Genomic DNA, 83,978 nt, shown 5'->3' on the forward strand with positions numbered 1-83,978 from the left:
CGTTCGGTCGTCCAGCCGCGGCCGCCCGAAAGCAGGTCGGGGCAGCAGCGGTTGCACGAGTTCCCACTCGGCATCGGACAGTTCATGGCGGCGTATCACGACACCATGATCCACAATTCAAGATCACTTTGACGACAGAGCCTAGGCGGGCTGTTCGGGTCACGACACGGGCGCCGGGACGCGCTGCTGCACATCGACGCCGTGAACCGGCCGCGGACGCCTCGCAGACGAGTACGGCCGACGCCCACTTCTGCCGTGGCGGGTGGGAAGTGGCCGGCGGAACCGAAAACCCACCACGGGAGACGCCCGGGAGCGCCTTCGAGTCGAGGGAGATCGTGTTCGTGGCCGCGACGGGCTGTACCCGGCCCGAACACCCGCGCCAGCCAGGGTCTCGAACCGCTCGGCCGCGGCACCCCGCCCATTCGCTCCGGTGGCGGACCGTGTCGACGACGGCCCGCCGGACTCCATGGCGACAACGGGCACGACTGGGACCACCTGCGGAGGCGGCTGCGCTCGCGTGGCATCACTCGCGCATCGCCCGGAAGGGCTTCGAGCCCTCTCAGCGCCTGGCGCCACGGTTGGACCGAAGGAGGGAACGGTGGCCTTGCTCGCCGGGTGCCGTCCTCTGCGCCATCGCCACGAGCGCGAGGCCGAACACTTCCTTGCGTTCTCCGGTATTGCGGCCACCCACATCTGCTATCGGCGTCTGGACGGGTGAGCAGGTTCAAACGACTCCGAGGAAGCCCGGGTCGGTGCCATCGGACTGACAGCACGCGTCGCGATGCAGGCCTAGGAGTTCCGCCATGGGCACCGCGCGACGGCTGGTCGCTGACAGATCCTTGCGGGCCTCGGCCGACCACAATGGTGGGAAGAACGAGAGCCCCTGCCGGCCGTTCAGCACGGAGATCTCACTGCGCCAGCCGTCCCACCGCAGGCCTTCATAGAACTCCTGGAGTCCTCCGGAGAAGATCCAGGACAGCCACGCCGAGTGGCCGGCGCCCAAGGCCTCCCAGCCGAGCGCATCGGGGGCGAAGTAGATGATCTCGCCTGGCTCACCGGGACGACCGGCCTCATGGGGGTTGCCCGCGTTGAGGGCGAAGACCCCGCCTACCGCGTCGTGCGCAACCACGAGACCTGCACCGGGCCGCCAAGCAGGATCGAAAGTCGAGGGCATCGCGTTGACCTCGGCCAGGCCAGGCAGTCCGACGTCACTCGGGCTTCCGAAGATCCGCAGCCATCCACCGTCCACGAGCAGACCGCCACAGTTCAGTACGATGCCGCCCAAATTCGACCGGGCGGAGACCTGTAGTTGCAGCAGGGAGGCACGGCCCTCCCTGGCATCGACGGGTAGCACCTCAACTGGTACGTCGGTGCCGGACAGCTCCTCAAGGAGTAGAGGCCAGGCTGGATCGTCGACGTTGATCAGTTCATTGTCCTCGCGCATCCCCGCATCGTCGCACCGGCGCCCAGAGCCTCAGTCCACCGGGTCACGCAGTCTCAACGGGCTGCCGGAGAGGATCGATCGGTGGCCCGTACGCTCCCTGACCCGCAGCGGTCCGTCATCGCCGACAGCCTGCAGCCCGAGGCCGGCAACGGAACCGGCTACGTGAGCGCGCACATCCCCGCCGCCAACCCCGTTGCACCGCACATGGTCGACAACAAGTACTTCGGCCGCGGCGACCAGGTCTTCCACCTCCACTCTCTGCTGGACACCGCCACCGGCTCCTGAGGCCGGCCGGCAGCCACCCGAACTGGGTTCCGGTCACCGGGATGCGAGGTCGTCCGGCAGGCCGGACGTCGAACTGTCGAGAGTCCGGACCGTCGTGGGCGATCAGCGTCCAGCATCCGTCTCGGTCTTGCTTAGCATGTACACGACGCGCAAGACGCGCGTTCCAGGAGGAACCCGGCAGCATCAGCGCTTGGTTCCCCGGCTCCGGATCTGCTGCCGAAGGAAACACGCATGCACCGCCGATCTGAGGCCCTGTACGGGGTCTTGGCCACCGTCCTCGCAATATCGCTCACGGCCTGCGGAGGGCACGGCGGCGGCGCGAAGCCCGGTCCTTCCGAGGAGCGCGTGCCGGACGGCCAGACCAGTCGGCAGACCCCGTCCGCGACTCCGACGTGGGGCCCGGCGTTGGCGTTGGGGCAGCCGGCTCCGAACCTGTACGAGCCGGAAATGACCATGGGCGGAAAGTTCGAGGTAACCGCCACGAAGATCGTCAAGGGCACCGCCGCGCAGGCGAAGTCGCTGCACTGGGACAAGCGTATGGCGGGCGAACCGACGGGCAACACCCCGTACTTCGTGTACTTCACGTACACGCTCAAGGACGGCAAGCCGCACGCCGCCAACGTCGATCTGGGAGCCTACGCCGCGGCCCTGGACATGAACGGTGTCAAGGTCGCGGAGCGGCCGACCGTCCACACCGGATATGTCGACGGCGGGTGCCCCGTCCCGCCGATCTACCTGCGTTGGGACATGGGCGAGAGCCGCACTCTGTGTACGGTCTTTGCCGGCGATGCGTCGAACCCGCCCACCCGGCTGGCCTGGGGCACCGACGAGGACCACATGAAGGGCGCCTCATGGGAGTGGACCGCCAAGTGACCGCTGCGCGACCCAGTGGGCGGCGGGTCCGGCCGGGCTTCCTCGGCGAACTCCCCGCCCAGCCGCGCCCGGCCTGTCGCGTTGCCGGTGCCCACCGGGCGGCGGTCGGTGTGCACGGGTGAGGCTCCCTGCCTTCGTCAGGCGGCGCCCAAGGCTGCTTCGGTGACGCGTTCTGTGCCCGGCGCACCGGGCGCCCGGCAGCGTGACCGAGCAGGGATCGCACGTCCGTCCCGTACTCAGCGCGTGACGGCCATGCTGTCGGTGACCTTGTCGTGCCGGCCCTGTTGGAACGGAGCTTGTCTCAGCAGCACCACAGCGGGTTCAGCAGGCCGAGGACGGGCACGCGGATACCCGTATCCGTGTCCGGGTGCCTGGCCCCGTCGGTGACCTGGACCTCGGTCTTGGGGCCGACGCCTTCACTCGGCCTATCCGTTTACACCCGACGCCGGCGGGCAACGGCCTGTGCCAAATGCGTCTGCTGTGTCCGTGCGAATGCCCAAGGTGGCTGGTAGGGAGCGCGCTGACACCGGCAGATGTTGTCCCGGTGACAATGCGAGCCCTACGGTGGCCGTCATGAGCGACCCGGAGAAGAACAAGGCCGCGGCCAAGGCGTTTTACGACCTCATGTTCAACCAGTGCCGGCCCGCCGAAGCCATTGATCAGTACGCCGGCGACACCTACATCCAGCACAACCCCCACGTTGCCGACGGCAACCAGGCATTCGTCGACTACTTCGAACGCATGGCCGCGGACTATCCCGGCAAGCGCGTCGAATTCAAGCGCGCCTTTGCCGAAGGGGACCACGTCGTCCTGCACTGCCACCAGATCTGGCCCGACGAGGAGTACGCGGGCATCGACATCTTCCGCTTCGATGCAGCGGGCAAGATCGTGGAACACTGGGACGTCCTCCAGGTCATCCCGCACACCTCCAAGAACGACAACAGCATGTTCTGAGAAGTCCGGGCCCGGTCGAGGACGGGCTCCTGCCCGGGCCCGGGAGAACATCGCGGCGGGGGCCATCCTCCCCGCCTGCCGGTGCCTAGGGCCAAGACCGGAGCACCCGACATCCAGGACGCAGCCTTCGTCACCCAGCCGGCGTGCGCCGCACCTGGCTCTGCGTGTTCAGCCAGGCTGCCCGCCGGCCGCCCCGGTGATGCTTTGCAGCGACAGGCACACCAGTCGACCTGCGCTTCCGGACACCCGGCGAACAGGAACGATCTCACCGAATGGTCATCCACCGTGCGGCTGGTTCGGCCGGTGCGGTGTCGATCACGGTCCCGCCCATGCGCCCGGCGTGCGCGACGACTGCACACACCGCCGTCATGATGATCGCTCTGGCCGGCCGGGAAGGGCGCTGCCGGGGTGCTGGGCCGGTGTTCAGAAGGTGATGGTCCGTCCCTCGCGTTCCGCTTGTCGCGCGGTGTAGGCGACGCCGTGGACTTTGATGCCGTCCGGGTTGAGGAGGGTGATCGTGCCGCCTCGGTCGCCGAGACGGAATCCGTTACCGCTCGGAACGGTGAGGGTGGTGCCGGGCTCCAGAGTGCCCGCGGGCAGCGGGAGGGTCTGCTGGTCGCGGTCGGTGAGCTGCCATCCGCGCAGGTCGACCGGGGCTGGGGAGGCGTTGAGTACGGTGACGGCTTCGGATGCCGAGCCGGAGGGGTTGACCAGGGCGGCCATGATCCGCAGGGGTTCGTCGCGGTCCCCGGAGCGCGGTGGTGCGGTGTCGATGGGGTGGCCGGTGCGGTCGTCGGTGTGCCAGGCCTGGGACTGGAAGGCCAGGAAGATCGCAACCCAACGGTTTTCGGCGGGCAGGTGCACGAACAAGGCGCCGTCCTGCCGGACACCGTTGTCGGAGCGGAAGCGGCCGCTGTTGCCCTGGTTCATGTGGATGTCATGCACGCCGTTGCCGGGCCGGAAGCCGAACACCTTGTCGGCGATGTTGGCCTCGGGGCCGAACCGTTGCCCGAAGACGTAGAGGGCGGCGGTGCGGTCGGCGATGGCCCGCTGCACGTAGTGGTCGAGCAGGTCGGCCAGGTCATTGTCCGCGCCCTCGATATCGGGCGGGAGCAATCGCATCGAGGCGGGGTCGAACAGGTTGCCGCGGATGAAGTCCAGGCCGGCCTTGCCCGGCTGTGCCGCCAGGGCCGTCCACCCGCTGCCGGCGGGCGGGAGCAGCTCGGTCACGGGGTGGCGCAGGTCGTCGTCGACCAGGTAGAGCAGCTCCGAGGGCGCCTGTTGCGACTCGACGTTGACGGCGGCCCGGTAGTGGGTGCCGGCGTTGTCGGTGAGGTGGATCTGGTAGTGAGGGGTATCGCTGGATCCCTCCCGGCGCCGGTCTACGGCGCGGGCGGCCAGGACACCGTAGCCTTTTAGCGGCATGGGTCATCCTCTTGGTTCCGATGGGAGCGGCACGGCCGGGGTGCGGGCGTGCCGATGGACCGGGCGGGGGTGCGGGCCGTCGAGGACGTCGGCTCGGCCGACCGGTGCCGGTGGATGGCGGACCTCGTGCATTCCGAGGAAGCCGTGGGCGAAGCCGGTGGTGGTGCCGGCCAGGCCCTTCGCGTGTACGTTGCCCGGTCCGCGGGCCCGAAGCGGCCGCCGGGCCGGTGATGGTTCGTCAGCTTCCAGTTGCCGGTGACCGACATCTCCCACCCTCGCCGCGCGCCTGGGCAGCCCTGCCGGCTGCCGAGCCTCCTCGCCGTTATCCCCCGACCACGCCCCGACGGGACCCCGTATCACCCGATGTTCACCCGCCTTGCCCTGCGCCTCACCTACCTGCTGCCCCGACCCTGCTCCTGCGAACGGGGAGCCGCTACCCCTGCGCAGCACCTCGCGCCGCGCACCGCCACCCGCCGGCAGCACACGGCGCTGACCGCGGCTGCCCCGGCTTGGGCTCGGGGCCCCGGCCGGCACCGCTCGGGACGTGCGACCTGGCCGCCGGCGGCCCTCGTCCCAGCGCTGGCGCGCCCTGCTGACAAGCGTAGATTTGGTGGTGCGCCCGGCTGGAGGGAGACGATCCCATGGACACAGCCATCCGCATCGAGGTGCTGCCCGCGCGACTGGGCGACTGCTTGTTCGTGGAGTGCGTGCGCGGGAGCGGGCCGCCTTGGCGCATGCTCGTCGACGGTGGTCCTCCGGGTACCTGGCCCCGGCTCGAAAAGAGGTTGGGCCGGCTGGAACCGGACGAGCGGCACATCGACGTCGCCGTGGTGACGCACATCGACAGCGACCACATAGGCGGCATGCTCCCGTTCCTGCGGAGCGAGTACGCGGAAGACGTCGGCGACTACTGGTTCAACGGCCCCCCGCACCTGCCCTCGGGGGGCGGCGTGCAGCGAAGCGTCGCCGAGGGGCAGAGCCTGGTAGCGGCGCTGCTCGGGGAGTCCGTCGGCCCCGTTCTGCCGTGGAACCGGGCGTTCGGCGGCGGCCCCATCGACACCGGGGACGAGTCCGGGTTCATCGAGGTACCGGTCCCGGACGGGCCGCGGGTTACGGTGCTCTCACCGACTTACGAACGCCTGGCGGTACTGGAGCGCGAGTGGTCCGAAGCCATCGACCGGGCCAGGCGCGGCTGGCAGGTCGGCGTGAGGCCCGACATCCTGGAACCCCTGGGCGATCTGGCCGCCGTTGCCGCTCGCAAGACGGCCGACGACACGACGGCTCCGAACGGGAGCAGCATCGCGCTGCTGGTCGAGCACCGCGGCGCCCGCGCCGTGCTCGGGGCGGACGCGTTCGGTCCCGTGCTCGGGGCCGGCCTGCGCGGGGTGGCCGCCCACCGCGGCCTGCCGGCCCTGGAGGTGGACGCTTTCAAACTTCCGCACCATGCCAGCCGGCGGAACGTGACCGAGGCCCTGCTCGAAGCCGCGCCCGCCCGGCACTACCTCGTGTCCACCAACGGCGACACCTACCACCATCCCGATGACGAGGCCCTGGCACGCGTCATCCTGACCGCACCGGAAGGTCCGACGCTGTGGTTCAACTACCGCACGCAGCGCACCGCCCGGTGGGCAGATCCGGAGTTGTACGAGCGATACGGCTACTCGGCGAGCTTCCCCGAGGCACCAGAGACGGGTACGGTCCTCGAACTACCGGCGACGGCCTGATCCCTGAAGGACCCGGGACCTCGCTTCCGGGGGCTCGGGGCATTCCTTCGGTTGCCGAACAGCAGTAGTCGAACCCTGCCCGATCCATGTCCGGCTACGACCCTCGGCGCCGCTCATCCTCCAGAGGTGACATGCGTACCCACCGGGCAAAGCCGATTGGTGATCCAGTTGCCTGACTGTGAGGTCCTATGCTGCGGAAATGATCAATGCCATTGAACTCGTCATATTCGACTGCGACGGTGTGCTGGTGGACAGTGAGCGAATCGCCGCGCGCGTACAGGTCGCCCTGGGTGCTGAGTTGGGCTGGCCGCTGACCGAGGACGAGGTCGTGGCCCGGTTCATCGGGCGCTCGCACGCGGCCATCCGTGAACAGGTCGCGGCGCAACTCGGCGAGGACACAGCGGCAACCTGGTCGGAGAGGTTCGAGCGACTTCACAGTGAGGCCGTGGACGACGGGCTCGCCCCGGTCGAAGGCCTGACCGAAGCCCTCGACGCGCTCACTCTCCCGACCTGCGTCGCCTCCAGCGGCTCCCACGAAAAGATGCGGCACACCCTCGGCCGCACCGGACTCTACGAACGCTTCGCGGGCCGCATCTTCAGCGCCACTGAGGTCTCCCAGGGCAAGCCCGCCCCGGACCTGTTCCTGCACGCCGCCCGACAGATGGGTGTCGATCCCACCGCCTGCGTGGTGGTCGAGGACAGCCAGCCCGGCGTCCGCGCAGCGCGCGCCGCCGGCATGCGGTGTTTCGGCTATGCCGGCGGGCTCACCCCGGCTGAACGACTCGAAGGCCCCGGCACCACCGTCTTCCACGACATGCGCAACCTGCCGACCCTCATCGCGGAGCGGCAGCCGAATAGCCACCTGCACCGGCCCGCCCATGCGAATTGACAGTCGCTCTGCTGCGAGAACCGTTTGCGAAGTGCATCGTGGTCGGAGGCTGCCAGGTGACGGGTTCCTCGTCTGTTCGACGGAGAGCAGCGTCCAGCATGTACGGCATGGGGACTCGTCCGGCTATTCCGCGACGCTCACAATGAACGTGCCCACGTCTCGACAAAGCCCCAGGGCCCGCAGGCCCTGACGAGGAAGCCGAGGGTTGGTTCGTCTTCGTACCGCCGAGTCGGCTCCGAGAGCAGTAGGCGTGCGGGCCCGGGGCCTCCCACCTGAACCATAGGGCGGCCGGAATCGTCGTAGCCGATCACGCGAGCAGGCTGGAAGACCGGGCTGGGCAGCCACCCGCTCGGACGGGTCGGCAGTGTCCGGCGGACTCCGTGAGCTGCGGCTGGAACCCGCGCGGGGCTACGCCGTCACGGGCTCCAGCCGCAGCTGCCGGATCGGCCAGGGTGGTGGCTCGGCCGGGCCGAACCAGACCCGAACGTCCTCCCCGGTGCGCACCGGCAGGAAGGGGTAGTCGTTTTCGGCGTGTGCGGTGCGGTGCAGCGCATGGCCCGGACCCAGGTGCCGGGCTGCGTACGCGTCGAAGTCGACAGCGTCTGACGGCTGGCAGACGGTCGCGACCACCTCGCGGATGCCCGACTGCGATGTGAAGCCCGGGCCGTGCAGGAGCAGGACGTCGTCGCTGTCGATCATGGTGGCATTGGCCGCGTCGCGGTTCTCCTGCCAGACCGAGCCGGTGTAGAAGGCCTCGAGCGAGCGCCGACGGTGCCTCATGTCGGGGAACGCCCGCAGCCAGACGAAGCGGTCTGGGTCGTCAAGGTCGCGGAACCGGCCGCCGACCGCAATGCCGACCGCTTCCTGGCCGATCACGAACTCGCGCTCGAACAGCTCGATCAGCGTTTCCCGGGTGCCGGGATGCAGGGTGTACTGCCGGAGTTCGACGATGCTCATGTGCTGGCCGCCCCGGTACGGGTGAGGTCCATGATCCAGTTGAGCTCCCAGGTGAGGCCGCCGTCGGCGGAGAACTCCTGCTCCCAGCGGGCGGCGTCCGGGCCGAGGCGGTACCAGGTGAAGTGCACCCGGATCGGGCGGCCGTCGTGCGTGTCCTCGCCGTGGAAGTCACCGCGGTCACCCGTGAAGCCACCGACCACCGGGGGATCCAGTCGGCCGGTCCGGCTGTCAGACCAGTGGATCGACCAGCGCGCCAGCTCGCGGTCGAACAGTCGTAGGGTCACGCCCTGGCGGGCGAGGGTGGGGAGGCTGAGCTCGTCGATGTTGCCGGCACCGCCGAACAGTGGCCGTACGACCGCATGGCCGGGAAACTCCGCCCAGGTGGCCGGGCCTGAACCGAGAGGTGCGGCGAGACGGCGATTGGCCACGTCCCAGCAGCCGTGAAGGAAGTCGAAGTCGTCCATGCGCCGCAGGCTAGGGACATTCCCCTGACATCCACTGTCAGTGAATACTGAGCGGCATGCGCGCGAGCCGACTGGTCACCCTGCTTCTGCTGCTCCAGAACCGGGGCCGGATGACGGCCCAGCAGCTGGCCGAGGAACTGGAGGTCTCCGTCCGTACGGTCTACCGGGACGTCGCGGCGCTCGGCGCCGCCGGTATCCCGCTGTACGGCGACGCCGGACACTTGGGCGGTTACCGGCTGTTGGAGGGCTACCGGACCCGTCTCACCGGACTGACCGCCGACGAGGCGCAGGCCGCGTTCCTCGCCGCGCTCCCCGGCACCGCCGCCGAGCTCGGCCTCGGTGAAGCGCTCACCACCGCCCAACTCAAGCTGCGCGCCGCCCTTCCGGCCGAGCTGCGCGAGCACGCCGGGCGGATCCAGGAACGCTTCCTGCTCGACGCCCCCGGCTGGTACGGCGGCGCAGACCGTACGCCTCACCTGGCTGCGGTCGCGGCCGCCGTGTGGGCGCGGCGGGCGGTGGTCCTGCGGTACCGGCGCTGGCGGGCACCGGAGGAGATCGAGCGGCGGGTGGAGCCGTACGGGCTGGTACTCAAGGCCGGCCGCTGGTACGTGGTCGCCGGCGGGCCGTCCGGGATCCGCACCTACCGTGTCGATCAGATCAGCGAACTGCGGCCCCTGAAAGAAGAGTTCACCGTCCCGGACGGGTTCGACCTGGCCGCGCACTGGAAGAGCCATCTGATCGAATTCCAAGGCCGGCTCCACACCGGGGAGGCTCTGGTACGTCTCACCCCGGAGGGCGCCCGCCGTCTCGGCGTGGCACCTGCCGAAGGCCGCGGATGGACGGAGACCCGGGTGCCCATCGAATCGATCGACCACGCCCACGGAGAGTTCCTGCGGCTGGGCAGCGACATCGAGGTCATGGCTCCGGCCGAACTCCGCGACCGTATCGCCGAGACCGTATGGACCTTGGCCTCCCGCTACCGGGGGCGCCCCCCTGAGGCCGGAGCTCCCGGGGGCTGAGCAGCGCTGGGCGCGGGCGGGTCATCGGTGAGCGGCCACGAGTACGCGGCCGGGCAGACGGCCGGGCAGACGGTGTACGACCGCGACCGCCAGGCGCCTGCGCTACTTCACCCTGGACCATCGAGGCCGCGGGCCACGTCGCCCGCACCCGCCGGCGTGGCGACAACCGCACCAGGGCGGCCGCAGTCCGTGCCCAGGGCGCGGCTGCCGGTAGGGGCTGTCGTGGGACGGGCCTGCGCCGACTGCCCGCCGGCCGACCACGCCGACCACATCCCGCTCGCGCCCCGACCGGTTCGTTCGCGCAATAGACTCGATGCGCACGGTCGGCCGCTGAGCCCCCGGCCGGAAGGAACCCTTATGGCCCGCACGGACCGGAATCCCGACGGCCTGCGCCGGCAGCCTTCCGCCTCGCCCCCGCCCTCCTCCTGGGCGGTGTCGCCCGACGGCGGGCGCCCGGAAGGGCGTACCTGTTCCCATTTGACGGCGCTGCCCGCCTGCCCGGAGACACCGCACGACGTCTGCACGCACTGCCGCACCCTCGGCTGGACCTGGACCGGCCTGAGATGGTGTGCGGCCTGCGGGCACGTCGGATGCTGCGACAGCTCCCGTGGGCAGCACGCCTACGCCCACCATGCGCAGACGGGACACCCCGTGGTCTTCTCCTTGGCCCCTGACGAGCCCTGGGCCTGGTGTTTCGTCGACGAGGTCTTCCTCGTTCGGGACTTCTGACGGGTTGAGGCACGTACGCCCCGCTGAGCCGACGGTGACCGCCACGCGGCCCGCCACGACGAGTTCGGGTGCTGCATCCGCTCGTGCCGGAAACGGGGAAGGGCAGGTGGAGGTGAAAGCGATGAGTAGAGCTCGGCGCACGGGCGGCCCGCTGCCCACGGAATCGGTCTGGGATTACCCGCGGCCCCCGAGCGTGGTGCCGGATGCTCGGCGCGTGGTGATCGAGCACCGCGGAGTGATGCTCGCCGACTCCCGGGCGTGCCACCGCGTGCTGGAGACCAGCCACCCTCCGGTCTTCTACGTGCCGCGCGACGACGTGCGCACCGGCCTGTTGTCCCGGTCGAATACGACGACGGCATGCGAGTGGAAGGGGCGGGCCGCGTATTGGACCTTGACCATGGAGGGGTGCACCGTTCCGGACATGGCATGGAGCTATGAGACCCCCTTGCCGGAGTACGGGAGCATCGCCGGCCACCTGGCTTTCCATGCGGGGAAAGTCGATCTTTGTACGGTTGACGGAGAGCCCGTACTGGCCCAGCCCGGCGACTTCTACGGCGGCTGGATCACCGCCGAGATCCTGGGCCCGTTCAAGGGCGGTCCGGGAACCGCCGGCTGGTGAAGAGGGGCAGCGGCGGCACGACGAACAAGCGCGGGGGTTGCATCCACGGCCGGGTGACTCGCGGAACACAGTGGACGAGCGGCAGGGGCCGCACCGGTAGGTGGGAGAGGTGGTCGAGTGTCCGCAGCCCTGGACGCGACGGACGTGCTGGTCGTCGGGGCCGGCCTGGCCGGGCTCGCGTGCGCCCGGGATCTGCTGGCGGCAGGGGTCCGCGTCCGGGTGGTGGAGGCCGGCGACGCGGTCGGCGGCAGAATGCGTTCCGACCGGGTCGGCGGCTTCGTGGTGGACCGCTGGTTCCAGGTGTTCAACACCTCCTAGTCCCAGGTCCGCCGCCGGCTCGTCCTGAAGAATCTCCGGCTGCGGCCCTTCACCCCGGGCGTGATCGTCCACAGTCCCTCCGGTCGGCTCCGCTTCGGCGACCCCGCCCGCCACTCGCGCACGCTGCCCGGCCTGGTCGGGGGCCGCCTCGCCGGCCCCCGCGACCTGGTCGCCCTCGGCCTGCTGTCCGCCCGTGACGCGCTCTCGCCACCCAGCCGGATCAAACGGCTCGCGGACACCACCACCCGCACCGCACTCGCGGACGCCGCCGTCTCCGAAGCGTTCGTCGAAAGGTTCTTTTGCCCCCTCCTGTCGGGGGTCTTCCTGGAGGAGGAGCTGGAGACCTCCGCCCGGATGTTCCACCTGGTCTGGCGGAGCATGATCCGAGGCACGCTGTGCCTGCCCACCGACGGCATCGGGTCGGTCCCGCAGGCCCTCGCGGTCGCCCTTCCCGGGAATACCGTACGACTGGAGAACGCCGTGGCGGAACTCACGGACGACGGCGCACTGACCGCTGCGGGCCGGGAGATTCCCGCCCGCGCAGTCGTGGTGGCCACCGGCCCCGGCAGCCGTCCAGGCATTGCTGCCCGAGGTCCCCCTGCCCGCCTACCGGACCGTGACGACGTACGACCACGTCGCTCCGCGGTCCCCCTGGGCGAGCCGACGCTGCTGGTGGAGACCCGCCGCCGCTTCCTCAACGCATGTGTCCTCAGCGACGTCGTCCCCGCCTACGCCCCGCCCGGCCACGCCTTGGTCGCCACTTCGATCCTGGGCCGGGACGCGCCTGGGCGTGAGGGCGAGCTCCGCGCAGCGCTGGGCGAGGCGTACGGAACGGACACGGACGGCTGGGACCTGCTGACCGTCCGCACCATCGGACGCGCTGCCCGCCATCGCCGCCGCAGCCGCTCACCCGCACTTCGCGCACTGCGCCGGGCCGGTACGTGTGCGGCGACCACCGCGCCACCGGGTCGGTCCAGGGCGCGCTTGCCTCCGGCGCGCGCGCCGCCCGCGAGGTATTGCGCGACCTGGGGCGCCAGGGCACGTGCTGAACCGCCGTGTCCGCAGGCGAACTCCCGCACGCGTTCCCCCTGCCGACGCGGGGAAAGGCCAGCAGGACCGTGCCATCGGGGCCGCTCCCGGCCGCCTCGACGACGTGCGCACACGTGACCACGACGCCTCGGCCTCGAGGAAACCGACCCAGGCCACCGCTCCGTCCGCGGCGAGGATCTGGGCCACCGAGGCGGGCAGGTCTGAGCGGGCGCTGCTGCCGGCGTCCTGCCTCGAACCGGCCATCGGGATCAGCTCCCTGTCGCCCCTGTGCCCGGGTTGATGCGATCGTGGCTGTTCCACGACACGGTCACCCTCAGGTGGCAGCCGGCCTGGCTCTTGGTGATCACGGCCCCGGCTTCGAACGCCAGGTCGACGCCGAACTCGACGGCGATCAGGTCGGGACCGGCTTTGCGCAGCTGGTCCAGAGCGGCGCGCGCGACCGCCGTGACTGGCGCCAGCGCGGCTTCCAGCGTCACCGGCAGCTCGCGCACGGCATCGCCGATGCGCCCGGCCTTCACCGGCCCCACCTCGTGGACGGCGCCCGGCTCCTCGACCAGGACGAAGCCGCCGCCGTCCAGCGGAATCCGTGTCACGGCTGTCACCACGCCTGGTCCGCCTCTCGAGCCGACTCGCCTCAGGGACGTCACCAGGCTTCACCGCGAGTTCCCGCCCCGCATCCCGGGGCGGCCGTACGCGTGAGCGCCCCACTTGGCGTGTCCCGCGGCGCACCCGCCGGGGGAGTGGCGAAGGATGACGAGCACGAGTTCGCCGTAGCGCGGACTTTTCCGCACTTGAGGAGGCCGAAGGCCAACCCGATGGTCGCGCGATCCTCCGTGTTCCCCTGCGCTTGCGCCGGCGGGGCCAGGCCGAGGGCGCCGTTCCACAGCAGAGCCTGCAGGCATTCCCGGACGGCGCGCACCTCTGGTTCCTCGCGCGGGCGGCCGCCGTTCCCGTACGACTGCCAGACGGGGTCGGTTCCTGCGGGAACTGGAACCGGCGACGGTCGCTCAGCTCGGCCAGCCGCAGCCGGTCGCGGGGGCCGGCGGATCGTCGGCGCGCAGGACCGCACCGTCCGGGCGGTCTCTTCGGACGGCGCCTGGGTGAGGGCGAGGTCGACCGGTCCGGCGCGGCGCGCAGGCCGTATGTCGGGTCGGTCAGATCGGTGTCGCGGATGCGGACGTCGATCCCGGGATGGCTCCGGCGGTAGGCGTCGGCCAGCCGGGACAAGCCCGGGTCTGTGCCGTCGCCCAGAATGCCGACGGTGACGGTCGCGACGCCGGCTGCCGCGCTCACGCGTACCCGGACGCGGTCGGTGTGGTCGAGTGGGGCGCGCCTCGTCGAGCAGCACAGTGCCCACCGGAGTGAGCCGGTGTGGGAGGAGCTACTGCGCCCACCGGACCCCGAGTCGGCGGGCGCGGCAAGCAGGTCCGCGTCGAGCCCGGTCGCGGCGTTGCTTATGGTTGACGATCCACCCGGGTCCGGATCTTCAACTCCTTCCAGGGACACGGGTTCGTCCGGCTGCTGCTCCCGCTAGCTGTGGTGTCTCAGGACGTTGGTTCCACGGCGTCCTCGAAGGTGAGCTGCTGCGGGATCGTGTCGATTGGTTTCGGTGGCTGGTTGAACACGATGCGGTAGTCGCTGCCGGAGGTCCGGCTGATGGGTGGCCGGCCTCCGAGCGCGGAGTGCGGGCGCTCGTGGTTGTAGTAGTTGAGAAAGTCCGCGAGTGCGGCCCTGCGTTCCTGCTCGGAGGTGTAGACGCGCACGTAGGCCCACTCGCGGGCCAGCGTCCCGTTGAACCTCTCCACCTTCCCGTTCGTCCGCGGCGTGTACGGCTTGATGCGCTTGTGCTCCGTCCCGTCACGACCGGGGCAGCGGCCCAGGCGCGCGAGCGGTAGCAGGAGCCGTTGTCGATGAGGACGCGGCGGAGCGGCGTGATGTCGTGGGCGGCGAAGAACGCGACGGAACGATGCCAGAACGCGGCTGCGGTCACGGCCTTCTCGTCGTCCAGAGCCTCGGTCTAGGCGAGCCGGGAGTGGCCGTCAATCGCCGTGTGCAGGTACGTGTAGCCGACCTTCCCGGTGCCGGGGCCGGTGCGCTTGGAGGCCCGTGCGGCTTCGGTGCCGCGGTCGTGCATTCGCCAGCCACCACCGGCGGGGATGCCACCGAGCTTCTTGACATGGACGTGACCCTCGCCGGGCGAGGACTCGGTGCACGGTGGCCGGTGCCACGGTGATGCCGTGCAGCTTCTCCAGTTCGGCGGCGAGCCGGGCGGGCCCGTACTTGGTCTGGCGCCGCAGCGCCTCTACCAGATCGCCGATGTGCCCGCTCGTGCGGTTGGGGCTGGCGATGGGTTGGGAGGAGCGATCCGTCAGGCCGTCCTCGCCGTGGGTGAGCCAGCGGGCGTACCACTTGGCTAGGCAGCGGCGGGAGATTCCTGCTTCCGCAGCGACGTGTGCGATCGGACGTCCGGCATCGACCCGCAGGCACAAGCGCAGACGTCCTTCGGGGGTCAGCGGTGCGTTCCGATGTCCCCTGCTGGTGGCGCTCCCGGCCTCGGCGGCCGCGTTCACCGGGAGCCCTGGGATCTCGGGGCTCCCGCGTGAGCGGCTGTACGTGGCGTCAGCGTGCGAACTTTTCGATGGCCTCCGGGGTGACGGGGGTGAAGAAGTTGACGAGGTTGCCGTCGGGGTCGCGGAACAACAGCGACCGGTTGCCCCAGGGCATCGTGGTGGGCTCGTTGACGAAGTCGGTGACGAAGCCGGTCAGGTTCTGGTGAACGCGGTCCACGTCGTCGACGAGGAACTCGGTGATCACGCTGTGGTTGTCCGCCGGGCGGGCAGAGCCCGGGGCGAACAGCGGGACGGTGCGGGTGCTGGCGATCGCGAGAGTTGCGCCCGCGGTCTTGAGTTCGGCGAAGTCCTCGGTGGACCATATCGCCTGCATCCCTGTAGCACGCTCGTAGAACTCAACGAGGCGTGCGACGTCGCTGGTGATGATGCGGATCGAGACGAAGTCCATGGGAATCTCCTTGGCTGTGCTGTAGGCGTGCACGTCGCAGGCTAGAAGAAATAGTGGACAGAATCGGTCCTGTATTCGCGTTAGGCTGCGAACATGCCACGACCCACCGGCCGCGTGCTGACACTCCTGGAGCTGCTGCAGTCGGGCGGCACCCGGAGTGCGGCCGAGCTAGCCGACCGTCTCGGCGTCGAAGGGCGCACTGTGCGGCGGTATGTGGACCAGCTGATCGACCTGGACGTGCCCGTGGAGTCGGTGCGCGGCCGCTACGGCGGGTACCGGCTGGCTCCCGGGTACCGCTTGCCTCCGCTCATGCTCAGCGACGACGAGGCGCTGGCAGTGCTGCTCGGCCTGGTCGTCGGCCGCCGGGCAGAGCTGACGCCGACGGAGCGCACGGCAAACGAGACGGCGTCAGCGAAGATCCGGCGGGTGCTGCCCAAGCACATCGCCCGCCGGCTCGACACACTCCTGGAAGCTCTCGCCTTCACGGATCACCCCGGCGAGTTGGACCACCCGGACGCCGGGCTCCTGCTCACCATCGCCGATGCGGTGCGCCACCGCCGACCGGTCTCGATCCGCTACACCGACCGTGACGGACGGCGCAGCGAACGCACACTGCACGCATACGGGATCGTCGCCCATGCGGGCCGGTGGTATGTGACGGGCAAGGACGCCGAGGCGGGCGAGGACCGAACCCTCCGGCTCGATCGCATCGCAGCCGCGAGGGCCCTGCCCGGCTCATTCGAAGCGCCCGTGGGTCCCGGTCCGGCACAGCGCGTGTTGTCAGGATTCGCCACGGCCGAGTACAGGCATCAGGTCACCTTGCGGATCCACGGGACAGTTGAGCAGATCCGCGCCCACCTCCCCGCCAGCGTCGCGAGCCTGGAGGAGCAAGAACCCGCGGCCGGCCAGGACCCGGCAGCCGAGCACTGGCTGCGCGTCGAGCTACGGGCGCAGCAGCTCGACTGGTTGCCTCGGATACTCGCCTCACTCGACCGGCCGTTCGTCATCGAGCGCCCCGATGAACTACGCGACCTCGTCATCGCGCTCGCCGATCGCCTCACGTCCTATGCCCGACAAGCCTGACAGCGGGGAACCAGTGTCATGAGACGGCACAGCTAGACCTTAGCGCTGTAGGTTCTCACTTCTCGTGTCGGAATCTCACGGCCGATGTCGGATCTGGGTCGGATCCGACATCCGTCGTGAGATTCGCAGGTCGATGTGGGGCCCTTGCGTGGTGCGCAGTGCAAACCATCGACCGGGACGGTCCCGGCAGGGCAGACTCTGAGCAGAGGGAAAGGGGCGGGCGATGACCGCACAGGCGATACACCAGCACGAATCCGAGCGGGTACCGCGCAACGCCAGGGGCATTGCCGCCGCGTTGACGGCGGAGGCCGCGAAGGAGTTCCACTCCGAACTCCTGGCCGCGACCCCGGAGCAGGCCAAGGGGGTGTTACTGCGTTGGTGGGGCCAGGCGATGCTCGACACCGACCCGGACGCTGACGCGCGGGCCGATGCCGTGCTGGCCGGCACGGTGCCCACCGTGTCGCTGGACGACCTCCTTGCGCGGCGCCGGGCGGCGGGACTGCCCGTTGACTGATCCGTACGACGAGGGCCTGCCGTGCGTGCTGTCCGAGAACGTCTCCCAGTTGATGACGGACCCCTCGCTGCCGCCGGACGTCTTCGGCGCGATCGTGGCCGCGATGGTGACCATCGGCGAGATGGGCGGCATGGTTCCGGGGAGCACGGCGTCGCCACGGCGCCCGCAGCAACGCCGTCTCCCGCTCGGGGCTGACGGCGAACTCGGGATCGCCGAGTACGTCATCAGCCGCGACGAGGACCCCCCGCAGCTCGTCATCACGCACGTCCTGTTGTTCTGAACAGCAAGCGTGCGCCGCGGGCAACTGCGCCTACTTCCTTGGGCGGGTCGGGTCCACGACGAACTCCACCGGATGGACCGCGCCATGAAGGCGGACCCGAAGGGCCCCGGCCACTTCCCCGAGCCGATCGCGCTGATCCAGAATCTCGACGCGACGCTCGCCGGCGACCGGTCCTGCGACAACCTCAAAAAGCGGCCGGGTCAGATGTCGATCACCCGGTAGGCGATCGTGTACACGCCGCCGGATCCTTCCAGCGACCGGTACTGCACCTCGCCGTTCGCCTCGCTGCCGGTGACCAGGGTCGCGCCCAGCTTGTCGTCCGAGCTGGTCGAGTCGTAGTCCCACAGCGTGAGGGTACGTGCCTGCTGCTTGCCCAGGACCAGTGCCGCGTTGCCGTTCGCGTCGCTCAGCGACCGCAGGTAATCGGTGCCCATAGTCTGGTACTTGGCGCTCCCGGGCCAGACCTTGACCTGGTTGCCGTTCGCATCGGTGATCTTGATGTACGCCTCGTCGTGGTCGCCCTCGCTCTGCTGGTGGCAGGTCAGCTCCAGCAACTCGATCCGGACGTAGTCGACCGGCTCGGCCTGAGCGGTCCCGGCGAAGCCGGCGAGGCTGCCGAGCGCGAGCAGGCCGGCGGCTGCGAACCGTACGGTGTGGCGGCTCATGGTGTACCCCCGTGTGTCGGGTCACCTGCTGCGGTGACCCCGGTGCGCCGGTCCCCCCGGCACATCCCCACTGTGCGCGGTCCACCGGCCCCGGATCTACGCGCGTTCCGCTCAGTGGAACGCGCGCGAACCCCGGTGCGAAGGGGACGCGCCGGCATGGCACTTGGCGTCAGCGCAGCAGGCCGAGCGGGAGCGCGGACGGGCGGTGCGGAGCGCGGGCGAGTCGCCGGGTGATGGCCGCGCCGGCTTGGGCCACGCCCTGCGCGAGGCGGTCCAGGGGCTGTCCCGCCGGGGCGGATCCGGCCGGCCCGCGTGCCGGGACCAGCGCGGCGAGCGCCGCCACCACCGAGCCGTCGGGGGCCCGTACGGGAAGCGCGGCGCAGCACACCCCGGCCAGGACGTCCTCCCGGTCGAGAACCGGGCCCGGCCGGGACGGACCGCGCAGGGCGCGCCCCGCCGCCGTGTCCAGTGGGAAACCGCTGCCGTTGCGCACCGGGAGCACCGGCTCCAGCGCCCCCGGCACCGAACTCACCGTCAGCGCGAGGTCCTCGTGCAGCACGGTGAGCACGACGCTCGCCCCCGTCGCCGCCCGCAGCCGGTGCAACGGTAGCCGGGCGGCCTCCCGCAGCCCCGGGTGGGGCTGCCAGGCCTGCCCGATCCGGTACAGCCGGGCCCCCAACCGGTAGCGGGCTCCGTGCCGTTCGACGGCGCCCAGGGCGATCAGCTGGTCGAGGAGGCGGTGCACGGAGGCTTTGGGTACCCCGCAGGCGAGGGCCAGTTCGGTCACTCCCGCTCCGTCCTCCCGCCGGCGTAAGGCCTCCAGCAGCGCGAAGGCCCCTTCGAGCACCCCGCGCCCCCGGACCGGCCCCGAAGGGCCCACGGCGGAGCCGGTGCCGGACCCGGTTCCCGCTCCGGCACCGGACCCGGAACCGCTTCCGGCAGCGGCCGCCGCCACGGCCGTGGTTGCGGATGCCCTTGCGGTGCCGGTCACTGCCGGCTGGTGTGGTGCGTGCGAGCGCGCGGACGCGGACACGGTTCCCCCCGGACTGCTCCCGCCCGGCCGTGGTCCCCCGATGGCACGACCCGGGCACCGCCCATGATGACGCGGACCGTGCCCGGGATGAAGCGTTTCGCGGCGTGCCGCCGCTCGCGGTGCCGGGACCAGAAGCGCGACGGGCCGGACGGGAACGGTACCGGCAACTCCTTCGACGGGGGAGGGGAGGGGCCCCGTCGCACGTCGGCCGACGGGTTCCGTCAGGTCACGTCGCGGGCGGTCAGGCAGTCGGCCGGTGGACAGGTACGCGTGGGCGCAGGAGGCGGGATCGACGAGGTACCCGCCGTGGCCCTCCCCGCCGACCGCCGGCTCCCTCCGCGCGCCCTTCGGCGCGTGGTGCAGGCGCTCTCCCCAGACAGCAAGGTCGCACCTCCGGCCCCGGAGACTCCCACACTGGCGTCCGGCGGGACCGGACGGTGGGTATGCCGCGGATGAGCGGTTCGAGGGCGAGGCTGTCGCGCATGTTCGCGCCGGACCCGGAGACGGCGAGCGGGATGCCCTGGGCATCGGACAGCACGTGCAGCTCGCTGCCCTTCTTGCCGCGATGGACCGGGTTCGGCCCGGTCGGCGATTCCCCTTCTTTTGGCGCGAACGGAGGCCGCGTCGACGATCGCCGAGGTCCAGTCCACCCCGCCCCGGGCCCCGAGTCCGTCCAGCACCTCCCGGTGCAGCCGACGCCATAGGCCGGCCTCGGTCCATACCGTGAAGCGGCGAGGCGCGGTGGCGGGCGACGTGCCGAACGTCGGCGGCAGATGCCGCCAGGCGCAGCCGCTGGTCAGCGCGTACACCGCTGCCGTGAACACGGCCCGCACGTCATGCGGAGCGGTCACGACCACCTTGCGGACGAGCAGCGAACGACGGCAGCAACGGGGCCGCTGGCCCCCAGAGTTCACCAGGAACCAGACGCTTCGATAGATAAGCACCACGCATTCGCAGCCAAGCTCCGGCTTCGGTCACGAAGAGTCGCCAGAGGCGCTCGTAACTCGTGGTGGGCTCCCGGCGTTGAGGCAGTCGTGCGGGTCGGCTCTGCTCAACACGGGAGCCCGTAGTTGTGTTCACCCGCTTTTCTGCTGGTCCGCGAGCTCGGCCGAGCCCGAGCGTAGGGAGCGCCGACGGATGAAGGCATTGGACAGGGCTGCCGGGGGAGGAGGGGGCGACTGCCTGGTGCTGATCGACGGCGAGCACTACCCGCCGGTTACTGCCCGTGCGATCGAAACGTTGCGTGTTCGAGGGGCGAATCCGGTTCTGGCACTGCTGATCGGCGGCCGGGAAAAGCTCGGGCAGCGACCACTGGACGTCGGCATCCGCGTGGAGCATGCGGCGGACGCAGAAGCGGGGCTCGCTGCCGCACTGCGCCGCAGCGGGGTCCGGCTGGTGTACGACCTGTCCGACGAACCGGTTCTCGACGGTGCCCGGCGGTGCCGACTCGCCTCGATCGCGTTGTGGCTCAACTCGGCTTATGTCGGTGCCGACTTCCGCTTCGACCCACCGGTACGTACGGAAATCGTCGGTGCGCCGTCGGTTGCGGTGTACGGGACCGGCAAGCGCGTCGGTAAGACCGCGGTGACCGGCCGTGCGGCAGCCGTCTTCGGCGAAGCCGGTCTACGGCCGGTGCTCGTGTCCATGGGCCGTGGAGGGCCCGCACACCCGGAGATCATCGACGGCACACGCCGACCGACGGCGCAGGACCTGCTCGCTCTGGCCGGCGACGGCCGGCACGCGGCCAGCGACTACATCGAGGGCGCCGTGGCCGCTGGCGTTCCCGCCGTGGGCGCATGGCGCGCAGGCGGCGGCATGGCCGGTGCGCCCTGCTTCGACAACTACGCACTCGCGCTGGACCAGGCGGTGCGGATGAACCCGGGCGTGCTGGTGCTGGACTCCAGCGGTGCGGCCGTGCCTCCGGCAGCTGCCGATGCGGGAATCTTCGTCGTCCCCGCCACCGTCTCTCCTGCGGACCTGTACGGCTACTTCGGTCTGTACCGGACCCTGCTGGCGGATCTGGTCGTGATCACCATGTGCGAGGGAGCGGCCGGAGAGCATGCGGCGGACACGGTCGAGGAGCACCTGCGCAGCCAGCATCTGACGCGCCCGAACGTCGTGCGGACAGTTTTGCGGCCGCGTCCCTTGGGCGAGCTGTCGGGCCGCCGTACCTGGTACGCCACCACTGCCCCGCAGTCGATGAGCGAGGCCCTGGCATGCCATCTGCAACAGGCGCACGGAGCCAAGCTGGTCGGTGTCAGCCATGCCCTCGCCGATCGCCAGCAGTTGCGCCTTGATCTGGCGGACATCGGGAGAAGCACCGAGGTGGTGGCTGTCGAGCTGAAAGCAGCCGCTGTCGACGTCGTGACTCAATTCGCTGTCGACCACGGCTTGGACGTCGTCTACATCGACAACGAGATCCGCACAACCGACGGCCGTCCCCTCGATGCCTCTCTTTTGACCGTGGCGGACACGGCACGGCAGCGGTGGACCGGCCGTCGAGGCCGTCCGGGCCCAGCAGGCTGAACCCCCTGACCGGCCGGCCTGGCGTAACGGACCGGTGCCACCACCCGGAGCCTGCTGTTGGTCTAACGACGGGTTGATCAACAAGACGGCTGGCGTCCGGCGCCAGCTCCGGCACCCCCGGCCGGACGGAGAACTCTCAGATAGGGGTGTTCCTCGCCCATGCCCGCTGCCGTGGCCGCACGTTGCTCGACCGTCGCCTCTATCTGCCCACGTCATGGACGGATGGCCGTGAGCGGTGCCGGGCCGTCGGCATCGGTCGCTTTCGAGGCGAAGGTGGTGATGGTCAAGGCCATGGTTGGCCGTGACGGCGCCCACGGCCCGCGCATTTACGACTGGGCCAGGGTGGAGTTCCGGCCCTGGCACGCAAGGACCGCCGACACTGGGTGATCGGCCGCCGAAGTGTCCGGCGGCCCGAGGAGATCTCCTACTACATCGCCTGCGGCCCGGGCGAAACCACACTGGATGAGCTGATCCGCATCGCGGGGGAGCCGGTGGGCGGTCGGGGAATGCTCCCAGACGGCCAAGCAGGAGTGCGGCCTGGTTCGCCGGGCGGGAACGGCGCGGACGATCCGGGCAGGCGGTGCTACAGGCCATCGGCACCCGCGTGGCTGGGACGCCCGCAGGCAGGATCGGCGCCGGCCACCGCCGCCACGGCGTCGTGCCGGAGGTCATCGCCCGGGGCCTTGCGGGCCCAGAAGTCCATCAGGGCTTGGGTGAAAGCCTTCGGCTGGTGCAGTTGGACGCAGTGGCCGGCGTCCGCCACCGTGGTGACCTCGGCTCCCAGAACCCGGGCGGCGGACAGGTACTCCTCAGCGCTGAACAGTCGGTCCTTCGCACCGTGCACGATGAGAGCCGGCATCTCCGGTGCCGCGTCGTGCGCGTGCTCGCGTTCCACTTTCGGCCAGGACCGTGCCAAGCCCCGCAGATGGTCCGCGGTGGTCCCCCGCAGGCGATCACGGTCTCCGTGCCACGGCGCGGGGTCCGCATCTCTCACGGGACGTGCACGCTCCCAGTGCGCCAGGACCGCCCGCGCCACTGTTCTCGCACCCACGATCCGTCCGGCGATCCTTGCGGAACGCAGGGTGTTCGCCAAGCGGCCCGGGCCGAGGGTCGCGGCGACCATCGTGTAGGTACTGACGCCGGTGCAACGCGCGGCCGCGAGCCGCGCGACCGCACCGCCCATGCAGAGCCCGACCAGGTGGACGGCATCCGAGCCGGACAGCTGCGGCACGATCTGCACAAGATCGGCTGCCAAGGCCTCGATCGTATAGGCGGCTGAGCCGTTCGGCCCGTCGGACTCGTGTTGCCCACGGTGGTCGTAGGCATAGACGTGGTGCCCGGCCTGCGCGAGCAGCGAAAGAACCGGCAGGAAGTCTTCCTTCCAGCCCAGGTAACCGTTCACGAAGACGACAGCAGCCTGACGCGATGTCACGCCCTCTGCCGGCCTCGCGTACAGCGCAGCCAGGCGGCCAGCATCCGTGGTGAACCAGTGGGAGGTGATCCCGCAGGGCAAATCGCGAACCATCGATCTGTCTTTCTTCATCATCGGCCTGCCGCGCTGACCGGCGAAGGCCTAACCGTGCACAGCCCCGTTACCACCGCGCCCGGGGGATGGCCGAGGGGGACGGCCAACGTGCGAAGCCGATCCAATCCCGTTCATTCCCCTAGCACCAGGCGCACCGCCCTCAAGTCACCCACACGAGGGGGAAGCCGGCCCAGTGACAGCGGACGTGCTCACCTGGCTCCTGCACAACCGCCGCGGTACGGCAAGGCCCAGAGCAGCAAATGGGATTGACCTGTCCGTAGTTGGTCAACAGGCACCACGAAATCCCCCGACCGTGCCACGTCCCGCCCCATGCCGCATCGGCCGCCCGCCCGCGCGCGTTATCGAAGGCCGTCTACACCTTCGCCCGCAACCCGCCGCACGAGACGAGACCATGCCCGCGCACCCCCCCAGCCCCGACCGTAACCCCTCGCAACGACCGGGCCTCGGCCTTCCTCCGACGCCACAGCCTCGTGCCCCTGCCCGAAGGGCACGACGCCGCCCACGCGTTCTGGCTGTGATCGCCGCGATGCTGCTGCGCTACCCGGCTGGCGTACTCACCCTGACCCTGCTCACCTTGGCGCTCGCCCTCGCCACCGCCACCCCGGGGGCCGGGCGCCTTACCCACGCGGGCACTACGACCGCCCACTCACAGGCGGCCCAAGCCGGATACCTACTGGCCTCCGCCTTCCGCAGTGGCAGCCCGACGGTCACCCTGGTCGCGTCCACCAGGCTCTCTGTGGACGACCCGGCCGCCGACCGCGCGGGAGCAGACCTCACACGGCAAGCACAGCGCTTCCCCAAGGTCGTCTCCGTCCAGTCCTACTGGCCCCAGCGCCCCCGGGCCCTGCGCGGCAATGACGGCCACACCGCCCTCATCCACCTGCGCCTGGCAACCACGGAAGCCACCCTGCGCGCCGACCTCCAACCCGTCCTGACCGCCCTGACCGGACGCCACGGCCCGCTCCGGGTCCAAGCCGCCGGCCCGAACGCCGTCGGCCTGACCATGGAAGACCAGAGCCGCAGCGACCTCCTGCACACCGAACTCATCGCCGCCCCCGTCACGGCCGCAGTCCTCGTCCTGGTCTTCGCTGGCGTCCTTCCTGCCGCACTGGCCCTGCTCATCGGCTGCTCCACCGTCCTCGCTGCCATGGCCCTGCTCAACATCCTGGCCCGCTTCACATCCGTCCACGTGGTCGCCCTCAATCTGACCGCCGCGATGGGCTTCGCCTTGGCCGTGGACTTCAGCCTCTTCATCATCACCCGCTACCGCGAAGAACTCTCGGCAAAGGACGCGGTACCGGACCCGCACCGCACAGCCATGCGCCGGACCCTGCGCACCGCCGGCCGCACCGTCATCTGCTCGGCCCTCACCGTCATCGCCAGCCTCGCCGCGCTGATCACCTTTCCTCTCGGCATGCTGCGCTCCGTGGCCTACGGCAGCATCAGCGCCGTGGCCATCGCCATGCTGCTCTCCCTCACCGCCCTGCCGGCCGCGCTCCTCCTCCTCAAAGACCGCCTCACCAGCCGCCGTGGACAAGCCCGCCGCCCCTCCCCGCACAACGCCTGGTACCGCCTCGCCCACACCGTGATGAGGCGGCCACTGCCCGTCGCCCTCACCCTCGGCCTGCTCTTGGGCTCCCTGCTCCTGCCCCTGAGCGGCGCGCAGTTCGGCTCCTTCGACTACCGTGCGCTTCCGCCGAGCACCGACACGTACCAGGCGACCGCAACCCTCAACCGTGCCTTCGACCAGTCAGCGCTCCAACCCGTACAAGTCGTGCTGCCCGGAGCCCGCCTCCCACGCGACACCGCCAAGGTCGACGTCTACGCACGCTCCTTGAGTCGCCTCAGCCACGTATCCCGCGTGGAAACCGCAACCGGCACCTACAGTGCAGGCGACCGCATCCAGCCATCAGCAGCCGGCCATCCCTATGCGTCACCCGCCGGCCTCTGGGCTGCGGTGATCACCGACGTCGGGCCTGAGACGGCGCAAGGAGCAGACGTGGTACGGGCCGTCCGTGCCCTCCCGGCGCCGGTCCTCGTCCTCGTCAGCGGCCCTCAAGCCTGGCTCGCGGACCTCCAGGACGCCATCACGGAGCATCTGCTCACCGCCCTCCTGATCATCGCCACCGTCACCCTGGCCCTGATCGGCTGGTACACCCGCAGCATCGTCTTGGCCGTCAAGGCACTCCTCACCAACGCCCTCAGTCTCGGCGCGACTCTCGGCGTGATGGTCTTGATCTTCCAGGACGGCCACTTGCACACCTGGCTCGGCATCGAAGAAGTAACCGGGGTAACCGACACGATGGCTCCGGTCCTCATCCTGTGCGTGGCCTTCGGCCTGTCCATGGACTACGAGATCCTGCTCCTCGCCAGAACGGTCGAGGAGCACGAACGAGGGATTCCGACACGCGAAGCGGTCGCCCGCGGCATCCAGCACACCGCCCGCCTCTTCACGGCATCCGCCCTCATTGTGATCGTCGTCATGTCCGCCCTCGCCGCCTCGGGACTTGTCGTCCTCAAAGCAGTCGGAGTCAGCATCGCGGTGGCAGTCCTCATCGACGCCACCGTCGTCCGCCTGCTGCTCGTGCCCGCCCTGATGGTCCTCCTCGGCCGCTTCAACTGGTGGCTGCCCTTCAGCGGACACCGGCAACGAACCCCGACGTACGTGCCGGCGGCGCAGGGCGAGAACCTGCAGAGCACCGGGACCCTCACCAGGTCACCGTGACAGGCAGCGCGCCCAGACGAACGCCAGCGCCGGGGCGATGTGGATCGTTCGTCACCTGTGGGTGGTGTACCGACCGCTGACCTGCCTGACCTTGAGCGGACCACACCTGCGTCCTCCACTTCGGCGGGCACCTCTCAGCTCGGGCCTGGACTACGGCGAGCGCCTGGGGCGAGGTCCTCGCGCCGTGCACCTGTGGAGGAACGGTTCGAGGACGGCGCGTCGACTAGCAAGCGCAGCGGAAGCCACCGCACCCCGACGATCAGCCACCGGGCGTCCCCCGGGGCTCTGGGGACGCGGTGCGGTTCCTGGACTGGCACGGTGACGGACACGGCTGCCAGCGCCACGCATTCCCGGGGACACCGACCGTCTGCCCCCCGGCCCCGGTGCCGCGTCTACTCCTCGCCGGACCCCGGGCTCCACACCGTGGGGCCGCCGCCGCGCGCCACTCGATCAGGCGCGCGTCGTCCAGGCGGACGTCATCGGGGTCCAGTCCGGGCCGCTGCAGGAACTCCAGGAGATCGTGGGGGCCGAGGGCGCGGCCGAGGATTTCGGTCCCCCGGCCGTCCGGCAGCGGGTCAACTCGCCGGGCTGGTCAGGACGCAGTGCGGGTAATCGTTGTCCGGATCCCCGACGGCGACCCAGAGCTTCAGAACCCTGCCTTGCCTCAAGGCGGCGTAGGAGGCGCCGGCGCAGGGTACTTGCCAATTTCTGCCCGAAATCGGGCAGGAAGGCCCTTGTAGTCTCAGCTGAATGACGTACACCATAGGAACGGTCGAGCGCATATGGCGATATCCGATCAAGTCGACGGGAGGCGAACAACTCCAGCAAGCGGACGTTGACCCCCGAGGCCTCGTCGGCGACCGCCTGTTCGCGGTGCGCGACAGCACGGGCAAGTTCGGCTCAGGGAAGAACACCCGCCGATTCCGCCGGATGCCCGGCCTGCTGCAGTTGCGCTCCCGCTATGCGGACGGGACGGACCAGCCCGAACTGCTGGATCCGCGGCGCACGACCGTTGCGGATCCAACTACGTACCTGCGCCGATACCTTGGCCGACACGACGTCGAACTGGCCCGCGAACAAACGATCTCCCACTTCGACCAGCTTCCTCTCAGCATCCTGACCACAGCCACCCTCGACTGGGTGCGCGCAGCCGTTCCCGGCGTTCCGGTCGACGAGCGGCGCTTCCGGCCGAACCTTCTAGTGCGGACGCCACCCGGTACCCGTCCCTTCGTCGAAGACGAGTGGATCGGCTGCAAGGCGTGGATCGGGGCCGCCCTGTGCGTGGAGTTCGTGCGCTCAAGCGAGCGGTGTGTCATGACCAACCAGGCCCAGCAGGATCTTCCTCATTCCCCGCTGGTGCTGCGAGTCATCGCGAAGGCTCATCACGCCCGGCTGGACGCCCTGGCCACGGTGGTGGCGCCCGGCCCGGTGAGTTCCGGCGACGCTGTCGCCCTCATATGACGAGGGTCGGGAAACGGGCTCAAAGAAGGTGCAGTCAACACGCCACCGGGCGCGGGGACCGGTCTGGCTCGGCGCCCAGGTGACGGGCGCGGCCGGCGGATGGGGCTTGGGGTCTGCTCGTTCATGCCGTCTCCCGTTCCGCCGGCGCCTGGGCGCGGCCGCGAGCGGCGCGGCGCAGCTCGACACCGCCCGTCCCGCCACCCGGCGGGGGTCGACCAGCAGGGATGGGTGCACAAGGCCCCGGCAGGGCGATCAGCCGGCGTGCAGCGCGGTCGAACCGGAGCCGCCGGGGGCGTGGGCGAGACATTTCAACGCGTATCCGATTAGGAGCGGCCGGGACGGGAGGGTCCTCGATACCGGCCCGGCCGCCGCCCAGCGCGTCCCACAGGGCACCATCCGTCGCTGAGCTGCCGCTCCAGTCTGGTCGAAGCCCTTGAGCGTGCGGTCCGGTTGGGCGGCGTCGCACCGCGAGCACCCGGACACTCGGCTGTCGGGCTGTGTCCGGCGTCTGTCAGAGCGGCAGCACCAGAGCTCCGGCCGGCGCTTTCTCGCAGTCGGCGGCGAGCGCGAGACCGCCCCGGCCGGGCCCGCGACCGGCGTCCAGCCGGGGGGCCGCCGCGGCCCCATCGCCTTCCGGAGGGCCGTAGTGGCTCCAGATACTCGGTGGACACGGCATCATGCGACTCGTGATCGTATTACGAGGTGTCAGGACGCGGTCCCGTTGACACACACCACGAACGCGGTCAATGGCAGCGACGTAGTGGACATGTTGAAGGCGATAACCCGCCAGCCCTGATCAGGCGCGGAGAGCGGCACACTGGCTTCGATCTCCATCTGAGGACCGCTGGTATTGAAGCCTCCGCCAGTCGCGACTTTCCCCGCGGGGCAGACCGCATCGACTTGCATGTTCTCGCCGGGGTTGACGGAAACGGTGTTGTCGACGACTTCTCGACCGGTGGCGCCGTTGTTGCCCGGAGTGGCGGGATTGGTCTGCGTCGCACTCTGCGAACACTGCTCGTTCTGGGTTCCGCTGAAGGTGTTGCCGACTCCCACCTGGCCGGCCGGGAAACAGCCGACCGCGACCGAGGGGCCGTCGAGGAGCGACAGCAACTCCCCATCGGCAGCGGCCGTACCGGCGGTGAGGAGGACCGCGGCGACAGCCGCGACGGGAACCGCCACAATTCTTCTGGCGAGTTTCACTCAGTCCTTCCTTTCGGGTATGTCGAGGCGACGATTGTGGTGAACGGGGCCAGCTTGAGGGAACGGGCCGCTCGACAGGTGTCCGACGCGAGGAAACCTCCGAGCTTCGCCCATTCAGGCGGCTGCCTACCGCAGCAAGCGGGACAGTCCGCTGCCTGCGGGCCCCGGGGCCAACCGGTCCACGACCGTGGTGATTTCCTGTCGAGCGTCTTGGACCGTCGGCTTGAGGAAACGCAGCGACAGGAGATTGGGGAGGCTGAGGGGGCCCATCGTGGACTCGGCGCCCGGGCGGGCAGTCGGTGCTGGGGTGACCGCATGGGCAGCGGGGACGAACAGCAGACTGATGACGCCGGCCAAAGCGGCTCCTGAGACGGCTCGCGACCGCGTGAAGTGAGACATGACCGCCTCAACCACGCAGAGGGCCGTTTCGTCACTCCCACCAGGCGTTCGGGTGCCTGCTTCACCCGGACGGCCGGGCCGTCGTGAGGAAGGCGGGTTCGTCAGCTGCCCACGTTGGCGCAGAAGGCCTGCACCGTGACGTCCACGGGGTCGGTGCTGCCGTTGAAGACCGCTGCGGCCCACCGAGTGTTGTCCTCACCGGGTTCTGCTCCGGACTTCACGACGTGGACTCCCGAGGTGGTGGGGTCCACGTAGATGCCTCCACCCGTCAGCTTCTTGCCCGTAGGACACAGAACGGTGATGTTGCACGTGCTACCCGGCGCGCATTCGACGGTGTCGGAGACGACCTCATAACTTGTGAAGCCACGCGCCCCTGTGGAGGAATCCTGCTGCGCGCTCTGGCTGCAACTGAGGTTCTGTGTTCCCGTGAACTGGTTGCCCGCTCCCGCCTGTCCGACCGGGAAGCAGCCGAGCGTGACCGAGGGAAGTTTGAGGAGCGACAGGAGCGAACCGTCGTCGGCCGCTTGGGCGCTGCCCGCTCCGATCACCATCGCCGCCAACGCAGTGCTGACGGTCACCGTAAGCATCTTTGTCAGGTTCATTTTCGTACCTTCCATCGGTATCCCTGAGAGCTGATCCGTTGTGCACAAAGTGCCGGGAGCGGACAGCGCACCCGTCTCGGCGCGCCGTGCTCTGCCGAGCTTCGCCCGACTGGCGTGGTCGTGCGGAAAGACGCCGGTGCGACTATCAGGTGGTCGACCCTTGGCGCGCAGGAGAGTCCTTGTTACTGGGCCCGTGTGCGGGCAAGCGTGGCCCCCGTAGCTTGTACGCCTGCGGGTGTCGGCGTACACGTGATCCTCCCACTCGTACGTCGACATCAGGCCGCGGATCGGGCTACGTGCGCACTACAGCGGGCACCGGACCGCTCGCCGAACCATGCGGAGGTCTCAGTAGCCCCGCCCGCCGTGAGGGTGCAGCGGCGCCCCTGGACAAGGGCGCCGGTCCAGGCGGGACCGAAGCGCGGCCGCCGCGACCGCCGTTGGTCCGAGCGCCGTATCGTGCACTTTGGCGGTGATGAAGGCTGTCGTCTTTCGAACGGGAGCCGCTCCCGGTCTCCGGGCGAGGGCGGTTGCCCGGTCGATGTGATGGACCAGGGCCGCGGTCACCAGGTCGGTGATCACGTCACCGACACGGGCCGTGCCCCGGGACGGGAGGCGGTACGTGTCTCGATGACCCGGGGTGACTTCCGACCCCCGTCGAGGACGAGGCCGGATTCTCCATGACGCCGCCCCGCCCGCACCTGGGGCCGGCCGGCCCGCAGCAACACTCGGGGCACTGCCCTCCCGGCGGTGGTTCCGCGTCAGCCCAGCGCGCGGTCGAGGTTGAAGGCGGCGCTGACCAGCGAGAGATGGGTGAAGGCCTGGGGGAAGTTGCCCAGTTGTTCTCCGGTCGGGCCGATCTCCTCTGCGAACAGCCCGAGGTGGTTGGCGTACGTGAGCATCTTCTCGAAGGCGAGCCTGGCCTCTTCCAGCCGGCCGGCGCGGGCCAGTGCCTCCACGTACCAGAAGGAGCAGATCGAGAAGGTGCCCTCGGGGCCGTGCAGGCCGTCCGGGCTGGCGGTCGGGTCGTAGCGGTATACCAGCGAGTCGGAGACCAGGTCCGTGGTGAGCGCGTCCAGGGTGGCGAGCCACTTGGGGTCGGTGGGCGAGATGAACTTGGCCATCGGCATCATCAGCAGCGAGGCGTCCAGCACGTTGTCGTCCAGTCCCTGGACGAACGCCCCGCGTTCGGCCGACCAGCCGCGCCGCATGATTTGCCGGTAGATCGCGTCCCGGGACTCCCGCCAGCGCGTCAGGTCCGCTGGCAGACCGCGGCGGTTCGCCATGCGGATCGCGCGCTCCAGCGCCACCCAGCACATCAGTCGCGAGTACACGAAGTTCCGCTTGCCCGCCCTCGTCTCCCACACCCCCTCGTCGGGCTGGTCCCAGTGCTCGCACAGCCAGTCCACCACGGCACCGACCTCGTCCCAGCGGTCACTGCTGATCGGCTGCCCCCACTTGTCGTAGAGGTAGATCGAGTCGATGAGCGCACCGTAGATGTCCAGCTGCAGCTGGCCGGTGGCGGCGTTGCCCACCCGGACCGGTGCGGAGCCGAGGTATCCCTCCAGATGTGGAAGCTCGTATTCGGGCAGCTCGAGGCGTCCGTCGATGCCGTACATGATCTGCAACGGACCGCTTTCCCCCATGCCCCGCAGGATGCCCCGCTCGGAGATGAACCTCATGAACGCCTCGGCCTCCGAGGTGAACCCCAGGCGTAGCATCGCGTAGACGCAGAAGGCGGCGTCGCGGACCCAGACATAGCGGTAGTCCCAGTTGCGCTCGCCGCCGATCTGCTCGGGCAGGCTGGTGGTCGGTGCGGCGACGATCGCACCGGTCGGTGCGTAGGTGAGCAGCTTCAGCACCAGCGCGGAGCGGTTCACCATTTCCCGCCACCGCCCGTGGTAGCGGGATGCGGCCAGCCAGTGGCGCCAGAACCGGACGGTCGCATCGGCCTGCTCCTGAGCTTCGGCGCGCGGGCACGCCCTGGGGGGGACGTCGTCGCCGATCTGGTCGAGGGCGAACACGTGGGACTCGCCCTCAAGGAGCTTGAAGTGCGACCACACGTCCAGGCCATCGGTTTCCAGGGGCGAGGTGGTGGTCAGCGCGAGCGTCAGTGACGGGGAGCGGAACACCGCTGTGCGGCCTTCGAGGTGCGCGGTGTGCGCTTCGGTGCCGTAGCCGAAGCGGGGGGCGATCCGCGCCCTGAACGGGAGGGTTCCGCGGACGCAGAGCACCCGCCGGATCAGCCGGTGGCGGGACGCCTCGCGCGAGTCGTCGACCACGGGCATGAAGTCCTGGATCTCCGCCACCCCGTCAGCGGCGAAGAACCGTGTGATCAGCACGTTCGTGTCGGGGAAGTAGAACTGGCGGGTGCGGGTCGGGACCTCGGCGGCCAGCTCGAACGACCCGCCGCGGTCGGCGTCGAGGATGGACCCGAAGACGCTGGGTGCGTCGAAACGCGGGCAGCAGTACCAGTCGATGGTGCCGTTCGTGCCGACCAGGGCGGTCGTTCGAAGATCGCCGATCAGGCCGTGATCGGAAATCGGCAGGTAGCGGCCGCCGTCCGCCTGCTCGATACCAGTCGCGTCGAACGCCATACCGGCCTCCCTGCCGCTGCGGCGCGGGCGTGGAGATGAAGCCTTGCTGTTCATGCTAGACCGCTGCGCGCAGTGGGGTCTGACGGAGCCGGGCGGACAGGCCCCGTCAGCAGTCTCGCTGCAGTGAGGCGGGGGAGCTCAGGCCTGCCTCGCTACGTTACGTGGCGGCTCGCTTCTCCGGGTGTTCATGTGCGTGGTGGAGCGCGCTCTCCCTGGAGCTGTTTGGCGCGCGGTCCTGGGCCTACGGCACGGGGAGGAGTTCGGCGGCGCCCCCGTTGGGCCGGCCTTCGGCGCGGCCGGGGTCGGCCGGACGGCATCGGGAACCGTCCAGGACGCGTGGGAGTTGCCCCGAGTCGCGGTGGCCTGGTGTGGTGAGACGGGGCATCGCGCTTCGTCTCACTTCGAGCGGCCGTTCCTGGCAGCTGTCGAAGTTCATGCACGCGCAGACGAGGCAGTCGGCGACGGCATTTCGCAGGGCTTGCGTCTCCAGTCCGAACCGGTCCAGCTCGGGGATCTTGAGCTCCGCGAGAGTGCGCCGCTGCTTGGTGGTGCCTCGGTCGGCCTCGGTGCCCAGCAGTCGCCGGATCTCGGTCAGGGTGAATCCGGCCCGCTGCGCATTGCGATCAGGGCGAACCGTCGCAGGATGCCGGCCCAATAGAGGCGTCGGCCGGTGACTCGCCGGGCGGTCGGCCGCAGGCCGATGCTCTCGTAGTAGCGCAGTGCCGAGAGCCGCATCTTGACCTGCCGCGCCAGATCACTGGTGCCCGGCACTCGCACTGATCCGAGGGCCAGGCCTTCCGGTTCCGGGTGCGGGGGCCCGTCGATGCGCATGGCGCGAGAGCCGATCAGCTGCCCTTTGCCGGGAGCCGCGCGCAGGGTTGTCAGGTCGGTCGGTCTCGCCGTCCACACCCTGGCGAGCGCGCCGCCGCGGCCGTCGTGCCGTGCCGGTGTGCCGCCTGGTCCCGGTGGTGGACCGGGTTATCCGAACGAGGGCCAATCCCCGCTCCGTACGTGGCCGGAGCGGGGCTGGTGTCAGGCTCGTGAAACGTCAGCCGATCTTCGCCAGCTGGACATCGACGACATCGCCCGGGAACTTGGCGTCGATGCCGAAGGTGTAGAAGGTGGCCAGGGTATTGCCCTTGCGTACGGCCACAAGGTGGCCGGCTGACTTCTCGCCGTCGCCGAGGTCCATGACGACGCCGTAGTGCACCGCCTCGTCACGGGCGGTGATCGGTCCCGGGGTGACGCTGTCGAGCTTGGTCTTGTCGCCCTCGGCGGTCACCGTGTACCCGCCGGCGCACGCGGCCGCGGCGGCTTTGACGGAAGCGAAGGCTTCTTCCGCGCCCTTGCCGTCGTACGAACCGATGGTGATCAGGGTCTGGTCCGCACCGAGCGCCAGGAGGCCGGCCTTGAGCTTGTCCTCCGGTGAGGCGCCCGCGGCCAGCTCCTGGGGCTTGGCCTTGAGGGCGGTTCGGGCGACACCGGTGGGCGAGCCGACTTTCTGGGCCGTCTGGATCCGGGCGAGCGGCTCGCAGGCAGGGTTGTCGGTGGCGACCGGAGCGGCGGCGGCCTTGGTGGCGGCCTCGGGCGACACCAAGTGGCCCTTCAGGTCGGTCTGTGTGACGACGACGGCCGTCAGTTCTGCGTCAGTCTTGCCCTTGGCGGTCGCAACCGCAGAGGCGGCGGGTGCGGACGGCTTGTCCTCCGCCTTGCTGTCGGCCTTGTCGGAGCCGCAGGCGGTGCCCAGCAGGGCCAAGGACACCGCAGAAGCGGTCAAGACGGTACGACGGAACAGGGTGTTGCGCACGCGGGATTCCCCCAACAAGGAAAGCAGTGGATACGGCGACAGGGGCGCCCGGATTCGCCGGGCGCGCCAACAAGCGCCGCGCGTCCCAAATGTACGGCGAAACGATCAGTCATCCGGACCTTCCCGGGTGACCCCGACCGATCGTGACCTGCATGAGATCCCCCGGTGACCAGCCGCGGTCGTGTCCAGGACACGGGAGGGCGGGCCACCTCCCTCACCGTGATCGCGGCCCCACCCGCGAAGAGGCGGCCATCGAGACCGACGCGCACCACGCGGCGCTCGCGGCCGAAGCGCGCACGCGTCCGGATTCGGGCGAAGCCGGCCAGGCCGGGGTAGAGGTCGGCAGCGACGGCGGCGAAAGCGGCGAGAGCGGCCGAGAAGCCCGTACGGGGATGATCACCGGTGTATCCAGCAATGCCGTGTACGTGCGTCATCGGGTGCCCTGTATCCGATGCCGGCCCCGTCCCCGGAGTGCCGCATCGCATCGACAGCCGCGGCGACCGACTCCGGTGGCGACGGCCGCACACACGACCCCATGGCTGCCAGCGCGTCCTCCCGGCGCGGATCGCACGTTCGTCGGCCTTCCCCGTTCGTACTCCTCACCGTGTCCCCCTTCGACGCCCGGCCTTCCCACGCAGCGCTACGACGGCACGGCCAACGGCACCGCTTGGGAGCGGAAGGTGCGGCGGTAGGTGTCGGGCGGGACCCCGACGCTGCGGTGGAAGTGGCGGCGCAGGGTGGTGGCTGTGCCCATACCGGTGGCCACGGCGATGGTGTCCACGGTGGCGTTGGTGGTCTCCAGCAGTTCCTGGGCACGGCGGATGCGCTGGGTGTGGAGCCATTGCAGCGGTGTGGTGCCGGTGAGGTGCTTGAAGTGGCGGCCGAGGTGACGTGAGCTCATGCGGGCCTGGCGGGCCAGGTCCTCCACGGTGAGCGGTTGGTCCAGCCGCTCCGACGCCCAAGGGAAGAGTTCACTGAGGGGGTGGTTGCCCGGGGTGGGGAGGGGAGTGGCTATGAACTGCGCTTGGCCGCCGTCGCGGTGGGGTGGGATGACCAGACGCCGGGCGATCTTGTTGGCGTTGGCCGAGCCGTGGTCGAGGCGGACCAGGTGCAGGCACAGGTCCATGGCGGCGGCCTTGCCCGCGGAGGTGAGGACGTCGCCGTTGTCGACGTAGAGGACGTCCGGATCGACGGTGGCCGCCGGGTGGCGCCGCGCCAATTCCCGCGTGTGAGCCCAGTGTGTGGTGGCGCGCCTGCCGTCGAGCAGTCCTGCCGCGCCCAAGACGAAGGCGCCCGTGCACAGTGAGGCCACGCGGGCGCCGGCCGCGTGAGCGGCGCGCACCGCCTCGACCAGTTCGGAGGGTGGTTCGCGATCCGTGTCGGCCCAGCCGGGGACGATCACCGTGTCCGCCTGCGCGAGGTGGTCGAGTCCGTGGTCGGGTTCAAGGGTGAAGCGGCCGACGCGCACCGGGCCGTTCCCGCACAGGGAGAAGTCGTACCAGGGGTCCACGATGTGGGTGAGGTCGGCCCCGAAGATCTCGAGCGCCACGGACAGTTCGTAGTGGAGCATGCCATTGGTGACGGCCAGCGCGACGGTGAGCATGTCCGGAACTGTACGTGGCATGTCGTTTCCGACGCTCGTGCGGCTGCTGCCTCGAAGACAGGATGTGGGTGTCAGGCCGCGGCGGAGCGACAGCGCAACGGGGCGTTCCGGGGCCGTACCCCGAGGCGGCACAGGCCGGGCTGGTCGAGCTGTCCTGGGGCCTCCTGGGCCCGCGAACCTTCCGCTTGCCCTCGGGGCGCCAACCCTCGCCCAGTGCCCGGGCGAAGAGCGCCCGCGAGATTTTCGAACGCCTGGCCTCATATCTCGATCGAATCCCCGCCAGGGGGCCACCCCGGGAGCCGCCTCGGCCATGACCCCGGAGGTAATGGCCCGACGTGTGGCGCCGGGCGAGGATGGTGCCACGACCCCGAGCCGCGTCACGAAGGGACCCGTCATGCCGTACTTCGAGTCCACGACCGATCACACCCGCCTGCACTTCGTCGACTACGGTCCGGCGAGCGGCCCCGTCATCGTCTTCGTCAACAGCTCCTACTTCAGCACCGAGATGTGGGAGTACCAGATGCTGCCGCTGGCGGCCGAGGGGTTCCGGTGCGTGGGGTTCGACCGCAGGGGACACGGCAGGTCCGAGGACGTCTGGGGCGGCTTCGACCTCGATACCCTGGCCGGGGATCTGGGTGCCCTGCTCGACCACCTGGACCTGCTCGACGTCACGCTGGTCGGGCACTCTTTCGGCACCGCCGAGGTCGTCCGCCACCTGACCCTCGGCGGTGGCGCGCGGGTGGCCCGGGTCGTTCTCGTCAGCGGAGTGGCGCCGGGGCCGGCCCGGTCTTCGGATCACGCCGAGGGACTGGATCCAGAGCTCATCCGCGCGTTCAACGAGACCTTCCGGCAGGATCGGGCGAAGTTCTTCGCCGACGGCGCGGACGCTTTCTTCGCCCGCCGGCTTCCCGGCCCCACGGTGTCGGACGCGTACGTGGCGCACATGGTGGAACTGTGCCACGGAGCGACGGCCCGGGCCGCGACGGCCCTCAACGACCTTCTGCCCGCACTGAACCTCGTTCCGGAGCTGGCCGAGATCGACCGCCCGGCCCTCGTCGTGCACGGGTCCGCCGATGCTTCCGCCCCGCTCGACCTCACGGGCCGCCGTACAGCCGCCCTGATCCCGGACGCGACACTCCACGTGTACGAGAACGCAGGCCACGGGTTGTTCGCGACCCACGCGGACCGCCTCAACGAAGACCTGCGCGCCTTCACCCGTAGCTGAGTAGCCCCGCCGCGGTGGCCCGCCTCTGCTCCGGCTCTCGGCGAAGTCGGCACTGCCAGACAGCGGGGCGGCCGGACGCCGCGAGCCCGACCAGGGTCGCCCGCCGAGCAGCCACGGCTAAGCGGCGGTCGTGAACCGGTCCTGACTTTCCGGAAGTCCGGAGCAGCGGGGCCGCTCACCTACCGCGCCCGCCGCCACGCGGGGGGCGAACCATGAGTCGGCAGAGACCCGTTTGCCGCATCCTTGCCGAGGAGATCGAACTGGGGGCACGGGATGTGGTCAACGGTGTCGTCGGGCGCACTGCCCGCGAGGGAGCGGTTCGACTGGTACGCCGACATCATCTCGCGTGAGGTGATGCCCGCTGCGCTCAGCAGCGAGCGGCCTGCCGATTTCCAGGGGGAGGCCGCCGTAATGGACTTGGGGCGACTTCGTGTGGCGAGGTTCGCCTTGTCACCCCTGCGTTCCCGGCGGACACCCGCGCTGATCCGGCGCGGGGACCCGGAGCAGTACCAGCTGGCGCTCTTGCGGAAGGGCGCCACGTCGTTGTCCCAGCACCGAAACGAGTGCACCGTCGGAGCCGGGGACCTCATGCTCTGGGACACCTCGCGACCCTCCGACAACGAGATGCTCGCCAAGGACGATCAGGTGCAGGCGACCATCCTGCTGCTTCCCCACGCCGTCCTGCCGCTGCGCAGTGGGCGCTTGGACAAATTGCTTGCCCGCCGCATACCGGGCGACCGCGGTTTGGCGGCAATCCTGGCGTCTTTCATGACCGCCCTGGAAGACCACGGTGCGCAGTGCGCGCCCGAAGAGCTGAACCGGCTCGGCACGGTCGCCGTGGACCTTGCGACGGCCTGCCTGGCTCAGCATCTGGACGTCGAGGAGCATCTCCCCGCGGAGGTCCGCGCACAAGCCCTCTTGCAGCGGATCTACGCCTTCATCGAGCACAACCTCAGCGACCCGGAGCTGAGTCCTTCCGTCATCGCCGCCGGCCACAACATGTCGGTGCGCAGTCTCCACCAGCTCTTCCGCGACGAGAAGGAGAGCGTCCACACCCGGATCCGCAGGCGCCGCCTGGAGCAGTGTCGGGCCGACCTCGTCCGACCCGATCTCCATGGCCGTCATGTGCACACCATCGCCGCCCGCTGGGGCTTCAGCGGCCCGGTGGTCTTCAGCCGCTCTTTCCGACAGGCATATGGAGTCAGCCCTACCGAGTTCCGTGCGCAGAACGTTCAGGAATCCCGCACCGACGGTACAGCGCGGTGATCGGATCCTTCCTAGATTCGATGACGCGTCCGATCAACGTCCCGTGGCTCCGTCGGAGTCGACGATCACGGCGAGCAGCGCCCGGACCGCACGTCTGCGCCAACGTGGGTCGGCACCAGTCGGCCCGTACGGTCGTTCAAGGGGAGGAATCGAGATGTTCGCTTCGATGAAGCAGGTCGGCAAGACACTTGCCATGGTCTGCGCGGCCACTGGCATCGCACTGGCCGTTGCCACACCGGCCAGCGCCAACAGCACGGTCCATTGGCAGCACGACGTCTCCAAGCTGTGCCTGGGCTGGAACCTGGACAACAACGATGCCAAGATGTGGGGCTGCTCGTCCTACGGAACGGCCTGGTACGAGTACAACAACGGCGACGGCACGTGGCTCATGAAGCGCAACGACGACCGTGGGTACTGCCTGGCGGCCTACTGGGACAACGACGTCTACATGGAGCCTTGCACGGGCAACGACTACCAGCGCTGGTACGAGGTCCAGACGTCGGCAGGCTGGAAGCTGAAGCACAAGGCGACCGGGAGGTTCCTGGACTCCAACGACAGTGGCAGCAGCGTCTACCTCCATGACGAGAACGACGGCCGCTACCAGCTCTGGCACTGACCTGGTCGCCCCGCGGGGGTGACGGCCCGTAGGCGCGGGCTGCCTGCGCCGACGGGCGCTGCACCAGCCGCGGGGCGTGGGGCCCGACGGGAGCCGTGGAGAGCGCAGTGTCCACACTGACCCAGCTGGCGCAGCCGTGGCCGGGCTCCGGCGTGCTGTGCGATCGGTTGGGGGCTGTAATGGTCGGCGGGGCCCCTTCCGCGGTGGAGCGGGGTCGGTCGTCGGGTGCTGCCCGGACCGGCCGGCCGCCCCCCGGCCTTCTCGTCGGGACCAGGAAGGCGTGTCCGTGTCCGTACCCGCTCACTCCGACCCGCTGCCCAAGGTGCTCGTCGTGCTGACCGCGGTCACGGGGATCGTCGACGCGGTGGCCTTCCTGGGCCTCGGGCAGATCTTCACGGCCTTCATGACCGGCAACATCCTTTTCCTCGGCTTCGCGCTCGCCGGGGGCGAGGGCCTGACACCCCTCGGGTCGTTCACGGCGCTCGCCGCGTTCGTGGCCGGCGCCGCCGCGGGCAATCGCCTGGGGGTTGCGTTGGAGGCCAGGCGCCGGCGGTGGATCCTCACCTCCGCCGTCATCGCGGCGGCCCTGCTCGTGGTCGGGGCGCTGGCCGCGATCGGGCTGCCGTCCGTCGAGTCAGAGCCGTCGCCGCGGCACTACGCGGTGATCGTCTCGACCGCGCTGGCCATGGGGGTGCGCAGCGCGACGATGTGGCGACTGGGGGCCGTCCTCAACACCACCCTGGTCACCGGCACCCTCGTCATATGGATCCGTAACTCGGCTCTGGGCGGAGGGGCTGGTGACCCGTCCCAGCGTTATCGGGCCGCGGGCGTCGTGGCGGTGCTGATCGGCGCTGCCATCGGCACGCTGCTGCTGCGGGTGAGCATCACCGCGGCTCTGCTGGTCGCGGCGGCCGGTGTCCTGGGCGGCATGGGAGGCTACGCGGTCCGCCCGGCACCACGGCGGCCACCGCACGCGTGAGGCATACGTTCGGCGGGAGGGCCGTTCCCGTCCCGGCCACCCTGGCGCACCCGTGGTTCACCGGCAGTCCAGACAGTGGATCAGTTCTTCCGCGCCGCCCGGCGCGCGGTGGCGGCCCTCGTCCCCACTGGGGAGGCGCCAGGCAGCAGCCAGGCTGGTTCGTGGTCAGCACCATTCGGGACCCCGCCCCGGCCTCCTCGCGGCGGACGGTGGCCGGGACGACCCCTGTTCGGCCCCCACACCAGCAGCGCGGGCGCCATGGCGAGGGCCGTGCGAGGTCTGGAGGACGCCGGCGGTCCGGCATCAGGGTCGCGTTGAGCACGGCGTAACCGACCATCAGGGTCCCGTGCCGACAAGAAGGACCCGGCTGCCGTACCGGGCGGCATGCTCCAGGGCCAGCCTCGCCCTGCGACTACGAACCCCTCCCGGAACCCTCCGGAGCCATGTCCACCTTGCCATGACCGACCTCTTGGCCAAAGGCCGGCGCGGGACCATGAGGGCCTTTTCCCTCCATAGAGTGATCCGACTTGTGCCTCCCGGGCTTCGCGGTGGTGGTCGCCGATCGTTGCGTGAACCGGCCGGCGTCTGCTGCGGGCGCGATGTGATGAGGAGGATCAGCCATGGAGTGCCTTGTCGACATGGTGACTAGCGTTCCGGAGGGCACGTCCGAGGAAGCGATCGCTGAGATCCGGGTCCGGGAGGCGGCTCGGGCGGGCGAGTTGGTCGCGCAGGGGCACCTGCTGCGGTTGTGGCGGCCACCCTTGGCACCTGGCGAGTGGCGTATGTGGGGGCTGTTTCGGGCGGAGGACGGGCAGCAGCTGGAGCAGCTGCTCGCCTCGATGCCGCTGCGGGTGTGGCGGCACGACACGGTGACTCCACTGTCCGCGCACCCGAGCGACCCGGGTCTTCAGGTCCTGTCCGGTCGAGTGACACCGCCGACCAGCCAGCGTCCTCAGGGATCAGAAGGAGCCTCGCTGCACAGCGCGACACGCAGCGAAGCGGTCCTGCGAGACGTGCTCGACCGCTGGAAAGCGGCTGTAGACGCACACGAACCCCAGCGGGCCGCCTCTCTCTTCACCGAGGACGCGATCTTCCAGGGGCTGCACCCCTACTCCGTCGGACGGCAGGGCGTCGCCGAGTACTACGATTCCCAGCCCCTCGGGATGACGGCCGCTTATCGGATTCTCGAAACGAGGCGGATCGCCGACGACGCCGTGCTCGGCTACCTGTCCGTCGACTTCTCGTTCACTGACCGGCCCGCTCTCAGCGTCCTTCTCAGCACACTGCTGAAGCGCGCGACCGACGGCTGGTACATCAGCCACTACCAGGTCTCCCGCCTCAACTGAGCTGCCGCAGTCACGGCCGAGGCCGAGCCCGCCGCAGGAACGGCAGCGGAAACCAGTGACATCTGGTCTCCGGTGCCGCACGCGGTCGGGCAGGTTCACCTCTTCTAGGGCGGAAGCTCCGCGGTGACGTCCGTGGCCCAATTCAGCCATCCGTCCACCTCATCGTCGAGGGTGTCCTCCGCGAGGACCACCCAGCCGTTTTGCTCCTTGCCCCGGGACGCCGGTTGCTGGATGCCGGGCCGGGACAGAGCCTCGCCACCCCGTCGCGCCCGACGCGCACCATCAAGCCCTCCTCATACAGCTTGGCCAGCGCGTTGCCATGCAGGAGGAAGGCGATCCCGTCAGGTGCTACCGCAGGCGAAGGGCGGGCCGTCCGTGAGCGGGCCCCAGGTGCCGGGCTGCTTCTGCTGCTTCAGCCATTTGCCGAGCTCGTCGCCTCCGAAGAGGACGCCGGGTTCGATGGCGGGCAGGAGGTCACCGGTCTCGGTGTCGGCGAGGCCAGCGAGACGCGGTAGTGCCGTTGCCAGTCCAGCGGCCGCCGGGCAGGTCCACCTCCGGTCGACGGCTGTCAGCTGCTTGGCGCGCTCCTGTGCCCGCTCGCGGTCTCTGCCGATATTGAGCTCCTTCAGAGTGGCCACTGATCGAGTGACCTAGGATGAGTCAGGATGAGGACCGCAACGCACAAGGCTCCCGCGCCGTTGAGGGAGGTGTTCGAAGTCTCAACCCATCGGCATAGGAGCCCTGTTGGTTCCCCATCCTGCCGCACTCGACCTGCCTCATGCTCTGGTCGAGTGGGTATCCATGCTCATCGTCACCCGTGAGGGTGACCGACGCTGCAAGCTGCCGCCTCACCAGCGTGCTCTCGTCGGCCTCGTCTACCTGCGCCGGCACGACCCGCTCGCACAGATCGCTGTCGGCTTCGGGATATCCGTCGGCACCGCCTATGCCTATGTCACGGCCGTCGTCGAGCACTTGTCCCGCCAGGCGCCCGGACTGCTGCGGGTCCTGCGGGAAGCCGACCCTGATCACGCCCTGCTCGACGGGACACTCGCCGAGTGCGACCGTGTCGGCGACAGCCGGGCCGACTTCTCTCAGAAGCACCGCCGGCACGGCGTGAACGTGCAAGTGGTGACCGATCCCACCGGCAACCTGCTGTGGATCTCGCCCGCGCTGCCCGGCCGCACTCACGACCTGACCGCGGCCCGCACCCACTGCATCATCCGGATCTGCGAACGCCAGGGTGTTCCGATCCTCGCCGACCGCGCCTACATCGGCGCCGGCCCCTGGGTGACCACACCCATCAGACGGCCACCTCGCCAGGACCTCACCACGACTCAGCGAACAGTCAGCCGCGCCCTGTCAGCGGCACGAGCACCGGTCGAACGAAGCATCGCGCAACTCAAGTCCAGGCGGATCTTCCGCCGAGCCCGCTGCAGCCCCAACCGCATGACCGCCATCGCCGCAGCCATCCTCACCCTGGAACGTCAACGCTGACGAAGCTCATTGGCGCTCCAGGGCGACGACGGATTGGCGACGGCAGCCACATACGGTTGGGAACCGTCTCACGACCAAACGAGTCGACCTTCGGTGACCCCACAGACCGGGTAGCTGCCATCGGCGATCTTCGTCAGCATCTCCGCTACGGAGTCGAAATACTGGGCCAGCGATTCGTACTCGCCCGTGACCGTGATCTCACCCACGAACCACCTGCCGACACGCCCGTCCCGCACATCGATGAACTTTCCCATCCAGCCGTCCTGGTCCGACAGGAACGGGATCCACTCATTACGCCAGAACGGATTGTCCGGCTGGTCCGGAGGGTCGAATCCACCGGGCATGGAGCGGTTCGCGTAGAGCTTCTCCATCGCCCGGATGCCCAGAAAGAAGCTTCCCTCGTCCGGGAACCCGTCGAAGCCGCAACATGCCACTTCGTCGTCGACATCTTCCTCAGGCAGATCCAGATTGTTCTGCAACAGCCACGTCCGCAGATCCCCAGGGAGGGAGATCCCCATCCGTTCCTCGGCGGCCGCGAGCATCTGCTCCGTAGCGGGCCCTGGCAGATCCGCGTGATCGGCCGGCGCGTGCTGCCGAAGAAGAGTCATCACGCGGGACCAACTCTCAGCCACACTCATTGCCCTCTGCCCTCTCTACACAAATGCCTCCGTCCGACCGCGCCACGGCGGAGGCTGCGAAGTGCCGACCGGAGAACTTTGCAGGGATGGTACTTCGAGCATGCTTCCTGTCCCCTCCCCACGATCATCTTGCGACCCGAAGCGCAGGGCCGGCTCCTCAGCGAGGCGACCGCCCGCAACTTTGCACAGACAACCGCTGTGTGGGCCCAGCCGAGGAGCCTCCAGGACACCAGCGAGGGCCGTGGCGTCCGGCACGAGAAACTGCAACGGCCGCATGTCGAGGCCGCCGAGTGCGCAGACCGAGCCGCCCCGCTCCTGCACTTCCTTGCCGAACTCTTCTCGGGCCCTCCGGGCCAGTTTGCCGGAGGGCCCGCTCACCCCCCCCACATGACGTCAGTCGCCAGTGTCGCCCTCACCCTGGAGTGGCAAAGCTGAAAACGTTCATTGATCACCTATCTGGAGCAACCGGAGAGGGTGCAAGCCGTGCTTGCCGGGGGCCCTCGGAGCGGGCTGGTCCAGAAGCGGGCCCGAGATGTGAGAGGCCGGACCGTAGGAGGTGGTGGATGCCCCGTGTCAGCCGACGGGCTCAAGTACGCTGGAAACTAAGGGAGGTTGAAGGGAGGAAAACTCATGGGAGGTGCTCCGGCCACCCTTGTTCAGCTGGCACTGATTGTCTTGTTTGTCGCCCCGGGGGTGACGTACCAACTCCTTCGGGAACATCGGCGCGGGTCAACACCAGGCGAACAGGACATTGCCCAGCGAGTGCTGCGAGCATTGATCGCATCCGTTGTGTTGGATGTGTTCTACGTTTTGGCGATCGGCCCGCAATTAATCAACTTGTTCGATATCGGACAGGGGTGGGATGGCCTGCGTCAGCATCCCCGGTCAGCTGCGGCCCTCATCCTGGGACTGGTCTTCGCCATCCCCGCTGGAGCCGCGTGGGGGTTATCCGAACTGCAACGCCGCAGACTTCGTGGCAGCTATCGCAGTACGCCGACTGCTTGGGACCATGCGTTCCGTGACTGCCCACCGTCGTTCGTCCGCGTCCGCCTGAAAGACGGTTCCTGGGTCGGGGGGTGGTATGGAGCAAGATCCTATGCCACTTCCTTTCCTCACCCTCCAGAGCTGTTCCTGGAGCGGTCTTACCAAATGAGGAGCGATGGCGGATTCAGCTCCGAGGTCGCCCGGTCCATGGGTATATACATCAAGTGCGCTGACATCGACTTCTTTGAAATTCTCGCAAACTCGACAACGGAGGTACATGATGAGTCAGGGTGAGAATGGCACAGGGAGGGAAACCGCCTCCACCGATGCGAACTCCGAGGTGCCGAACCGGATTTCCCCCGGTCGGGTCGGTGATCAAGAGCAGATTCGAGAGGGCTACAGTCCTGTCGATGACACGGCCCAGCCGGGTGTGCTTCCCGACGGACCCGCGGGCGTCTCGTCCAGCCGCTCGGAGATCATCTCAACCGTATCCGACAGCACACGCAGTACCCCTGGTACAAGCAGCACGAGCAGCTCTGGGATGGAGACGAGTTGAAGCCACCTGCCGGGTCATTTGCTATCGAATACGCGGCTTCCTGGCAGCGATCACCCGAGCCGTCAACCCCACCCTGATCGGCCCCCAACTCCCCACCTGGCGCTCTGTCGGCGCAGAAAGCGGCCGTGTCGCGCCCCTCGTCCGCGCAGGAGAGGTCCAGCTGGTACGCGGCAGGACGCGTCTGCCGGCTGGCGGTACTGCGGCCGCGGGTGACGGGCACAGCCGTCGAGGGATGTCGCTGGGGCAGGCTCGTGCCCGGGCGGCCGCCAGCGGCCGCCGGCGGCCGGGGCGAGGGTGGTCAGGAGGACGGGGACCGGGCGTGCCAAGACGGCGAGGACGGTCACTCCGGTGTGGCGGAGAGCATGATGGTGGCCTCGGCTGTGCCGACGTGCCCGTAGGCGGTCGGCCCCCTGCAGCGCCGCGGCGAGCGTGGGCGGGGCGCCCGGCTCGGGCACGTACGGCGGGATGGGCAGGGGAGTGGGCACAGCGGCCCGGCGGGGAAGTGGGCGCTCGGGCGGCCGGGCCGGACCCGGCGCGTGAGCTGATCGCGACAGTGCGCGGGGCGGGCGCGAGCCGCCGGCCCCGCGGCCGAGACCACCGCGATGATGACCCATCGGTGATCGTCGGGGGACGTCCTCGCCCGGCCGATCCACCGGCTCCGAGCGTTGCTCCCGGGGGGTACGGGTACCGCCGAGGTGGCCGTGCCGACATCAACGAGGCGACACGTTCCCACAGATCAACGGGCGAACAATCGGCCGATGCCCAGCAGTCCTGATCGGTTTCCGTGCCTCTCCACTCGAGGCACGGGCCTGATCATCGCGTTTCCGCAGGTGGAAAGCCCGTAAAAAGCCCTGCCTTAAGCCAAGTGGCGTGGCCCTGCTAGAGCGAGTGAACTGGAGGAAGAGACCCGCAGAAGGATGCGCCGGAGGAGAGCCATGCGCTACTTGCCGTTATTTGCCCTAATAGGACTTGCGCTCCCGACTTCGCTCGCCCTCGCGCCGGGCGCTGTCGCATCGGACACCCCGTCGGCCCAGGTCTCCATGGTGTCGAAAGCGACGCTGTGCAGACTGGACGGCACAGTCTGGGATTACGCGACAGGGCATCCGTCCACGGATCAGATCAAGCGGTCCTACTGCGAGGGGCTCAGGGCGGGCGAAGCTCGTGGGACACAGGACGGCCAACAGTGCCGCCAGAAGTCATACGGTTTGTGGTGGCCCGATCCCAACGATGCGCAACGTGCCTGGGACCGCGGATACAAATACGGGTACGACAAGGACTATCAACGCGAGTGGAACAACAACTCCTGTCAAAGCCGCCCGCAACCTGAGCCCTACTATCCCCCAGTGCATTAACCGCTGGCAGGGTGGTCGGGTGGAGTCTGGCGCCAGCCTGCCCGCACCATCGTCTGCCGCCTTCGAAATGACCAGGCAGAACTTTTGACCAAGGGAGCGCTGTCTCCCGAACGGAGCACCGAAAGGTACCCGTCGCACTGACCCGCCTGATACATCCAGTTGTCGGCACGGAACTCGAATGCCGGCTGTTGTGGCTTGTCCTGGCTGAGGATAAAAGGAGCTGGGTCACTGCCCCATGATTATTGACTGTACCCCTCTCTCCAATAGAAAGATCGGCTACTTCGGAGAGGCGCCGACTGCGGGGGCGAGCCTCAGGTGCGCGTCGCGGATTACCGCAACCTTCTCGCTCTTGAGCGTCGTGGACAGTGTGGGCTGTACGTAGAATCGAACTCGTCGCCACGCTTTTCGAGGCGAAAAGGTGGGGCTGTGCCAGATCCAGCTCCGGTTAATGATGCAGCTCGGCGCAACTTGACCCGCCTCATCGCCACCACACCCTCGGCCCGAACCGCGGCCGCCGCTCTGCGCACGGCTTCCGCCGATATCCCGGACGGCCCGTCCGACGCACAGCTCGCCGCCTGGGTGCCGTCCAGCAGCGGCCGTGACGGGCAGACCGGAGTACGGCCGGGCGGGCCGGTCGCAGGGAGGCGGCCGGGGGCAGCTTCGGTGCTGCTGTCCGCAGCGGTGTCGGCCACCGCGCGTTCGGAGGCTGGAGCCCATCATGTGGCCCTGCTGGCCTGTTGACTCGGGCTGGTTAAGGGCAGATCAACATAACCTTAAGGCTGCCTGTTTTCCTCGGCCGCGCTGCGGCCAAAACCATCGGTGCGAGCCGCCGCCCTGACGTCGCTTCAAAGGGGCTGTGGGTTGTGACCTGCTTCTTTGAACGTTGCGTATGAGCCTCAAGCCAGGGTGGCGTGCCACGTAGAGCCCGAAGCTCTTCAAGGACGGATTTTGTAAGGCGGTGACAAGAATGCACTGGCTCATGGTGTCGGCCCGTATGAAGGAACGGAGACAGCATTCATCGCATCGAGGAGTGTCAATGTCCCGGAAGCGGACCATGAGTTCCAAGAAGAAGATCGTGCTTTCTGTCGTCGCAGGCGCACTGGTGACCGGAGGGTTCGTCGCCACAATGGCGACCGGCAATGCCGCCGTCCCCGACGTCGTGTGTCCGGGGTCGACGGTGACGTTGTCGGGTGAGGCGGGTGCGCCGGCGGCGAGCAGTGGGACGTTCCCGGTGGGGACGAAGTTGAAGGTGACGAATCTGGACAACGGTCAAGCGACGACGGTGACGGTGAACGGTCCGTCGGGTAGTTGTGTCCTGTTGAACAACGCGGCCTTCGACAAGGTGCGGGAGCCGGGCAAGAATCTGATCCGCCGAGCGCGCATCGAACGCGTGGCGGCTGGGAGCGGGAACGCCCCGTCCGGTTCGGCGGGTGCTGCCGGTCCGGCCGGCGTGCAGGTGCCGCCGGCCACCGGAGAGGTGGTGTGCCCGGGGTCGACGGTGACGTTGTCGGGTGAGGCGGGTGCGCCGGCGGCGAGCAGTGGGACGTTCCCGGTGGGGACGAAGTTGAAGGTGACGAATCTGGACAACGGTCAGGCGACGACGGTGACGGTGAACGGTCCGTCGGGTAGTTGCGTCCTGTTGAACAACGCGGCCTTCGACAAGGTGCGGGAGCCGGGCAAGAATCTGATCCGCCGAGCGCGCATCGAACGCATGCGCTGAGCGACCGAGCCGAACCGGTACTCACGGGCTTGCGGCCTGGCTGTGGCCCTGAGCCGGTCGGACCGCGCACGCGCAAGACACGTGCAGCCCACTGGGGCTGGCAACTGCCACAGCGCTATCGGCGCTGCTGGGGCTGGCAACGTCCCACGGGCTGCACGAGTACGTGGAGCGGCGTTCCGGGCCCCTCTGGCCGGCTGAGGCACGCTCCGTGCCGGAGCTGCCAAACCCGACCCCGGCCTTGCGCACTCCGCAGGGGGAGGCAGCAAGCATCCCGGCGTAACGCCGGCCTGGCCGGGGCCGTGAGCAGCGGCGGCAGGGCTGTGCGAGGAACGGACCAGGAACCGGTGTTGGGGTCAGAGTTGCTCAGCCGGGCAGCGTGACGAGCCCCATCTCATAGGCGGTGATCACGAGCTGAACCCGGTCCCGGGCGCCCAATTTGGTGAGCAGCCGCGACACGTGCGACTTGGCGGTGGCCACCGTGATGAAGAGGTCCTCCGCGATCTCCGTGTTCGACCGGCCGCGCCCGACCAGGGTCAGGACTTCCCGTTCCCGCTCGGTGATGCCCTCGACCAGCCGTGCGGAGCGTGCCGGGGCGGCTTCGGGGCGCCCGGCGAACTCCGCGATCAGACGGCGCGTGACACCCGGGGCGATCAGCGCGTCACCGGCGGCGACCACTCGGATCGCCGCGAGGATGTCGTCGAGCGCCATGTCCTTGACCATGAAACCGCTCGCACCGGCCCGGAGCGCGCCGTAGACGTGGTCGTCCTCGTCGAAAGTGGTCAGGACGAGGACGCGGGCGGCGGCCGGACCTGCGGTGATCAGTCGAGTGGCCTCGATCCCGTCCATGCCGGGCATCCGGATGTCCATCACCACGACGTCGGGGCGTATGTCCCCGACCAGTTGGACCGCCTCGGCACCGGTGGACGCCTCACCGACGACCTCCAGGTCGGGGTGGTCGGCCATGATGACGCGCAGACCGGACCGCACCAGCGGCTGGTCGTCGACGAGCAGGACGCGTACGGGACTGTCGGTCATCTGGTCTCCACCGGAACTCCGGCGGGGTCGGGCAGGGGCAGCCGCGCCGCCACCCGGAAGCCGCCCTCGGGACGCGGCCCGGCGCTGAGGCGGCCGTGCAGCAGAGCGACCCGCTCGCGCATGCCCACGATGCCGAAGCCGTGGGCCGGGCCGTCCTCGGTGGCGCCGCACCCGTCATCGACGATTTCCACGGATAGTTCCCCGTCCCCGTACTCGATGGTCACGCGGCAGTGTCCGGTGCCCGCGTGGCGGACCACATTGGTCAGCGCCTCCTGGACGATACGGTAGGCCGACAGGTCGATGTCGGCCGGCAGCGGACACTGTTCCCCGCCGCGGCGCACGTCGACGCGTACGCCGGCGTCCGCCGTCGACGCCGCCAGCCGTTCGAGGTTCGCCAGACCGGGCGAAGGCGTGAGCGGTGCCCGCCCCGAAGGCTCCGCGTCCGGGTCAGCCTGACGGAGCGCGACCAGCGTGCGCCGAAGGCCCGACAAGGTCTCTCTGCTGGTGACTTCGATGGCTCGCAAAGCCTCGAGGGCCTCCCCGGGCTGTGTCTGAATGACCCGGCTGCCCACCCCGGCCTGGATGGCGATGATGCCAATGCTGTGCGCGACCATGTCGTGCAATTCCCGTGCGATCCGGAGCCGTTCGGCGACAACGGCCTCGGCCACCTCCTGTGCGCGCAGCTCCACCGCGTGCTCGCGGCGCTCGCGGCTCAGCAGACCGATCGTGCACGCCGCGGCCATCGCCAGGAGGGCGATCACGAGGTTGACGATCAGGCTGTCGCCGTGCGCGAAGCCGCCGACGAGCAAGAGCTGGACGACGAGGGATGCGGCCGCGGCGACAGTCGAAGCCCGCCGCGCACGGGTGGCGACGATGAAGCCGAGGACGAGGTCCACCGCCAGATACGACAGGAACTCGCCCTGGTACGAAGCCGACAGGTCCACATGGGCGGAGCTCGGGAGACCCAGCACCACGGCCGTGGATCCGAAGAGCGCCATGGCGAGGGCCAGGATCGGCCTGCGTCGCAGGACGCCGACGAGCAGGCTCGTCGCCAGCAGTGCCCCGATGCCGTGGACCGTCCCCGAAGCCCGCGGCGCGGCTCCTGCGAGCAGACTGACCGCGAGGAGGTACAGAACACCCCCCACCCAGGCCATGACCTTCGTTCTCGTCATCGGCGGTGTGCCCTCTGGAGGTGGTGTGCCCACTCAAGGGAAAGGTCGTGCTGTGCGACGCGCGCGGGCAACGGGGTGGTCGGTATGTCGTTCATCCCGCGAGGTTATCCATCCGCCGACCCCGCGGCGTCGGCCCGGGGGCGTACGCCCACGGGCGAACCCGGACCCGCGATTGCCGCCCACGGCCCCATGACCGGACGGGGCCCTCCCGGCAGGGTTGTCCATGTGATCGAAGTCAATGAACTCACCAAGCGCTACGGCGGCAAGACCGCCGTCGACCAGCTGTCCTTCACCGTGCGGCCGGGTCAGGTCACCGGCTTCCTCGGTCCCAACGGAGCCGGCAAGTCCACCACCCTGAGGCTGATCCTCGGCCTGGAGGCGCCCACCGGCGGCGTCGCCACCGTCAGCGGGGTCCCCTTCCGCAGCCACCCCCGCGGACTGCGGCACGTCGGCGCCCTCCTCGACGCCGGCCAGGTCCACGGCGGACGCACCGCCACCGCCCACCTGTCCGCCCTGGCCCGCAGCAACGGGATCTCCCTGCGTCGGGTGGACGAGGTGCTGCACGAGGTGGGCCTGGCCGAGGCGGCGGGCCGCCGCATCGGCGGGTTCTCGCTCGGCATGAAGCAGCGGCTGGGGGTCGCCACCGCCCTGCTCGGCGACCCGCCGGTGCTGATGTTCGACGAGCCGGTCAACGGCATGGACCCGGAAGGGGTGCTGTGGATGCGCCGTCTCTTCCGACGCCTCGCGGCCGAGGGCCGCACGGTCTTCCTCTCCAGCCACCTCATGTCGGAGATGGAGAACACCGCCGACCAGCTCGTCGTCATCGGCCGGGGCCGGCTCATCGCAGCAGAGTCGGTACGGGACTTCGCGGCCCGCAGTACCAGCCTCTCAGTGGTGGTGGGCACGCGGCAGGCAGCCGAGCTGACGGTGGTGCTGACCGCCGCCGGCGCATCGGTCGAGCCGGAGGGATCGGCGGGCGCCGAGAAGCTCGCCGTGACCGGACTGCCGACGGACCGGATCGCCGCGCTCGCCTTTGAGAACGGGATCGTTCTCAACGAACTCACCACCCGGGCGGCCTCGTTGGAAGAGGCCTTCATGGAACTCACCGCCGGCAGCGTCGAATACCAGGCAGGACAGCCCCGATGACCACACTCGCCTCCGCCCCCGCGACCACTTCGTCCGTGTCCCTCGCCGAGCCGCCCGCCCGCTTCCGCGACCTGATCGCCTCCGAGTGGATCAAGACGCGGTCTCTGCGCTCCACCCCGTGGGTCCTCGCCTCCATCACCTTGTTCGTCATCGGATCCGCCGCCGTGGCCACGCTCTCCGACAAGGCGGCGGGTTCCGAACCCACCAGTTTCCTGGCCTACGACTCCTTCTCCTCGCCGGGCTACATGACGCTGATACTCGTCGCCGGGAGCATGGGCGCCCTCAACGTCGTCAGCGAGTACGGCAGCGGCCTGATCCGCACCACCCTCGCGGCCGTCCCCGCCCGCGGCGCGGTCGTGCTGGCCAAGGCGGTCGTCACCGCCTTGCTGTGGACCGCGGTCGGGATGGCCGCCGCCACCGGATCCTTCCTCGTCTCCCAGGCCGTCCTGAACGGGCACGATGCCGCCGTCCCGATCACCCATCCCGATGTGCTCCGCCCGCTGGTGGCATCGGCGCTGCTGGCTCCGGTGTGCGCCCTGACCGGCCTGGGCCTCGCCGTCCTGCTCCGCCATGCCGCCGCCACCATGCTCACCAGCGCCTTCACCCTGCTGATGCTCCCCACCATGTTCTCCGAGAGCAACCGCTGGTCCGCCGACATCAAACACGCGATGGTCTCGGCCGCCTGGACCCGCCTCGTCCAGACCTGGGAGCCGGATCCCGGATCCCTGGGCTACAGCGCCACGCTCCCCGGCTGCTGGATCGTGTTCGCCCTCTGGCCGCTGCTCGCCATGACCCTCGCCGTGGCCGTCGTACGGCACCGCGATGTGTGAACGTCCCAGGGGAATCGCGTATCGCGCCGGAAGCCACAGGGACAAGGCCCTCAGCAGCGCCCGTGGCCCAAGTGCTGACCAGACACCTTGTCCCGGCTGGCCCTGGCCATCTGCGAACCGTCTTCTCCCTTGCACAGTGCTGTCCGGGCCGAGCGGTAGGGGAGGGGTTGCTGTTCGGTGGAGGCATGAGCGGGTGAGGTGATGAATGGAGGGCAGGGGGTGGTGTGAGATGCATCACCGCCATACATCAGGAGGAGCCTTGAGTGACTTCCAGGATGCGCGCCGTCAGGATGAGAGCAGGACGACGGCTGCAGCACACACGGTGCAGGGAAAGGCCGGCGAGGGCGTTTCGCTGGTTGGTGACAAGGCCGCCGAAGTAGGCGGGACGGCCAAGGAGCAGGCTGGCAATGTCGTCGGAGAAGCGACCGCGCAGGCCCGCGACCTTGTCGGGGAGCTGCGGACCCAGCTGACCGGCCAGGCCGAGACCCAGACGCAGCGCCTAGCGGAGAAAGTGCGTCGCCTCTCGCAGGAGCTGCGGGAACTGGGCGACAACGGAAAGCCGGACTCCACCATGGCGGACGTAGCTCGCCAGCTGGCCTACGGCGGACACAAGGTCGCCTCCCACATGGATAGGCGAGGACCCGAGGGGCTGGTCAGCGACCTGCAGAACTTCGCCCGCCGCCGCCCCGGAGCCTTTCTTGCCGGAGCGGCACTGGCCGGCTTCGTCGTCGCGCGGGCCGGCAAGAGCATCAGTGCCTCAGCCACCCCGGAGACTGCAGGCAATGCCGCAGCCGACAGGGGCAGTGCTACACCCGCCGACCCACCAGGTACCGGAAGCCGTACGCCGCCAGCACCTCCGGTTCCCGTCCCCGACAGTAGCGGTATACCCGCCGGGTATGAGGACCCGCTGGACACCTACGGTCAGTCACAGCCGCCGCACGTCACGCCGGCGCCTCCGGCCTACCCGCCGGCCACCGGCTCCCCGCGGCCCGGGGGAGGGGTCTGAGCATGGCCCTCTCCTCCCACGAACGACCGGCGGCGCCCGCGGCGCCACCACCGACGTCAGCCGAACCCTCCCTCGGCACCCTGATCGGTGAGATAGGCCAAGACCTCTCTCGACTCGTACGCGACGAGATCGAGCTGGCGAAAGCCGAGATCAAGCAGGAGTCCACCAAGGCAGGCAAGGCCGTCGGGATGCTCGGCGGCGCGGGCTACGCCGGGCACGTGGTGCTGCTCTTCGGCAGCCTGACCGTCGTCTTCGCCCTCGCCAACGTGATGGACCCCGCTTGGGCCGCCTTGATCGTCACTGCCCTGTGGGCCGCGGTGGGAGGCGTCCTGTACGCCATGGGCCGCAAGCGCCTGCGGGCCGTCAACCTCAAGCCCGAACAGACCGTTGAGACGCTGAAGGAGGATGCCCAGTGGGCACGACACCCGACGAACTGAGGAGCGACGTGGAGTACCGGCGTGCGCACCTTGCGCGCAACGTCGACCTCCTGGCCGACAGGATGACCCCGAGCAAGATGGCCCAGCGCAGAGTCGACTCGATGCGCAGCCGGGTGGTCGGAGTGAAGGAGCGGATCATGGGCACCGTACAGGACACCGCGCAGGAAACCTCCGGCAGCCTCCACCAGGTCGCCGACAGCATTGGCGAAACAGCCCGGGAAGCGGGCAGCAGCACCCAGGAGGCCATTCAGCAGGCTCCCGCACAGGTTAAGCGCCAGACCCAGGGAAGCCCGCTCGCCGCGGGCCTGATGGCGTTCGGCGCCGGCATGCTCGCCGCCGCCCTGCTGCCGACCACCGAGGCCGAGGAGCACGCCGGACAGCGCCTGCGCGAGCACTCCGACGACCTGCTGGAACCGGTCAAGCAGACCGCTCTCGACGCCACCCACGAAATCCGCGACGAGCTGAAGGAACCAGTCGCCCAGGCCGTTGAATCGGTCAAGGGCACGGCTCAGGAAGCCGTCACGACGACCACCGAACACGCACAGCACGCCGGCCAGGAAACCGCCGACGAGCTGCGCCAGACCGGACAGGAAACGGTGGCGGAAGTACGCGACGACTCCAGTACGCAACCGCCGCGCACGTAGGCCTGGGGTCGCATCGACCGGAAGAAGCCGGGACGTAGGCTGCGTCGCCAGGGCTCCGGCCCTTGGCGTCGTGCCGCGCCCGGCCTTTCCGCGCAGCGCAGCGCGCGGTTCGGAGGGCGCGCCGGCGTATGCAGCCGGAGAGAAGCCCCCAGGTCTTTCCGGGCGGCGCCGGGCGGATCGCGGGCGCGGTGAGCGACCCGGACGCAGGGGAAGAGGCCGTCGCTGGTTCTACCGGCCCGGCGATGCACGCCACACTGAGGGCCGACCCCATCAGGGGGCTCCCCCCGGTCAACCAGCTCTACACCCTCCAGGAACCGATCAGGTTCTATTCCCCGGACGGCAGCGCGGCGGCGGGAAGCGGCCCGATGCGGTGCAGGAGATCGGGGGGAGGCCGTGACGGCGGTTCTGCGGCCCTTGCGAGTCGTGCCGAGACAGGGACATGCAAGTCAGGCCGGCGCCACACCCGGTGTCGCGCACCACGTGATCTCTTGATCGTCAAAGCCCGGTCGTGCCCGCTTAGTGCTTGTGCTCCGGCCTGGGCGCGCAGCCCGGAGGTGGCTGTCGGCGTCGCTGTTCGAGGTCGATTACCTGATCGTCGAACGCGCGGAAATCTATGTCGGCTGGAGTAGACATGGGGCTGTGTCGTGGTTATGGTTTCTCTCGTAGCCGAGATCAAGAAGGGCCCGGCAGGTACGAACTGCCGGGCAGCAGTACATGCAGTTGCAGTGCGCAGGGCGGTGCGGTGACGGAGTTTCGAAGCCAGAGCGGTTGCAGGACGGCGACGGGGCTGGTGACCGGACCGGGTGGCCCGCAGTGATCAGGGGCCGCCACAAGCAGTACCGCAGTGGCAGTACCCGTAGTAAGTGCAGTTCGCAGTACCCGGCAGTGAAGTAGGTGAGCAGCACCTCGGTGAAGGCGTCGGCTGCGGGCGCGCGCACCGGGAAGTTCGTCGACCAGGGCACCCCCATCGAGGCCGCCTGCCGCATCGTCATCCTCGACTGCTCCCCGGCTTCGGCTGGTCGCAGGACTGAGCGACCTCGTTTGCATGGTGGTAATCAACTTGCTGCCCGCCCCAGCGGGTGGGCAGGATCTGGATCATGCTTGAAATACGCACTTTGGAATCAGACGAGTGGCCCCTTTGGCGGGAGTTGCGACTGGCCGCGCTTGCTGAGGCGCCCTACGCGTTCGGATCGACGCTGGCCCAGTGGCAGGGGTCCGGCGACCGAGAGGAACGCTGGCGTGCACGTCTGTCGATTCCTGGCGCGCACGATCTCGTCGCGCTCCTCGACGGCCTTCCGGTGGGCATGGCCAGCGGAGTGCCGGGCGAGGGAGCAGAGAACGTGGAGTTGATCTCGATGTGGGTCAGCCCCACGGCTCGGGGCAAGGGCGTGGGTGACTGCCTGATCCAGGCGGTCGAGCGGTGGGGGGTGGAGCGTCGTGCCACGGCGCTGCGGTTGTCCGTCATGCCGGACAACCGCAAGGCGACCGCGCTCTATGAGCGGCACGGTTTCACGGACACGGGTGAGCCAGGCGATCTTCTGCCCGATGGCGTTGGCAGGGAGCGGGTCATGGCGAAGAGCCTGGCCGCTGTCTGATCTCCACATCCGGGCACGGCGGGATCCCTCACTTGGGTCAGGCTGCGGCGGCGAGGGGGCGTCCGCCCCCCAGCGAATGCCCTTCTCGCTGCGGATGTGGGCGCGTTCGCGGCGCTGTGCGGTCAGGACGTCGGGGTGGCGGGTTTTGGTTGCGCCAGCGCAGGTAGCGGTGCAACTGGCGGGTCTGGACGGTGTGGTTGCGGTGGTGGGAGTTGGCGAGGGTGAACTGTCGCGGCGGCCCGAAGTGTGCCTCGATCGGGTTGGCCCAGGACGCGTTCGTCGGGGTGAAGCACAGCTTGGCCTTGTTCCGCGCCGCCCACTGTCTGATGCGCCAGTTCTTGCGGGCGGACAGGTTGTCCAGGATGACGTAGACGGGGGCGCCGTCCGGGCGGGCCGCGCGGATGCTCTTGAGCGCGGCCCAGGTCGGGCCGATGCCCTTGCGGCATCTGTTGACGCCCCGCAGGGTGCCGTCGCCGACCGAGTAGCAGCCATGGAAGTAGCGGGTGCCGTGAGCGCGGTGATCTGCGGTGATAGGTCGCCGGCTACCGGTCCGGCCTGCCTCGCTCGGCCCAGCAGGCGCCGGCCGTCGGGCGGATGCCCAGCGGCCCGAACTCGTCGAAGGCGAAGGTCCGGTCCGGGCGCTCGTGGAGCACGTACTCGATGCGGTCCAGTTTGGCGTCGAAGTCCGGGCCGGTGGACTCCTTCCAGGTCTTGGTGCGCTGGAAGGTGATCCCGCGGCGGGCGAGTAGGCAGCGCAGGGCATCGCGGCCGATCCGTATCGGGCGGGCGAGGTCGCGGCGCAGGCGATCGGCGAGTTTCCGGATCGATCAGCGGGTGAAGGGCTTGCCGAGCTCGGCCGGGCGAGTGGTGGCCGTCTGGATGACGAAGTCCTCGTCGTCACGGTTGAGCAGGACGGCCTCCCGCCCACCGAGGGTCCAGGCAGGACAGCCCGAGCTCGTTGTCCCGGACGGTGTCCTCGTCCGCCTGCACGAGCCGCGCGATCACCGGCACGCTGTTCCCGTCCGCCGAGGCCAGCAGCATCATCGCCCTGCGGAACCGCACCGTGCTGGTGCTGCCCCGTCGTACGACCCGCTGCAGGTTCTGCACCTTCTGCTCGTCAACGTACGCACCTTGACCTGCTGCGCCATCCCGCCTCCCCGCACCGACCGGACGTGCCGTCACATCCACCCGGCACGAGGACCATGAACACCAACCTGGCGAACCTACGCGGTCACAGCACTAGCGATCATGATCAAGGGTTAGCGCCAAGGGCTGTACTGCTGGTCCCCAAGGCCGATCACGGCGTCCGTCGCAGCCTGCATCACCCTCATGACCACCCTTGGTGCACCCCGCAAGATGATCGCCCTCATCGCCGCGAGTGCTCGTGACCCTGATCCTGGCCAGCACCACGCTCTGGAAGTCTCCGTCCACACCGCGGTCTCCTCCGGCGCCCTCGCCATGCTCGCCCTCGCCTACGGCCGTTGGGCGCTCGCCTGCTACCCCCTCGTCGCCCTGGTCGGCTGGTCCGCGTCGACTTCCGCGACACACCCCCCAGGTCCTCGTCGGCACCCTCGTCGGCGCCGCCGCAGCCCCGGTCCTCGCCCTCATCATTGAAATCCCGCGTACCCCGTCACATCCCGGCACGCCGCTTCGTCAGTGAGACGAAGCCGGTGAACAGGCCGAGCCCGAGACGAGGGAGCACGACCATGACGGACACACCCACCAGCACACCCACTTCGATCTCCCGGATGCCGGACCCGGGGGAGTTCGTGCCCGAGCTGAGAGATGTCAGCGCGGCCCTGTTCCGCGCCACGGGCAACCGCTCGGTGCCACGTACCACGATGAGCCTGGTGCACCTGCGGGCCGGGCAGATCGTCGGCAACACCTACCTGACGATCCTGAACACCGCGTTCCTGCGCAAGGCCGGCGAGTCGCAGGAGCGCATCACGGCCGTCTCCTCGTGGCAGGACGCCCCGTACTTCGACGGAGCCGAGCGCGCCGCCCTCGCCCTGGTGGAGGCCACGCTCCAGCCCGCCCCGCACGGCCGCGAGCGCGTCACCGACGAGCTCTATGCCGAGGTGGCGAGGCACTACGACGACACGGCGCTGGCCACCCTCACCATCGCGATCGGCCAGATCAACTTCTTCATCGCCCTGGCCGTCATCGGCAAGCCCCAACCGGTCACCTCTCTCGCGGACCGGCAGTGGGACTGACCCGACCACGTGAGGAGCCCGGTACCGCCCGGCCGGGCCGCGTACCGCTGCCACCCGCCTTCACCGTCAAGGCCGCCACCGCCGACACCGAGGGACGGGTGTCGCTCCTCAAGGTGACCCTCGCCAAGGACATCCCGCGGCACGTCCACCACCGCGCCGACGAGTGCGTCTACGTCCTCGACGGCATCGTCGACATCGAGTTCGACGACCGGTCCCACTTCGCGCCGCGGGGAACCTTCACCCTGCTACCTCAAGGCGTCCCGCACGCCTGCGCCGCGCCTCCGACCCGCCCCCTGCGCGTCCTGCAGATCTCCTCCCCGGGCGGCTGGGCATGCTACGTCGAGGACCTGATCGAGGCAGGCCCGACCGTCCTGACCGCGAAGATCAACCCCATCGCCGCCCGCTACCACATCGAGTACGAGGAGCGGCGGCCCTGACGAACCCGCGCGGTGCCGCGTCGTCCCGCGGTGCCGTTGTCCTTGCCGGCGTCTATAGTGCCGGCCACCAGCTGGTACGACGGGAGGTTCTGGATCAACCATCGTGAATACTGTCGCTCGGGTCAATCGCGGCGCGATCCTCCACTGCTACAGCTTCGTCATGATGCCCCGTCTCTCAATGCCGTAGTGCCTTACGATCACCCGGGTTCCGTGCAGCAACCGCGTAACCCACGCGGCTTCACACGAAAGAGGGCCTGCGGGCGAGCGGTCGGCGACCGCCCGAGGGCAGTCGACCCCACAGTTGGGCCGCATGACCGTCGGAGTCCACCAGGCCGTTGACGCGAACATCGCGCGGACGAAGGCGGAGGGCACCGACCGGTGAGGCCGGTCTCCTCAAGTCCACGATGACCGAGGGCCCGGTGCGCGACGCGATCCTCGCCTTCCCGACCCCGCTCTGGGCACTGCGCCCACCGCCCCGCCACGGGCGCTGCCCCCGCCCCGGCTGTGGCGGCGCCGGTGCGCGAGGCGGTTCGGAAGGCGGGAAGGGGGAGGAGATGAGAGCGGCGCGCATGTTGGCGACGATGGACGAGGTGGAGCTCGGCGGCCACGTCTGCCGGCTCATGCATGCGGACGCCACTCCTCCCTGATGACGCGCCGGCCTTCGTGGCCGACGAAACGCGGATCGTGACTGCGTACCGGCCGTGCGGTGGGGAACACGTAGGTCAACTTCGGCGGAGAGCGGAGACCAGCGTGGTGAAAGTTCAGGTACGTGATCACGGTGTGACGGTGGCACGGCTACCCGACGTCGTCACCTTCGACACGGTCACCGCACTGCAGCCCGACATCACGGCGCTGCTGGACGAGAGGAACTGCCGCCATCTCGTGCTTGACCTCTCACGGATCGACTTCTTCGATTCCTCCGGACTGTCCATGCTGCTGAAGGTGTGGAGGAGGTGCCTGGCCACCGGCACCGCGTTCACCCTGGCCGCACCACCCCCGTTCATCAGCGACATGCTGGAGATCACCCAGATCGGCAGGGTCCTTGCCGTAGCCCCTTCCGTACAGCAGGCACTGCGCATCCACCACCAGGCTGCGGGAAACGGTGATCCACTCATGGCGGATCACGCCTGAGTGGGCGTGCACTCCTTCCGGTACCTCGCCGCGGGCGACTACTGGTTCAACGACGAGCACGCCGACGGCCACGACGGCATCAACAGCCGCGTCCACACCTGATCCGGCAACCGAAGGGGCGGGCACCCGCACGGTGTCCGCCTGCCTGTGCGGCGGGTTCGATGACACCGACACGAGGGGTCGTGTTGCGCGGTGTGCTTGCATGCTTCGGTGAACCAACGGGACGCTTTTACCGCCGAGGAGTCTTCGCCCCGGCGCATCCGGCCGCGCGATGCGTGCGATGTCGATGCCTGTGTCGACGTGTTGGCCGAAGTCCATGGGCGCGACGGCTACCCGGTGAACTGGCCTGAGTGCCCCAGCGGGTGGCTGAGGCAACCGTCCCTGCTGGCGGCCTGGGTGGCGGAACAGGACGGACACGTCATCGGTCACATCGGCCTTTCCCGCAGTGGAGAGGGCGATGCGGCGCCTGCCCTGTGGAGCCGCCGGGAGGGCGGCGATCTCGGGAGCACCGCTGTTATCAGCCGCTTGTTCGTCTCGCCGGCAGCCCGTGGCCATGGGATCGGCGCTCGGCTGATGGCGCGAGCGGGTGGAGGATGCGCACCAGCGTGGTCTACACCCGGTCCTCGACGTCCTGGTCTCCGATACGTCGGCGGCGGCCCTGTACGAACGCCTGGGATGGACCTTGCTGGCTACCGTCGACCAGCGGTGGAGCCCGTGCCAGACGGTGACCGTGCATTGCTATGCGGCACCGGTGTGATCAACTGACGCGACACGCCTCGTCAGGCCACTCATCTCGGCGGGCGGCGGGGACGGTCGCTCCTGGCGGGCCGACTTTGGGGCACGTCCGGTGTGTACCGGGCATGACTGGCGGCAAGCAGGGCAGGCGCCGGTTGCCGCCCCGCCCCGGTGGGGCGGACCAGACGATCTTCGGGCACCTGCACCGACGGTGCTGCCTCGGGGAGTGTCAGAACGGCCGGTCGAGGGACGACGACGCATGAGGCGAGCAACGAGACCCCAAGAGCCGTCGGCCGTGTCAGCGCACACCGTCGATACCCCGGCGACGACGCGGCCCGTCCGCTGGCCGGTGCTGCGGGCGTGTTGGACACACCAGGCGTTCGTGCACTGGCCCTATCCGCCGGGCGAAGTCCAATCGTTGCTGCCCTCCGGTCTTCGGGTCGACACCTTTCAGGGCCGGGCATGGGTGAGTCTCACACCGTTCGTGATGGAGTCGGTCCGTGTCCTGGGAGTTCCCCTTCCCCATCGGACGTTCCCGGAGACCAACCTGCGCACCTACGTCCGGCTGGCCGACCACCACGGTCCGCAGGGGGTGTGGTTCTTCACGCTGGAGGCGGACAACCCGCTGATGCTGGCGGGATGGGCTTTGGGCATTCCGTACCACTGGGCGGACCTGCGGGTGGGCAGCGACGGCTCGGAGCACCGCTATGCCGGGCGCCGCCGCGCGGGCGGCCCGTCGTACCGGCTGATCGTCCGCACGGGCCCCGAGGTGTCGGCCACGGGTCTCGACGCCTGGCTCACCGACCGCGCCCGTGCTTACTCCTACCGGGCCGGGATCTTGTGGAGCACGCCGGTGCAGCACGAAGCATGGCCCCTGCGACGGGCGACTCTCACGCATTTGCGGGAGAACCTCACCCGCTGTGCGGGTTTGACGCTCCCGAGCACCGAACCCCTCGCGCACGCCTCGCCGGGTGTCTGTCCGGTCCTGTTCGGCCCGCCCCGCCCCGCCACCGGAGTAGGTGGGTAACCGACTCCGGGTTCTGCACGGCGCCACCGCCGGCCCACCGGAACTCCTCAGCGTTGCCACGAACTCGCCGAAAAGACGGCGGCATAACTGTGCGGGAGGCGGCGACGGGGTCCCTGACCGGATCCGACACGGGTTTCTTCACCCAGCCTGGCCCGGTGGCCTAACGCCACAGATCTGCACCGTCGCGCCCACTCGGGTCCATCGTCAAGAGGTCTTCGTGAAGACCCGAGAGGGGACGGCCGGTGGAACATCCGTCCTCGTCGGACTCCATGACCGCCCAGCCGACATCGACCCCTGACACGTTCACGTCCTTGCCGCAATCGAACTCGTCCACCACGGCGAATACCGATTCGTAAGCGATAGCCCGAGCCAGCACCACCAGGTCGTCCCGGTCTGCCCCCGCATCCAACAAGCGCCGAGCTGCCGCCACCTGTTCCAAAGCTCCCGGGCCGGCCCACCCATCGATCGCACCCTGCCACAAGGAGCGGAGCAGCACGAACCGTGCCAGCTCCGGCTGGTTCTTATCAATCTCAGACCGGGCCCAACCCGATGCGTCAGCCGCGCCAAGGGCTTCGAACTGCGTCCGAAGCAATTCCGCCGCGGCTCGCTTTGACGGTGCGAGTCCGGACAACCACGACTGCCACATCGCCTCGACATCTTTCATCGCACCAGGATGCCCCACCGGACGCCGGTACCTGCAAGATCAACAATCCCCGCAGATCCGTATCCTCACCACCGTCAGGTGACGTCGTTGCTGTTGAACGTCCGCAGCACCCAGGATCGCTAACTGCTGCCCAAACCGATGACCAAGCGCTGCTACTTCACAGGTTCCGGCTCAACTTCTGTGTCCTGCTGCAACGGCTGCCGTGCTGGATAACGGCTCGCTGCGCACAGGACGATCCCCTACCTTGAACCGTAGCGGGATGGCGCGCATTCTCGCAGGCTGCGGTGCCGTGGCAGAGCGGCCCATTGCGATCGACGTGGGCGAGGTCCCGCTCACGGCGACTGACGGAGACGGGGCGGGCCTGCCCCTGTCTGTCCACGGGTTCAAATCCCGTCGGCACCGCAGCCGACCTGGAATTCTGTCCAGCGCACGCACTGCCACGTCGGTCCACGTCCACGCAAGTTGAGCCAGACCCACTTCACATGCACGAAGCCAGATGGGTAAGGCAAGCCGTGATCGCTGCCCCGTGGCCGTAACGACCGTTGTCGCGGAAGCTGCGCAGACTGCACTCAGGCCCCGTACGCGTCCGGGCGCGGCAGGGGCCCTACATCGGTATGGCGGCCCGGGCGCAGGGACGCGTGCCGTTGGCCCGGGCCAGGGCCGCTCCGGGCGGCGAGGGCGTCGGCGACGAGGCCGGTGGTGAAGGCGTACACCGCTTTGTGCAGCACGTCGACCACCCATTCGCCTCGGGGCCAGGTCTGCGGCGGGGCGCCGACTCCGGTCGCGTTCTCCAAGATCTGGTCGTTGGTGAGCCGTACGACGGCGAACTTCGCCGATGCCAACGGCCCGCGCAGACCGGCATGGGCCATCACCGAGCGCAGGACGCCCAGGAGGGCGGCCTGACCGAAGTGCATGGCCCAGTTCACGCGCAACGGCTGCCGGCCCGACTGTTCGGCCATCGCGGTGAGCCGCTCCAGGACCCTGGCGGGCACGTGCGAGTCGGGCCGGCCCGTAATCGCCTGCTCGAGCTTTTCACCGAGCGTCATGACGATGCCACCTGCCGTGCCCGCCACCATGCCTTGCCACAGCGCACGTTTCATCATGCCGGGCGGCTACCCCGTGGCGGGCCGCTACCCGTGAAAGCCGGTGTACGGGGCCGCGCCGCGCCCGGTCACCACCCCGCCGTGAGGGCCAGGTAGGCGCGGTAGCGCGGCAGTCCGCGGAGGCCGGGCAGCGGGTGCGGGCGCAGGTGTGCGCCCAGCGCGACGGCGCGTCCTCTGCCGAGAGGAGAAGTGCGGTGGGCCGGGTCCGGGCCAGGCTCGTCAGCTCCGGAGCGCTGATGTTCCCGTCGTGGCCGCCGTACACCTGCCGGGCGGCGCATCCGGTGTTGAACGCGGCCCGGAGGCTTCCACGCCGCTGAGGACGCACGGGGGCCGCACGCCCAGACGGCGCAGTTCGTCGGGACGGCGGTGAACGCCGCCCGGTCGGCGCGGCTGCGGGCGTCCTGTTGCCTCGCCGGCCTGCGCAGGTCACGGGCCAGCAGCCCCGGTGGGCGGGGGTGGCTGGTGGCCGTGCCATTCGCAGAGCAGGACGGTGGCGTCATCACCGAGCTGCCCGTCGTGGTGTTGGAGGACGGCGTGGACCAGACGACGCAGGGTTTCGGGGACGGGCAGGGCGTCGGCCTGGGCCCGGATGATGAAGTCGACGAAGTGGGCCAGACCGAATTCGCGGCCGGTGCGGTCGCGGGCTTCGGTGATGCCATCGGTGTACAGCACGAGGCGGTCGCCGGGCTCCAACTGCTCGCGGTGCACATGGGCGGGCAGGCCGAGGTCGGTTCCCAGCGGGTGGGTGGGAGTGCGTTCGAGCGTGGTGATCCAGCGGCCGTCGCGGATGAGGATGGGCGGCGGGTGGCCGCAGTTGATCCACGACAGCAGTCCGCTGTCCAGGTCGAGGTCGGCGAGGATCGCGGTGGCGTACCGGTCCAGGGTGAATTGCTCGATCAGCATCGCTTCGATGCCATCACGCGCCTGGTTCAGGCTCGCCCCTTGGCGGCGCTGGTTGCGGCAGGTGGCCATGGCGAGGTTCGCGGTCAGACCAGCGGCCGTGTCGTGGCCCATGGCGTCGAAGACGGCCAAATGGGCCACATCCGCTGCCAGGGCGTAGTCGAAGGCGTCCCCGGCCGTGGCGTAGGCCGGCTCCATCGCGGCTGCGATCGTCACCCGCGGCCCGGTAAAGGTACGCGGCGGCATCAGCGTCCACTGCATCTCCGCCGACACCGACATCGGCTCCAACCGGATCAGACGCGCGTAGGAGTCACTGTGCGCCCGCGCCGCCACCAACATCATCCCGACCACCGAGGCCAGATCCCCCATGGCCTCCCGCGCCTCGGCATCCGGCTCTCCCTCCGTGGCGATGACCAGGACGCCCAGACGCTCGGTACCATCCAAAAGCGGCAGCCAGTGGAACCGGTGGCCCTGCAACGCCGCGGACACCACCCGCATGCTCTGAAAGGCACGCCCGGCCAAGGTGGCGTCGACCCGTAGCTGCTCACCGCCGCGCCCGGCGTCGAGTCCCTCACCGGTCACCTGGCGCAGCATGTCTTCCCGCAGGTCGCATACGTAGATGCGGATCGGGCTGAAGCCGGCCCGCGAGGCGTGCTCCGCCACGACGGCGGGCAACTGCTCGAACGTGGTGACATGGCTCGCCCGGAGCAGGCCCGTGAGCATGATGCTGTAGGAATCGGGCACTGAAGATCCTCCGGCCTGTAGTGGGGCAAGCCTGTCTCCCTCATGGTCACCCTTGCCGACGGAGATCACCGGCAGATCGGGCCGCCGGTGATCGCCCGTTGCCGCCCAGCGGGTCGGACCGGGCTCGCCACGCCGCCCTGGCATGGCGAGGAACTACCAGCCGATCCGACCTGGGAGGCGGGCGCCGCGGAGCTTATGGCCCTAAGGGCGCCGTCTGCCAGCCACTCGCCGGCTCCGTATTGGGACGATCGCTCCTGACGGACCGACTGGTGATGTTTCTGGCGTGGGCCCGGTGCATGCCAGGGGGTGAGCAGGGCAGGTGTCGGTTGCCGCCCCGTCTCGGCGGGGCGGACCAGATCGAGGTGCCGGACGCGCCGCTTTTGAGGTTGGGTGGGGACGGTGGGGTTCCATCTCCTCTGGCCAGCGTGGCCGGGGGTGCCGATCTCGGCGTAGGGGAGCCCGCCAGTCGCGCCGCCCAGTGCCCTTACTTCCCCCGCTGCTTGCGCTTCCACACGGTTGCCACCGGGTCGTCGCGACCAGCTCGACGGCCGGCTCTGCGCCCTCGGCCAGGGTCCGTAGAGGCGGCCGTCGGACGAGGCCGCGGGGTGGCGGGGCACGCGGTTCATGACAGGGTGAAGAGGATCATCACGGTCGTCAGGAAACCGTAGGCGGTGGCGGTGAGGGCGACCAGGCGGCGGCGAAGGAGCGCGTAGCGGAGGCCGTATTCGGTTTTGAGTTCTTCGGCCCGCGCCACGACGGCGGTCAGTATCTGCCGTTTGAGGCGCAGGTGGTGCTCGGCGAAGCGCTCGGCGATCTCCTGCCGTTCGCCCGGGCCGAGCCAGGTCAGGCCACGGGCGAACTCTTCGCCCGCTTGGTCGGCCTCGCGGCGCGCGGCCTGGCTCATCAGGTACCCCTCGAGCCGGGCCAGGCCGGCCGCCGCGTCGGGTGGATGCTGCTCGCTCATCGCCGGCCGTGCCGGTCAGCGGGGCTGGTCCGGGGCCTGGCCGGAGCCGGGCAGGGACCCGCGGGGGGCGGCGGCGTTGTCCTGGTCGATGACGTCGCGTTTGCCGTGATCGCCCGCATGGTCGAACGCGGCGACTTCCGGGTAATGCAGGTCGAAGGCGGGGGATTCGGAGCGTACGCGGGGCAGGGTGACGAAGTTGTGGCGCGGCGGCGGGCAGGAGGTGGCCCATTCCAGGGAGCGGCCGTAGCCCCAGGGGTCGTCCACGGTGATGCGCGGCGCGTACTTCGCGGTCTTCCACACGTTGTAGAGGAAGGGCAGGGTCGAGCCGCCGAGCAGGAACGCGCCGATGGACGAGACGGTGTTGAGGGCGGTGAAGCCGTCGGCGGTGAGGTAGTCGGCGTAGCGGCGCGGCATGCCTTCGGCGCCCAGCCAGTGCTGGACGAGGAAGGTGAGGTGGAAGCCGATGAACAGGGTCCAGAAGTGGATCTTCCCGAGGCGTTCGTCGAGCATGGTGCCGGTCATCTTCGGCCACCAGAAGTAGAAGCCGGCGAACGTCGCGAACACCACCGTCCCGAAGACCACGTAGTGGAAGTGGGCGACGACGAAGTAGGTGTCGGTGACGTGGAAGTCCATCGGCGGGGAGGCGAGGATGATGCCGGTCAGACCGCCGAACAGGAACGTCACCAGGAAGCCGACCGACCACAGCATGGGTGTCTCGAAGGAGATCGAGCCCTTCCACATCGTGCCGATCCAGTTGAAGAACTTCACCCCGGTCGGCACCGCGATCAGGAACGTCATGAAGGAGAAGAACGGCAGCAGCACCGCCTGGGTGGCGAACATGTGGTGGGCCCACACGGTCACCGACAGGCCGGCGATCGCGATGGTCGCCCCGATCAGGCCGAGGTAGCCGAACACCGGCTTGCGCGAGAAGACCGGGAGGATCTCGGTGATGATCCCGAAGAACGGCAGCGCGATGATGTAGACCTCCGGGTGCCCGAAGAACCAGAACAGGTGCTGCCACAGGATGGGTCCGCCGTTGGACGGGTCGAAGACGTGCGCACCGAACTTGCGGTCCGCCTCCAGTACCAGCAGCGCCGCCGCCAGCACCGGGAACGCGAAAAGGACCAGGACCGAGGTCAGCAGGATGTTCCAGGTGAAGATCGGCATCCGGAACATCGTCATCCCGGGCGAGCGCATGCAGATGATCGTGGTGACGAAGTTGACGGCGCCCAGGATCGTCCCGAAACCGGACATCGCCAGCCCCATGATCCACATGTCGCCGCCGATGTACGGGGTCCGCTCCACACTGCTCAGCGGCGTGTAGGCGGTCCAGCCGAAGTCGGCCGTCCCCTGCGGCGTCAGCAGACTCGCCACGACGATGAGGCCGCCGAAGAAGAACAGCCAGAACGAGAGCATGTTCAGCCGGGGGAACGCCACGTCCGGCGCGCCGATCTGCAGCGGCATGACCGCGTTGGCGAACCCGGCGAAGGTCGGTGTCGCGAAGAACAGCAGCATGATCGTGCCGTGCAGGGTGAAGATCTGGTTGTACTGCTCGTTGGTGACGATCTGCATCCCCGGCCGGGCCAGCTCCGCCCGCAGCACCAGGGCCAGGATCCCGCCGAACACGAAGAAGACGAACGAGGCGATCAGGTACAGGTGCCCGATCTTCTTGTGGTCCGTCGTCGACAGCCACGAAACGAGCACTCTGCCCCACGAACGCCCCGGCACGGGAATCGGCGTGATGGGCTCGGTCGACGTCACCATGAGGAGTCCTTTACGGAAGACAGACGCACGGACGCCCCGGTACCCGCGGCACCGGTCTTGTACGCGTCGCTCACCTTTGTACTACGGAGAGTGACGCGGTAGGTCACCCGCGGCCCCCGCGTCAGAGTGATCCGTCGTCCAGAACACTGACGGCCTGTCCAGGAGAACCATGAGACCGGGATGTCATGGGGACCGGGGGCGTCACCCGCGACCGCACCCTGAGCCCGGGCAATCGCATAGGCGGCCGGATGAGCGTGCGACAGCCCCGGCGCACCTTGTACCGCCGTGGCCTTCCCCAGTGACGTTTCTAAGGCTGCGGCGGTGCTGCCCGGTCGGGGCTCGATGTGCCCCGGTGGGCCGGCAGCTGCTCACTCGCGCCGCCGCCCTCGGAGCGCTTGGCGGCCCGCAGCAGCGCCATGCCTATCAGCGCCAGCACGATCAGAGCGGCGCCGAGGACCACGTCGTAGACCCGGTTGCTCTCGGCGAACGCGGTCTTCTGCAGCCCCAGGACGAACGGCGAGGCAACCAGCCACGCCCCGCAGAGCAGGATGAGCACGTCGGAGCGCATGTCTGCCCCGCGGTAGAGGCGTGAGCCGGCCGCGAACAACACGATCGTGCCGACGATGACCTCATTGATCTGCGCATCTTTGGGGCCGTCCTGCAGGGCCATCGGAGCCACGCACAGCACCAGGGCCACGAGCAGCATCAGCAGGCCGAGAATGTCGTCGTGCTGACTCCTGCGCAGGCTCTTAATGCCACTGACCTGCGCAACACTGTGATGACTGTGCACCGTCATGACAGCCTCCTCGTATTCAACAGACGGGCTGTTAACCGCACCTCACGAACCGCCTACCCCGGTAGACGCCGCTAAGCCTTCGTGAAGGCCGCCCCGGTCTCGGGCGGCGCGGCATCGGCGAGGGAAACAGTTCGAGGTTGCGCCGCCGGGGTGGTGACCGGCGGGTCCATGTTGCCTCGCCGGTCCGCGAGGCCCTACGGGTGAGGGCTCCCGGTGGGCGGTGGTGGCTGGTGGCCGTGCCACTCGCAGAGCAGACGCCGGCGTCGTCGCCGAGTTGCCCCTCGTGGTGCTGGAGGACGGCGTGGACCAGGCGCAGGGTTTCCGTCCGCCACGTCGCCGACCAGGTGAAAACCCGCCTGCCTCAGGGCATGCCGCACACTCGATGCGAGATCAGAGGACGCAGGACCAGAGTTCCGCTGCCCCGACTTACGGCGATCACACCCGGACACCACAAACAGGTTTCTGAGGGGGCCGGAGCCCGTTCCGAAGGGCCGTCGGCCCACGGCCGGGCGACTGGGCGCGATCGCCTTGGCGTCGCCGGCGCGGGCCCTTCTGCGTTACCGGGTGAGGAGGGCGCTGACGGTTTTGCCGCCGGTGGGCCGGTGGGTGATCCGGGTGGTGTGGGCGAGGCGGTTGATCATGGGCCAGCCGAAGCCCCCGGCGCCACCGTTCAGGTCGGGGGTCCGCAGGAGTGGGGGGTGTGGGCTGGCGTCGTGGACGGCGATCTCGATGCTGCCGGTGTGGGCGGTGAGGTCCACGGTGCAGGTGCCGCCGGCGTGGCGCAGTGCGTTGGTGACGAGTTCGGAGACGACCAGGACCACGGCTTCGGCCGGCTCCTCCGCCATTGGGGGTACGAGACGTGCGAGGAGGGCCAGGGCGCTCTGGCGGGCGTCGGCGACGGACGTCGTCGCGTCCCCGATCGCGACTTCGACGCTCATCGTCTCCATGCAGGACCCCCGTGGTGTGTGGATCTTTCAGTGCCGGGTCTTCTTGGCCTATTGCTTGTGCCCACCCTGTTGCCGTCCACCCGGCTCCTGCCGTGCGTGCGTCTGCTTCCCGTGACTGTTCGAGTCCGATTACCTCTCCGTCGAACGCGCAAAAACCTGAGTTGGCCGGAGTAGACATTGGGCGGTGGAGTGGTTATGGTTTCTCTCGTAACCAGCAAGGACGAAGGGCCCGGCAGGAATGAACTGCCGGGCAGCAGTACGCAGTACCCGCAGTTGCAGTACCCGTAGGACGGTGCGGCGGCGGAGTTTCGAAGCCAGGTTTGTGCAGGACGGCGACGGGACTGGCGGCCGGACCGGGTGGCCCGCAGTGATCCAGGGGCCGCCATGAGCAGGACCCGCAGCAAACGCAGTGCAGTTCGCAGTACCGCAGTGGAATCAGTATCAGCAACACCCTCGGTGAAGGCGTCGGCTGCGGGCGCGCGCACCGGGAAGTCCGGCAGTGGGGTTCCAAGCCAGAGCAGACGCACGATGGGCGACGGGGCTGGCTGCCGGAAGCGTGGCGCTACCGCAGGCCGCTGAGCAGTACCGCATCACCAGCAGTACCCGCAGTAGAGCAGTACCGCATTACGGCAGTTGAGCAGTATCAGCAGTACGCAGTCCCTGTAAGTGGCAGTAGCAGTTGATCAAGAGGGAAGAGCGGAGGAACGAACGCCATCGGGATCGCCCGGGCGAAGTTGTACCCGGGTACCGCAGGACATCGATAGTGAGGTGGTCTCCGGTCAGGCAACCGCGATCCCCGCACCCCCGACGACACGGTCGGTCGTGTGGAAACAGGGAGCCGGCGCAGTATCAGGGCCGGCAGATGGTGTAGCAGTTCCTTCGGGGCCCTGGTGCCGTACGGCACCAGGGCCCCTCCACGCGTTCCATCCATTCCTGCAGAAGGTGACAGTGACAGCAGACGCCTCGTTCGACCGTCTCGAAGACGACGACTACCCCGCCTACACCATGGGACGGGCCGCCGAACTCCTCGGCACCACCCAGGGTTTCCTCCGCGCCATCGGCGAAGCCCGCCTCATCACCCCCCTCCGCTCCCCGGGCGGACACCGCCGCTACTCCCGCTACCAGCTGCGCATCGCAGCCCGCGCCCGCGAACTCGTCGACCGCGGCACCCCCATCGAGGCCGCCTGCCGCATCGTCATCCTCGAAGACCAACTCCAGGAAGCCCAACGCATCAACGCCCAGTACAGGCGCGCCGCCGAATCGGCGAATCCGTCGACCGCGGCCTGAGGCGAAGGAGGGCCGCCGAGAGTCGGCTGGCGGGGCGATCCCGCCGGGTGAGTGACCGGCCAAGTGCTGGACTTCGAAGGAGGCTGAGCCGACAGGGATGGTGTCGCCGTCCGTGACGGATTCGGCGGCAAGAGGCAGTCCTTCGACGTCGGCCGCGCCGGCCAGGCTGCGGGCTTCGGTCGCTCGCACGACTTCCACGAGGGCCTGCCCCGCGGGGGAAGAGCGACCCCGTCGGCGTGAAGTACCCGGAAGCCGTGGTGGGATCCGTGGCGCGATGACGCACGACCAACCCCCATTCGAGGCTCTTGGAGGCCTACGGTTTCTGCTGGGACGGCGTGGGCTCGGTGTGGTTGGCGGTCATGTCGAGGAGGAGCATGGCGCGTCGTGGTCGGCGGTGCCGGGCTGGGCGGTGTAGATGCCCATGCCGTGGCCCGGAGTGCTTTCGAGGGCCATGCCTTGGAAGTCGAGGGTGATCTTGCCGATCTGGGGGTGCTGGAAAGTTTCGGTGGTGATCTTGCGGCCGGTGACGTCGTAGTTCCCACAGTCCGGCGAAGTCCGGGCTCTTCAAAAGGAGCTCGCCGACGAGTGCATGGGGAGTCACTACCGCCCTTAAGTTCCCCGCGTCCCACCCTAATCTGCGCGTCTCCGCCTTCGCCTACGGTTTGACGGCGCTGCCCTTCACCTTGGCACTGCTCGCCTCGTACCCTCCGCACATGACTGATGATCCGTTCCAGTGCCGCTGCGTCCTCTGCCATGACTACGGCGACCGGGACGAAGCCGACCGCATGGATCTGACGGTCATCGAGCATGTACGGCAGCACGGATGGCACGTCGTGATGGTTCCCGAAGACGAGATCGGTCCTGGATTCGCCTACACGGTCGGCCTCGCGCACACTCACGGCGGACCTGAACTCGCCATGTTCGGGCTCGATGTCCACGCCATGCACCGCATGCTCAACACGCTCGGAGAGAATTCCGCAGCGGGTGAAGCGCTGGCGGACGACCAGAGCCATCCTGATGTTGTCGCCGGCCATCGAGTCGCGCTCAGGCAGGTTGATCGCGGTTGGTACCGGACCTTCTTCGGGCAGGCCATCGGGTTCTACCGGCGACCGCCCCTCCTCGTGCTGCAAGTCGCGTTGCCTGACGCCGAGGGTCGTTTCCACTGGGATGAGCAGGCTGGCGAGAGGCACCGCGAGTCACAGCCTCAGTTGTGGCTCTCTCCGAGTGACCATCCTGCCGGGATCTGGACGACCGACCTCTGATCTCCTGGCTCGGAAGCGGCGAGCCGGCACCCGGGCGACGCACTACTCAAGCAAGATCATCGGTCGGCTGCTGGGGCGGGCTGCCCGGACGTCGGGTGTGCGCCCGGCCGGCCCTCCTGGGGCGGTGGAGGGGCCGGTGATGGTGCGAGGCTGTATTGAGAGCCTTTGTGCAAGGAGAAATGCCAATGCGCCCTATTTGGTCCGGTGCGATCAGTCTTGGCCTGGTCACTTCTCTGAACCATCCCGGCCTGTGGTGGACGCGGGCCGGCCACCGTTCTGGGGCGGCGGACGGAGTTCCCAAAGAGGCTCGGGACGAGGTGCTGGCAAGGCGTCGTTCGAGCGGGGTGCGGAGGCGGATGCGGATGCGGGTGCGGCCGAGGAAGACAGCCAGCTGTTTGGCCTCGTGGTGATTCCGTGCGACCGGGGCCTGCCCCCAACCCCGACGGCGCCGAAGACGGCGAGAACGAGAAAGGCTGAGGGCCCAGGCCCCGGCCGACTTCGTGGCCGGGGCCTGGGAGTGGCTCAGTCGGCCTGGCTGTTCGTCTGCTTGGGCAGGCAGAACATCAGGGCCCACATCAGGGCGAGGAAGCCGGCGACCCACCACAGCACGGTGATGAACGCCCCGCGGTTGAGTCCGGCGTCGGGTGAGCCGCCGGTGGTGGCGAAGAACACCAGCGCGGTCAGCGCGGTACCGAGGGCGATGCCCAGGTGAATCGCGGTGTTGAACAGGCCCGAGGCGGCTCCGGCATCCTCGTGCGGGACCCGGGCCAGCGACAAGTCGGCGAGCGGGCCGCCGACCATGCCGAGACCGAAGCCGATCAGTACCACCGGAGCGGTCATCGCCAGCAGGGTCAGGTCCCCCTCGCCTGCGGCGGCCTGGACACCGTAGGCGGCCATCGCAGCGATCGTGATGAGTGCTCCGGCCTGAGGCAGACGGCGGGCGAAGCGCCCGGCGCTCTTTGCCGCGAGCGTTGCGCCGGCCAGCTCTCCCAGGGAGAGCAGAACGAAGGCCAGGGCCGCGTGGACTGGGCTCATGCCCAGTCCACGCTGGAGGTAGAGGGTCCAGGTCATGAAGAAGAGCCCGCACAGCAGGCCGTGCATCAGCTGCGCGGCCGTGCCGCCGGAGAACTGCCGGCCCCGGAAGAGGGACAGGGGCACGAGCGGGGCGTCGTCCTGCTTGCGCCGCTGGTGGCGCAGGAGGACGACCAGCACGAGGAGGGCTGCACCAAGCAGGGCGAAGCACCACAGCGGCCAGTGATGCAGATGACCCTCGGAGAGGGGGAAGACGATCAGGACGATCGCCAGCGCGGACAACGCCATGCCGGGCAGGTCGAGCCGGTCAGCCTTCTTCACGGTCGACTCGGGGATGAACTTGCGTCCCAGGAGGAGTACGGCGACGCCGACGGGCACGTTGACCAGGAAGATCGGCCGCCAGGACAGCCCGAACAGGTCGGCCTCGGTGAGCAGGCCGCCCAGCACCGGACCCAGGACGTTGGCGATGGAGAGGACGGCACCGTACAGACCGAAGGCTTTGCTGCGGTTCTTACCGTCGAAGGTGACATGGAGAGTGGCCAGGACCTGCGGGATCATCAGCGCCACTCCCACGCCCTGGAGCATGCGGGCGCCGATCAGCACGCCCGGCCCGGCAGCCAGGCCGGACATGAGCGAGGCCGCAGTGAACACGACGGTGCCCAGGAGGAGGATCTTTCGCCGGCCGTAGAGGTCACCGAGGCGACCGCCGGTGATCAGCCCGACGGCGACGGGCAGTGAATAGCCGGTGGTCAGCCACTGCAATGCGGACGGTCCGACGCCGGTCGACTCCTGGATCGCGGGCAGGGCGGTCAGGACGACCGACTGGTCGAGGAGGTCCATGAGCTCGGCGGTCAGCAGGACCAAGAGGGCGATCCGGGCGGCCAAGGCCATTTTCGGGTGGTGAGGTGCTGGGTCGTCCGGGAACGGGGTGGTGTGCTGCGGCTCGTTGTCGAGCGCGGAGGAAGACACGACGGGAAACTCCTGATCCAAAGGAATCGGGGAGCCATGCCGACAGCCGCACCGGGGCCGGAAAACACGAAACCCGGGGCAGACGGCAGAGCTGCACCCGGGAAAGACAAAAAACAGGGGGAGGATGACGCAACTCAGGCCAGCGTGACGTCCGCCCCCGGACACGTGCGACGCAACAGCACGCGGGGAACACGGACGACTACATGGCCTGGTTAATAGGACGTCACCTCAAGATCGACAGCGCAGAAGGAACAAGTACTCCGGTCACTGTCACCGACACCTCGGCACAGGAACCGAATCACCATACGACACCCCCGGGCGCCGACGCACACCAGATAGCGCGGCCCGCCCCCCGCAACCAGCGCCCGGGCCCCCGCGGGACCCCCGCCTGCCACGCCTCCTCCTGACACAGGCGCAGCCACACGAACGCGTCAGCGGACGACGGCACCTGCTGATACGCCCGCGTTCCCTTCCGCACCACCCCCAACAGCTGCTCACCCGGCCGAGCATCCCGTTGCCGACACGTCAGCAGTTCCTCCGCCCGCGCCCCGTGGGATACCCAAAACTCCAGCAGGGCACGATCGCGGTTGTGGCGCAGTGCCGCGAACAGCTCGTCGAACCGCGCATCCGGGATCCGACGCGGCACCCGCACCGGTACCGACGGTCGGTACCGGCCGCCGGTCGAGGACCGGGCCGGCCGACCGGCCGCGGCGGGCAGCCGACGGCGTTCTCGTCCAAGGGGGAACGGGTTGATGACCGGGCCGGTGCCCGCGTCCAGGTGAAAGTCGTAGAAGGACCGCAGCACGGTCTCGTAGTGCGCCGCAGCGCCTGAAAGCCCCTGCTGCTCGGCGCCTATGTTAGCCAGGGAGTGTTCCAGTCGTCGGCGCCATGTTTCCCCGTGTTTGTGGGGCTTTCGGCGTCGTCGGCGCGGGGGAGGGGGCGGCCGGTGAGGAGGAGGGCGAGAATCTTCTGCCAGGTGCCGTCGGTGTTCCACAGGCGCAGGCGCTCCGCGCAGCGGTGCCAGGGTCCGTAGCGGGTGGGCAGGTCGTGCCAGCGGCGGCCGCCTCTTTGTTGCCACAGGATGCCGTTGACGATGGCCCGGTAGTCTGTCCCGCCGGGCCCGCAGCGGGGCAGAAGGGCGCGGACCGCGTCCCATTCCTGGTCGGTGAGGTCGTCGGATTGGTTCATACCGCTTTAACGGTTTTCCTTCCTGCCGGGCACGTCCCGGCTGGCCGCCGGCCCGACTCACAGCCAGACGGGTGCGGAACCGGTTCTACTGCGGCTCGTTTAAAAGGCTGGGATGCACACCCCTCCCCAGGCGCCCCGAGCTCCCGGGGCGGGGGCCCTCGTGCTGACACCTGACACGTGCCGCCCTGCCGGGCCTGGCACGGAGGGCGGCTGTTGGGCTGGTCAAGCCGGGTTTGCCCCGCTTCCCTCCCCTGCTCGCCGCCCGAGGGTCCGCATCATCGCCGCGCCTGCCAGCACAGCGCACAGATGCACCGCCACCACGACGGTGGGGCTCTCCGGCAGTGTGACATCGGCCGGCTCCGTCATGGCTACATACAGCATGAGGGGCAGCTTCCAGGCGCTCCACGCGAACAGTGAGCCCGACCCGACCCACCCGAACGCCAGTGGGAGCCAGCGCGGCCACCGGGCAGGACGTGCCCCGGCGACCACCCGGATGGCGGCCGCTCCGGCGAGTGCCCAGAACCCCCAAACAGCTGCCAACACGTACCAGTCGGTGTTCCGCTCGGCCGGGTGGGCAATTCCCACCGTGCCGCCGACCGCCCAGTAGATCCAAACCAGTCCGACCGCGGCACCGACGACAACTGCCCACGGCCGCACCGTACGCGGCCCGTCACCGACGCGCCCGATGAACGCATCCGGCCAGCGGCGCCGCAGATACACCGGGACCGCGAGAGCCAACCCGAGCCCCATCCCCACGAAGCTGAACTGGACCAGCACTCCCTCCCAGACCGGCATGGCCGGATCGCCGCCGCCCCCACCCTCCTGTGAGCCGCCACCCAGGAGCGCACTGAACAGAACGAAAGGCAGCACCGAGACGAGGAACCCCGATCCCACCCAGGAACAGAACGCGACCAGCGCCCCCGGTATCCGCATCCCCCACGGCCGCACCAAAGCGAGCGCCAGAGCGATCCCGATCACTGCCATACCGACCGTGACGGTGTTGAGCACCACCCACTCCGCCAAGCCGAACCCAGCACCGATCGGCAGCACGCCCACCAGCGCGCCGACCACCCACGAGACTTTGATCAGCAAGTACGGCGACATCGCCAGAGCCGCCCCATACGCCGCGCGCCGCCCGATCCGATCCCAGCGCTCCACCCAAACTCCCCTTCCATCAGCAGAAACCCAGCCTCCGGCCTTACCCGCCCGGCCACATCGCCCGCCGGACGCATCCGCCTCCCCCACCCGGGGGAGGCGACGGGCGGCAACTGAGTACCGAAAGACCACCACGACGAGTCATCCCGCACAGTGCGGTGAGCGAGCACGAGGAGTGCAGCCTCGCCATGTAAAGGGACTGTGCACACAAGTCACCGACTCGGGGGGACTCAGCCACCTCACCCGTAGCCACCAGTTACGGGACAGGTCTTACGAGCTCGTGCATGGTTGGCGGTGCGACGCTGGATCTTGATCCCTGAACATGTTCGTGTGGTGGGGAACGGGCCTCGTGAAGCGATCATCGGCGATCAGAGGATCACAGGGCTGTCTGCCGCTGTGATCACCTAAGTCGTCGCCGAGGTAGGTCCGTTATGACACGAACGGCACCGGGCGAGACTGGAGTCCAGGCCCCGGAAGCGGGCCGTCGGCGCCGGGGCAAAGCACCAGCTGGTCTTCATCGACCGGCTCCTGGCCACGCTCGTCCACCTCCGCCACGCAACCACTCACGACTTCCTGGCCTGCTGGTTCGGCGTCGACCGCTCCACCATCACCCGGGCGATCGCCGAGGTGCGGCCACTCTTCGCCGAGCGAGGCTGCACCATCGCCACCGACATCCGTCTCCGCACCCTCGCCGAGGTCATCGACCACCTCGGCGCCGGCGGCCGGACCGGGATCATCGACGGCACCGAGGTCCGCGTCCGGCGGCCGGCCGCGGGACGCAAGGACCGGGACAAGTTCATCTCCGGCAAGCTGTGCCGACATTACCCACGCCCGACAGTTGGGCCTGGTCAAGAAGCACCTGACCAACGGACCCTTAGAGATCCTCGCGATGCCGGCTACCAGGGCCTGGGCGCCAACCGCCGGCGGCGTCGTGACACCACCACACCGCAAGTTCAAGAAGAACCCACCGGACTGGTGCGAAGAGATGCACGAACGCCAGCGCAAGGCACACTCCTCACGCCGTATCCGTGTCGAGCACGGCATCGCACACCTCAAGAACTGGCGAGCCCCCGCACGGCACCTCGGCCGCCGCGAGCACATGAGCGACACGATCCAAGCCGTCGCCGGACTGCTCTCACACCAGCAGCCGCCACCCGCGGGCCGGTTCAGCCACAGTGACCACCAGGCCGACCCGCACCTTTCGACGTGCCACCGCCAACCATGCACGAGCTCGTTAGCTTGGCCTCTCGCCGCAGACCTCCGCCGGCCCTGGGAGAACCCGCCACCCCCGAGCGGCTCACCCCGGCTGGAGTCCGCCGGGGGGCCAGGAACATCCGCGCCCATATACCTCTGCCCGGCCCGGTTTCCCAAACCCACCGGCCCCGGCCCCGGACGGCCGCCCGACTCAAAGAACCGGTGCCCCACACCCCGCTATGACGTCGGCAAGACCGTCCAACGCGAGTTGACCCTCGCAGACCGACAACGGGACGGAAGATAGAGAACAAGCTCAGTCGACCTCGGTCAGTCCCAGACAGGTTGTCCACGGTGCGTTGTCGTGGACAGCACGTCGCAGCCCATGCGGTGGACTGCTGCGAGGAGAGTCGTACGAACCTGATCTCCGTCTTCGGACGGGAAGGCGACGCGGATCTGGTGGCCGTAGGCCGTCTCATAGGTGAGGTTCCAGCCGAGCTTCGTGGCAGCGAAGTGGTCCTGGCGCGCGTCTTCGTCGGCGTAGCCGCCGCGGTCGGCGGTCGGGGACAGCACCTCACGCAAGATCTGAAGGCGCTCGGGATAGGTCCGCTCGCCGCCGGTCAGTCTGATGTAGACGTGCTGGAGCTCGCGATGGGGTTCGAACCATGGAGCTGTCACATGCTCGTTGGCGGGGAAGACGGTGGTGTTGACCTGTCCGCTCAGCCAGCCGTGCAGGAACGAGACTGCGCTGACGTCGTGGGCGTCGTAGTACCACCCGCGCGGGTTCCAGGCCACGACGGTCCAGGTATCCGGGTGCCCGTCGGTCAGCCAGCACAGCCGGTCACCGTTGTCGGTTCCGGCCCACTCCAGCAGTCCACCGGGCTCCGGATAGTAGGGGTAGGGACACTTCTCCGGGTTCGCCTTGCGGAACGACCGTTCGTTCTCCAGGAGCCGCTGTGCGGACTGGACCAGGAGGTTACGGGGGCCGAAGGGTGTCAGGGGCGTGACGAAGTCTGCGAACTGACCCAGGCCGTAGTACCCGATGAGGGACTTGAAGTCGGCGGGAAGCTCCAGGCCAAGGGCGGCCTCGATCTGCTGCCAGTCACCGCTCGCGTCGATGGGGTTCACAGGCGGTGGCACCAGGCGAACCAGGTCGTCGATCGTCGTCATACGAGAGAGGCTATCGAGCAGGCGGCCTTGAGCTGTCAGGCAGGGGAGGCGGCGGGTCTGCGCTCACGCCGCGAGTGCAGGCTGGAGGGACCGGGTGGCGTCGGCGTACGAGTGCTTGTGCAGGCCCACACCCGTGCCTGGCAGGTCACACAGGGGGATACACGAACTTCCGGACGTCCCCTCTACGCGGCCGGAAGATAAAGAAGAAGCTAAGACCGTGTCCTATGTGGTGAGGCATCGTTGGCCTCGGTATGGGGCGGGGTACGTGGAGTTGGATTGTTCCGGACGGGTTGTGGGAGATCGCGGAGCCGCTGATCCCTCCGTCCAGGGTGCGGCCGCAGGGCGGCGGCACCCAGGACACGCCTGATGAGACGCTGTTCGCGGCGATCATCTACGTGCTGGTCAGCGGCTGCGCCTGGCGGGCTCTGCCACCTTGCTTCGGGATATCGAAGTCGACTGCCCACCGCCGGTTCCTGATCTGGTCGCGGGCAGGAGTTTGGAGTCGGCTACACGAGGAGATCTTGCACCGGCTCGACGACGCGGGCCTTCTTGATCTCTCCCGAGCGGTCCTCGACTCCGCCCATGTCCGCGCTAAAGAAGGGGCGAACTTACAGGGCCGAGCCCCGTGGACCGGGGTAAGCCGGGCTCCAAGATGCACATCCTGTCGGGCGCAACCGGACTGCCCCTCATGGTCGGCGTCTCGGCCGCCCACACCCGCGACAGCCAGGCACTGAAGCCCATGGTGCTCGGTCACCAACGAGACACGACTCCCACCGCGGCCGCCACTCCAAGCCCAAGCGTCTGCATGCCGACAAGGCCTATGACATACCTGAGCTGCGGAAATGGCTCCATGGCAAATGCATCGGCGCCCGTATCGCCCGCAAGGGAATCGAGTCATCAGAGCGACTCGGGCGACGCCGGTGGGTGATCGAGCGGACCATGTCCCGGCTGACCGGCTACCGCCGACTCAACCACCGCTACGAACGCCACTCCCGCAACTCGCCCGGCCTCCCTCGGCCTCGCGCCCGCCCTGTGCTGCTACAAACGGTTCGTCCGCCTCACCACATAGGACACGGCCTTGAAGGAGCAGCCCGATCAGCCCACGGTCAGGGTGCACGGGGCGTGGCGTCCGGGGAGAATGTCGGATACAACGTCCCGCGTGCCCGCTGAAGGGCTGGCTTTGCCCTCGGGGCGGAGCGGTCAGTCGTTGACGCAGCTGTTGCCGAACGCCCGGTTGAGCAGCCCGACGATGACGTGTGATCACCAGATCCAGGCGCACCGGGCCGGCCGCTGCCCTTCCCCTCGCCGTAGTCATCTGGCCGTGTACGGATGGCGGTGATGACAGAGCGTGCCCACTGGACGGGGGCGGGGAAGTGCAGCAGGTTTGCCAAGTTGTCCATGTGCGCGGTGCGCTGCTCGCCGGTCATAGTCAGCGCCCTGTACATGGTCCGCTCGAGATCCGCCTGGTCGTAGGGGTCGGTCAGCAGCGCTGCTGCTGCCAAGTGTCGGGCGACGCCCGCGTGACGGGAGAGGACGAGAACGCCCGGCCGGCCGGCCGCGCTGCGCGCCACGATGTATTCCTGGGCGGTGAGGTTCATTCCGTCGGCGAGAGACGCCACCCAGAACACGTCCGCCGCGAGATAGTGGTCGACGACCTCGGCGAAGCCCAGATTGTGGGGAATGTAATCGACCGGTTGCCAGCTGGATGTGCCGTACCGGCCGTTGAGCTCGATGACGGATCGTTCGAGTTCGGTACGGGTGGAGTCGTATGCGCGGATCCCCGCCTCCGGCGGTGGGCAGATCAGGCGGTATCGCACCCGTCGCTGCAGACGAGGGTGGTGGTGAAACAGGTTGGCCAGCGCGCGGATCTTGTGCACGGGCGCCTTGGCGTAGTCGAGCCGTTCCACCGACAGGACGAGCTGGACGGCGTCGTCCGCGCCGCGGGGACGACGCGTGCGTGCGAGGGCGGCAACGGCGTGGTCGTCGATGCCGAGAGGATGAACCCCGATCCGCGGCACGGGACCGCTGGTACCCCCGAGGAGGTAGCGGAAGTTGTCGGCGCAGTCGGGAGTGTGGAAACCGGCCCAGTCCAGTTGTCGCAGGGAGTCGCGCAGCTGCCCGGCAGCGGGGATGCGGTGGAAGACATCCGGGTGGGGGAACGGGGTGTGGTGGAACAGTCCGACGGTTACATCGGGGCGGTGGGCTTTGAGGATGCCGGAGACGAGCCAAAGGTTGTAGTCGTGCAGCCACACCGTCGCCCCCGGCGCGGCGAGAGAGCTGATGTGACGGGCGAAGGCGGCATTGACCGCCTCGTAGTCCGCCCAGGACTCGGGCCGGTCCTCGATGAGATGCGGTTGGGACACCAAGGCCGGCCAAAGGGTTTCCTTGCATACCCGGTGGAAGTACCCGGCCCACCGCTGCGGGCTCACGGCCAGCAATGACAGAGGCAGACCGCCCGGAATGGTCGCGGGCGGTTCGGGCAGCGGCCCATCGCCGACGTGCGCGGCCGCCCACACGGCGTCCAGGCGCTCATCGGCCAGAGCGGCCTGCAAAGTGGGCAAGATCCCGTTGGGGCTGGCGGGCGTCTGCCACCTGCCTTCGTGCCAGCGCACAGGCGGCCGGTGGTAGCCGATGACTACCGACCGTCGTTTGAGCCAGCCCAAGCGCCCCATCGCCTCCAGCACGGCCGCCGCGCCCGGCAGAGGAGATTGGTAGAGCCCTGTACGTGCGGACACCCCTGAGACCAGCGCAGATTCAGCATTACCCACTAGCACGGCACTGGTCCCCAGGTGAAACAGTGACAGGTCGTTGCGGGAATCGCCGGCCACCAGCAAAGCCCGCCGATGCCACCCGAGCCTGTCGCCCAGCAACCGCAGGGCCTGCCCCTTGCCGGCCCGGGCCGGCAGCACGTCGAAGTAGCGATCATTGGCGTACGACCAAGAGCAGCCCAGTGCCCTCACCGCAGCCTTGAGGTCAACGGTGAGATCCTCCGGGGCCAGGTAGAAGGAACATCGGCCGTCCTGGGGCACATGCTCCTGGTACACCAGCCGAGGAAACCGCCTCAATGCCACGCGGACCCGCTCGGTGCCAGGCCAGCCAGCCCGCAGCCGCTTCTCCAGAGCATCAAGACGCGTCATGCTCGCACCGTCGATGACGCTCGCCCCGACGTCCCCGATGATCCAACGGGGGGAGGGCACAAGAGCGTCATCACGCAGGAGCGCGCGAACCGAATCCAGGCTCCGCCCGGTTGCGAAAACGACCACGATGTCGGGATGCCGCTCGAGCACCTCCAGCAGGCGCCGCCTCTCACACGTCGATCCGCCCAATAGAGTCCCGTCCAAGTCCGCTACGAGCACCCTGGCCGCAGCCGCCTCTCCATCCATCGAAGCTCGCTCCAATTCGGCGTTACCTCCGCAGCGACGCAGCACTGCACCCTCGCAGCGCACCGACCGGGAACCGTCGCGCTCGCCGTCCGTCAAGAGCGACTCACCAGGCCGGGTCGTGCGTCACCGGATCGATGACGGCCGGCCCGTCCGGTCCCACGGAGCGGCCCGGATGAGCCTCACTGCTGCGGAGCTCCCGGATTGCCTGCCCGAGCCTGGCTGTACGAAGGTCATCGCTCCCCACAAGCGTTGTGACCAGATCGTCGGGAACACAGCGGGCGGCAGTCACGAGTCCGTCAATGACAGGGTCAGCCGGGGGCACGGCACCTCCATAACAGCAGCGGGGCGACAGCGGGTGTCGAAGCTACTGGGCCTTGAAGCACTGGTTGCAAGGAGCCCCGAGCGCAGCAGCGACGCCCAATGTGTGCCAGTTCTGGCTCCCTGTCTCTCGCAGGGCGGAGCAATTTCACTCACCCGTTTCCTGCGGCTGCGCCGTGTGCCATCCCGAATGGGCCGCCGCGAACCCTGCGAAGGAAAACCCCCACAGCGCCTGACGACCGGGGCCCGCTGGCTGACCGACGTGCCGACTGAAACGGCGGGTTGCCCGGGCTGGGGCCCTACCGGTCGAACTCGCCGTCGCGGACGCCGGCGGTGAACGCGGACCATTCGGCGGGGGTGAATACCAGGGCGGGGCGCCTGGTGTCCTTGGAGTCGCGCAGGGCGACGGCGCCGCCGTCGAGGAACGCCACTTCGACGCACGTTTGCCCGGCGGTGCTGTGGCTGCTCTTGTGCCAGGCGGTGCGGGTGAGGTCAGTGCGGTAGGGGTCGAAAGATTCGGCGGTCATCGTGTGGCCCTCCTTGCGAGTGCGGTTTCTTTCCGCGGGCCAGCCTGTGCGCAGGCGTCGGCCGGTGCCAGACAGCGGGGTCCGCTCGGGCGACGGCCTCGCGGCGTCAGCCGTTCACACCTGAGCCCAAAGCCCGGCTCGCGGGCACACCCGCGGGCACCGGCCCGTCGCCCCGGCGGTTCGCGTCCTGCCCCGGGATGACGGCCGGCGCCACCTTTTGGGCTATTGGGTGAGGTGGGCGCTGACGGTTTTGCCGCCGGTGGGCCGATGGGCGATTTGGGTGGTGTGGGTGAGGCGGTTGACCATGGGCCAGCCGAAGCCTCTGGTGCCGCCGTTCAGGTCGGGGGTGCGCATGTTGGCGTGCGTCGGCGACGGACGTCGTCGAACGCCCGGTCGCGACGTTCACGCTCATCGTCTCCATGAAGGCAGCCTCCGGTCTGTCGATCGCCAGTCTCCCGCCCTCCCTGCTCGGTGCTTGTACCCGGCCCGTGGCCGCCTACCGCCTACCCGGCTCCTGCCGTGCGTGCGTCTGCTTCCCGTGACTGTTCGAGTCCGATTACCTCTCCGCCGAACGCGCAAAAACCTGAGTTGGCCGGAGTAGACATTGGGCGGTGGTGTGGTTATGGTTTCTCTCGTAACCAGCAAGGCCGAAGGGCCCGGCAGGAATGAACTGCCGGGCAGCAGTACGCAGTACCCGCAGTTGCAGTACCCGTAGGACGGTACGGCGGCGGAGTTTCGGAGCCAGGTTTGTGCAGGACGGCGACGGGACTGGCAGTCGGACCGGGTGGCCCGCAGTGATCAGGGGCCGCCATGAGCAGGACCCGCAGCAAACGCAGTGCAGTTCGCAGTACCGCAGTGGAATCAGTATCGGCAACACCCTCGGTGAAGGCGTCGGCTGCGAGCGCGCGCACCGGGAAGTCCGGCAGTGGGGTTCCAAGCCAGAGCAGACGCACGATGGGCGACGGGGCTGGCTGCCGGAAGCGTGGCGCTACCGCAGGCCACCGAGCAGTTCGCAGTAGAGCAGTACCGCATCACCGGCAGTACGCAGTCCCTGTAAGTGAGTAGTTGATCAAGAGGGAAGAGCGGAGGAACGAACGCCATCAGGATCGCCCGGGTGAAGTAGTTGTATCCGGGTACCGCAGGACATCGATAGTGAGGTGGTCTCCGGTCAAGCAACTGCGATCCCCGCACTCCCGGCAGCATCTTGGCCGGGTCGGCGGAAAC

73 protein-coding genes, 1 tRNA gene and 9 pseudogenes are annotated in these 83,978 nt (G+C 69.0%); 43 read left to right on the top strand and 40 right to left on the bottom strand.

Annotated elements, in window-relative coordinates:
* Positions 1-724: 724 nt before the first annotated feature.
* On the bottom strand, positions 725-1,444 hold the full coding sequence (locus ACWGH1_RS23475; protein ID WP_453353507.1) for a DUF2625 domain-containing protein: 720 nt from the start codon (positions 1,442-1,444) through the stop codon (positions 725-727).
* 81 nt (positions 1,445-1,525) lie between these two features.
* Between ACWGH1_RS23475 and ACWGH1_RS23480 the strand changes: the two genes are divergently transcribed.
* From ACWGH1_RS23480 to ACWGH1_RS23490, 3 genes are all read left to right on the top strand, one after another.
* Positions 1,526-1,729 (top strand): hypothetical protein, encoded by a 204-nt coding sequence (locus ACWGH1_RS23480; RefSeq protein WP_453353506.1) that lies wholly within the window; start codon positions 1,526-1,528, stop codon positions 1,727-1,729.
* A gap of 447 nt (positions 1,730-2,176) precedes the next feature.
* A complete protein-coding gene (locus ACWGH1_RS23485) occupies positions 2,177-2,602 on the top strand; it encodes a hypothetical protein (protein ID WP_453353505.1) in 426 nt (141 codons plus the stop codon).
* 573 nt (positions 2,603-3,175) lie between these two features.
* Positions 3,176-3,556, top strand: a complete 381-nt coding sequence (locus tag ACWGH1_RS23490; RefSeq protein WP_453353504.1) for a nuclear transport factor 2 family protein — start codon at positions 3,176-3,178, stop codon at positions 3,554-3,556.
* A 423-nt stretch (positions 3,557-3,979) separates the two neighbouring features.
* Here the strand turns inward: ACWGH1_RS23490 and ACWGH1_RS23495 are convergent, their stop codons facing one another.
* Positions 3,980-4,981: a DUF2278 family protein gene (locus ACWGH1_RS23495; protein WP_453353503.1), complete on the bottom strand. Its 1,002-nt coding sequence runs from the start codon at positions 4,979-4,981 to the stop codon at positions 3,980-3,982.
* Positions 4,982-5,622: 641 nt separating this feature from the next.
* On the opposite strand from ACWGH1_RS23495, the gene ACWGH1_RS23500 reads away from it, so the two are divergent.
* Together ACWGH1_RS23500 and ACWGH1_RS23505 are read left to right on the top strand one after the other, a co-directional pair.
* Positions 5,623-6,705 carry an MBL fold metallo-hydrolase gene (locus tag ACWGH1_RS23500; protein ID WP_453353502.1) on the top strand — a complete coding sequence of 361 codons (1,083 nt, stop codon included), beginning with the start codon at positions 5,623-5,625 and terminating at the stop codon, positions 6,703-6,705.
* 199 nt (positions 6,706-6,904) lie between these two features.
* A complete protein-coding gene (locus ACWGH1_RS23505; RefSeq protein WP_453353501.1) occupies positions 6,905-7,594 on the top strand; it encodes an HAD family hydrolase in 690 nt (229 codons plus the stop codon).
* Between the two features lie 408 nt (positions 7,595-8,002).
* On the opposite strand, the gene ACWGH1_RS23510 is transcribed toward ACWGH1_RS23505, so the two are convergent.
* Both ACWGH1_RS23510 and ACWGH1_RS23515 read right to left on the bottom strand, forming a co-directional pair.
* Positions 8,003-8,551 (bottom strand): NIPSNAP family protein, encoded by a 549-nt coding sequence (locus ACWGH1_RS23510; RefSeq protein WP_453353500.1) that lies wholly within the window; start codon positions 8,549-8,551, stop codon positions 8,003-8,005.
* Positions 8,548-9,015 (bottom strand): hypothetical protein, encoded by a 468-nt coding sequence (locus ACWGH1_RS23515; protein ID WP_453353499.1) that lies wholly within the window; start codon positions 9,013-9,015, stop codon positions 8,548-8,550. Before ACWGH1_RS23515 ends, ACWGH1_RS23510 begins: the two co-directional genes overlap by 4 nt.
* A gap of 56 nt (positions 9,016-9,071) precedes the next feature.
* On the opposite strand from ACWGH1_RS23515, the gene ACWGH1_RS23520 reads away from it, so the two are divergent.
* The 4 genes and pseudogenes from ACWGH1_RS23520 (at position 9,072) to ACWGH1_RS23535 (ending at position 12,749) form a co-directional block, all read left to right on the top strand.
* Positions 9,072-10,034: a helix-turn-helix transcriptional regulator gene (locus ACWGH1_RS23520; protein ID WP_453353498.1), complete on the top strand. Its 963-nt coding sequence runs from the start codon at positions 9,072-9,074 to the stop codon at positions 10,032-10,034.
* A 357-nt stretch (positions 10,035-10,391) separates the two neighbouring features.
* The gene (locus ACWGH1_RS23525; protein ID WP_453353497.1) at positions 10,392-10,763 is read left to right on the top strand and encodes a UBP-type zinc finger domain-containing protein; all 372 of its coding nucleotides are present in this window, start codon (positions 10,392-10,394) and stop codon (positions 10,761-10,763) included.
* Positions 10,764-10,977: 214 nt separating this feature from the next.
* A complete protein-coding gene (locus tag ACWGH1_RS23530; protein WP_453353496.1) occupies positions 10,978-11,382 on the top strand; it encodes a DUF427 domain-containing protein in 405 nt (134 codons plus the stop codon).
* Between the two features lie 117 nt (positions 11,383-11,499).
* Positions 11,500-12,749, top strand: a pseudogene (locus ACWGH1_RS23535) (NAD(P)/FAD-dependent oxidoreductase).
* 249 nt (positions 12,750-12,998) lie between these two features.
* On the opposite strand, the gene ACWGH1_RS23540 reads toward ACWGH1_RS23535, so the two are convergent.
* The 4 genes and pseudogenes from ACWGH1_RS23540 to ACWGH1_RS23555 all read right to left on the bottom strand — a co-directional run bounded on the left by ACWGH1_RS23540 (position 12,999) and on the right by ACWGH1_RS23555 (position 15,768).
* Complete coding sequence (locus tag ACWGH1_RS23540; RefSeq protein WP_453352523.1) at positions 12,999-13,343, bottom strand: CU044_2847 family protein; 345 nt, start codon at positions 13,341-13,343, stop codon at positions 12,999-13,001.
* Positions 13,344-13,606: 263 nt separating this feature from the next.
* A pseudogene (locus tag ACWGH1_RS23545) lies at positions 13,607-14,116 on the bottom strand (LysR family transcriptional regulator); the annotation flags it as partial.
* Positions 14,117-14,399: 283 nt separating this feature from the next.
* Positions 14,400-15,320, bottom strand: a pseudogene (locus tag ACWGH1_RS23550) (IS481 family transposase); the annotation flags it as partial.
* Between the two features lie 49 nt (positions 15,321-15,369).
* Positions 15,370-15,768, bottom strand: a complete 399-nt coding sequence (locus ACWGH1_RS23555; protein WP_453352524.1) for a VOC family protein — start codon at positions 15,766-15,768, stop codon at positions 15,370-15,372.
* 93 nt (positions 15,769-15,861) lie between these two features.
* On the opposite strand from ACWGH1_RS23555, the gene ACWGH1_RS23560 reads away from it, so the two are divergent.
* From ACWGH1_RS23560 to ACWGH1_RS23575, 4 genes are all read left to right on the top strand, one after another.
* Positions 15,862-16,851, top strand: coding sequence for a helix-turn-helix transcriptional regulator (locus tag ACWGH1_RS23560; RefSeq protein WP_453352525.1), 990 nt, complete (start codon positions 15,862-15,864; stop codon positions 16,849-16,851).
* A 223-nt stretch (positions 16,852-17,074) separates the two neighbouring features.
* Positions 17,075-17,365: a hypothetical protein gene (locus ACWGH1_RS23565; RefSeq protein ID WP_453352526.1), complete on the top strand. Its 291-nt coding sequence runs from the start codon at positions 17,075-17,077 to the stop codon at positions 17,363-17,365.
* Positions 17,358-17,645 (top strand): hypothetical protein, encoded by a 288-nt coding sequence (locus tag ACWGH1_RS23570; RefSeq protein ID WP_453352527.1) that lies wholly within the window; start codon positions 17,358-17,360, stop codon positions 17,643-17,645. Before ACWGH1_RS23565 ends, ACWGH1_RS23570 begins: the two co-directional genes overlap by 8 nt.
* Before the next feature lie 72 nt (positions 17,646-17,717).
* Entirely contained in the window at positions 17,718-17,867 is a 150-nt protein-coding gene (locus tag ACWGH1_RS23575) for a hypothetical protein (protein ID WP_453408979.1), read from the top strand.
* Here ACWGH1_RS23575 and ACWGH1_RS23580 read toward each other — a convergent pair.
* The 3 genes from ACWGH1_RS23580 to ACWGH1_RS23590 all read right to left on the bottom strand — a co-directional run bounded on the left by ACWGH1_RS23580 (position 17,846) and on the right by ACWGH1_RS23590 (position 20,290).
* Positions 17,846-18,310, bottom strand: coding sequence for a hypothetical protein (locus tag ACWGH1_RS23580; RefSeq protein ID WP_453352529.1), 465 nt, complete (start codon positions 18,308-18,310; stop codon positions 17,846-17,848). The genes ACWGH1_RS23575 and ACWGH1_RS23580 overlap by 22 nt on opposite strands.
* A 169-nt stretch (positions 18,311-18,479) precedes the next feature.
* The gene (locus tag ACWGH1_RS23585) at positions 18,480-19,301 is read right to left on the bottom strand and encodes a helix-turn-helix domain-containing protein (protein WP_453408980.1); all 822 of its coding nucleotides are present in this window, start codon (positions 19,299-19,301) and stop codon (positions 18,480-18,482) included.
* A 263-nt stretch (positions 19,302-19,564) separates the two neighbouring features.
* Positions 19,565-20,290 (bottom strand): transposase, encoded by a 726-nt coding sequence (locus tag ACWGH1_RS23590; protein WP_453352531.1) that lies wholly within the window; start codon positions 20,288-20,290, stop codon positions 19,565-19,567.
* A gap of 190 nt (positions 20,291-20,480) precedes the next feature.
* On the opposite strand from ACWGH1_RS23590, the gene ACWGH1_RS23595 reads away from it, so the two are divergent.
* Positions 20,481-21,869: a hypothetical protein gene (locus ACWGH1_RS23595; protein WP_453408981.1), complete on the top strand. Its 1,389-nt coding sequence runs from the start codon at positions 20,481-20,483 to the stop codon at positions 21,867-21,869.
* A gap of 82 nt (positions 21,870-21,951) precedes the next feature.
* Positions 21,952-22,409: pseudogene (locus tag ACWGH1_RS23600) on the top strand (transposase); the annotation flags it as partial.
* A 43-nt stretch (positions 22,410-22,452) separates the two neighbouring features.
* Here the strand turns inward: ACWGH1_RS23600 and ACWGH1_RS23605 are convergent.
* The gene (locus tag ACWGH1_RS23605; protein WP_453352533.1) at positions 22,453-23,415 is read right to left on the bottom strand and encodes an alpha/beta fold hydrolase; all 963 of its coding nucleotides are present in this window, start codon (positions 23,413-23,415) and stop codon (positions 22,453-22,455) included.
* Positions 23,416-23,929: 514 nt separating this feature from the next.
* Between ACWGH1_RS23605 and ACWGH1_RS23610 the strand changes: the two genes are divergently transcribed.
* A complete protein-coding gene (locus tag ACWGH1_RS23610; RefSeq protein WP_453352534.1) occupies positions 23,930-26,140 on the top strand; it encodes an MMPL family transporter in 2,211 nt (736 codons plus the stop codon).
* Between the two features lie 750 nt (positions 26,141-26,890).
* Positions 26,891-27,601 carry an MOSC domain-containing protein gene (locus ACWGH1_RS23615; RefSeq protein WP_453352535.1) on the top strand — a complete coding sequence of 237 codons (711 nt, stop codon included), beginning with the start codon at positions 26,891-26,893 and terminating at the stop codon, positions 27,599-27,601.
* 705 nt (positions 27,602-28,306) lie between these two features.
* Here the strand turns inward: ACWGH1_RS23615 and ACWGH1_RS23620 are convergent.
* The 7 genes from ACWGH1_RS23620 to ACWGH1_RS23650 form a co-directional block, all read right to left on the bottom strand.
* Complete coding sequence (locus tag ACWGH1_RS23620) at positions 28,307-28,801, bottom strand: hypothetical protein (RefSeq protein ID WP_453356873.1); 495 nt, start codon at positions 28,799-28,801, stop codon at positions 28,307-28,309.
* A gap of 500 nt (positions 28,802-29,301) precedes the next feature.
* The gene (locus ACWGH1_RS23625; RefSeq protein ID WP_453356874.1) at positions 29,302-29,802 is read right to left on the bottom strand and encodes a hypothetical protein; all 501 of its coding nucleotides are present in this window, start codon (positions 29,800-29,802) and stop codon (positions 29,302-29,304) included.
* A 758-nt stretch (positions 29,803-30,560) separates the two neighbouring features.
* Positions 30,561-32,396 carry a glycoside hydrolase family 15 protein gene (locus ACWGH1_RS23630; RefSeq protein ID WP_453408982.1) on the bottom strand — a complete coding sequence of 612 codons (1,836 nt, stop codon included), beginning with the start codon at positions 32,394-32,396 and terminating at the stop codon, positions 30,561-30,563.
* Positions 32,397-32,637: 241 nt separating this feature from the next.
* Positions 32,638-33,051 carry a MerR family DNA-binding protein gene (locus ACWGH1_RS23635; RefSeq protein WP_453351663.1) on the bottom strand — a complete coding sequence of 138 codons (414 nt, stop codon included), beginning with the start codon at positions 33,049-33,051 and terminating at the stop codon, positions 32,638-32,640.
* Entirely contained in the window at positions 32,988-33,227 is a 240-nt protein-coding gene (locus ACWGH1_RS23640; RefSeq protein WP_453351664.1) for a MerR family DNA-binding transcriptional regulator, read from the bottom strand. The genes ACWGH1_RS23635 and ACWGH1_RS23640 overlap by 64 nt, the downstream gene beginning before the upstream one ends.
* 217 nt (positions 33,228-33,444) lie before the next feature.
* Positions 33,445-34,203 carry a hypothetical protein gene (locus ACWGH1_RS23645; protein ID WP_453351665.1) on the bottom strand — a complete coding sequence of 253 codons (759 nt, stop codon included), beginning with the start codon at positions 34,201-34,203 and terminating at the stop codon, positions 33,445-33,447.
* A 640-nt stretch (positions 34,204-34,843) separates the two neighbouring features.
* A complete protein-coding gene (locus tag ACWGH1_RS23650) occupies positions 34,844-35,806 on the bottom strand; it encodes a helix-turn-helix domain-containing protein (protein ID WP_453351666.1) in 963 nt (320 codons plus the stop codon).
* Positions 35,807-36,200: 394 nt separating this feature from the next.
* On the opposite strand from ACWGH1_RS23650, the gene ACWGH1_RS23655 reads away from it, so the two are divergent.
* From ACWGH1_RS23655 to ACWGH1_RS23680, 6 genes and pseudogenes are all read left to right on the top strand, one after another.
* On the top strand, positions 36,201-37,031 hold the full coding sequence (locus tag ACWGH1_RS23655) for an alpha/beta fold hydrolase (RefSeq protein WP_453351667.1): 831 nt from the start codon (positions 36,201-36,203) through the stop codon (positions 37,029-37,031).
* 285 nt (positions 37,032-37,316) lie between these two features.
* Entirely contained in the window at positions 37,317-38,297 is a 981-nt protein-coding gene (locus ACWGH1_RS23660; protein WP_453351668.1) for an AraC-like ligand-binding domain-containing protein, read from the top strand.
* A gap of 154 nt (positions 38,298-38,451) precedes the next feature.
* The gene (locus ACWGH1_RS23665; RefSeq protein WP_453351669.1) at positions 38,452-38,913 is read left to right on the top strand and encodes an RICIN domain-containing protein; all 462 of its coding nucleotides are present in this window, start codon (positions 38,452-38,454) and stop codon (positions 38,911-38,913) included.
* Positions 38,914-39,199: 286 nt separating this feature from the next.
* Entirely contained in the window at positions 39,200-39,892 is a 693-nt protein-coding gene (locus tag ACWGH1_RS23670; protein ID WP_453351670.1) for a YoaK family protein, read from the top strand.
* Between the two features lie 620 nt (positions 39,893-40,512).
* Positions 40,513-40,779 (top strand): annotated as a pseudogene (locus ACWGH1_RS23675) (muconolactone Delta-isomerase family protein); the annotation flags it as partial.
* A gap of 87 nt (positions 40,780-40,866) precedes the next feature.
* The gene (locus tag ACWGH1_RS23680; RefSeq protein WP_453351694.1) at positions 40,867-41,238 is read left to right on the top strand and encodes an SgcJ/EcaC family oxidoreductase; all 372 of its coding nucleotides are present in this window, start codon (positions 40,867-40,869) and stop codon (positions 41,236-41,238) included.
* A gap of 341 nt (positions 41,239-41,579) precedes the next feature.
* Here the strand turns inward: ACWGH1_RS23680 and ACWGH1_RS23685 are convergent, their stop codons facing one another.
* On the bottom strand, positions 41,580-41,876 hold the full coding sequence (locus ACWGH1_RS23685; RefSeq protein WP_453351671.1) for a hypothetical protein: 297 nt from the start codon (positions 41,874-41,876) through the stop codon (positions 41,580-41,582).
* A 106-nt stretch (positions 41,877-41,982) separates the two neighbouring features.
* Between ACWGH1_RS23685 and ACWGH1_RS23690 the strand changes: the two genes are divergently transcribed.
* Positions 41,983-42,732 carry a transposase family protein gene (locus ACWGH1_RS23690; RefSeq protein ID WP_453351672.1) on the top strand — a complete coding sequence of 250 codons (750 nt, stop codon included), beginning with the start codon at positions 41,983-41,985 and terminating at the stop codon, positions 42,730-42,732.
* Between the two features lie 68 nt (positions 42,733-42,800).
* Here the strand turns inward: ACWGH1_RS23690 and ACWGH1_RS23695 are convergent, their stop codons facing one another.
* On the bottom strand, positions 42,801-43,340 hold the full coding sequence (locus tag ACWGH1_RS23695; protein WP_453408986.1) for an SMI1/KNR4 family protein: 540 nt from the start codon (positions 43,338-43,340) through the stop codon (positions 42,801-42,803).
* Positions 43,341-44,000: 660 nt separating this feature from the next.
* Between ACWGH1_RS23695 and ACWGH1_RS23700 the strand changes: the two genes are divergently transcribed.
* Entirely contained in the window at positions 44,001-44,648 is a 648-nt protein-coding gene (locus ACWGH1_RS23700) for a DUF6338 family protein (protein ID WP_453351674.1), read from the top strand.
* A gap of 2,668 nt (positions 44,649-47,316) precedes the next feature.
* Positions 47,317-47,982, top strand: coding sequence for a hypothetical protein (locus ACWGH1_RS23705; protein ID WP_453351675.1), 666 nt, complete (start codon positions 47,317-47,319; stop codon positions 47,980-47,982).
* A gap of 363 nt (positions 47,983-48,345) precedes the next feature.
* Here the strand turns inward: ACWGH1_RS23705 and ACWGH1_RS23710 are convergent, their stop codons facing one another.
* Both ACWGH1_RS23710 and ACWGH1_RS23715 read right to left on the bottom strand, forming a co-directional pair.
* Positions 48,346-49,017 (bottom strand): response regulator, encoded by a 672-nt coding sequence (locus tag ACWGH1_RS23710; protein ID WP_453351676.1) that lies wholly within the window; start codon positions 49,015-49,017, stop codon positions 48,346-48,348.
* Complete coding sequence (locus tag ACWGH1_RS23715; protein ID WP_453351677.1) at positions 49,014-50,189, bottom strand: histidine kinase; 1,176 nt, start codon at positions 50,187-50,189, stop codon at positions 49,014-49,016. The genes ACWGH1_RS23710 and ACWGH1_RS23715 overlap by 4 nt, the downstream gene beginning before the upstream one ends.
* A 225-nt stretch (positions 50,190-50,414) precedes the next feature.
* On the opposite strand from ACWGH1_RS23715, the gene ACWGH1_RS23720 reads away from it, so the two are divergent.
* The 6 genes from ACWGH1_RS23720 to ACWGH1_RS23745 all read left to right on the top strand — a co-directional run bounded on the left by ACWGH1_RS23720 (position 50,415) and on the right by ACWGH1_RS23745 (position 55,847).
* The gene (locus tag ACWGH1_RS23720; protein ID WP_453351678.1) at positions 50,415-51,335 is read left to right on the top strand and encodes an ABC transporter ATP-binding protein; all 921 of its coding nucleotides are present in this window, start codon (positions 50,415-50,417) and stop codon (positions 51,333-51,335) included.
* The gene (locus tag ACWGH1_RS23725) at positions 51,332-52,165 is read left to right on the top strand and encodes an ABC transporter permease (protein ID WP_453351679.1); all 834 of its coding nucleotides are present in this window, start codon (positions 51,332-51,334) and stop codon (positions 52,163-52,165) included. The genes ACWGH1_RS23720 and ACWGH1_RS23725 overlap by 4 nt, the downstream gene beginning before the upstream one ends.
* A 259-nt stretch (positions 52,166-52,424) precedes the next feature.
* Positions 52,425-53,171: a hypothetical protein gene (locus ACWGH1_RS23730; protein ID WP_453351680.1), complete on the top strand. Its 747-nt coding sequence runs from the start codon at positions 52,425-52,427 to the stop codon at positions 53,169-53,171.
* 2 nt (positions 53,172-53,173) lie between these two features.
* On the top strand, positions 53,174-53,608 hold the full coding sequence (locus ACWGH1_RS23735; RefSeq protein WP_453351681.1) for a phage holin family protein: 435 nt from the start codon (positions 53,174-53,176) through the stop codon (positions 53,606-53,608).
* Positions 53,584-54,252 carry a DUF3618 domain-containing protein gene (locus tag ACWGH1_RS23740; protein WP_453351682.1) on the top strand — a complete coding sequence of 223 codons (669 nt, stop codon included), beginning with the start codon at positions 53,584-53,586 and terminating at the stop codon, positions 54,250-54,252. Before ACWGH1_RS23735 ends, ACWGH1_RS23740 begins: the two co-directional genes overlap by 25 nt.
* Positions 54,253-55,349: 1,097 nt before the next feature.
* Positions 55,350-55,847 carry an N-acetyltransferase family protein gene (locus ACWGH1_RS23745; protein WP_453351683.1) on the top strand — a complete coding sequence of 166 codons (498 nt, stop codon included), beginning with the start codon at positions 55,350-55,352 and terminating at the stop codon, positions 55,845-55,847.
* Positions 55,848-55,884: 37 nt separating this feature from the next.
* Here the strand turns inward: ACWGH1_RS23745 and ACWGH1_RS23750 are convergent, their stop codons facing one another.
* On the bottom strand, positions 55,885-56,379 hold the full coding sequence (locus ACWGH1_RS23750; RefSeq protein WP_453351695.1) for a transposase: 495 nt from the start codon (positions 56,377-56,379) through the stop codon (positions 55,885-55,887).
* Between the two features lie 365 nt (positions 56,380-56,744).
* Positions 56,745-56,954 (bottom strand): helix-turn-helix domain-containing protein, encoded by a 210-nt coding sequence (locus tag ACWGH1_RS23755; RefSeq protein ID WP_453351684.1) that lies wholly within the window; start codon positions 56,952-56,954, stop codon positions 56,745-56,747.
* 599 nt (positions 56,955-57,553) lie between these two features.
* On the opposite strand from ACWGH1_RS23755, the gene ACWGH1_RS23760 reads away from it, so the two are divergent.
* The 5 genes and pseudogenes from ACWGH1_RS23760 to ACWGH1_RS23780 all read left to right on the top strand — a co-directional run bounded on the left by ACWGH1_RS23760 (position 57,554) and on the right by ACWGH1_RS23780 (position 61,390).
* A complete protein-coding gene (locus ACWGH1_RS23760; protein ID WP_453351685.1) occupies positions 57,554-58,060 on the top strand; it encodes a carboxymuconolactone decarboxylase family protein in 507 nt (168 codons plus the stop codon).
* Positions 58,051-58,497: a cupin domain-containing protein gene (locus tag ACWGH1_RS23765; RefSeq protein ID WP_453351686.1), complete on the top strand. Its 447-nt coding sequence runs from the start codon at positions 58,051-58,053 to the stop codon at positions 58,495-58,497. The genes ACWGH1_RS23760 and ACWGH1_RS23765 overlap by 10 nt, the downstream gene beginning before the upstream one ends.
* A gap of 624 nt (positions 58,498-59,121) precedes the next feature.
* A complete protein-coding gene (locus tag ACWGH1_RS23770; RefSeq protein ID WP_453351687.1) occupies positions 59,122-59,628 on the top strand; it encodes an STAS domain-containing protein in 507 nt (168 codons plus the stop codon).
* A 258-nt stretch (positions 59,629-59,886) separates the two neighbouring features.
* A pseudogene (locus tag ACWGH1_RS23775) lies at positions 59,887-60,385 on the top strand (GNAT family N-acetyltransferase).
* A 237-nt stretch (positions 60,386-60,622) separates the two neighbouring features.
* Entirely contained in the window at positions 60,623-61,390 is a 768-nt protein-coding gene (locus tag ACWGH1_RS23780) for a YqjF family protein (protein ID WP_453351688.1), read from the top strand.
* Positions 61,391-61,550: 160 nt separating this feature from the next.
* Here ACWGH1_RS23780 and ACWGH1_RS23785 read toward each other — a convergent pair whose 3' ends face one another.
* Positions 61,551-62,054 carry a hypothetical protein gene (locus tag ACWGH1_RS23785; protein WP_453351689.1) on the bottom strand — a complete coding sequence of 168 codons (504 nt, stop codon included), beginning with the start codon at positions 62,052-62,054 and terminating at the stop codon, positions 61,551-61,553.
* A 283-nt stretch (positions 62,055-62,337) separates the two neighbouring features.
* On the opposite strand from ACWGH1_RS23785, the gene ACWGH1_RS23790 reads away from it, so the two are divergent.
* Positions 62,338-62,456: transfer RNA gene (locus ACWGH1_RS23790), tRNA-Arg, on the top strand.
* A gap of 167 nt (positions 62,457-62,623) precedes the next feature.
* Here the strand turns inward: ACWGH1_RS23790 and ACWGH1_RS23795 are convergent.
* The 6 genes from ACWGH1_RS23795 to ACWGH1_RS23820 all read right to left on the bottom strand — a co-directional run bounded on the left by ACWGH1_RS23795 (position 62,624) and on the right by ACWGH1_RS23820 (position 69,272).
* Positions 62,624-63,100, bottom strand: a complete 477-nt coding sequence (locus ACWGH1_RS23795) for a hypothetical protein (protein WP_453351690.1) — start codon at positions 63,098-63,100, stop codon at positions 62,624-62,626.
* Positions 63,101-63,583: 483 nt separating this feature from the next.
* Positions 63,584-64,801 (bottom strand): PP2C family protein-serine/threonine phosphatase, encoded by a 1,218-nt coding sequence (locus ACWGH1_RS23800; RefSeq protein ID WP_453408983.1) that lies wholly within the window; start codon positions 64,799-64,801, stop codon positions 63,584-63,586.
* Positions 64,802-65,423: 622 nt separating this feature from the next.
* Positions 65,424-65,765 carry a hypothetical protein gene (locus ACWGH1_RS23805; RefSeq protein WP_453351692.1) on the bottom strand — a complete coding sequence of 114 codons (342 nt, stop codon included), beginning with the start codon at positions 65,763-65,765 and terminating at the stop codon, positions 65,424-65,426.
* Between the two features lie 15 nt (positions 65,766-65,780).
* Positions 65,781-67,529 (bottom strand): aa3-type cytochrome oxidase subunit I, encoded by a 1,749-nt coding sequence (gene ctaD, locus ACWGH1_RS23810; RefSeq protein WP_453408984.1) that lies wholly within the window; start codon positions 67,527-67,529, stop codon positions 65,781-65,783.
* A gap of 307 nt (positions 67,530-67,836) precedes the next feature.
* On the bottom strand, positions 67,837-68,325 hold the full coding sequence (locus tag ACWGH1_RS23815; protein WP_453356907.1) for an SPW repeat domain-containing protein: 489 nt from the start codon (positions 68,323-68,325) through the stop codon (positions 67,837-67,839).
* 557 nt (positions 68,326-68,882) lie between these two features.
* Positions 68,883-69,272 carry an ATP-binding protein gene (locus ACWGH1_RS23820; RefSeq protein WP_453356908.1) on the bottom strand — a complete coding sequence of 130 codons (390 nt, stop codon included), beginning with the start codon at positions 69,270-69,272 and terminating at the stop codon, positions 68,883-68,885.
* 948 nt (positions 69,273-70,220) lie between these two features.
* Here ACWGH1_RS23820 and ACWGH1_RS23825 point away from each other — a divergent pair.
* A complete protein-coding gene (locus ACWGH1_RS23825; protein WP_453357472.1) occupies positions 70,221-70,559 on the top strand; it encodes a MerR family transcriptional regulator in 339 nt (112 codons plus the stop codon).
* 313 nt (positions 70,560-70,872) lie between these two features.
* On the opposite strand, the pseudogene ACWGH1_RS23830 reads toward ACWGH1_RS23825, so the two are convergent.
* Positions 70,873-71,145: pseudogene (locus tag ACWGH1_RS23830) on the bottom strand (MmyB family transcriptional regulator); the annotation flags it as partial.
* Between the two features lie 127 nt (positions 71,146-71,272).
* Here ACWGH1_RS23830 and ACWGH1_RS23835 point away from each other — a divergent pair.
* The gene (locus tag ACWGH1_RS23835) at positions 71,273-71,821 is read left to right on the top strand and encodes a DUF4262 domain-containing protein (protein WP_453357471.1); all 549 of its coding nucleotides are present in this window, start codon (positions 71,273-71,275) and stop codon (positions 71,819-71,821) included.
* Between the two features lie 522 nt (positions 71,822-72,343).
* Here ACWGH1_RS23835 and ACWGH1_RS23840 read toward each other — a convergent pair.
* From ACWGH1_RS23840 to ACWGH1_RS23850, 3 genes are all read right to left on the bottom strand, one after another.
* Positions 72,344-73,822, bottom strand: coding sequence for an MFS transporter (locus ACWGH1_RS23840; RefSeq protein WP_453408985.1), 1,479 nt, complete (start codon positions 73,820-73,822; stop codon positions 72,344-72,346).
* Between the two features lie 852 nt (positions 73,823-74,674).
* Entirely contained in the window at positions 74,675-75,010 is a 336-nt protein-coding gene (locus tag ACWGH1_RS23845; RefSeq protein WP_453353683.1) for a transposase, read from the bottom strand.
* A 222-nt stretch (positions 75,011-75,232) separates the two neighbouring features.
* Positions 75,233-76,168, bottom strand: a complete 936-nt coding sequence (locus ACWGH1_RS23850) for a hypothetical protein (protein ID WP_453353684.1) — start codon at positions 76,166-76,168, stop codon at positions 75,233-75,235.
* A gap of 525 nt (positions 76,169-76,693) precedes the next feature.
* Here ACWGH1_RS23850 and ACWGH1_RS23855 point away from each other — a divergent pair.
* A complete protein-coding gene (locus ACWGH1_RS23855; RefSeq protein WP_453353688.1) occupies positions 76,694-77,344 on the top strand; it encodes a helix-turn-helix domain-containing protein in 651 nt (216 codons plus the stop codon).
* 55 nt (positions 77,345-77,399) lie between these two features.
* Positions 77,400-77,663 (top strand): annotated as a pseudogene (locus ACWGH1_RS23860) (NF041680 family putative transposase); the annotation flags it as partial.
* Between the two features lie 23 nt (positions 77,664-77,686).
* On the opposite strand, the gene ACWGH1_RS23865 reads toward ACWGH1_RS23860, so the two are convergent.
* A complete protein-coding gene (locus ACWGH1_RS23865; protein ID WP_453353685.1) occupies positions 77,687-78,526 on the bottom strand; it encodes an SMI1/KNR4 family protein in 840 nt (279 codons plus the stop codon).
* Positions 78,527-78,777: 251 nt separating this feature from the next.
* Between ACWGH1_RS23865 and ACWGH1_RS23870 the strand changes: the two are divergent.
* Positions 78,778-79,595, top strand: a pseudogene (locus ACWGH1_RS23870) (IS5 family transposase).
* 37 nt (positions 79,596-79,632) lie between these two features.
* Here ACWGH1_RS23870 and ACWGH1_RS23875 read toward each other — a convergent pair.
* The 3 genes from ACWGH1_RS23875 to ACWGH1_RS23885 all read right to left on the bottom strand — a co-directional run bounded on the left by ACWGH1_RS23875 (position 79,633) and on the right by ACWGH1_RS23885 (position 83,108).
* Positions 79,633-81,909, bottom strand: a complete 2,277-nt coding sequence (locus ACWGH1_RS23875) for a trehalose-6-phosphate synthase (protein ID WP_453353689.1) — start codon at positions 81,907-81,909, stop codon at positions 79,633-79,635.
* A gap of 617 nt (positions 81,910-82,526) precedes the next feature.
* On the bottom strand, positions 82,527-82,754 hold the full coding sequence (locus tag ACWGH1_RS23880) for a DUF397 domain-containing protein (protein WP_453353686.1): 228 nt from the start codon (positions 82,752-82,754) through the stop codon (positions 82,527-82,529).
* 222 nt (positions 82,755-82,976) lie between these two features.
* Complete coding sequence (locus ACWGH1_RS23885; protein ID WP_453353687.1) at positions 82,977-83,108, bottom strand: hypothetical protein; 132 nt, start codon at positions 83,106-83,108, stop codon at positions 82,977-82,979.
* Positions 83,109-83,978: the final 870 nt, after the last annotated feature.

The sequence above is a fragment of the Streptomyces sp. NPDC054883 genome, assembly GCF_053610645.1.

Bases quoted from the DNA above. Each gene is read 5' to 3' on its own strand.
- ACWGH1_RS23475 (WP_453353507.1), bottom strand. From the start codon at position 1,444: ATGCGCGAGGACAATGAACTGATCAACGTCGACGATCCAGCCTGGCCT.
- ACWGH1_RS23485 (WP_453353505.1), top strand. From the start codon at position 2,177: ATGACCATGGGCGGAAAGTTCGAGGTAACCGCCACGAAGATCGTCAAG.
- ACWGH1_RS23490 (WP_453353504.1), top strand. From the start codon at position 3,176: ATGAGCGACCCGGAGAAGAACAAGGCCGCGGCCAAGGCGTTTTACGAC.
- ACWGH1_RS23495 (WP_453353503.1), bottom strand. From the start codon at position 4,981: ATGCCGCTAAAAGGCTACGGTGTCCTGGCCGCCCGCGCCGTAGACCGG.
- ACWGH1_RS23500 (WP_453353502.1), top strand. From the start codon at position 5,623: ATGGACACAGCCATCCGCATCGAGGTGCTGCCCGCGCGACTGGGCGAC.
- ACWGH1_RS23505 (WP_453353501.1), top strand. From the start codon at position 6,905: ATGATCAATGCCATTGAACTCGTCATATTCGACTGCGACGGTGTGCTG.
- ACWGH1_RS23510 (WP_453353500.1), bottom strand. From the start codon at position 8,551: ATGAGCATCGTCGAACTCCGGCAGTACACCCTGCATCCCGGCACCCGG.
- ACWGH1_RS23515 (WP_453353499.1), bottom strand. From the start codon at position 9,015: ATGGACGACTTCGACTTCCTTCACGGCTGCTGGGACGTGGCCAATCGC.
- ACWGH1_RS23520 (WP_453353498.1), top strand. From the start codon at position 9,072: ATGCGCGCGAGCCGACTGGTCACCCTGCTTCTGCTGCTCCAGAACCGG.
- ACWGH1_RS23525 (WP_453353497.1), top strand. From the start codon at position 10,392: ATGGCCCGCACGGACCGGAATCCCGACGGCCTGCGCCGGCAGCCTTCC.
- ACWGH1_RS23555 (WP_453352524.1), bottom strand. From the start codon at position 15,768: ATGGACTTCGTCTCGATCCGCATCATCACCAGCGACGTCGCACGCCTC.
- ACWGH1_RS23560 (WP_453352525.1), top strand. From the start codon at position 15,862: ATGCCACGACCCACCGGCCGCGTGCTGACACTCCTGGAGCTGCTGCAG.
- ACWGH1_RS23565 (WP_453352526.1), top strand. From the start codon at position 17,075: ATGACCGCACAGGCGATACACCAGCACGAATCCGAGCGGGTACCGCGC.
- ACWGH1_RS23575 (WP_453408979.1), top strand. From the start codon at position 17,718: ATGGACCGCGCCATGAAGGCGGACCCGAAGGGCCCCGGCCACTTCCCC.
- ACWGH1_RS23580 (WP_453352529.1), bottom strand. From the start codon at position 18,310: ATGAGCCGCCACACCGTACGGTTCGCAGCCGCCGGCCTGCTCGCGCTC.
- ACWGH1_RS23595 (WP_453408981.1), top strand. From the start codon at position 20,481: ATGAAGGCATTGGACAGGGCTGCCGGGGGAGGAGGGGGCGACTGCCTG.
- ACWGH1_RS23605 (WP_453352533.1), bottom strand. From the start codon at position 23,415: ATGATGAAGAAAGACAGATCGATGGTTCGCGATTTGCCCTGCGGGATC.
- ACWGH1_RS23615 (WP_453352535.1), top strand. From the start codon at position 26,891: ATGACGTACACCATAGGAACGGTCGAGCGCATATGGCGATATCCGATC.
- ACWGH1_RS23625 (WP_453356874.1), bottom strand. From the start codon at position 29,802: ATGAACCTGACAAAGATGCTTACGGTGACCGTCAGCACTGCGTTGGCG.
- ACWGH1_RS23630 (WP_453408982.1), bottom strand. From the start codon at position 32,396: ATGGCGTTCGACGCGACTGGTATCGAGCAGGCGGACGGCGGCCGCTAC.
- ACWGH1_RS23640 (WP_453351664.1), bottom strand. From the start codon at position 33,227: ATGCGCATCGACGGGCCCCCGCACCCGGAACCGGAAGGCCTGGCCCTC.
- ACWGH1_RS23650 (WP_453351666.1), bottom strand. From the start codon at position 35,806: ATGCTCACCGTCGCGCTGGCCGTCACCAATGGCATGCTCCACTACGAA.
- ACWGH1_RS23655 (WP_453351667.1), top strand. From the start codon at position 36,201: ATGCCGTACTTCGAGTCCACGACCGATCACACCCGCCTGCACTTCGTC.
- ACWGH1_RS23665 (WP_453351669.1), top strand. From the start codon at position 38,452: ATGTTCGCTTCGATGAAGCAGGTCGGCAAGACACTTGCCATGGTCTGC.
- ACWGH1_RS23695 (WP_453408986.1), bottom strand. From the start codon at position 43,340: ATGACTCTTCTTCGGCAGCACGCGCCGGCCGATCACGCGGATCTGCCA.
- ACWGH1_RS23700 (WP_453351674.1), top strand. From the start codon at position 44,001: ATGGGAGGTGCTCCGGCCACCCTTGTTCAGCTGGCACTGATTGTCTTG.
- ACWGH1_RS23705 (WP_453351675.1), top strand. From the start codon at position 47,317: ATGAGTTCCAAGAAGAAGATCGTGCTTTCTGTCGTCGCAGGCGCACTG.
- ACWGH1_RS23710 (WP_453351676.1), bottom strand. From the start codon at position 49,017: ATGACCGACAGTCCCGTACGCGTCCTGCTCGTCGACGACCAGCCGCTG.
- ACWGH1_RS23715 (WP_453351677.1), bottom strand. From the start codon at position 50,189: ATGACGAGAACGAAGGTCATGGCCTGGGTGGGGGGTGTTCTGTACCTC.
- ACWGH1_RS23725 (WP_453351679.1), top strand. From the start codon at position 51,332: ATGACCACACTCGCCTCCGCCCCCGCGACCACTTCGTCCGTGTCCCTC.
- ACWGH1_RS23735 (WP_453351681.1), top strand. From the start codon at position 53,174: ATGGCCCTCTCCTCCCACGAACGACCGGCGGCGCCCGCGGCGCCACCA.
- ACWGH1_RS23745 (WP_453351683.1), top strand. From the start codon at position 55,350: ATGCTTGAAATACGCACTTTGGAATCAGACGAGTGGCCCCTTTGGCGG.
- ACWGH1_RS23760 (WP_453351685.1), top strand. From the start codon at position 57,554: ATGACGGACACACCCACCAGCACACCCACTTCGATCTCCCGGATGCCG.
- ACWGH1_RS23770 (WP_453351687.1), top strand. From the start codon at position 59,122: ATGCGGACGCCACTCCTCCCTGATGACGCGCCGGCCTTCGTGGCCGAC.
- ACWGH1_RS23780 (WP_453351688.1), top strand. From the start codon at position 60,623: ATGAGGCGAGCAACGAGACCCCAAGAGCCGTCGGCCGTGTCAGCGCAC.
- ACWGH1_RS23785 (WP_453351689.1), bottom strand. From the start codon at position 62,054: ATGAAAGATGTCGAGGCGATGTGGCAGTCGTGGTTGTCCGGACTCGCA.
- ACWGH1_RS23795 (WP_453351690.1), bottom strand. From the start codon at position 63,100: ATGACGCTCGGTGAAAAGCTCGAGCAGGCGATTACGGGCCGGCCCGAC.
- ACWGH1_RS23805 (WP_453351692.1), bottom strand. From the start codon at position 65,765: ATGAGCGAGCAGCATCCACCCGACGCGGCGGCCGGCCTGGCCCGGCTC.
- ctaD (WP_453408984.1), bottom strand. From the start codon at position 67,529: ATGGTGACGTCGACCGAGCCCATCACGCCGATTCCCGTGCCGGGGCGT.
- ACWGH1_RS23815 (WP_453356907.1), bottom strand. From the start codon at position 68,325: ATGACGGTGCACAGTCATCACAGTGTTGCGCAGGTCAGTGGCATTAAG.
- ACWGH1_RS23820 (WP_453356908.1), bottom strand. From the start codon at position 69,272: ATGGAGACGATGAGCGTCGAAGTCGCGATCGGGGACGCGACGACGTCC.
- ACWGH1_RS23835 (WP_453357471.1), top strand. From the start codon at position 71,273: ATGACTGATGATCCGTTCCAGTGCCGCTGCGTCCTCTGCCATGACTAC.
- ACWGH1_RS23845 (WP_453353683.1), bottom strand. From the start codon at position 75,010: ATGAACCAATCCGACGACCTCACCGACCAGGAATGGGACGCGGTCCGC.
- ACWGH1_RS23865 (WP_453353685.1), bottom strand. From the start codon at position 78,526: ATGACGACGATCGACGACCTGGTTCGCCTGGTGCCACCGCCTGTGAAC.
- ACWGH1_RS23875 (WP_453353689.1), bottom strand. From the start codon at position 81,909: ATGGATGGAGAGGCGGCTGCGGCCAGGGTGCTCGTAGCGGACTTGGAC.
- ACWGH1_RS23880 (WP_453353686.1), bottom strand. From the start codon at position 82,754: ATGACCGCCGAATCTTTCGACCCCTACCGCACTGACCTCACCCGCACC.
- ACWGH1_RS23885 (WP_453353687.1), bottom strand. From the start codon at position 83,108: ATGCGCACCCCCGACCTGAACGGCGGCACCAGAGGCTTCGGCTGGCCC.